We start from the raw sequence: 92,336 nt of genomic DNA, 5'->3' as shown, positions 1-92,336 counted from the left end.
GAACGTGATCGGATAATGCCGTTACCGCTGCATTGGCGGCGGCCTTAACTGCTCTGGGCGTCGCCGCCTCGGTTTCATTGTCTCTGTCGATGGCATTGCTCAGTTTGACAAAGCCTTTTTCGCTTAACGTCGCATCGGGATGATTGCGTGATTTGGCATGGTCAGCCAGCACGTTATCCGCGTACTGCTTAACCTCAATCACCTTGTCATCGACATATTTCCGCGTCGCCAATACCACCGACGGATCGATTTTCAATGTCACCGCTTCGGTGCTGCTGACAATCAAAATCATTCGAATGGTTTGAGTGCGGCCACTGCCTTCCTGTAGTTGCGGTTTGTAGGTTTCGGCGCAGTTGGCAATGGCGACCAAATCTCCGGCGCTGTCGTACAGGCCGATTTCACGGATCCACCAACCGCCCTCATTCTCTGGGATAACCTGCTCGGCAATAATCTGGCTGGTATTGACCGGGTCAATACTCAGGGCATTCAGCGCCGCCCGGCGTTGCTCGCGGATAAGCTGGGTTTGTGCCGGATTGGGGGCGGGCAAGGTGCCGCCGCCGTCGCCCACGGCCATTTGGGTAATATTTAATCGGGTGCCGAGCGCGGTGGCGTTCGCCAGTTTGGCCGCCCCGACGTGGGTCAGAAGTGCATAGAATCTAGCGGTCATGGTTCACGCTCATCTCATCAATCATATGAATGGTGCCGCCGGTGTATTCGCTGCCGGTGACGGTGATAACTTCGGGTAAATAGGGGTAAACGGTCAGCTCATCGCCGCTGTAACAACCCGCGCCAACGTAAAACTTGCCGCTGCTGTCCAGATTTATCGACAGGCCAATCAGGTGACGGCTGGCCGGTTTGGCGTCGTCAATCAGGCGCTCGAGTTCGCGGTACATTTCTTCGGTAATACCGGTTTCCAGCACGCCGACATCCAGGCGAAAAGTGCCGGGGATGTCACCGGTTTTCCACCACTCCAGCACCTTAATCAGATAGCCCAGCGGCTCGACCACGCGACGAATGGCGCTAACAGTGCCTTTGTGGCGGTGAACAAAATGCGCATTCGCCACGACGTTACGCTTTGCCGCTTCCGGCCAGCTCTCATCCCAACGGTCGACAGAAAACGCCCACGCCAAATAAGGCAACAGATTCAATGGGCAGGTTTGCGGATTCCAGAGCTGGCGCAAGGGTATTGGCGTGCGTTCAATCGCGGCGCAGGCTTTGGCGGCAGCGATTTCTAGGAGAGAAGAACCGACCGGCAATAGACGGTTATCACTCATCGGAGCCACCCACTTTCAGCGTATAAGCGGTGCAACTGGAGGCTTGTGATTCACTTAGCACGATATCGGCCAGCGGCTGCGCTAGCTCGACACGCTGTACCCCTTCCACATGTAACGCGGCATAGATAGCGGACAGGCGAATATCCCGCCCGAGCCGGTGTTGGGCGCTAATGTAGGCTTTGAGCTTGGCCTCGGCGGCTTGCCTAATCGGTTCCGCTTCGGGGCTGGGGTAGAGAAATAATGAGGCATCGATTCGGTAAGGGATAATCTCGGCAGATTGCACCGTTACCCGATCGGCTACCGGACGCACCGCCTCAGCATTGAGCGCAGCGGCCACAATCTGGATCAGTTCTTCATTGGCGGTTCCGTCATTTTCGCGGGACAACACCGACACCGTCACACAGGCCGGTGACGGGCTAATCACCGACACATCAGCGACCCGACCGTCAGCACTGCGACCATGAAATTGATAAGCCCCGGCAGAACCGGCCACGCTTAATCCCTCGAAGGCTTGTTGAATTCGAACGCGGAAATCACTATCAGATTCCATCACGGCGGCTACCGGCGGTAACGCACTACTATCGGCAGGGACAATAACCAAACGGGAAACCGTGTAATTTGCGCCGAGCTGATCGAGGTCAGCACCAGTGGAATAAGCCAGCATGTTGGCTCGCGCAGCTTCATTCACCCGCTGACGCCACATCACCTCACGGTAAGCGCTTTCTTCCAGCAACTTTGTCAGCGGCTCAGATTCGAGCTGTAAGGTACGCGCCACCGCTGCGCGCTGACTTTCATCACACAGCGACAACAGCGTCGCCTTGCGCTCGGACAAAATACTTTCGTAATCCAGCAACTCAACCACATCGGGGGCGGGTAACTGGCTCAGGTCAATGGTTGCCATGGGATTAGCTCACTGGAACGTTAAGGGAAAAAGTACCGCCGGTGTCGCTCAGCTGGCCGGTGATATCGACAACCATTTCACCGTTGAATCGGTTATCGAAGGTAATGGCCGTTAGCCTGACACGCGGCTCCCACTTCAAAATCGCCATATAACAAGCAGCCATAATTTGCAGATTGAGAGCGGCGTTTTGCGGTTGATCAATCAACGCGGACAGGAGCGAACCATATTCGCGGCGCATGACTCTAGTGCCGACAGGAGTGATTAGAATGTCGCGCACGCTTTGCCTGATATGGCCGACGTCGTCGAGCTGCGTCCCCGAATTGCGATTCATGCCTGAATATCGAGATGTCATTTTGTCCCCTCCGTTCGACTGCCACCGCGCTGAACGCCGCCGTGATCGTGGCTATCCAACTGCACGTTATTAGATTTAAACGTCCCGCCGCTGTGCTCAATGTTGCCCTTCATTACGCCACCTTTTTGTACCTCCAGCGTTGCCGTGGTCAGCTTGTTGGTGCAAACCACCTCGGGCGTATCAAGGGTGATTTTTTTGCTGGCAGTAACGGTGACTGACGGCGAGGTGACAACCACAGAAACCGACGCACTCACCTCGGCGGTTTTAATTCCGCTAACAATTAGCGCGCTGGTATCCGGCTCATACTCAATAACCGCCCCATCAGGAAAAGTGACGTGATAGGCATCAGGTGAGCTGGATGGCGGCGGGAAATCATCACAATGAATTCCAGGCAGCACAAAAGCGGTATCTAACTCACCGCCAACCGCCAGTAATAACACCTGCTCACCCACCGATGGAGCCCACCAGTCACGCGAACGGCCAGCGCGACGTGTCAGCCAGTTAAGCCAACCGGTTTTAATCTCACCGGTTTCAACGCGACATAAGGCTCCATCGGTATCGACTTCGGAAACGACACCGGTGCGGATAAGGTTGCGCAGTAAGCGCTGAATTTCAGAAAGTTGGGATTGTGTGCTCATGAGGGAAGGATGCCGCCAATAGAAACAGGCAGCAATTAGTGACCGTTTTATGTTGGATGAAACAACATACTGAATTACTCTTATAAAAAACCAATGTAATAGGGATGTAACATATGCTCGAATTATCCGTTGAATTATATAAGCTAATATTGATTATTTTAACCGCACTGTTTTTAACAATTAGATTCGGAGGGATTTCTTTCTTCTTCAGGCTTTTCACTCGAGTTTTCAATTTATCTTACTACAATAGTAAATTAAAAAAATCCGAGAGCATTGCATATGACCTACAACTCTTTAAAGTATTGGATGGTGCTAACGTTAGAAATATTAATGATGCAAATTTGATTAGAAATGAAATGAATCTCGGTAAGATACAAAGGACTGGATTGTTTTTTACATCCATTTTCGGATACATAGGGGATAGAAAGCGTTCGCGTTCATTTTTTGCATTTTTCATATGCGCTATAATTATATTTTCTACTTTTTCTTTTTACTCTATTTATACAACATCTTCTTATAAGATTGGGTATTACCGTATTAATCCCGTTAGTAATAATGAATTTGTATCTTTAGAACACATAACAGACAAAAATGAAAATTTTTTTATGACCAAGAGCGGCTGTAAAAGGTATCAAGCTGGTGGATATAACACCATCAGAGCTAAAAGTTGCTCCTATCTATTGGATTCGGAGAAAGAAGAGAATTTATGGTTGTCTAAGCAAATAGAAAAAAATGACTTGGAATATCGGATTTTTTATTGGGGTGGAGTTTTTTATTTATTAGTCTCCCTCTATTTCCTAATCGGATTATTTAACTTCTATCAACTCAATAAGTATATATTAAAGATAAAAGAAGAAAAATTATAAAAAAAACCACAAAACTGACAACTACGCAATCATCTAACACGTTGATATTATTTATAAAAATTCATTTTATTAGATTAATATCGCCATTACAGAGATCAATTAAATGGTGAGGAACGCGGTCATAACCTCCTCAACGATATGCTTATCTGCCGGGCTTAGCCCTAATAATGGACGCTCGTCGTATTTCACCAGCTTACCTTTTGGATGAGGTCTATCCATTAAGCCATATTGATGAACACGCACCATACGCCGCACACCGGTAGTAAACGCAATTAACGCGGTGTTTGGCGTGCCAGCGGCATCCATAAATTTATTCGTCCCCAACTTAATAAACATGGCTCGGCGCACACGGCCATTTTTACTTCGGGCAGTTTGGCGCTTTCTAGCAGAGTACGGCATCCCATCGGGGGTCTGCTGGCGTTTGATGCGTTGCTGCTGACTGGTTCGCAAACGCTTTGCTACCTCAAAGGCTATTTTTCGCCGCTGCGGAGGGGTCAAATTAGCGATAAGCCCAGCGAGCCTGTCCTCACAAAGTTTAAGCTCACTCATCCCAATGACTCACTAATTCACCGTTGATATAAAGTTCCGTCGGACGCTCCACCCACTGTGGAATTGGCGGTTCTTCCAGATGATTTACATGCAATGCTTTACCAACCTGTTTGACGATCACCCGTTCAGTGAGTCTGAGACTAAAACTGATATCAATACTGCCGTTATTATTCAGGTCAGCAAAATGGGTGAAGCCGTTCTGTTTGCCTTCATCGGTGGTCATTATGTCCGGCTGGTTTTCTCTCAGCCACGCATTTATCGGCACAATAAGTAAATCCAGATCGCTATGCCAATCGGTCACAATCAGGTTCAGCGTGTACTGATGTTCGAACGACAAAGACGCGGCCAACGTGGTCGCTATCGTACCGTTATCAATAAATATACGTAGCATATCCGGGTTATTACGCAGCACTGGCGCGGCCTTTTCTAACGCACTACGCAGGCTTTTCGGCTTTAACATCCGGTGACTCCTGACACTGTTTGAGGGTTTCAACTTGTAGCGCACAACTCACCAGTGCGCGCTCCAATTGGCGATTATCTTCACTCAGATCGCCGTTAGTTTTGGGTTGGCTGGACGGTATCGGACAACTTGTCACCTTCGGACAACCAACGTAAATAATCGGCTGGATTGTCGAATCCAGGGCGCGTGTGCAACCGGGCAATATCGTCAGGCAAAAGAGACTGATACCAACGGCGCAAAGTTTCATTTTCATTGAGTAACCTTGTAATTCGTTGATTACGGTGTTGGTCGAGTTGCTGGGCAGCGACAAGCTGCTGACGCAATGCAACCTGTGCCAGCTCGTTACGCTTGGCGCTTTCAGCTAACGCGTTGAGCTGGTTTCTTACGGTACTGAGATCTTTTTTCTGCGTGGCGATGGTCTGGTTAGCCGTGCTAAGTCCATGCGATAGCTCGCTATTCTCGCGACTCATCCACCACAGCCCGATCGCGGCCAGTAACAGCAAAACAAACAGCGTTTTCATTGAATCCCCTTAATGCAGTGAGCCAGCTCGGCGGCGCGGCGATTATTCACACCGCGATTCCATACGCCGTTAACGTATGACCAACGAGGTAATTGCTGACAGGCTTCACGCCACTGTTGCCGCTTGATAAAGGTTGCCAGCGTTGAACGGCAAGCCGCTCCAGTACCGACGTTAAACGCAAAACTGACCACTGCGTCATACACCGGCGGCGGCATAGCAACCGGCATACACTGATCGACGCGCCGCTCTACCAAAATGACGTCGGCCACTAGATTGGCGGCAGCCTGCCGTTCTGATATGGCATTAGCCGGTTTGACGCCTGCGGTGTGACCGATGCCTGACGTCCATACTCCCGCGCTGCACTGGTAAGGTTCCAGGCGACACCCTTCCAGATTGGCAATCAACGCCAGCCCGTTCGCAGAGGTTTTTATTTGCTGATAATTAGGCAGTAATGCCGCCAGCGCTAACACTACGGCGACACTGCAACGCTTAACGATTGAGTTCATCAAACACCTTCCTATCGAGGGCTACGCGCTCTAGAAGACGGTAACTTTTGCGGCGGTAGTACCAATTGACAAAGAAGGTGCCGACCGCCACGGCGGCACCAATAAGCAAGGCAATATCCTGCGGCGTTAGCGCGCCAATACATGCCAGCACCGCCGCGACAAGGTAGGCGATGGCCGAGCTGATTCGCTCCATACTCAGTCCCATAAATTGACAGTCTCCCGTTGGGGCGCGGTGTTAATAGCAGGAAGTTCGATAGCGGTACCGTAGGGTAAAACGGCACCGAAATCGGCTAACCCTGGATTGGCTACGAGTACCACCTCAACCACGCTCTCAGTACGGCCATAATGCCGAAAACAGAGTGCGTCGAGCGTGTCCCCTTGCGAGGCGATAACTATCATCAGATTTGCCCGATGATGGCGCGTGGACGACCTTGCAACCGACTGACCGCCCAACGAGCATCACGCCACAAGGTATCGGCGGTGCTCTCAGTTGCATCGGCTTTTTTGTCACCTTTGGCGCTGGCATCGTAGCCGCGATAGCGCTCGTAAACGCTAGCACTGGCAAAAGCCGACACGGCGCGCAAGTAGTGAAAACACTTCTCGCTTTCGCCGTCGATTCTCTCGGCAGGAACCTCAGCCAAGCAGGAAAAACCAGCCGCAATATTGCGCTCGCGGAACAGATATAACTCGGCGTTGGTTTCAGCGATCCCCATGCGAATCGCTTCCCGCAGGCGTTCAGGCGTCACCACATACTCAAGCCGCATCAGCTCACGAATGCGCACCGGGTCGATATCCGGCCAAAAATAAGTATTTTTTATGACAGGTTCGCGCTGTTCTGACACTGGAATAACGATCCCCGGTTTATTGGTACTGCTTTCTGGCGCAGGGATAATGATTGTCGTCATGACAAATCCTTGTAATGGGTGGGCGGTGAACGCAGAGAGCCAACAAGGCAAAGCCTGTTTTATCTGCGTGCCGCCCGGCGCGGGGCGCGTTCTGTTAACGGCTGGCGGTTGGCGCAGCCTTTTTCCGCAAGCGAGTAGCCGGTTTAGCCGGTGTTCGCACACGCTTAGTTGTCTTGGGTTTAGCTACGGGTTTTGGCAGCACTGGCGGCGCAGTGGCAGCTTTGAGAGCACCCTCTAACCGCTCAATGTCTTTCTTCACCCCAGCCAGCCGATCGAGTTGCATCGCTCGTTTGAGATGCGCCAATGCCTGCACTAACTGGCCGATATCACGCAGCACCAGACCGGTGATTTTGTGGAGTTTGGCGCGGACTTTGTCTGGCATATCTGCGGCGTCGGTCAGTGCCATGGTTTCCAGTAGAAGCGATACTTCAACCGGTTCACCGGCGGTACGTAAGCGGTCGGCAGCGATAGCCACATCTTCAGCTAGAAAATAGGCCGTAGGTCGGTTGTGTTTCGTCGGCATGGCAAGACGATGTTTTAAGGCATAACGAGCAATATCCAGCGCACCGGCTATGTCACCGGCGTCGAGCTTCCACACCATCACCGTCATCAATACCGCATCCTGTGCGCCACGACCTTCGGCCAATACACCGGCCACCCATGGCGCGTACTCCGGTAACATCCCACGTTTAATCACCGCCTTGCGCTCAACGGAACGCACGCCCTTTAAGGTGCGCATATCGCCGGATAATCTCATCAGCATCAGCTCGTAGCCGGTGGCATGGCGCAACGCGGTGTTCCCGCGCTGCGCTTCCTCCTCCGCTGACACCCGCATCATGTGACGCTGTGCAGGGCTAGCCATGACTTATGCCTCCGTTTTCTCGTCTACGTTTGGGTCAGATACCGGTGCCGAGGCTTGCGCAGGTTCTTCTGGCTTTTTGAAGGTACCCACTTCGATATTTTCAATCAGGCAGGCGCAGCCGTAATCCTCGACCACAAAGTCAATTTTTAGCGACTCATAGTTTTCGACACGGTCGCGCTTGGCGTTCTCTTCGATATGACGACGGTGGGCACTGTCCATGATGTAGATAGACAGGTTATCCAGACGGGTGATCATGATGGCATCCGCAGGGAAGTACGGCACGCGAACCGCTGGTAAGTTACCGATACGCTTTTGGCTGATAATCACATCTGCCGCCATAGCTTCGGTGTTAGCCTGCTCCTGATTCACTAGCGGGAAATACTTATCTGCCAGCAACTGACGACCGCAGATAACCACAAGGTCGGGATCTTCCTGATGCCACGGTTCAATCATGCTGTTGGTAGCATCCATCACCACCGCATCAAGATTGACATAATCGCCGTTTTTACCGATGCGAATGACGTCCGAGACCGTGCCATCTTCGTGGGTGTAACTATCCATCACGCGTTTAGGTGCTTCATTACGCAACTTTTGCAACCAGCCGACCGCCACGTCCTGCAACATCGGGTTTTTACTGCGATCGGACTTAGGCGCTCGCGCAATACCATTAAACCCGGTCATGATGTAATCCAACGCCTGCCGCTTAGCGATGGCATCACGTAAACGGATTTGGAAATCCTGATAACGCGCCCACAGGTCAAGAGTGTTGTAGCGAATATGGAAATCGAAATTGACCTGTTCGCAGGTGTATTTACGCGATTCCAGCGCGGCAAAATCAGCGGTTTCACGCTCGCCGCCATTATCTGTGTCGGCAGTGCTGGCGATCGAACCAGTGACACCGAGGCCAATCTTTTCGCCGGTCTGCTCATCCACTGGCACCATATTGATACGAGTCAGAAAATCAGAGGTCTCCTGTACCGTAGTGATCAGGGTTTGCGTCACGGACGGTTCAACGGTGAATTTTTTATCAATATCACCGACGTCAATGCTGTTCAGCATCGCGACTTGAGTCAGGAAGGCGTTAAATTTAAAGCGGGTATTCGGGCGCATAGTCTCTCTCAATCAAATAGGATTTGGTTGGTGCGCCACGGCGCACCGGTTAACAGGCACGCGATTAACAATTGGTTTGGTATGTCTCTTCACCATTGCCACCATTGGCCGCCGGGCGGCGCTGTTGGCTAAAACTTTCAGTCGTGCCTAGCTGTTCTTTCAGGGTTGAAAACTCTTGTTTGTCAGAGAGCGCCTGCGTGGTCAGGTACTGGATTTTTTTCTCGAGGGTGGAAAAACGCTGTTCGGTACTTTCACCGTTGCTCTGTAGCAGTTCAGACACGGCGGTTACCGCCTCATGCACATCGTTAAAACGCGCATCATCGCTGGCCTGTTTGCGGCTAAAGATGTTTTTGACCTTATCGGTCAGGCTGTTAAGTAAAGTGTCGGGGACGTCTTCGAACTCCAGCGCGGCCAGCGTGGCGACAGAAAACACGTCGTCAGGGTGATCTTTCTTACCGGCGAATGGGTTCACTTTGGCCTTAGCGCTAAACTCCAGCATTTCAGTGCCGAGGCTGGCCGGATCATCGGTCACCGCCAGACCAACGAGGTAGGATTTGCCGGTATTGGCAAAGTTGCGGCGAATTTCCATGGAGGTGTAAATCTTCTGACTGGCGGCCACCATATCGGTGAGTGGCGTAGTCGGGGTCAGTTTGGCAAACAACGCCAGCTTGCCGTTAAGAATAGAATCATCCTCAATCTGCTCGGCTTTTAGCTCCACCACATCACCCAGACGTTTAAAATCGCCATCAGGATATAAGCCCTTGATGTGCTCGAGGTTAATGCGAGCGCCATAAACGCGCGGATCAAAACTATCAGCCATTTGCTGAATGTCTTTGCCGTCAATTTCCCGACCGTCGCAGGTATCGCCCTCAACGCCAATGCGAAACCATTTCGATACTTTCTTTGCCATTTTTCAGGTGTCCTGAGTGGTGTTTAAGTTCGGGGCTAGTTTCCTCACCCTGACCTCACACCGCCATCAATCACCGTCTGACAACCGCCGACACAACAGCCGCCTAAGGCGCGTTATGCTTGGCTTGCGTAGCCTTGCCCTCATCAAGACTGCGAGAGGCAACCATGACTATTTCAACCGATATTTCTCTAATGCATGACCCGCGACGACAGGCCGCATTGCTTTATTGGCAAGGCTTTTCATCACGCCAAATCGCGGAAACTCTCAGTATCAAAAGACCCACCGTGGACAGTTGGAAACGCCGCGATAAATGGGATGATATTCATCCGATCTCACGGGTAGAAAATAGTATTGAATCCCGGCTGATTCAGTTGATTTCCAAGGCTAAAAAAGAGGGTAGTGATTACAAAGAAATCGACCTGTTAGGTCGCCAGATTGAACGCCTTGCGCGGGTTAACCGCTACAGCCAAACCGGCAACGAGGCCGATCTCAATCCCAATGTGCGCAACCGCAACAAGGGCGAGCGTAAAGCACCGAGAAAGAACACTTTCAGCGAGGAAGCCATCGCCGAACTCAAAGCGATTTTCTTCAAACAATCCTATGCCTATCAAAAGCATTGGTATGACATGGGCTTAAAACACCGTATCCGCGATATTCTTAAATCGCGCCAGATTGGGGCAACTTATTTCTTTTCCCGCGAGGCGTTACTCAAAGCGCTGGAAAGTGGCTGTAATCAAATTTTTCTTTCCGCCAGTAAAACCCAAGCCTATGTATTCCGTGAATACATCATCAACTTTGCTCGTGAGGTTGATGTCGAGCTGACTGGCGACCCTATTGTGCTCGGCAACAACGGCGCAAAATTGATTTTCCTCGGCACCAATTCCAACACTGCGCAGAGCCACAACGGCGATCTATATGTGGACGAATACTTCTGGATTCCCAACTTCCAAAAACTGCGCAAAGTGGCTTCGGGCATGGCCTCACAAAAACACCTACGCACCACTTATTTCTCGACACCGTCCAGTCTCGCCCACGGCGCGTATCCGTTCTGGTCAGGGGAGCTATTCAACAAAGGCCGTCAGGATAAAAGCGAATGTATTGAACTGGATGTCAGCCATCGCGCACTAGCCGCTGGTGCAGTGTGTGGCGATGGTCAGTGGCGACAAATTGTCACCATTGAGGACGCGTTCGCCGGGGGCTGTGACCGTTTCAATATTGATGAACTGAAACGTGAAAACAGCGCCGCCGACTTCCGCAATCTGTTCTTGTGTGAGTTTGTGGATGATAAAGCCTCGGTATTTCCGTTTGAGGAGCTGCAAGCCTGCATGGTCGATTCTTTGGTGGAATGGGAAGACTTCGCGCCGTTCTCCGACCGACCATTCAGCTATCGCCCGGTGTGGATCGGTTACGACCCATCGCACACCGGCGACAGTGCTGGCTGTGTAGTTATGGCTCCGCCATTGGTACCGGGCGGCAAGTTCCGCATTCTGGAGCGTCACCAATGGAAAGGCATGGACTTCGCCGATCAGGCCGAATCCATCAAAAAACTGACTGAAAAATATATCGTGGAATACATCGGGATCGACGCCACCGGCATCGGGCAAGGGGTTTATCAGTTGGTGCGTAATTTCTTCCCGGCAGCGCGAGAAATTCGCTATAGCGCCGAGGTAAAAACCAACATGGTACTGAAAGCGAAAGACCTGATCACCACCGGTCGCTTGGAATATGACATCAGCTATACCGACATTACGCTGTCGTTTATGGCAATCCGCAAAACCATGACCGCCAGTGGCCGCAGCACCACCTATGAGGCCAGTCGTAGCGAGGAAGTCAGCCACGCCGATATCGCTTGGGCAGCGATGCACGCCATGATTAACGAACCTCTCACCGCTGGAAACGGCAACGTTACCCCATCCATTCTGGAATTTAACTGATGAGCAAACGCAAAGGCCAGCGCGCCAAAGCGGTAACCATGACGCAAAAGCCTAACCAGGCGATGCAGGCATTTACCTTCGGCGAGCCCTCAGCGGTATTGGATCGCCGCGACATTCTCGACTATACCGAATGTATTGGTAACGGCAGATGGATAGAGCCGCCGATCAGCTTTGCCGGTCTGGCAAAAAGCCTGCGCGCCGCCGTTCACCACAGCTCACCGATTTACGTAAAGCGCAATATTCTTGCCAGTACCTTTATCCCACATCCGCTATTGAGTCAGCAGGTGTTTAGCCGCTATGTATTGGACTATCTAGTCTTTGGTAATGCGTTCTTAGAAAAACGGTTTAATCAGTTAGGGGATATTTTGCGACTTGAATGCTCACCAGCGAAATATACCCGCCGAGGCGTTGAGGAGGAGGTTTATTGGTTCGTGCAATCCTTCAAAGAACCGCACCGCTTTGCACCGCGTTCAGTGTTCCATTTGATTGAACCGGATATCAATCAGGAACTGTACGGCCTGCCAGAATATATAAGCTCGCTTAACTCGGCGTGGCTCAATGAATCGGCGACGCTGTTCCGCCGCAAGTATTACCAGAATGGCGCACACGCTGGTTACATCATGTATGTCACTGACGCAGCGCAAAGTAATACCGATGTTGAGGCACTGCGGGAAGCGATGCGCAGCTCGAAAGGATTGGGGAATTTTAAGAACCTGTTTTTCTACGCTCCTAATGGTAAGCCAGACGGGATCAAGATTGTGCCGCTCAGTGAGGTGGCGACGAAAGACGATTTCTTTAACATCAAGAACGCCACCCGCGACGACCTGCTCAGTGCGCACCGCGTGCCGCCGCAGATGATGGGCGTGCTCCCCAACAATACCGGCGGATTCGGTGACGTAGTCAAAGCCGCGCAGGTGTTTGTGCGTAACGAACTGACGCCACTACAGGAACGGATCAAAGAGGTTAACGACGGGATAGGTCAGGAGGTAGTACGCTTTAAGCCTTACGAACTGCCGAAAAACAAGTAACCCATCAAGCTAAACCATCGCCGCCGCTTGGCGGCATTTTTATACCTGCGATACGCGCCCCGCAGGTGACAGCAGGCCACCGAGGCACAAAGACACATCAACATTCATCCGCACGCGCATATCAGCACCACAACGCCCTCAGACGATCTGCGAATACACCAATAACACCGCCAGCGCGCAATGCTATCCCCGCCACGCCTGCCCGCTTCAGGGGTCGCTTTTAATGCAGTTGCACGACCACCTACAGGCCGCGCCAGCACTGGTGCGAGAGCACGAGGAAAAGTCGCAGCAGCGCATGCAAAATCACGCACCAGATGCATGCATGACTAAAAAACAGGAAAATCGCGGAAAAATGGCATAAAAAAACCGGCATTTCCGATGCCGGTCCGGTGACTATTTTCCGCGTAACGCTCGAATGATGCTGTTGATACACATGCTGGCGATAACCATTAAGTAACACGTGGGCCACGGATTCTCATAAATCAGGTTTAACATATTGATATAGATCCTTTTATTTGCGCATTCTAATGTGATTTAGTAAGTCTTTGACGACCTGGCCGAGTTCTGTGTTGCTCGCCTGCTCGACCAGCTTGTCGGTATACGCGTCGACCTCGCGCGAACTGAGGTCATTGTTCAGCGCCAGGCACGTAATACGATTTGACCAGCGCTGAAGCCACTCACCATTAGTAGAAATGGAATTTTGCATGTCTAAAAACCTCGATTTATTTAACCAGCAGACAGCGGAAATCTTTGCTGTGCTATGGGAAAATTTTCCTGTACCGCAGGTGATAAGCTACGAGAAATTTAACGCCGCGCTGCCTGATGACTGGTTTGAGCAACTTAACTCACCTAAGATGAAAGCATTTAATGAATTGCGAAGTGTGATTGATGGCACATTCAGTTTTCTCGGTGAAAATGGATATATTCATTACAAAACTAATCACCAGACGCATTTCAGCGAAGTGAGACTGACCGAGAAAGCACTTACGGTGCTCAATAAGAAGCCGGAGACACTAGGTGGTAATGAGACGATGGGTGATAAAATTATCAGTGCGGTAAAAGACGGTACGCCGGGGGTAATTGCCGGTGCGGTGACAAATCTGCTGACTCTCGGTGTAAACCTCGTTACATCGGCAGGATAGGCGTATTTATTATCCGACATTAAACAATACCCGCAACCATATGAGATATCAAAATGGAATTAAAACTCAAGAATGTCACCAGTTACAGCAAAGAAAATTATACGAAAATAAATCTCACTAAGAAGATAAATATCATTTATGGCCAAAACGGTTCTGGAAAATCCACCATATCAAATTTCTTTTACAAGATTGGGGATGCTCTTTTCAGTGACTGTGAATGCACACTCATCGAACAATATCGCCCCTTAGTATACAATACAAAATTTATCGAGGAAAATTTCTATAATACCAGTGAACAAAAGGGTGTATTCACACTTAGTAAGGAAAATGCTGAAATCGAAAAAGAAATAATCGAAAAAGAAGCATTAAAACAGAAACTTACTGAGCAATACAAAGATAAAAAATCATCACGCGATAAAGCAGTTCAAAATGGTATTCATGCGGAAAGTATATGCATAGAGTCAATATGGTTCAAAACCGAAAATCTTAGGTCCTCATCATTAAAATTATTAATGCGAGGTTCCTTAGGCAGCAAAAGAAATTTTTACGAAAAGCTAAGTAAGGCCATAAGACTCCCTAATATAGACCTTGAAGTTTTAGCACGTGAATATGAAGAATTATTGAAGCATAGAAATAATGAATCACCAATACTGACATCTCCGATAAGGAAATTTTTAAATGCAAATGAACATGAGTTATTGGCAACACCAATTATTGACCTGAGCAATAGCTACTTATCTGAGAACATCAAAAAATTACAAAATCTTGACTGGGTCAAAAGAGGTAAGGAATTATATATAACAGACGACACATGCCCTTTCTGTCAAGAAAAGACAATAAGCTCTGACTTTATCAAAGCAATTGAATCTATATTTGATGAAACATATAGCACTAAATTATCTCAAATAAATTCAATACGCGACAATTTAACTCGAGGAATGGGTGATAACTTACAAAACATTCAAAATGAAATAGCGCAATGCTCATTTATAAATGAAGAAGAGAGAGACAAATCGATTAAAACCATTAAGTTACTATGGAGTAATTTAGATAAAAACACAGCACTAATAAATAACAAAATTAAGAACCCATCTATCAGCATTAGCTTACTCTTCGATGAGGAATCATTTAAGAGCATCACAACCGATATTGCTCTATACAACAGAAGAATTATCGATCTAAATGAGAAAGCAAAAAACTTCAAAAAAAGTGAAGGTGAAATTCTCGGAAAAATTTGGGCAGGAGCAAAAGACTATTGTCATTCAGATTTTGAAAGCCTCGGTCAATTTACAGAGAAAAATAAAAAAGAAATTGAAGATCTTGATCGCGAAATTGGAGAAATCACAAAGAATGGCAAGGAAATAGGAAGTAAAATCCAAGAATTACGCGCCAACATTTCAAATATAGACATAACAATAGACTCTATCAATAAAAGACTTGAAAATCTCGGAATAGATAGCTTCTGTATAAAAAAGCACACGAAAGCAGAAGACAAGTATATTATCGCAAGAACCGACAATCCGTTGAATGAAAACGTCTACCGTTCATTAAGTGAGGGTGAAAAAACACTAATTACTTTCCTCTACTTTCTTGAGTACTGCAAAGGGAAGACTGACAAATCTGATTCTGATAACAGAGAACCACTCATTGTAATTGATGATCCAATATCAAGTCTTTCTCAAAACTATATTTATGACATTGCATCAATGATCCACTTCGAAGTATTGGAAGACAAATCACCGAGAAAAATAATAATACTTACTCATAATTTATATTTTTTCCATGAATTAGTAAAACTTGCACCCAAAAAAGACAAAGTCTTCAAGAGAGATTATAACCTCGGCAGAGTAAGTAAAAATACAAATAGTATATTCAATGAGATCGAAAGAAACAGTTTGCAAAATGAATATCAGTCTTTATGGCAAATATTAAAGGATGCTCAAGACGGAAAAATCAACAAGATTATCATTCCTAACATAATGCGAAATATCCTTGAATATTATTTCGCATTTGTGCATAAAACTGATGCTCTTCAAACTGAACTGATCAATCTAGCAAAAGATGAAGGTAACGAGAACTTCAGAGCATTTTATCGCTTTATAAACAGAGGCTCACACTCAGATTCAGTAAACATCTCGGATATGGGCGATATTTCACCGCAAAAGTACATGGAGCAGCTAAAAAAGATATTTACCAAAACCGGAGATGTAAAACATTATTTAAAAATGATGGAGGAGGAAGATAACGACGAAGAAGGAGATGTCGCTACCGCTTAGGCCGCATATCATCGGGTTGGGTATGAACGACGGTGTTTACACACCGTCTCCCAACGACCGAAGCGATAGCGATTGTACTGACGCACGTTCACTAGCTTTAACATGAGTTTATCTCCATGCCAGCGCCATTGTCGCCAATAGCAGCCTTTATACCCCTTGTATAAAGCTAATACGAAGAGTAGTGCAAGGTAGATATCCCAAGCGGTAACATCGACATATTATGATAGTCATTCAAAAAGATCAAAGCCTTGCTTGAATCCACTCCACTCATCAACTGTTGGATATGTGAATGATCGCCCCTCAAACACAACCGTTGCCCCACGCGCCAGCGCCTGAAGCTCCCAGCGCTGCGGCGTGATGCCCTGCTGCGCCAGCTCGACGCGGATATTTGGCATTCGCGCCCGCTGCGCTTTGGTCATTCGCCCTGATGGTGCTATCTGGTGCGGTTGTAATGGCTTACCACTTCTTTGCTGGCGATTTGGTTGCGGCGCGTGGTGTTTTAATGCGCCTCTGAGCGCCGCAACGACTTCGGGGTCATCCCATGCGATAACCCCGTCATCAACGAGATTTAGCACCGCTGCGGCATGCTCAGACGGTGTAGGGGTCACAACCGGAACGTCACCGCCGGTGAGCTTTCCACAGTTATTGACAGGACTCCGAGGCGCGCCGGGGGCGCTTTTTAAAGTCAAAGAATCAAGGTCAACAGCCTTGCTCACAATGCGCCATTTCGTCTCGCGGGTTTTATGGATGTGATCGGCACCAAGATGAGGGGCAAAAATACCAACGACCTTCTGCACTTCTTCGTCGTATTCATTGAGCTCTTCGGTAATCTCGCGCATGACACGCACCGTCTGTAAATCACGTGGCACATTGGCACCGCCTTGCGCAGCGATGTAAGTGGCAAAATCACCGGCATCGGCTGCGGCGCGTACCGCCTCAACTCTCTCGTCAAAACTTTCGGCCAGACTAATACCGCGCAGGCTTTGGCTACGGCACTCGCGATATGCGCCCATGGTTGGAACGCCAATGGGATGAAATTGTGGAATACGCCAGATAGACGCCCACGCAGTGACAGCGGCGGCGGCATCAGATAGTGGCTTGCCGGTTTCAAAATCCAGCTCACCCTCCAGCGCATAGCCGTCGATATTCTTGGCAATGTATTTCGCGATATATCCCGCCGCGCAGCCCTTATACATATGCTTGCACTGGAATCGGTTTTCTTCGGCACCGCGCTCGTCACCATCTTCTTTCAGCGCGTATTTACGCATTACGGCGATCACTTCCCGACGCTGTTTCGGATGGCAAAAAAGCAACATATGCCAGTGTGGTGTACCGTCGTGGTGAGGCTCCACAACGCGCATCCCATAAACTTTCAGTTCCCGATCTTTAAACGCGGTGCGCATTTTGCCCCAGATGCCACATAGATAACGCTGACCGTCTTTGGGTGAATACGCTTCGCCATCCCATTTATGGTTAAGCTGAACGCGCTTATCGGCCTTCTTACCGATTTTGCGCGTTGGGTGATATTTGGAAGGCGTGGTGATGGTGACAAATAGCCCACAATGATGCTGGCTTGCCGCAAAACCTTCGATCCCGGCGATATTACTCATCAACTCCATGCGGCGGATTTTTGGGTTAGAAACACTCGCCAACACTTTATCAATAAGGTCGAAACGCTCGCCGGTCTCGACGTTCTCCAGCTCTTGCGATTTCAGATACTCCAGATTAGCTAAACGGCGCGACTGAACATCCCGGATGGCGACTTTGCTGGCATATTCTGACCGTTGGAAATTAACCTCACCGGCTGCAATCAGTAACGCTTCACGCCATTGCATACGCAGCGCTTTAAGTTTACGTATCCACCACTCCTCGTTAACCAAACGCATGATGCTACGTAGCGCCTGTTGCTTATTCAGTTCACCCTTGCAATAACGCATCCAGTATTTAGGCGTAATATTGAATGACGACCGAGCAGCGCCTGCCACCAGACCGTAAATTTCAGCCTGTGCCTCATCGCTAAATAATAAATTTTTGTCGCCATCGTGTTCACTGACATATTGGTCACTGGCATGTTCATAAGCCGTAGACAGGATCGAGGAAATATTACCGGCCAATCTTTTGAGTTCTTTATCGTACAGCCCTGGTAAGCGTGAGTATTGGCTCGCCTCACCGATAAATAGTCCATAGGTATAACCGCTTAACTTCATTTCATACTTAGCGTTAATTTTGGTGATGCGCGGCCAGATACGCGGCATAAAAACGTTGAGCAAAAAACGATGAGCGGTCAGCAGCCCTGAGTTTTTTAATAAGTAGGCGTGTCGGCCAGAAAATATCCCGCCGAGAAAATGAGGAAGCGAGCTGATTTTACGCAAAGCATCTTGCCCCTGACGGTATTCATCACGGGTAAGAGGCTTTTCTTTGCCAATGGCTTCGCGGGGAGCATTCCAACTATAAGCGCCAACAAAGGGCGCAGGTTTTTCAGATATAAATGGTGGGGTGGATGTGGGGGCAACTCGCCCCCTGGTTGACTCATTCATTTAACGACTTTCGCCAAGATGTGAATGATGACCGTAATCATGAATAACGCCGCGCCACTTAAAAGTGCTTCGGCGGGTAAAATCCATAATGGCGCAGTTACCACCCACCACGACCAAGCGGCTAGAATACCGGTTAGCTTTAAGGTGATAAAAATAAGCGCCAGCACAGTAGTAAAAAAATTAAGCGGAGTAAATTTCATTGTTTTAGCCTGAATGGTGGGTTGAAAAAGCTTCCTGACAGAGCTTGCCAATACGCTCAATCTCAGCGACCAGCCCTGCGATACTGGTTGCCGTTGAATTGCGAATATGGTGATGCGCTAAACCTGTCACCAGTTGATTGACGGTTGGGTAATAACCGATAGGATCGAGCCAATCCTCACCAGCTCTTGCACCTGATTTAGCCACCTTCTTCTGATTTAAAATGAACTGATAGTTATCTGCGGTAACGACCCACTCTTTACCGATTGGAATGCGAACCATAATTAGCCTCTGAAATGTTTGCTTTGATGTTCGTGATCTAACTGACAGGAGATACAACGAATCACGCCCGGCATTGCGGCGCGACGTTGGGCGGAAATAGGCTGATCGCAATCCTCACAAATTGAGGCCGATACACTCGGTTTCATGCGCGCGGCGTTGATGCGGCGCGCTAATATGTCTTGCTGATGCTGTTGGATCGCATCCATTAAATCTGGCATGGTGTTGCCTCCATTTGGCTATCAAGCTGGATTAATGCCTTTTGGCTTAATTCATTAAAATGGTGGCTCTCACGCATCAACGCTGATGCCGTGGTGATGGTTTTTAAATACACACAGCGCTTTACGCACAGGCTGGTAATATCTGCGATTAAATTCAACGTCTCTGAATATACGGCGCGCGTCAGGTAATATGTTTTACCGCTTTCTTTATCTACTCGAATATCGGCCAGAATAAATGTGTCGTTTTCACCCTTCGCAACAGCAAACCAATTATTGATAAAAACCCATTTCAATTCCTTCTTCATTAATACACTCCCCCATTACTTAATCCTTGGTTATGCAGAGAAACCGACTCCTGAGTCAGTAATTCGATAAGCTCTACTTTCGATAATTCTTCTTTTTGTGCATGAACCAGTATTGAGTCCAGTCGTGATGAGAAACTGACAGCAGCATCTGCTTTAGCTTGGTTACGCGCCTTATTTAATAGCCGCTCTTGCATTTCTGCTTCGGCTCTACGGTGCATATCTTGGCCGACCGTTTTATACATGTGCATATAAACCTCAGGTAATAGAAAGCCCGACGCAGTAAAGCGCCTATTAAATAGCTAGGTTATTTAATTAGTGGAGATATTGCTCAGGCTTAACCGCCGTTAATATAGTTGGCGCATGTTTAAATAAACTGAGTAACTCTCGCAATGCACGGAATAGTTTTTCACGCCATAAACATGATTCATCATTTAAGCGCCAATAAGGCTGGTTAAATTCTTCTTCGGTTAATTCAGCATGAAGAAATAAAGTTTTACGCTGGCTAACAGTTAAGCGACCAACAAAAGCCGAGTCATCAATTCGCTCTTTACGACACTCTGCAAATGCTTCACTCAATTCGCCAATCGCGCAAACAATACGCTCACGGTCGCTATCGTTCATTTCCTGCAATTGCATCACCGCATGGCGTTGCTTTAAGTGCGCATGGAAACACATGGTCAGGCGCTCGCGCTCACTCATCCGATTATAAAAACCGCAGGTTTCATTCCAACGCGGCAAGGCTAAATGGTTGGCGATAGCGGTACGCAGCCCGGCGGGTAACTTGCGGGTAAGCTCTAAGGTCACAACTGTCATTTTCTTCCCCACACTTTTGAATGCTTAATCGCTTCGATAATGTTTGAACGGCGACGACGGATAATGATCCCTTTGCGGCCTTTTCCGTGGGTAATTCGAGTATCCAGACAACGAGCCGCCTGATGGTTACAGAGCAGCGGTGCGATTGATATTGGTTGTTGCATACACCCTCCTTATAAATCCATTGGTAACAGCCCACGTAGTAGACGGTTGCAAATAGATGCCGAGTTTTAGCCATGATCGGCACATGGTATTTTGTGGTAGGATCGGATCGCCAAAAACAATCAGCCACAAAAGAGGTAATAAATGAATAATAAAAAAGCTAATGAATTAATCACTTCTCTCGAAAAAGCATTAATATTAGCCGATGCAATTCCTTCAACTATCGAAAGTCGGGAGCTGGCAGATAAAGCTAATAGATTGTCAATTCAGTTAAGAGAAGTAATTCAATCAAAAATGCCGACCACACATAAAAGCTTTATTGATATAAACTAATTATCTAGGCTGTGCTGTGTGGCCTTTTCACTTCGGTATGGTCGCACAAGCACATTAAAGATATCGTCCCAATCATCTTTGCTTATTAATTTAATACCCAACTCACGCCCTTTTTCTTTTATGCATTGAGCCAATGCTAATCGATAGTCAGTACTCATGCCGATAGCTTTTACCTTTGCTCGCATATAGCCATCTTCAAGTAAATATTTCAAATCCAAACGAAGGATTTCTACTGACCCATCAGTACTGCGAAAAACTAAATCATCACCATCGATAAAAATAGGTTCACTTAGAAGCTCCTCAGTGGTTTCCCATTTCCTTGGGTTCTGAGGAACGGCTAGACTATTTGAGGGGGATCTTTTTCCCACATCGCCACGAAAAAGAATTACGGTTAGTTCACTTGATACCTGCTCCATATTTTCTCCTTATGCCACACGGCTTGATTTACTTATAGTGACTTAAAGCCCCATCCATAACAGCCATGCATCGCGCTGTTCAATTGGCCGATTATAGAAAGCCTCTCTCACTCCTCGGTTAAACTCAGGAATGTAAATCCACTTATCACCGGCACGCGCGTTTACCTTAGTTGGATCGCGTAACTCAATGAATGGCAACTTACTATTCTTAGTCATTTCTCTAATTGCGGTCTCTGGTTTCCCGATCAGTTCCGCAAACTTAGATTCATGAACTGCATCAAGCGGGTACCGAATCACATAATCTTCAACTTTCATCTGTGCTAACCTCTTTTGATCCAACCCTTTAGAAACCGTTTAAAAACGCTTATTGGGTGGTGTTTCACGACCTTAATTGCTCCTATATAGGATCAATAGAGGTAAATCTAACTCCTAAATAGGAACAGGTCAAATGAAATTGAGTGAAAAGATAAAAGCGATGCGTATTGCTGAGGGACTTAGTCAAAATCAGTTATGCGAAATTATTGGCTTACCCAGAAGCACCGTATCGAAGTATGAAAGTGGGTTATTCGAGCCCGGTGGTGCTGCATTGGTGAAATACACAACACACCCGCAGTTTGAAAAATATACCCTTTGGCTGATGACTGATAAAACCGCACCGGAAGCGGGGCAAATAGCACCGGCCATCGCACACAGTGGGCAAGAGAAAACCACCTCAGGCCGTTAAGGCAGGAGAACTGGTTAGATATTTGTTATCAATATGCAGACTGGCTGTGGTTTGAGGCAGGCTGTTACATCGGAGGGCTTCGCTATGGCGATTAAGAAGCTCGATGATGGTCGTTATGAAGTGGACATTAGACCTTGCGGACGCGAAGGACGTCGTATTCGTAAGAGATTTGAAAGAAAGGCGGAAGCTATCGCCTTTGAGCGATATGTCATCGTAAACGCCAGTAGAAAAGAATGGGCGAACAAGCGAACAGATCGCCGCAATTTGAGTCAGTTAGTCGAGGTTTGGTGGCTATACCACGGCCAGAATCTCAAGAATGGCGCGATTGAAAAACGTCACCTGATCAAAACCATATCAGCGATAGGTGACAAGACCGTAAATCAGCTCACTAAACGCGTATTAATGGAACATCGCAGCCTGCGCCTGACTAACGGCATTAGCGCAGCCACGATAAATCGCGATCTCTATCGGTTTTCAGGGATGTTTTCTGCACTGATAAAGCTCGAGGAGTTTGCAGGGCAGAACCCGTTACATGGTTTACCGCCATTAGCTGAAAAGAATCCGGGTATGACGTTCTTAGATTCGGATGAAATTAATCAGCTGTTGTCGGTGTTATCTGGAGACGAACGGCTTATTGCGCTGTTGTGTTTAAGCACTGGCGGTAGGTGGGGAGAAGTCAGTACATTAACCCCCGCTCAAGTCATGAATGGCCGCATCACATTTTTAGAAACTAAAAATGGCAAGAAACGCACAATTCCAATATCCGCAGAGTTGGAGAAAGAAGTGAAAGACAAAGCCAGTGGGAAACTCTTCGACGTGGATTACGTGAAGTTCTGTAAAACACTGCGAGATGTAAAACCAGACCTGCCACACGGTCAGGCCACCCATGTGTTACGTCACACTTTCGCCAGCCATTTTATGATGAACGGCGGGAACATCATTGCACTCCAGCAAATACTCGGACATGCCAACATTCAGCAAACAATGGCCTATGCGCATCTGGCGCCGGATTACCTGCAAAACGCCGTTATACTTAACCCATTAAAGGGGGGATTAGCGGCCGAAACGCGTCCACAAACTGTCCACATTTAATCACATTTGGAAATGACACCGCCCTTTGAGAAAATCGTAAGTGACTGTTTTTAAAGCTAGCGTTTCTCAATAGGCAAAAAAAAGCCCTCCATCATGGGGGGCTAAAAGACAGGGATGGTGTCTATGGCAAGGAAAACAGGGTATTACTGGGTAGTACCTTACGGTACTGGATAGTACTTTACTTCTGGGCAGAAGCCGGTTGTGCTGCTGGAGCCTGCTGCACTGTAGCCATCCGCTGTTTATGCATCTGGTTTAAGGCAGTTTTTTGCTCTGGCGTCAGCAGGTTGTACATTTGGTTGCGTACTTTGGCCATTTCGACCTGACGCTCAACCTGTTGTTTAGACATTTTTTCAGCCTGCGCTCGAACTGCGGCTTCATCAAATTTATCTGCGGTAATCAGACTATGCATTGCTTCCCGATCAGCGACAGGCATTGCCGTTTTAGTTCCGCGATGCTGGCGCATCAGATCGCGCATCTGCTGACGCTGTTGCTCAGTCAGGTTCAAGCCTTCAAACATGTTATGGTGGCCGCGACCACCTTTCATCATTTTGCCGTCGAAGTCGTGACACCAGTTGCCAGCGGTTGCAACAGTATCAGCGGCAAATGCGGCGGTAGAGCCGAAGGCCAACATTGACGCTATAACTAACGTTGTTACTTTACGCATGATTAACTCCTGGATTCACTCTGCTATGCAATTCAATGTTAAGCAGTGTATAGGTCTGGCTGAAAACTAGCGTCAGTGCATGTAAAACTGAGGTCAGGGGATGTAAATCTAGGTAAAGTCATAGAATCGCGGCAATTGTTAACGTATTTTGCGTCTAGAGGTGAAATAACTATGCATAAAATTCTACTTGTTGATGACGATCGCGAACTAACTTCGCTATTGAAAGAATTACTTGAAATGGAAGGCTTCAACGTTGTTGTTGCCTATGACGGCGAGCAAGCGCTAAACCTGCTGGACAGTTCGATCGACCTGCTTTTGCTGGACATTATGATGCCGCGTAAAAACGGTATCGAAACCTTAAAAGAGCTACGTCAACATCACCAAACGCCGGTGATTATGCTGACCGCGCGCGGCAGTGAATTGGACCGGGTTCTGGGTCTGGAGTTAGGCGCAGATGACTATTTGGCCAAACCGTTTAACGATCGTGAATTGGTAGCACGCATACGCGCTATTTTGCGTCGTTCCAATTGGAGCGAACAGCAGCAGAATGTAGATCAAGGCGCACCAACGCTAGAAGTTGACTGCCTGCAACTGAATCCGGGTCGTCAGGAAGCCAGCTTTGAAGGTCAGGTACTAGATTTAACCGGCACAGAATTTACCTTGCTGTATTTACTCGCTCAGCATCTGGGCCAAGTGGTTTCGCGTGAACTTCTCAGCCAGGAAGTCTTGGGCAAACGACTGACGCCATTTGATCGCGCCATTGATATGCATATTTCCAACCTACGTCGTAAGTTACCGGAACGTCAGGATGGTTTACCTTGGTTCAAGACCTTGCGTGGCCGCGGATATTTGATGGTATCTGAAACATGATCAACAGTTTGACGGCGCGAATCTTCGCTATTTTCTGGTTTACTCTAGCGCTAGTGCTCATGCTAGTGCTGATGGTGCCTAAGCTGGATTCGCGGCAGTTAACGCCGTTATTAGAAAATGAGCAGCGGCAGGGCGTCATGCTGGAACAGCATATTGAAGTTGAACTGGCCAACGATCCTGCCAATGATTTGATGTGGTGGCGGCGGCTGTATCGCGCCATTGAGAAATGGGCCCCCCCCGGCCAGCATCTGGTGTTAGTGACCAGCGAAGGCCGGGTGATTGGCGCTGAACGTCATGAAATGCAGATTGTACGTAACTTTATTGGCCAATCGGATAATGCCGATCAGCCGAAAAAGAAAAAGTATGGTCGATCAGAAATGGTCGGGCCATTTTCTATTCGTGATGGTGATGACAACTACCAACTCTATTTAATTCGACCAGCAAGTAGCCCACAGTCCGACTTTATCAACCTGATGTTTGATCGGCCGTTACTGTTACTGATTGCCACCATGTTGATCAGTGCGCCTCTGCTTCTCTGGCTGGCATGGAGCCTGGCTAAACCGGCTCGTAAACTGAAAAATGCCGCCGATGACGTGGCTCGCGGAAATCTGAAACAGCATCCTGAACTGGAATCCGGCCCGCAGGAATTCCTAGCCACGGGTGCCAGTTTCAACCAAATGATCAGTGCGTTGGAACGAATGGTTGCCGCACAACAGCGGTTGATTTCCGATATTTCCCATGAGCTTCGCACCCCGCTGACTCGCCTTCAGTTGGCGACAGCGTTGATGCGCCGTCGCCATGGAGAGGGAAAAGAGCTGGAACGCATTGAAACAGAAGCTCATCGGTTGGACAGTATGATCAATGATCTGCTAGTGCTTTCCCGTAACCAGCATAAGAATGAGCTAGCACGAGAGCCGATTAAAGCTAATGACCTTTGGTCTAACGTGCTGGAAAATGCGCAATTTGAAGCCGAACAGGTGGGTAAAACGCTGGAAATCTCTGCTCCACCGGGCCCTTGGACGCTATTTGGTAATCCGTCGGCGTTGGATAGCGCGTTGGAAAATATTGTTCGTAATGCTCTGCGGTATTCTCACCACCATATCGCTGTAGCGTTCCAAGCTGATAATCAAGGCGTAACCATCACTGTTGATGATGATGGCCCTGGCGTCAGTGCAGAAGACCGCGAACAGATTTTCCGTCCGTTCTACCGCACTGACGAAGCCCGCGACCGCGAATCCGGCGGTACAGGCCTAGGTTTAGCCATTGTTGAAAACGCCGTAAGCCAGCATCGTGGCTGGGTTAGGGCGGAAGATAGCCCGCTTGGCGGCCTGCGCTTGATTCTCTGGCTTCCTCTACACCCATTCAAAGCCTAGTCATTTGGCCGATCCCACAGGTTCGGCCAGATCGTCACATTTTCTCACTGGCCAAATCTGCCCATATCAACGGATGCCCACTGCACCAAATCGGAGTTTCTGGTATCCTGCGCCCCTCTTTACTGGGGGGCCTATGCTGAATATTGTTTTATTTGAACCGGAAATCCCACCGAACACCGGCAATATCATTCGTCTGTGCGCCAATACCGGCTGCCAGCTTCATTTGATCAAGCCCTTGGGCTTTACCTGGGATGACAAAAGGCTGCGCCGAGCGGGCCTCGATTATCATGAGTTTACGAATATTAAGCATCATCATGATTATCAGGCTTTTCTCGACAGCGAAAAACCCGAGCGCCTGTTCGCACTGACCACCAAAGGTACGCCAGCTCATAGTGCGGTGAGTTATCAGGATAAGGATTTTCTGTTATTTGGCCCAGAAACTCGCGGTTTACCTGCCAGTATTCTGGATGCGTTACCGGCACAGCAAAAAATCAGGATTCCAATGCAACCAGATAGCCGCAGTATGAATCTATCGAACGCAGTTTCTGTGGTGGTATATGAGGCATGGCGCCAGCTGGGATATAACGGCGCATTGGTGAAAGAGTAAGAAATTTGTCAGAAAGGGGCTCAGAGTGGCCCCGTTCGATTAATAGCAGGAATCAGATACCGTCGCCGTATTCAAAACCTTGGCTGACGCCGTTGAAGTGCTGGTCCATATCCAGGGAGGGTTTATCACTGTCCGGTTTACCCACGATCCGAGCCGGTACACCCGCCGCAGTGGTATGAGGCGGAACCGCTTGCAATACCACAGAACCCGCACCAATTTTAGCCCCTCGACCTACCTCAATATTGCCCAGAATTTTCGCCCCGGCACCAATCATCACGCCTTCGCGAATTTTAGGATGTCGATCGCCGCTGGTTTTACCGGTACCGCCCAAGGTGACGGATTGCAAAATAGAAACGTCATTTTCAACAACTGCCGTTTCACCAATCACAATACCTGTGGCGTGGTCCAGCATGATGCCGCAGCCAATGGTTGCCGCAGGGTGGATATCAACACCGAAAGCCACAGAGACTTGATTTTGCAGATAAATAGCCAGCGCTTTACGCTCTTGCGCCCATAACCAATGGCCAATTCGATAGGCTTGTAATGCGTGAAAACCTTTCAGATACAGCAGTGGCGTAGAGTATTTATCCACCGCAGGGTCACGCAAGCGCACAGCCAAAATATCGCGCGCGGCGGAAACAATCATATGGGGATCGCTGCGGTAAGCGTTTTCGACCACTTCCCGGATAGCAATAGCAGGCATTATGGGATCGGCTAATTTATTCGCCAGAATATAGCTTAGGGCACTGCCTAAATTCTCATGCTTTAGCAATGTCGCATGAAAAAAGCTGGCCAGCATGGGTTCACAATCAGCCAGCGCCCGCGCTTCTGATTTAATGCTGCTCCAGACCTGCTCTAATTCTTCTGACGACATGCCTTACTCTCCCTATGATACAAACAAGTCACCCCGAGGAAACCCCAAGGTGACTTAGTACGCATTGATCTAACGGGTTAAACGCCGCTTTTTTCGTCTTTTTTGGTGCGCCCTAATAAGGTCAGGGCAGCTTCGCGGGCATTTTTATGGCAGTACAGCACCTGATAGATCTGTTCGGTAATGGGCATTTCAACACCATACCGTTGCGCCAGAGCTAATACTTCCTTGGTATTTCGATAACCTTCGACAACCTGGCCAATCTTGTTCTGCGCTTCTTGAACCCCTGCGCCCTGGCCCAGCATGATACCGAATCTGCGGTTGCGAGATTGATTATCCGTGCAGGTTAGCACCAAATCACCCAGCCCCGCCATGCCCATAAAGGTGGAAGGATCGGCACCCAACGCGGAACCCAAACGGCTCATTTCGGCCAAACCACGGGTAATCAGCGCCGTTCGCGCATTCGCGCCAAAACCGATGCCGTCAGACATACCTGCACCAATGGCAATCACGTTTTTCACCGCGCCGCCGAGCTGCACGCCGATAAAATCTGGGTTGCTGTAAACCCGGAAACTTTTACCGCAGTGGAGCAGCGCTTGCAGGTCTTCGCTGAACTGAGCGTCCGTTGAAGCCAATGCAATCGCCGTGGGCATTCCTGCCGCCAGCTCTTTAGCAAAAGTCGGCCCGGAAACAACCGCCAGCGGAATTGTATCGCCGAGGATTTCCCGTGCTACATCCTGTAGCAAACGCCCGGTTTCAGCTTCCAACCCTTTGGTTGCCCAAACGATACGCGCATCGCTGCGTAAATGGGGTTTTAACTGATGTAAAACGTTGCCAAAAACGTGGCTCGGCACTACCACCAGAATATTACGACTGACCGCCAGTGCGCGGGACAAATCGGTTTCTAGCAATAATGTGTCGGGGAAAGGGACGTCCGGTAGAAAAGCCTGATTACAGCGAGCATCCTGCAACGCCTGAATGTGTTTGGGATCGTGTCCCCACAACACAACGGTGTGACCATTACGCGCTAACGTGATGGCTAATGCGGTGCCGTAAGATCCGGCACCGATTACAGTCATTGAAGCATCAGTGGTGTTCATCAGGCATCCTGACGTTGTTCGGCACCTTCGCCTTCAGTTTGAGCCTGCTGCTGCAAATAGTTCATGAACAGGGCATCAAAATTAACCGGTGCCAGATTCAGCTGAGGGAAAGTACCGCGGGAAACCAGGCTGGTGATACATTCACGGGCATACGGGAACAAAATGTTCGGGCAGTATGCGCCCAGGCAATGTGCCAGTTGGGTGCCATCGATGCCAGCAATGGAGAAAATACCGCCTTGCTGAACTTCACACAAGAATGCAGTTTCTTCGCCCAGAGAGGCCGTTACTGTTACGCGCAGTACCACTTCATACACATCTTCAGCCAGCTGACTGGAAGCAGTATCAAGATCAAGTTTAACTTCTGGCTGCCAATCCTGCTGGAAAACCTGCGGTGCATTTGGCGCTTCGAAAGAGATATCCTTGGTATAAATACGTTGGATCTGGAAAGCCATCTCTGTGTTGTTTTGTTCTGACATGTGTAAAAGTACCCTTAGTTAGACATCCTTATTAAACAGCACTACCGCCGTGGGAATCCCCATCGACGAGTTTAAAGCAGTGGGTCAAGCCCACCGCGCGCATCCAGCGCATGTAAATCATCGCAGCCACCTATGTGCTGCCCATCAATAAATATCTGAGGTACGGTGGAACGTCCGCTGCGTTCAATCATAACTTCACGCGTCGCCATATCACCATCAATCGCGATTTCCTCGAACGCTGCACCTTTGCTGTTTAACAGCGCTTTTGCGCGAACGCAAAACGGGCAGGTCGCTTTGGTGTATATCTCAATTTTCGCCATTGACAAAACCTCAGTTATATTAATATTCCGTTGATAAAGCGATGGTTTTATTACTTACCACGTTTTATTTACCGCGAGCCAGAGGCAGATTTTCACCGCTCCAGCCAGAGATACCCTCTTTCAGAGTAAATACAGGTTCAAAACCGGCTTTGTTCAAATTTTCGGCAGACGTACGAGACGCAGTACCGTTAGCACAAACAACAATAATAGGCTGCGCTTTATGCTTTTCCAACTCGCCCAAGCTGCCGTTTTTAATTTCAGTCGGCGTTAGGTTAATGGAGCTGGCGATATGGCCCTTGCGGTAATCTTCGCGCGAACGGGTATCGACAACAACCGCATCTTCTTTGTTAATCAAACGCGTAGCTTCACCACGAGTGATTTCTTTTACTTTAGACAGGCTGCTTTTAAAGGTGGTGACGATCACGGCAACCAGCAAAGCCACCCAAGCCAGACTCAAAATAGGATGCTGGCTAATGAATTGCATAATTTCTTGCAACATAGGGGGAAAAACTCCCGTTAGTTAGGGGTCAATATTCAAGGTCACAGAGTATACCTGCGCGTTGCAGCAAATACAGCCAGTAAGCAAGTGGTATTGCAGAAACTGAGAGGGATCGCGGAAAGTTTTCATCATTTAAACCACCACAATCACGCCCATCCCACGCCAACCTTGATCTCTTTGGGCTATTTTTAACCTGCTTTGTAGTAAAATTACGAAAGCGATAAGTGTCAATAGCCATGAGCGACCCACGTATAACCCATGCCTATTAACACTTGGACTTATAAGAAAATGAGGTTAAGCAATGTCGAGCAATAAAAAACCATTAGTTCTGACTATTCTGGATGGCTATGGCCACCGTGAAGACCATCAGGATAACGCTATTTTGAATGCCAAAACGCCAGTGATGGACCGCTTGTGGCAGCAAAATCCGCACACGCTGATTGCTGCTTCCGGTCTGGACGTCGGGTTGCCAGACGGTCAGATGGGTAACTCTGAAGTTGGCCACGTCAATCTGGGCGCGGGTCGCATTGTTTATCAGGATTTAACCCGCCTAGATAAAGAGATCAAAGAGGGCGATTTCTTTGTTAACCCGACGCTGACCGCCGCCGTTGATAAAGCAGTAAAAGCTGGCAAAGCGGTACACATCATGGGCCTGCTATCCGCCGGTGGGGTTCACAGCCACGAAGCGCATATTCTGGCGATGGTCGAGCTGGCTGCCCAACGCGGTGCCGAGAAAATCTACCTGCACGCCTTCCTCGATGGCCGTGATACGCCGCCGCGTAGCGCCGAGTCCTCTTTGAAAATGTTTAGCGATAAATTTGCTGCATTAGGCAAAGGCCGTATCGCCTCCATTATTGGTCGTTACTACGCAATGGATCGCGATAACCGCTGGGATCGCGTCCAACTGGCTTATGACCTGCTAACTCAGGCCAAGGGCGAGTTTACCGCAGCCAACGCCATGCAGGGTTTGGCTGATGCCTATACCCGCGGCGAAAACGACGAATTTGTAAAACCGACGGTGATTCAAGCCGCTGGCGAACCCGATGCCGCTATGAATGATGGCGACGCGCTGATCTTTATGAACTTCCGCGCCGACCGCGCTCGTCAGATCACTCGCACCTTTATTAATCCAGACTTTGACGGCTTCAAGCGCGATAAAGTAGTTAACTTCGGCGATTTCGTGATGTTGACCGAGTATGCAGCCGATATCAATGCTGCCTGCGCTTATCCACCAGCATCACTGGTTAATACCTTTGGCGAATGGTTAATGAAGCACGATAAAACCCAGTTACGCATTTCTGAAACTGAGAAATATGCTCACGTCACCTTCTTCTACAACGGCGGCGTTGAAGAACCATTTAAAGGTGAAGACCGTATTCTAGTGAATTCACCGAAAGTGGCGACTTATGATCTACAGCCAGAAATGAGTTCTGCCGAGCTGACCGAAAAACTGGTCGGGGCGATCGGCAGCGGTAAATACGATGTCATCATCTGTAACTATCCAAATGGCGATATGGTTGGTCATACCGGTGATTATGATGCGGCAGTAAAAGCGATCGAAACGCTGGATGGCTGTATTGCACAGGTTGTTGATGCAGTTAAAGCTGCTGACGGTCAGTTGCTGATTACCGCAGACCACGGCAACGCCGAGCAAATGCGCGATCCGGCGACAGGTCAGGCTCACACCGCCCACACCAGCCTGCCGGTTCCGCTGATTTACGTCGGCAATAAACCGGTTGCCGCGGTGGCTGGCGGTAAGCTTTCTGATATCGCGCCAACCATGCTGTCACTAATGGAAATGGAAATCCCGCAAGAGATGACTGGTAAGCCGCTGTTCATCGTGGAATAATCCTTTCTTATGAAGGATAAGGCGTTATTTGCACGTTTGATGGTGACTGAAAACGCAACCCCCGGCAGCAGCCAATCCCCAGTGGGCCTGCTGCCAACCCGGTTTACGCGTCGTCCGTTAGCCATACTGTACGCCAGCGTTTTTTGCGCTGGCGTCTTGCTATTGCCATTATCCAGCCAGGCTGCAGATGCTCCCGTTGCTGCAAAAACGGCCGATAACAAGAGCCAATTGAAAACTATTCAGCAAAATATTGCTGAAAAAGAGAAAAGCGTTCAGCAACAAAAACAGCAACGCAGCGCACTGCTCGATCAGCTGAAACAACAAGAAAATACTATTGCCCAAGCCAGCCGTAGCCTGCGCGACACCCAAGCCACTTTGACTGAGTTGGGTAAAGACGTCGCCAAGCTCAACGGCTCGATTGAAAAACTGCAAAGTCAGCAGTCACTCCAGCAAAATATTCTAGCTAAACAGTTGGATGCAGCCTTTAAACAAGGGCAGCACAGCGGATTGCAACTCATTCTTAGCGGTGAGGAAAGTCAGCGTAGCGAACGCATTCTGGCCTATTTCAGCTATCTGAATGAAGCCCGTCTCAAATCAATCAATACGTTAAAACAGACTCGAAGCGATCTCGCGGCGCAGAAAAAAACGCTGGTAGAAAAACAGCAACAGCAGAAATCCCTATTGAACGAACAACAGTCTCAGCAACAGAAGCTGGAACAGGCTCGTTCAGCACGTAAAAAAACGCTGATTTCTCTGGAAGCCTCGCTGGAAAAAGACCAGCAGGGTCTGGCGGAACTGAAACAGAATGAAACCCGTCTGCGCGATCAAATAGCCAAAGCAGAACGGGAAGCCAAAGCCCGCGCTGAACGAGAAGCCAAAGAGGCCACGCGGGTTCGAGAGCAGATTAAGCTTAAAGAGCAACAAGCGAAGAAAACCGGCTCTAGCTATAAGCCGAGCGAAAGTGAGCGCTCTCTGATGGCACGTACCGGCGGTTTAGGTCGCCCAAGTGGGCAGGCTTTGTGGCCAGTACGCGGTAATGTTACACATAGATTTGGTGAAGCATTACAGGGAGAACTACGCTGGAAAGGTATGGTTATTTCCGCGCCAGAAGGCAGCGAAGTCAAAGCCATTGCCGATGGCCGCGTCCTGCTGGCCGACTGGTTACAGGGCTACGGTCTCGTCGTCGTCGTTGAACACGGTAAAGGCGATATGAGTTTGTATGGTTATAACCAAAGCGCGTTAGTCAGCGTTGGGACTCAGGTTAGAGCCGGCCAGCCGATTGCTCTGGTCGGTACCAGCGGAGGCCAGGGTGAGCCTTCTCTGTATTTCGAGATCCGTCGTCAGGGACAGGCGGTCAACCCACAACCCTGGTTAGGAAGATAGGGAATTGAATTAGGGAAAAAGCATTGCGCTATTTTAAAGCTCGCTCACTGTTTGTATTCGGCACTTTGCTGATAGCCTGCTCCGCGCAGGCAGGAAAATTATCTATTGTTATCGATGACTTCGGTTATCGCCCGCAGAACGAAAACAAAATTCTCCAGATGCCGTTACCGATCTCGGTGGCCATCTTGCCTAATGCTCCCCACGCCAAAGAAATGGCCATCAAAGCCCACAGCCAAGGGCGTGAGGTTCTTATCCATCTGCCGATGGCACCCTTGAGCAAGCAGCCGTTAGAACGGGATACTTTGCAGCCTAATATGAGCAGCGAAGAAATTCAGCGCATTATTCGTCAGGCGGTAAACAACGTTCCTTACGCCGTAGGTATGAATAATCATATGGGTAGCGCAATGACTTCCAGCCTGTCCGGAATGCAAAAAGTCATGCAGGCGCTGGAACATTATCAGCTGTATTTTCTGGATAGCGTGACAATCGGCAATACTCAGGCCAGCCGGGCAGCGGAAGGCACTGGCGTTAAAGTCATAAAACGCAAAGTTTTTCTGGATGATGTGCAGAATGATGCGGCTATTCGTCAGCAGTTCAATCGCGCCATTCAGCTAGCGCGTAAAAATGGTTCGGCTATTGCCATCGGGCATCCTCATCCCTCTACCATTCGGGTATTGCAGCAGATGCTGCCGGAATTACCGTCAGATATCGTATTGGTTCGCCCTAGTGCGTTACTGAATGAACCGGTGCAGCATAATTCAGGCACGCTGACGCCAGTCAAGCCGGTTAAACCACGCGATCCGTTTAAAGACAGCAGGTTAAAAGCCATTAAGCAATGCAAAATGAAAGCGGGACATACGCCGGAGAAAATCTATGCCGACGAGATGTTTAAAATTCTGGGGGAAAGTCTGATACAAAGCCCAGTGGCGACTTTCGTGCAGCAGCGCTGGCATTTCTGGTTTAACAAAACCAAATAAAACAATGCCGGGTCATCATGCCCGGCATTGTTTATCTACCTGATAGAATCTCAGTTAGCCGTTAATCCCAGCTCAATACGACTTTCCCTGATTGACCAGAGCGCATAGCGTCAAAGCCTTTCTGGAACTCATCGATAGAGAAACGGTGGGTAATGATTGGTGTTAAATCCAGACCAGACTGAATTAATGCAGCCATTTTGTACCAGGTTTCGAACATCTCGCGACCGTAGATACCTTTAATAAACAGCCCTTTAAAGATAACCTGATTCCAGTCGATAGACATATCGGATGGCGGTATCCCTAGCATGGCAATGCGGCCGCCGTGGTTCATCGCATTCAGCAAAGTACGGAAAGCTGGCGGCGCGCCGGACATTTCCAGACCCACATCAAAACCTTCGGTCATACCCAGATCAGTCATCACGTCGTTCAGGTTTTCTTTACTAACGTTTACCGCGCGAGTGACGCCCATTTTGCGCGCCAAATCGAGGCGATATTCATTCACGTCAGTAATAACCACGTTACGCGCACCGACATGTTTACACACCGCTGCGGCCATGATGCCAATAGGACCAGCGCCGGAAACCAGCACATCTTCCCCCACCAGATCGAAGGACAATGCAGTGTGAACCGCGTTACCAAACGGATCGAAAATGGCGGCCAGCTCATCGGGAATGTTGTCAGGAATTTTGAACGCATTGAAGGCAGGAATCACCAGATATTCAGCGAATGAACCCGGGCGGTTAACACCGACGCCAATGGTATTACGGCACAGGTGAGTGCGGCCTCCGCGACAGTTACGGCAATGTCCGCAGGTAATATGCCCTTCGCCAGAAACGCGATCGCCAATGGAAAAACCTTTAACTTCCTGACCGATAGCGACAATTTTACCGACGTATTCATGCCCTACAACCATAGGAACCGGGATAGTTTTTTGTGACCATTCATCCCAGTTATAAATATGCACATCCGTACCGCAAATCGCCGTTTTAGCGATTTTGATCATAATGTCATTGTGACCCAATTCAGGCTGAGGCACATCGGTCATCCAAATGCCTTCTTCCGCTTTCAGCTTAGATAGTGCTTTCATTGAAATTCCTTATGCAATAACGCCTAGTTGTTTACCAATGCGCACGAATGCATCGATGGTACGTTCAACCTGCTCAGTCGTGTGTTCAGCAGACATTTGGGTGCGAATCCGCGCCCGACCTTTCGGCACGACCGGATAAAAGAAACCGGTAACGTAAATACCTTCCTTCAGCAACGCGTTAGCAAATTCCTGCGCTAATTTAGCTTCGCCCAGCATTACCGGAATAATCGCATGGTCGGCTCCTGCCAACGTGAAACCAGCCGCCGTCATTTTTTCGCGGAATAGACGGGCGTTAGCCCACAGGCGTTCCCGCAGAGCATCCCCTTGTTCCAGCAGAGAAAGGACTTCAATGGACGCTGCAACAATCGCCGGAGCCAATGAGTTAGAGAACAGGTACGGACGTGAACGCTGGCGCAGCCATTCCACCACTTCTTTACGGCCTGCGGTATAGCCGCCGGATGCGCCGCCCAACGCTTTACCCAAAGTACCAGTGATAATATCAACACGACCCATCACTTCGCAGTATTCATGGGTGCCGCGCCCGTTGGCACCAACAAAGCCTACTGCGTGGGAATCATCAACCATCACCAGCGCTTTATATTGATCGGCCAAATCACAAACGCCTTTCAGGTTAGCAATCACGCCGTCCATAGAAAACACGCCATCAGTGGCGATCATGATATGACGAGCGCCGTCCGCTTTTGCCTGCTTCAGTTGGGTTTCCAGCTCAGCCATATCATTGTTAGCGTAGCGATAACGCTTGGCTTTACACAGACGCACGCCGTCAATAATTGACGCATGGTTTAACGCATCGGAAATAATGGCATCTTCCGGCCCCAACAGCGCTTCAAACAGCCCGCCGTTGGCATCAAAACAGGAAGAATAGAGAATGGCATCTTCCATCCCCAGGAAGCTGGCGATCTTCTGCTCCAGCTGCTTGTGGCTGTCCTGCGTACCGCAAATAAAGCGCACGGAGGCCATACCAAAACCGTGTGTGTCCATCCCTTTTTTCGCGGCAGCGATCAGCGCCGGATGGTTAGCCAGCCCCAGATAGTTATTAGCACAGAAATTGATTACATGACTTCCATCAGCTACAGCGATATCGACTTGCTGGGCGGAAGTGATAATCCGCTCTTCTTTATACAAACCTTCAGCACGGGTAGTAGCCAGTTGTTGTTCTAGTTGTTGATAGAAAGACGCGGGCATTCGGTTATCTCCAGATTTGGCAATTTCGCCTCACATTTTACTAAGTTGCTGGCTTACTGACGAGAAACCTTGTTAGAGAATGTAAGAAATGCAGCATATATCACGGGGAACTATCCTAAAGCCCCATACAAAAAGGGCGATTACCCCCCTTCCGGCTGTGCGCTTACGCATGAAATGTTATGATGGCACCAAATAATGTGTAGGGCATTGTGCCCAACCAAGCAGATTAATAAGGGTGAACCTGATGATTATCGTCACTGGCGGCGCCGGTTTTATTGGCAGCAACATCGTTAAGGCACTGAATGATATAGGATATAAAGATATTCTAGTGGTAGATAACCTGAAAGACGGCACTAAGTTCGTCAATCTGGTCGATCTGGACATCGCGGATTACATGGATAAAGAAGATTTTGTCGCTAGCATTGTTGCCGGTGATGATATGGGCGATATCGACGCCATCTTCCATGAAGGCGCTTGCTCCTCTACCACCGAGTGGGATGGCAAGTACATGATGGATAACAACTATCAGTACTCCAAAGACATTCTGCATTTCTGTCTGGATCGCGGTATTCCATTCCTGTATGCCTCTTCAGCTGCAACTTACGGTGGCCGAACCGATAATTTCATTGAAGATCGCCAATATGAGCAGCCACTGAACGTTTACGGCTACTCAAAATTCCTGTTCGATCAATATGTTCGTGAAATTCTGCCGCAGGCGGATTCACAAATTTGTGGCTTCCGCTATTTCAACGTCTACGGACCGCGCGAAGGCCATAAAGGCAGCATGGCGAGCGTTGCTTTCCACCTGAACAATCAAATCAACGCTGGTGAAGCACCTAAACTGTTCGCTGGCAGCGAGAACTTTAAACGCGATTTCATCTATGTCGGTGACGTAGCTGCGGTCAATCTGTGGTTCTGGCAGAACGGCGTTTCCGGTATTTTCAACTGCGGAACTGGCCGTGCCGAATCCTTCCAGGCAGTGGCGGACGCCGTGGTGGAATACCATCAGAGCGGGCCAGTGGAATACATTCCATTCCCGGAAAAACTGAAAGGTCGCTATCAGGCATTCACTCAGGCCGACCTGACCAACCTACGCGCAGCCGGTTATGACAAACCGTTCAAAACCGTCGCCGAAGGGGTAAAAGAGTATCTGGGCTGGTTAAATCGCCCTATTTAAGTCATTCGCTGCAAGGAATTGATAACGGTATGAGAATACTGGTCATCGGCCCTTCTTGGGTTGGCGATATGATGATGTCGCAAAGTTTGTACCGCACCCTGAAGGCCGAATATCCGGCAGCAGAGATTGATGTGATGGCACCCGCGTGGTGCCGTCCACTTCTGGCCAGAATGCCAGAGGTGCGCCGCGCTATCCCAATGCCGCTCGGTCACGGGGTATTTAATCTGGAAGGCCGTCGCCGTTTGGGTATCGCTTTGCGCGAGGAAGCCTATGATCGCGCCTATGTCTTACCCAATTCGTTCAAATCTGCGTTAATACCCTACTTTTCCGGTATTCGTCAGCGTACAGGCTGGCGCGGTGAAATGCGTTATTTCCTGCTCAACGATATGCGCATTCTGGATAAACAGGCTTTCCCGCTGATGGTTCAGCGTTATGTTGCGCTGGCTTACGATAAGTCGCGAATTACTTCCGAAGCCGATCTGCCGCAGCCCATTCTCTGGCCACAGTTACAGGTGCAGGATGAAGAAATTGCGGAAACCACCGCCGCTTTTAATCTCAGCGATAATCGGCCAATCATCGGTTTTTGTCCCGGTGCCGAATTTGGCCCAGCCAAACGTTGGCCGCACTACCATTACGCCACTTTGGCACAAAAACTCATTGATGACGGTTATCAAATCACCCTGTTTGGTTCTGAAAAAGACCATAAAGCGGGAGAAGATATTCGTCAGGCACTTCAGGCAGAAAGTCGCGATTTCTGCCTGAATCTGGCTGGGCAAACGACGCTGGATCAAGCGGTAATACTGATTGCCGCCTGTAGCGCCGTGGTGAGCAACGATTCCGGCCTGATGCACGTTGCCGCCGCGTTGAACAAACCTTTGGTGGCCTTATATGGCCCAAGCAGCCCAGCCTTCACACCGCCACTTTCAGATAAAGCGACGGTTATTCGTTTGATTACCGGCTACCACAAAGTGCGCAAAGGAGATGCCGATCAAGGCTACCACCAAAGCCTGATCGACATTCAGCCAGAGCAGGTTTTGGCCGCACTACAGCTGCAGTTGGCAACACAGTCTTCAACGGTAAATGAGGCGCACTGATGCACGTATTGATCATTAAAACCTCATCGATGGGTGACGTTTTGCATACGTTACCCGCTCTGACCGATGCAATGAGCGCCATTCCCGGAATCCGTTTCGATTGGGTGGTAGAAGAAGGGTTTACTCAGATTCCCAGTTGGCATCCGGCGGTGGATAAAGTGATTCCGGTGGCCATTCGCCGCTGGCGCAAAAACTGGTTTGGTAGTGATACACGGCAAGAACGCTGTGACTTCAAACGAATCGTGCAAGAGCGCAGCTATGATTTGGTGATCGATGCTCAGGGCCTGATAAAAAGCGCGGCGCTCATCACCCGCATTGCCAAGGGCACCCGACACGGCCCAGATTGCAAAAGCGCCCGGGAACCCTTCGCCAGTTGGTTTTATAACTGCCGTCATGAAATAGACAAGCAGCTACATGCCGTTGAGCGTACTCGCCAGCTCTTTGCTAAAAGTCTGGGTTATACCAAGCCGGAAACCGTCGGTGATTACGCTATCGCTCAGCGTTTCCTCAGCCAGTTACCGCCAGACGCTGGGCAATATCTGGTTTTCCTACATGCGACGACCCGTGACAGTAAGCACTGGCCGGAAAGCCATTGGCGTCAGTTAATTCAGTTGGTTCAACCTACTGGGCTGAAAATTAAACTGCCGTGGGGCGCAGAGCATGAATATCAACGCGCAGTGCGTCTGGCCGATAATTTCCCTCACGTGGAAGTGCTGCCAAAACTGAGTTTACAGCAAGTTGCCGAGGTATTAGCCGGTGCCAAAGCTGTGGTTTCCGTTGATACCGGGCTAAGTCATCTAACGGCAGCGTTAGCGCGGCCTAACATCACGCTGTTTGGCCCAACCGATCCCGGATTAATTGGCGGTTATGGTGAAAATCAGGTATCCGTTATCTCTAAAGAGAAAAGCATGGATACCATTCAAGCCAAAATTATCATGGCAGAATTGGATAAAATCATCGTCTAAGTGACCGAATCCCCTCATCTGCGCAGCCTCTCTCGCTGCGCAGTTTTCTCTTAACTCTCACTGATTACCCTTTATCAGACGAATATTTTGCCGCTCGCTTCGCTGCGGAAAACATTAATAATATGCTGTTAGTTTTTACCGTGATAATTAACTATTACATGCATGAGAAAATGATATTTAAGTAAGAATAAGTCATTTATCCGCAGCGATATTCCGGCGATTAACGAAAGTAATTAAAGGAAATCTCTAATAAAGGCGATCATCTTCATAACGACCAATGGGTTAAGCAATGTCATGAAGCACTCAGATATTTTATCTCTCTGTAATACGGATATTTTCAGGTTAATAGATAAAAAATAATCACCAATAAACTTCTCACTCTTATATGCTGTTTTTCGCCTTTTTACTGTAATCAGTCTTATTCTCGATAAGATAAAAATACCCGTTCAAACCAGGGAACGGGTTCGGTTTTTATACTGATTAATATATGAGCGGGTAAAATAGATCGGCGCTAGCCACCATTGGACATTACATAACCGGAAGAGAGCCTTTCTTCAGCAGTTATGGTATTATTCTGAATAACTCATATAAATGAATTTGATAGAATGTTGCTGCGTTTATATCAGGTACTCCTCTACCTAATCCAACCTTTGATTTGGCTGCGATTGTTGCTACGTAGCCGTAAAGCCCCTGCTTACCGTAAGCGCTGGGGAGAACGTTATGGTTTCTGTGCCGGTAAAGTGGTCTCTGGCGGCATTATGCTGCATTCCGTTTCTGTCGGTGAAACTCTCGCGGCTATTCCGTTGGTTAGAGCTTTACGCCACCGCTATCCCTCATTGCCGATTACGGTAACGACCATGACGCCAACCGGTTCTGAGCGAGTGCAATCTGCCTTTGGCAAAGACGTTCATCACGTTTATCTCCCTTATGATCTTCCCGGTTCCGTAAATCGTTTTCTCGATCAGGTTAATCCTAAGCTGGTTATCATCATGGAAACCGAGCTATGGCCAAACCTGATTAATGCGCTGCACCACCGTAAAATTCCATTAGTTATCGCCAATGCGCGACTTTCTGCACGTTCAGCCGCAGGTTACAAAAAGATTGGCGGTTTTATTCGCAATATATTGCGACGTATCACGCTGATTGCCGCGCAGAATCAGGAAGATGGTGAGCGTTTTATCGAATTGGGTCTGAAACGATCTCAGTTGACCATTACTGGCAGCCTTAAGTTTGATATTTCGGTCACACCAGAACTGGCCGCACGAGCAATAACCCTACGCCGCCAGTGGGCTGCCCATCGCCCTGTGTGGATTGCAACCAGCACCCACGACGGCGAAGAAGCCATTTTGCTGGAAGCTCATCGTCAATTGTTATTACAGTATCCAACCCTATTATTGATTCTGGTGCCACGTCATCCAGAACGTTTCCCGAAAGCGATTGAACTGACCCAAAAGGCCGGATTCAGCTACACCTTACGCAGCGGTGGCGAAGTGCCATCCAGCAGCACTCAGGTGGTGATCGGCGATACCATGGGTGAACTTATGCTTTTATATGGAATTGCCGATATGGCATTTGTCGGCGGTAGCCTGATAGAACGCGGTGGGCACAACCCACTCGAAGCCGCTGCCCACGCGATTCCAGTGATGATGGGGCCACATACTTTCAATTTCAAAGATATCTGTGCCAAGCTTGAGCAGGCCGAAGGGCTCATCACCGTCACCGATGCAGCCTCGCTGGTGAAGGAAATTAGCGTACTGCTCACCGACGAAGATTGCCGCCTCTACTATGGCCGCCATGCGGTTGAGGTTCTGCATGAGAACCAAGGGGCATTGCAGCGATTATTGCATCTGTTGGAACCTTATTTGCCGCCGCGGAGCCACTAATGAGCGCCAAAAAACGTCTGTCTGTGGTGATGATCACCAAGAATGAAGCGGATCTGCTCCCAGAATGCCTGGACTCCATTTCCTGGGCTGATGAGGTTGTCGTTTTAGATTCTGGCAGTGAAGACGACACTTTGGATTTAGCTCGTCAATACGGCGCGCAGGTATACAGTAACGTTCAGTGGCAAGGTTTTGGCAAACAGCGGCAGCGAGCGCAGCAATACGCTACCGGTGACTACATTTTGATGATCGATGCCGATGAGCGCGTCACACCTGAATTAAAAGCCTCTATCGACGTGGTATTAGCGTCTCCGGATGATGATGCCGTGTATAGCTGCGGCCGCAGAAATCTGTTTTTGGGGCGTTTTATGCGCCATAGCGGCTGGTATCCGGATCGGGTGACGCGTCTGTATGCTCATCATCGATATCAATATAACGATAACCTGGTGCATGAATCTGTTGATGCCGGAAATGCGAAAGTTATTCCGCTGAAAGGGGATTTACTGCACTTAACCTGTCGTGATTTTTTTGCTTTTCAGCGTAAACAACTCAGCTACGCCGAGGCTTGGGCTACACAACGCCACCAACAAGGTAAAAGCTGTAGTTATTTCTCTATTCTTAGCCATACTCTCGGCGCTTTTTGCAAGACCTGGCTGTTCCGCGCCGGATTTTTGGATGGTAAACAAGGGTTATTGCTGGCCGTAGTTAATGCGCAATATACTTTCAATAAATACGCCGCCCTGTGGGCACTCAACCAAAAATAACGCAAAAGCGAGACGCCATGATCACCAGAGCCATTTATCCGGGCACCTTTGATCCTATGACCAACGGTCATCTGGATTTAGTCACTCGTGCGTCTTCCATGTTTGGCCATGTCATTTTGGCCATTGCCGATAGTTCACATAAAAAACCGATGTTCACACTGGATGAGCGCGTTGCATTAGCCAGCGAAGTGACAGCGCATTTGACCAACGTGGAAGTGATCGGTTTTAGCGAATTGATGGCAACCTTCGCCCAGCAGCATAAAGCGAATATTCTGGTTCGGGGTTTGCGCTCGGTATCGGATTTCGAATATGAATGGCAGTTAGCGAATATGAATCGTCATTTGATGCCTACGCTGGAAAGCGTATTTTTACTGCCATCAGAGAAATGGTCATTCATTTCCTCTTCGTTAGTAAAAGAAGTGGCGCGTCACGGCGGCGATATCACACCATTCCTTCCCGCGCCAATTACCAAGGCTTTACTGGATAAACTCTGAGTTTACCTCTGATTTAATGCTGGCAGTGACGGCAGAAAAACGTGCTGCGCTGCCCATGTTTCGCACTTTCAATCAGATGACCACAGCGCCTGCACGGCTCACCGGCTCGACCATAAACCTGTAATTCCTGCGCAAAGTACCCCGGTTTGCCATCCGACTGCAAAAAATCACGTAGCGTTGTGCCGCCCTGCTCGATAGCGCGCAGCAATACCATTTTGATAGTTGCAACTAATAATCCGACTTCTGCTTCAGTTAGCGAACCCGCTGGGCGATCGGGAGCAATACCGGCGACGAACAGCGATTCACTGGCATAGATATTCCCCACACCCACCACAACTTTATTATCCATAATCCACTGTTTAACCAAGGTTCGCTTATTGCGAGACAGGTTAAACAGGTAGGAAGCGCTAAATTCATCGCTTAACGGCTCAGGGCCGAGATGAGCCAGCACGTTGCTGGTTGCCAAATCCGAAGCCCATAGCCATGCACCAAAGCGGCGCGGGTCGGTATAGCGTAATATTTTGCCGTTACTGATCACCAAATCCACATGGTCATGTTTTTCTGCCTCGGTTTCCTCCGGCAAAATCCGCAAACTGCCTGACATACCCAAATGAATGATAATCCAGCCTTTTGGCAATTCCAGTAACAGATATTTGGCACGGCGTTGCACACTCAGTACCGGTTGATCGCTCAGAGCCAGTATTTCATCTGAAACCGGCCAGCGCAGACGGGAATTTCTGACGATGGCATATTGAATGCTGTGGCCGACCAGGTAGGGTTCAATCCCACGTCGACTGGTTTCAACTTCTGGTAATTCAGGCATTTAACCTCCGATTCAACGTGTTTACCGACCTTTATATAACAAAAAACCCGGCCGAAGCCGGGTTTTTTATTAATCCACTAAAATTATTTAATTTTAGCTTCTTTGTAGATCACGTGTTGACGGACAACTGGATCGAATTTCTTCAGTTCCAATTTTTCCGGCTTAGTACGCTTGTTCTTCGTGGTGGTATAGAAGTGACCAGTACCAGCAGAAGAAACCAGCTTGATCTTCTCGCGAACACCTTTAGCCATGATTCAGTTCCTTAATACTTCTCACCGCGGGCACGAAGTTCGGCCAAGACCGTTTCGATACCCTTCTTATCAATAACACGCATACCTTTAGCAGATACACGCAGAGTTACAAAGCGCTTCTCGCCCTCAACCCAAAAACGGTGAGAGTGCAGGTTCGGCAGAAAACGGCGTTTGGTCGCGTTCATTGCGTGGGAACGGTTGTTACCGCTCACCGGGCGCTTGCCAGTAACTTGGCAGACTCGGGACATGTCTATTCTCCAAAAATCAAATCAGCTCGAGCTTCGTATAGGGTATGGCCGCCTCGTCAGGCTTTAGAGCCCATCTCAGCAAATTCACTGAGAAGACTCAATGTCATCAGGTCAGAAACCCCTGTCACCAGGTATAAACCTGCTGAGATAGGCTCTTCACGCCAAACCCAAGATTCTCAAAGGTGGCGTAGTATACGCTCTGAAGCGTAAGTGCTCAAGTCCCGAACAGCTAAAGATCCCGAAAGGATCGAGAAAATATCTCTAAATCCAGCCTCGTTCAGCAAAAGAGACACATTCGCCACGGCCAACCACTAAATGGTCGAGCACCCTAATATCTAATAATGAGCAGGCTTTTACCACCTGCGCAGTGATTAAACGGTCGGCTTGGCTCGGTTCAGCCTTCCCCGACGGGTGATTATGCGCCAGAATCAACGCAACAGCATTAACCTTTAGCGCTTCACGCACAATTTCCCGTGGATGGACCTCTACGCTGGTGATGGTACCAGTAAACATCTCCTCATGGCGAATAACACGATGCTGGTTATCCAAAAACATCACTAAAAATATTTCCCGCTCACGTTCTGACAGCAAATTTTGCAGGTATTTTTGCGTCATTCGCGGATTTAACATCGCATTCTCTTTAGTCATATGGTCAGAAAAACATCTGGTGGCCAATTCGGAAATGGCATGAATCTGACTATATTTAGATTTTCCCATGCCTTTTTGTGCACAAAGCGTCGGATAATCCGCCGACATCAAACGATATAGAGAGCCAAATTCGGCAATTAGGTGCTCCGCCATCGCCATCACATGCAGACCCGGAATGCCCGTTCGTAAAAATATGGCCAGCAATTCAGCATCACTTAACGCCTCAGCGCCATACTTCAGTAATTTTTCTCTGGGTCCATCCCCTTTCAGCCATAGTTCCATCCTAGAACTCCCCTATTCTCAATGCCGGAGTATCATGCCATGGCCGGATTATCCTCACGACAAGCATCAATAAATCCTGCGTGACGCCACGCAAATTTCAGATTGATCGCTAACCTACGTTGCCCCCTATAGCAAAACTGCCGATGGGTTATGCTAAAATATCGCCTCTTTCGGCTTTCATTCGGACAATCATGATGACGGGACTTTCCGGCAAACATATTGTGCTCGGTATCAGTGGTGGCATAGCCGCCTACAAATGTCCCGAGCTAGTACGCCGCTTACGCGATAAAGGCGCAGACGTGCGGGTAGTGATGACAACGGCTGCCAAAGCCTTTATCACTCCGCTAACCTTGCAGGCCGTTTCGGGATATCCCGTCTCTGATGATTTGCTCGATCCTGCCGCAGAAGCCGCTATGGGCCATATCGAGCTGGGGAAATGGGCCGATCTGGTCATCATCGCTCCGGCCACCGCCGATTTACTGGCTAGAGTGGCTGCAGGCATGGCCAACGACCTGCTGACAACGCTTTGTCTGGCAACCGCAGCCCCAGTTGCCGCCGTTCCCGCAATGAATCAGCAGATGTACCGCGCGAGCGCTACACAGGCCAACCTGCAAACGCTGGGAAGCCGTGGCGTTTTGCTTTGGGGACCGGACAGCGGTAGTCAGGCCTGTGGCGATATCGGCCCTGGCCGCATGCTTGACCCATTGGAAATCGTGGCATTGGCGGAAAATCATTTTTCTGTAAAACAAGATCTGCAACATCTTCATGTCATGGTGACCGCCGGTCCTACTCGTGAAGCGCTGGATCCGGTACGTTTTATCAGTAACCACAGTTCAGGGAAAATGGGGTTCGCCATCGCTCAGGCGGCAGCGCAGCGCGGCGCTCACGTCACTTTAGTCGCTGGGCCGGTCAATCTGCCAACGCCTGCCGGAGTCACGCGCATTGATGTGATTAGCGCTCTTGAAATGCAAAGCGCCGTTCAGCAAGCCGCCCCTCATCAGAATATTTTTATTTCCTGTGCGGCCGTAGCGGATTACCGGGCGGAACAGGTTGCTGATGAAAAAATAAAAAAACAGGGTGATGAAATCACGCTGAAAATGGTGAAGAATCCAGATATTGTTGCTGGCGTCGCCGCAATGACGAAAAAACGTCCATTTGTCGTCGGGTTTGCTGCCGAAACCCAGAATGTGGAAGAATATGCGCGACAAAAACTGGTGCGGAAGAATCTGGACCTGATTTGCGCCAATGATGTTTCGCTCGCAGAGCATGGTTTTAATAGTGATACCAATGCATTGCACCTTTTTTGGCCGAACGGAGAGAAACGCTTGCCCCACAGCGATAAATCCCTGCTTGGTCAGCGTTTAATAGACGAGATTGTCAGCCGTTATGATGAAAAAAATCGACGTTAAAATTCTGAATCCACGTATTGGCACCGAATTTCCATTGCCGACCTACGCCACACCTGGCTCAGCTGGCTTGGATCTACGTGCCTGCCTGGATAGCGCAGTAGACCTGGCTCCGGGGCAAACGACTCTGCTGCCAACCGGTCTGGCTATCCACATTGGCGATACTGGTCTGGCGGCGGTAATTCTGCCGCGCTCAGGTTTAGGCCATAAGCACGGCGTGGTGTTAGGTAATCTGGTCGGCTTGATCGACTCCGATTATCAGGGGCAACTGATGGTTTCCGTGTGGAACCGTGGCCAGCAGTCTTTCACTATCGAACCGGGCGAACGTATTGCCCAGATGGTGTTTGTGCCTGTAGTACAAGCCGAGTTCAATCTGGTCGAAGATTTTGACCTCAGCGAACGCGGCACCGGTGGTTTTGGTCATTCTGGACGCCAATAACCTACCCTAAACCTCGATACCGTAAAAAAGCTATCACATAAGCCGCCTGGGCATTGTATCCAGCGCGGCCGGTGTTCAGGTTTTTGTTAATTAAGTCATTTTTAGCAAGGGTCTAATCGGACATGGCAGAGAAAGAAAATACGAAAAGGAATCGGCGCGAGGAAATATTGCAAGCTTTGGCGCAAATGCTGGAATCCAGCGATGGCAGCCAGCGGATCACCACCGCGAAGCTTGCCGCCAACGTTGGTGTTTCTGAGGCTGCGCTATATCGGCATTTCCCCAGCAAAACCAAGATGTTCGATAGCCTGATCGAGTTTATTGAAGATAGTCTTATGTCCCGCATTAATTTAATTCTGCAAGACGAAAAAGAAACTTTTAATCGTCTCAGGCTTATTCTATTGCTGGTTCTTGGGTTTGCCGAACGCAATCCAGGGCTAACCCGAATTATGACCGGACATGCTTTGATGTTTGAGCAGGATCGTTTACAGGGCCGGATTAATCAGCTATTTGAACGTATTGAAGCTCAGCTACGTCAGGTATTACGAGAAAGAAAGCTACGGGAAGGTCAGGGCTTTGCACATGATGAAACCCTGCTGGCGACGCAATTGCTGGCTTTTTGTGAAGGGATGCTGTCTCGCTTTGTTCGCTCCGAATTCCGCTATTTGCCAACGCAAGAGTTCGATGCCCGCTGGCCGCTAGTGATGGCGCAATTACAATAGGTGACGGCCAATAGTCAGTCACCGCAAAAAGTAAAAAGGGCCAATTGGCCCTTTCGTCTTTGCACTTTGTTTTCAGCAAAATGGCTTAAACGCCGTAATTCTCGCGATAAACACGAACCGCGGCCAGATGATCGGCCATTTCCGGTTTTTCTTCCAGATAGGTAATCAAATCATTCAAAGTCACGATAGAAATGACTTTGCAGTGATAATCCCGTTCCACTTCCTGAATAGCTGAAATTTCACCGCGGCCACGTTCCTGACGGTCTAACGAAATCATCACGCCCGCCAGAGAAGCGCCCTGCGCGCCGATAATCTCCATGGACTCACGAATAGCGGTACCCGCGGTAATCACATCATCAACCAGCATCACACGCCCTTGTAACGGGCTTCCCACCAGGCTGCCACCTTCACCGTGATCTTTCGCTTCCTTACGATTAAAGCAGTAAGGAACATCGCGCTGATGGTGTTCTGCCAATGCTACCGCCGTTGTGGTAGCAATAGGAATCCCCTTGTACGCAGGGCCAAACAGCAGATCAAACTCTACGCCACAATCCATCAGGGCTGCCGCATAAAAACGCCCCAATAACGCCAGATCCAGCCCGGTGTTAAACAGTCCTGCATTAAAGAAGTAAGGACTGATCCGCCCTGACTTCAGGGTAAACTCGCCGAACTTCAAAACCTGTTTGTTAAGCGCAAACTCAATAAAATCGCGCTGATAGGCTTTCATTGGTGTATCTCCTTTCCAGATTAGTGACTGCTGTGGTCAGTTACCGCATCTATCCTCGATAAAATGCTCTCAGGCAACCGGGTATAAAAAAGGCGACTATCAGGTCGCCTTTATAAAAATTATTGTTCCAACGCCGCTTTCTGCGCCTGGAAGATGGTTTCTATTCCTCCCCGCGCCAAAGCCAGCAACGCCAGCAACTCTTCATGGCTGAACGGTTCGCCTTCTGCGGTGCCTTGCACCTCAATCATTCGACCATCTTCCATCATCACCACGTTCATATCGGTTTCTGCTGCAGAATCTTCCACATATTCCAAATCGCACAGGGCCTCACCTTTTACGATACCGACAGAGACAGCGGCGACCAGCCCTTTCATCGGGTTAGCTTTCAGTTTACCTTTGGCAACCAATGCATTAAGCGCATCAGCCAGTGCCACACAGGCACCGGAGATAGACGCAGTACGAGTGCCACCGTCAGCCTGAATCACGTCGCAGTCTAAAGTGATGGTGAATTCACCCAGTTTTTTCAGATCTACCGCCGCACGCAGTGAGCGGGCGATCAGACGCTGGATTTCCAATGTACGGCCACCCTGCTTGCCTTTAGCGGCTTCGCGCGGGTTACGGCTATGCGTTGCACGCGGCAACATACCGTATTCAGCGGTGATCCACCCTTGTCCCTGCCCTTTAAGAAAACGCGGTACGCCTTCTTCAACGGTCGCGGTGCACAATACTTTGGTATCGCCAAACTCAACCAACACGGAACCTTCAGCGTGTTTCGTGTAATTACGGGTCAGGGTTAATGGACGTACTTGTTCTAGTGCTCGGCCTGCTGGGCGCATGGGAATTCTCCGGCGTTAAATCGATATTGGTCGCGCATTATACGGCCTTAGTGATGTAATGCCTATCCTGCCTGAGGCTGCGAGGCTATAATCCCTGCATCTTTTCTTTGAAACGGGTACGCAACGATGATCCGCAGCATGACCGCCTACGCCCGGCGTGATATTAAGGGTGAATGGGGCAGCGCAGCCTGGGAGCTGCGTTCCGTTAACCAACGTTATCTAGAAACCTACATTCGCCTGCCAGAACAGTTCCGCAGTCTGGAACCGGTCATTCGCGAGCGTATTCGCTCCCGTCTGACTCGAGGCAAAATTGAATGCCATCTGCGCTTCGAGATGGATCCTACAGCACAAAGCTCACTGATCCTGAACGAAAAACTGGCTAAACAACTGGTTGAAGCGGCGAACTGGGTCAAAATGCAAAGCGACGAAGGCGAAGTCAATCCGCTGGATGTGCTGCGCTGGCCGGGAGTGATGTCTGCTGAAGAACAGGATTTGGATGCTATTAGCACCGAACTGTTGCAAGCGCTGGATATTGCTCTCGATGACTTTATTGTTGCCCGCGAATCTGAAGGTGCAGCGCTGAAAGCCATGATTGAGCAGCGCCTGGATGGCGTAAGCGCGGAAGTGGTTAAAGTCCGAGCTCATATGCCAAACATCTTGCAGTGGCAGCGTGAGCGTCTGCTAAGCAAATTGGAAGAAGCACAGGTTCAACTGGAAAACACCCGTCTGGAGCAAGAGTTGGTGCTGATGGCGCAGCGTGTCGATGTCGCTGAAGAGCTGGATCGCCTGGAAGCTCACGTGAAAGAAACGCATAATATTCTAAAGAAGAAAGAGGCCGTTGGTCGCCGTCTTGATTTTATGATGCAAGAATTCAACCGTGAATCGAACACGCTAGCGTCAAAATCTATTAATGCGGAAGTCACCAATTCAGCAATTGAACTGAAAGTACTTATAGAGCAAATGCGCGAGCAGATTCAGAATATCGAGTAACTTCTCACCGCATGGCAAGATAATAGAAAGCCTCTAAAGCCCGTAATCTGGACTGACCCTATAAAAAGTTGGACAGTCCAGATTACGGGCTCATTAATATCCAGATTGACTTTATTCACCGATAAAACGTAAGTTCCAATTAAATACGCTGTAGTTAAACATGTAGCGTATGGCGACATACGTAATAATCAGGGTAGCGACGACAGCCTCAAAGGTAGCCAGATAATAAAGTTGGTAGCTGTAATCTTGTACTAATTCATACTTGCTCACCAAATCCGCTAATTTATATAACGCTGTCGCACCAATTGCCATTGGGAAGGTAAACGCAGCATAACCCGGGCTAAACGGCAATTTTAGTAAACGGAAGAATGACATGTAAATTACGCAAGTCATTAATATCGCAATACCGAACAGTAATGCACATACCAGTAAAGAAGGATTTGGCACTACGGTTAAATAACCTGCCAAACTAAGGCTCGCAGGAGCAGCCATAATCGCAATGGTTGGCTTCGCTGCATCCGGAACTTCGCGGCAGAACATAAAACGATAGATCATCAGCGGCAGCATACATGCGTAACTCAACATACCGATGACTAACAATAAATACGCAACACCCATAAAGGCCTGATTAGGCACCGCAACGTCAGCCACAATAATCCCAACGGGCGGAACAAACCAACTCGGCACCATATGATGCATTTCTATTTCTTGGATCCGATGATAAATAAATACCGCAAGAAAAATCAGGTGCACTACTACCGCCAGTGACCACAAGATCTCACCCGCCAACATACTCAAATTGCCCAAGGCTTTGGAAACCACCATACACCCCATGGTAAAGGTAGGAACCACGCTACCCACCACAGGATGTTTTAAATCTGATAATAAAACTCTGAAGTGAAAAATAAATTTACTGGCTACGGCAAGTAGCAGCACCGATGCGATTATCGCCCCGATATTTTGACCTAAACCGTTTAAGGGTAATGCATTTTCCAGGCACCAACCTATACTTGAAATACCCAGTGCCAGACCGGCGATAGGCGTCGGTAATCATCTGATTTTCCTATGTATAATTTCTAACATGTTACCGCCAAAACCATAATCTACGTAAATGAATAGGGCAAATATAGATACTCACCTTTGTTTAGGATATCCTTTTTTTATTGACTTAGCGTTTAGAAGAAATAAACAAATGGATATCACGTTGAAGCAATTGAAAGTTTTCCTAGCGGTAGCGCAAAGCGGCAATTTAACGGTCGCAGCCTCCCAATTGTTTATGACGAAAGGAGCTGTCTCTCAAACCTTGGCTGAGTTAGAAAAACGTCTGGGCCAAACCCTATTCGATCGTCACCACGCTCGTATATTTATTAATCCGGAGGGGGAAAAATTAATCTCAGTGGCTGATGAGCTGCTTTCAAGAATGAAAGACATCAATACATTATTTTCCGACAGCGCCAGCGTTCACAATTTATTTTTGGGTTGTAGTAAAACCATTGGCAGCTATATTTTGCCTGCACTTTTAGGTGAGTTTAGAAATAGCTATAACTGGTTGCCTAAAATAGCTATTGAAAACACTAACGATATTCTGAGTAAGTTACTCAAATTTGAAGTAGATTTGGCTATTCTTGAGGGAAATATCAATAATAAAGATATCTTGTCTACCCCATGGTTAACAGATGAAATGGTCGTTATCGCAACCAAAGATCACCCTCTCGCATCCGAAAAATCAGTCCCGTTCTCAGTATTGAGTCAGCAGTCATGGATATTGCGTGAGCAAGGTTCGGGTAGCCGCAGTTATTTTGAAAATCATCTGGCACCATTGTTATCGCAGCCGAAGGTCATTTTATCTTTGGATACTTTCGATTCAATTTTATTTTCTGTTCAACAAAATTTGGGAATCACCTACGCTTCCCGGCTTATCATCCAAAATCCTTTTTTTCACGACCATTTCTCAGTAATCAAAACAGAAACCCGTTTTTTCCGCTCGATAAGCCTCTGCCACCATCGACAAAAATATCTATCTAATGGTGCTCAACAGTGGATCAATTTTCTGATTCATGCAGGTAAACGACTTGAGTTTGCACGAAATAATCAGATAGAGAATTGATTATTAGTTATGTCCAAAACTGGATATAAAATAGCAAAAAATATTACCTGTATTCTCAAAATTCATAGGCCAGATAAGGGATATCCCATCTTCGGTAAGTCAGTAATATTCGAATTCTTTGGAAGATCTCGGTCAATTAGTTTGTTTATAAAAGCAGCATAATTAATAAATCAGCAACAAAAAAATGAACCAGTAGTATCTATGGCTAAATTAATAATCTTAATCGATATTAAATTTATCTTTAAGCCAAAAAGATCGTAGAATAATCTATAGAGAACCAATGGAAAAACCTGTCAAAAAGGCGTGTTTCAAACGCTGATTTATTGCTCTTTATTGCATTAGGATTTTAGGTAACCAAATAAAAAATAATGTTTTTCTCCAAGTATTCCTCCCAATCAATCTGTGTCAGTCTACAAATCCGTAGGCCTAAAGGCAATTCGTTCATTTACGGCTACTATTTATGGTCAGGCAGAGTAAGAAATTAAATAAACATTTTATTGGCTTGAGCCTAATCATCCTGCACTACTATTAATCAGTACGGCAGATTATCACTATGACAGGGCATGTCTTGGCGAAATGTATCTTTTCATACAGGTTGCTGTATCCAAGATGCATATGAACTTTTCGGGGTATCTCTCATGTTCGTAGATCAAGACACATCGATCCTGGACACTTACTTTGGCACCCATAGCCCCTATTGGCGCTTGGCTTTTGATAGCCAAGCCTTGGAACTCTCCGCCGTAAAAGGCACGACCAATATTGCCGTTCCTCTTGATTCACTTCAAACAGCGAAAGTCCGCGCACTGACAGCCATTACTTCCAGCCTGGAAATCAGTATTTCTATCTATGGCAATCCAGTTCATTTGCATCTGGTAGGACGAAAAATTAATGACAAGGAATGGGGAGGAACAGCTTCAGCATATTCAGATACTGAAGCTGTCGCGCGCGATCTGGTGATGGGATTGTCCTTTGCCGAACAAGTCGTTTCCGAAGCTAACTCGGTTATTGTCATTCTGGATAAAAATGGCTCCGTACAACGCTTTAATCGTTTGAGTGAAGAATACACTGGCAAAAAAGAACAAGACGTCATCGGTAAGAATGTTTTTGAATTATTTATGACACAGAAAGAAGGCGCATCCTCGCGTAAAAACATTGAAGGTTTTTTTAAAAGAGGTGCTTCTTATGAAGTGGAACGCTGGGTTAACACGGTAAAAGGAAAACGCCTGTTTCTTTTTCGTAATAAATTCGTGCACAGCGGCAGCGGTAAAAACGAACTTTATTTAATCTGCTCAGGTACAGATATTACTAAAGAGAGACGAGCACAGGAACGCCTGCGTGTGCTGGCGAATACCGATATGATTACCGGTTTGCCTAACCGCCACGCTATTCATGAGCGAATCAACAGTGCGATTCAAACTCGCGGAGACGACGCCGTAGGGATTATTTATCTTGATCTGGATAACTTCAAAAGAGTTAACGACCACTATGGCCATATGTTTGGCGATCGGCTGCTAAAAGATGTGTCACTTTCGATATTGAGCTGCTTGAAAGAAGATGAAATGCTCGCCCGTTTGGGGGGAGATGAGTTTATCGTTCTTATTGAAGATACGACGCTTTCTGCCCTCGAAAATGCCGCCCAACGTATTCTCGACCAAATGCGAGCCCCCTTCCGTATCGGATTGATTGAAGTTTATACCGGATGTTCCATTGGGATTGCGTTATGCCCACAGCATGGCGAAACGCTGGAAAATATCATCCGCAGCGCGGATACCGCGATGTACACGGCAAAAGAACTTGGCAAACGGACTTATTCTGTCTTTTCTCCGGAAATGAATAAGAAAGTGTCTGAATACATTTGGCTGGATACCAATCTGCGTAAAGGCCTGGAACAACATCAGCTTGTCGTATTTTATCAGCCAAAAATCTCAACTCGAACCGGTAAAGTCCTCAGCGTAGAAGCATTAGTTCGCTGGCGATCAACCGAGCGGGGTTTAGTTCCACCGCAAGAGTTTATCTCATATGCGGAAGAATCCGGTTTGATTGCTCCTTTGGGTCAATGGGTATTACAAACGGCTATGCAGCAAGCCGTTGACTGGCAAAAGAAAGGCATAGATTTAAGAATTGCAGTCAATGTTTCAGCCCGCCAGTTGGTGAATGAAGCGATTATTACCAGCTTTATTAAATCGCTGGAAACCTGTGAATTGACCTCCAGCTTAGTTGATGTCGAATTAACAGAAAGCTGTCTGATTGATGATGAAAATGCAGCGATTAACATTATCAAAAAGCTCAAAGAATTGGGTGCTGAAGTCCATCTGGATGATTTTGGTACCGGCTATTCTTCACTTTCCCAGTTAGCACGTATTCCTATTGATGCAATTAAATTAGATCAGAGCTTTGTGCGCGGAATAGATAAAAATCAGGTCGCGCAGTCTTTAGTTAAGGCAATCTCCGTTGTCGCCGAAACGCTCCAAATGCGAGTTATTGCAGAAGGCGTTGAAACAATAGAGGAAGAGAATTTCCTAGATTTGTTGAGCATAGATGAAAAGCAGGGATTTCTTTATGCCAAGCCAATGCCCGCAGAAGAACTGGAGCATTGGCTGAGCAAACATACCCCGCACTTTCCAAGTAATTTAACGGGAAAAACCTAACCTAAATCGCTTTTGGCATGGTGGATGTACGCCGATCCTGTAGCATGACCAGGCGTTCAATATAAGCCAGATCTTTAGCTTCGATGGAGAAAACAGAGTCCACCCAATCTTCGGTTATATCCATCAATTCTGAACGCGTCAGCTGCAAAACGCGTTGGCGTGTTCGTATCATTGCGCGCATACCGTTTAATTTTGGTCGAATAGTATCAATGAAGGTGCGAGTAGCCATATAAGCATCCCCCGGCTGAAATAATTTATCCACCAATCCGCGACTTTCATACCATTCTGCCGCATGTGATTCCCCGCTCCAGATAAGCTCCTCGGCAACACGCATACCGGCTTTTCTAGCCACCAGCGAGTATCCTCCCATGCCTGGGAACAGATTAAAGGCTATTTCCGGAAACCCCATTCGGGCAGTGGTCTGCGCTAAAACAAAGTGATGTGCCAGCGCAGCTTCAAAACCACCACCTAAAGCGCTACCTTCAATCATGGCGATTGAGATTGCTCCGGTATCAAACCCGCGGGAGGCGGAATGAACGCAATCCACGCAGGCTCTAGCGTAAGCCATTAATGTTTCACGCTTGCGGTTTTTTATCATCTGAGCAAAGAAACTTAAATCACCTCCAACATTAAACATATGTGGAACAACCGAACCTGTAACCCAGAAGTCGATAGGCAGTTTTGACTCTTTTGCTGCCTGCGCCAGTGTCATAATATTTTCAATTAACTCAAGGTTAAAACACGGACGTGGATTCGCTCGTAACAGCATCCACATGGTATTTCGCTCTTCTTCATAATAAGCAGAGACTTGCGATAGATGCCCAGCTTCGGTAAATGGGCGGCAGCTTGGGAGATTAATCATTTTCATATATTCCATCCAATAAGTGATTTCAACACAGGTAAGCCTCTCGGCTAATTCAGCTTGCTTGAGGTCGATTTCCCCTCAAATAAGGCAAGCAAATAAATAGTGAGTCACTGGATGAAAAAAGGGAGGATATATCGATATATAAAAGAATAATGGTCAGTTAGATACGACATTTAAATATAAAAACACAGTTTTAAAATCCACCCTCGGAAATTTTGTTGGCATTTTCTACATCGCAACAGGCTTTAATCGAATTAGTTTTATACTTCTTTGGCTTGTAAATTAATCTATTCAATCTAATAAAGCCCAACATTGAGGTTATTTTTATGTGAAAGTTATAAGACATTATGGATAGAATGCTGAAATATTTTCACTTAACGTTAAATGGGCTTTGTATGCTGCAAATACTACATTTTCTTTTGGCTTTGATAATCATCACGCTACTGGCCTTAGCCGCGAGCAATGATCGCAAGCAGATTCGCCTACGGTATATTCTTCAACTTTTAGCTATTGAAATTGCCTTTGCCTACTTTTTACTGCATTCCGACATTGGGCTTGGCGCGATTCAACACTTCGCTGGTTTCTTTGAAACGTTGATGAAATTTGCCGCAATTGGTACCAGCTTCGTATTTGGTAATATGAACGAACAAGGTCTCGCGTTTATATTTCTCAATGTTTTATGCCCGATTGTTTTTGTTTCAGCTTTAATAGGAATATTGCAACATTTCCGGATCTTGCCTTGGGTAATTCGCGGTATAGGTACGGTGCTTTCAAAAGTAAACGGTATGGGAAAGCTTGAATCTTTCAATGCTGTGAGCACCTTGGTTCTCGGCCAATCAGAAAACTTTATCGTCTATAAAGGCGTGATTGCCGATATTTCTCAGCGCCGTATGTATACGCTCGCCGCTACGGCCATGTCGACTGTTTCGATGTCAATCGTCAGCGCATATATGACAATGTTAGAGCCGAAGTTTGTTGTGGCAGCCTTAATACTCAACATGTTCAGCACATTCATTGTTCTTTCCATTATCAACCCTTACCCAACGGGCGATGAGCCTGAGATAAAATTAAATAAGCTACATGATGATCAAAGTTTCTTTGAGATGTTAGGGGAATACATCCTGGCTGGATTTAAAATCGCCATTATCATCGCCGCAATGCTGATTGGTTTTATTGCGCTAATCGCCGCTATTAATGCTTTGTTTACCAGCATATTTAGCGTTAGCTTCCAGGAGATTCTCGGCTATGTGTTCTACCCCCTTGCCTGGCTAATAGGTATTCCAGCGCCGGATGCGCTAAAGGCAGGCAGTATTATGGCGACCAAATTAGTGTCTAACGAATTCGTTGCCATGATCGAGCTTAAAAAAATAGCGATTGATATGTCCCCGCGTGGCCTAGGCATTCTATCGGTGTTTCTGGTCTCTTTTGCTAACTTTGCCTCAATCGGCATTATCGCCGGCGCGATTAAAGGGTTGAATGAAAAACAGGGCAATGTGGTTTCCCGTTTCGGGCTGAAGCTAGTTTATGGCTCTACATTGGTTAGTTTATTATCAGCAACAATCGCTGGTTTAGTGCTTTGATGAAACGGTTGGCCTTAGAGTGCAATGCCTGAAGGCCAGCCATCATTGAAGATTAAAAATCGACACAGACGGGCGCATCAATACGCATTACTGACTCTTGTGAAAACTGCGCCTTGTACTTATCTCTCAGCAAGTTAACCGCGAGATCACTGTCTTTGCTTTCGGCATGAATCAGCATCAGCGCTTTGCTATTTTCTTTTGCTACTATCCCGTCATGCCCCAGCCATTGCCCTTTGGCTTCAAACACGGTTAATCCGTCTTTAAATTTCGGAGTAACCTCTGAGTCAACAAATGATTGCCACTCAGCGGGAGCAATCACCGGGCCTTGCGGGCGATTCATACCGAAATAAAGCGTTGTTTGCACCATAGGAACACCCTGCTGACAAACAGAGGGAACAGCCTTTATCGTAGCCGAATTCGCCGCTGACTCAGGACGTATAACGCATCCGTTTAAAATAAACCCCGAAGCAATTATTCCTAGAATAAAGCCGGCACGCCGACATAAGTAATTTCTGCTGTTATCCATATAGATAGGATTCTCTTTAGAATAGAAAATGACGCTGCATGAAATTAGCATTTAGCGGCTAACTGCTGCAATGGCGAAATCATTACGCCATTACGCCATTACGCCATTACGCCATTACGCCATTACGCCATGCAGAGTTTAAATAATCTAACTCACCCATCAATAGAAATAATAACCAACCACTGTAATACATAGCATAAAACCCCACATCGGATTAATAAATCTAATGCAAAACATACAGGGTTAGAAAATCTCAGTCGCGTTTGAATTGTGCGGCCATTACCCTTGATCTTTTGCCGCCCCCTTGTGTGAAAGACTATGTTACTTAGCGTTCTCTATATTATTGGTATTACCGCAGAAGCTATGACCGGCGCGCTAGCAGCAGGCCGTCGCCAAATGGACATGTTTGGCGTCATTATTATCGCCTCCGCCACGGCAATTGGCGGTGGTTCAGTCAGGGATATGTTGTTAGGGCATTATCCGCTGGGTTGGGTCAAAAATCCTGAATACATCGTTATCGTTGCTATCGCCGCAATAGTAACCACCTGGGTAGCACCTCTGATGCGCCATTTACGTCACCTTTTCCTGGTACTTGATGCTATCGGCCTCATCGTTTTCTCAATTATCGGAGCACAAATTGCGTTAGATATGGGCCATAGCTCTATCATTGCCGCTATCGCTGCAGTCATTACCGGTGTCTTTGGTGGCGTACTTCGCGATATGCTTTGTAACTGTATTCCCTTAGTTTTTCAGAAAGAAATCTATGCTGGAGTATCCTTTGCCGCAGCATGGATTTATATCGCTCTACAGTACACGCCGCTTTCTCATAATTGGGTTGTCATCATTACATTGGTTACTGGCCTGACTGCCCGGCTGCTTGCTTTGCGTTACCGTTTAGGATTACCCGTCTTTAAATATGAGCATCAGGATCATTGATTCTCTGTAGCTGCTAGCGCTCTATAAATTCAAACCCCTTTATTTGATGGTGCGACAACGTAGCTATAAGTTGCCGCACCTCCGAATCAGCGGCAAATGCCATTATTTGTTTTACACGCTTCTTACCTATATTCGCCAAAGATAGCCATTCTTGGTTCGAGCGCCGTAATAAATCTGTCCAGCGTTCTGGATAGTCTTCTTTTTTAGCTAGCTTGGGGAAACCCAACGCCGCCAACCACTCGCCAAACGGCCGCTCTCTTGCTACCTGAAACTGTTGATAAATCGTCTTTGCTTTCGCCGCTCCTATACCTGGTACAGCGGCAATATCATCCGGTGTAAATTCAAGCCATTCAACGAGATTACTCATCAAGCCATGGTCGATAAAGGCCTGCCAAACACCCGTACTAATACCTGCCATATTCAGTCCTGAACGGCTACTTAACCAACTCAAACGGGCAATAAATTGCTCATTACAAGAAGCGGGTTGACGGCGAAAACAGCTTAACGAATGAAATAAAGCGGAATCGGGGGGGTTAACGACATGCCGATTCTCCACTCGCCAGACAACGTTATCCAAGCGAGGGATACCTTGCCCCGCTAACGAAACTGTTATTTGATCGCCGGGAATGACGTCCCAGTACCGCCAGCGTTCAACCGATCCAACATTGACATTTTTCACCCATTTGTCATCCAGCCGAATAGGCTCTAGAGATAAAATAGCGCTGACCTTCCCTGTTCGGCCTATGGTGAAATTAACTGATTTCACCTGCGCGACTTGCTGAAAAGGAGAGTATTTCCAGGCAATAGACCAGTAACCGGGCTGTGATTGCCAATGATGCCCCGCAGGTTCTTGCTCTTGCCGGATAACAATTCCGTCGGTCACAAATGGCAACGGTGATTCAAACCAGCGTTGTCGCCATGCAACAATATCACTCGCTGAAGTGACCGGCATACTGAACTCTTTAGTCAGCGAAAATCCCATCCGCCGTAACTCACGCAGCTTCTCGGTCATAATCGCGGGTCCATCAGGCCATGCCCAAATGAAAATACCTATATCGGACAACAATGCCGAAGGTGACTTTTTCATCATTGCTCCCGCCACCAAAGCCCGGGCATTAATACCGCCAGCTTCTTTCTGTTTATGGTGAGTTACCTTTAGGAAAAGTTCGCCGTGCAGGACCAGTAACGGCGGAGCCTGAGAAATAAAGTGGGGAATTGCAGGTATATATTTCACTTTATCCGTCCAGTTCTGGCCTACTGCACCGTCGCCTCGGCTGATCGCTTGCGTCAGGTTTCCTTGAACATAGGTTAACGTGACCGCGACACCATCAACTTTAGGCTGAACCCAAAGGTTTTTTCGTTCGGCGAGCCATTCAGATAAAGCCCCTTTCCCATGGAGTTTTTTTAATCCCGTATGAGCAACGGGATGAGATAATCTATTCTGCAAACTGATGGTAGGAGAAAGAGCGTTATTAACTCTTTTCTCGGGTATTGCTATGCATCGCACCCAGTGATTGAGCCGATACCTAAGCTGATCGTAAATATCATCTTCAATCAGGCTATTACCCTGTTGAAAATAAGCGACATCCCATTCTTCTAGTTGCTTTTCCAGTCTGGAGATCTCTGTTTCGAATTCGCTGAGCGTCCATGACGGGCAATCTACCGAAGCTGACGATCTGCCATAGAAAATAGAAACCAAGAGCATCCCCAATATGATTAACTTATCCATGTTCTTTCCCTCGCCGTCCTTGGTGAACATGAGTTAATCCGCTAGCAACGAATAATTAAATAGCCCAAAAGTGAAAATGCGGCACATCTCGAAAAATACTTTTTTCGTTACTGCAACAACTTGAAATTGCTGAATCCCCTACGCAAAGTATGTAATTTGAGCTTTTTAAATACGAAACCTTGTAGTGAAATGTGTTGTAACGCTGCATGACGCGGTTAGCCCGTGTATACTGTGCGAAGATTCACACTTCTGCTTTTTATACATCAACCCTAATCAACTGAAACGTCATCATGGTTCAAGGCACGCTATACATTGTTTCCGCTCCAAGTGGGGCTGGAAAATCAAGCCTGATTCAGGCTTTACTGAAAACACAGCCGTTGTACGACACGCAGGTATCCATTTCGCATACTACGCGTGCAAAACGTCCCGGTGAAAATCATGGTGAGCATTACTATTTTGTTTCCGAACAAGAGTTTTGCCAGATGATTGAGGATGATGCCTTCCTTGAGCATGCCAAAGTTTTTGAAAACTACTACGGCACCTCACGTTTGGCCATCGAGCAAACTCTGTCTACCGGCGTTGATGTCTTTTTAGATATTGACTGGCAAGGTGCACAGCAAATTCGTAAAAAGATGCCGGCAGCGCGCAGTATATTTATTCTGCCTCCTTCAAAAGACGAGCTGGATCGTCGTTTACGAGGCCGTGGGCAGGATAGCGAAGAGGTTATTGCCAAACGAATGGCACAGGCCGTCGCAGAAATGGATCACTACGCGGAATACGATTATTTAATCGTAAATGATGATTTCGATTTGGCATTGTCCGATTTGAAAACCATTATTCGCGCCGAACGACTGCGTTTAGACCGCCAAAAACAGCGGCATGACGCTTTAATCAGCAAATTATTGGCAGACTGAACCGAGTTTCAGTATCATGCCCAGTCATTTCTTCACCTGTGGAGTAGCAGAATTATGGCACGCGTAACTGTTCAAGACGCTGTAGAGAAAATTGGTAACCGTTTTGACCTGGTGTTGGTCGCTGCTCGTCGGGCGCGCCAAATCCAGTCTGGCGGTAAAGATGCACTGGTTCCAGAAGAAAACGATAAAGTTACCGTTATCGCACTGCGTGAAATCGAAGAAGGCCTGATCACTAATCAGATCCTTGATGTTCGTGAACGCCAAGAGCAGCAAGAGCAAGAAGCCGCAGAAATTCAAGCGGTTACTGCCATTGCCGAAGGTCGTCGTTAATTAGTAATTAGACTGTGAGTCTGCCTTGTACCTGTTTGAAAGCCTGAATCTGCTGATTCAACGTTACCTGCCAGAGGAGCAGATTAAGCGCCTCAAACAGGCATATCTTGTTGCGCGTGATGCTCACGAGGGTCAGACACGCTCCAGCGGTGAGCCTTATATTACTCACCCGGTTGCCGTGGCCTGTATCCTGGCGGAAATGCGACTCGACTACGAAACCCTGATGGCGGCGTTATTGCATGACGTCATCGAAGACACGCCTGCGACATATCAAGATATGGAGCAACTGTTCGGGAAAAGCGTAGCTGAGTTGGTCGAGGGCGTATCCAAACTCGATAAATTAACCTTCCGCGACAAGAAAGAGGCCCAGGCGGAAAACTTCCGCAAAATGATCATGGCGATGGTGCAGGATATCCGCGTCATTTTGATCAAACTGGCAGACCGCACGCACAATATGCGCACTCTGGGTTCTTTACGCCCAGATAAACGCCGCCGCATAGCTCGTGAAACCCTCGAAATTTATAGCCCTTTAGCCCATCGTTTGGGTATTCATCATTTGAAAACCGAGCTTGAAGAGCTGGGTTTTGAAGCGCTATATCCCAATCGCTACCGCGTCATCAAAGAAGTGGTAAAAGCCGCTCGCGGTAACCGTAAGGAAATGATTCAAAAAATCCTGTCGGAGATTGAGGGTAGGTTAACCGAAGCGGGTATACCTTGCCGGGTCAGTGGACGTGAAAAACACCTCTATTCGATCTATTGCAAGATGAATCTTAAAGAGCAACGTTTTCACTCCATTATGGATATCTATGCTTTTCGCGTCATTGTGAAAGAAGTGGATACCTGTTACCGGGTTTTAGGCCAGGCTCATAGCCTGTACAAGCCGCGCCCCGGCAGAGTAAAAGACTACATTGCCATTCCCAAAGCTAACGGTTATCAATCGTTACATACCTCATTAATTGGCCCTCACGGCGTTCCTGTCGAAGTACAAATTCGTACTGAAGATATGGACCAAATGGCCGAAATGGGTGTTGCCGCACACTGGGCTTATAAAGAACAGGGCGAATCCGGCACCACGGCTCAAATCCGCGCCCAGCGCTGGATGCAGAGCCTGCTGGAATTACAGCAAAGCGCGGGCAGCTCATTTGAATTTATCGAAAGCGTAAAATCCGATCTGTTCCCCGATGAAATTTACGTTTTCACCCCAGAAGGTCGCATCGTCGAACTACCGGCGGGCGCAACGCCGGTAGACTTCGCCTACGCGGTACACACCGACATTGGCCATGCCTGCGTCGGTGCCCGTGTAGACCGCCAGCCTTACCCTCTTTCGCAGGCGCTTAGCAGCGGCCAAACCGTTGAGATTATTACCGCTCCGGGAGCCCGCCCTAACGCTGCATGGCTGAATTTTGTTGTGAGTTCAAAAGCCAGGGCCAAAATTCGTCAGTTGCTGAAAAACCTGAAACGCGATGAGTCCGTTAGCCTTGGCCGACGTTTACTGAATCACGCTTTGGGCAATGGCCGTAAGTTGGCAGATATTTCTCCGGAAAATATCCAGCACGAACTGGATCGCATGAAACTGGCATCGGTAGACGATCTGCTGGCTGAAATCGGTTTAGGCAATGCCATGAGCGTAGTGGTTGCGAAAAATCTACTGGGTGACCCTGCTAATATCGCCGCGTCAGGCACCAGAAAACTGCCAATTAAAGGCGCTGATGGTGTGTTGATTACCTTCGCTAAGTGTTGCAGACCTATTCCGGGCGACCCGATCATTGCGCATATTAGCCCAGGCAAAGGCTTGGTGATTCACCATGAATCCTGTCGGAATATCCGTGGCTATCAGAAAGAGCCAGAGAAATTCATGGCGGTTGAATGGGATAAAGTCACCGAGCAAGAATTTATTGCCGAAATTAAAGTCGACATGTTCAATCAGCAAGGCGCTCTGGCTAACCTAACTGCGGCTATTAATGCGGCTGAATCAAACATTCAGAGCATGAATACAGAAGAGAAAGATGGCCGAATCTACAGCGCCTTTATTCGCCTGACAACGCGAGATCGTATCCATTTGGCGAATATTATGCGTAAAATTCGTATCATGCCGGACGTAGTCAAAGTCAGCCGTAACCGCAATTAAGGCCTATGAATCCCCAACGCTATGCGCGGATTTGTGAAATGCTTGCCACCAGACAGCCGGATTTAACCGTCTGTCTGGAGCAAGTACATAAACCCCACAATGTTTCCGCAATCATTCGTACCGCTGATGCCGTAGGCATTCATCAAATCCATGCAATTTGGCCCACCGCAGAAATGAATACCCTGCTGTCTGCTGCCGCTGGCAGCAATAGTTGGGTTCAGGTTAAAACACATCCCGAAATTAGCGGTGCGGTCCAACATTTCAAAGCCCAGGGTATGCAGATTCTGGCGACACATCTTTCTGATAACGCCGTTGATTTCAGAGAAATTGATTACACTCGCCCAACCTGTATTCTGATGGGGCAGGAAAAAACCGGTATTTCAAAAGAGGCCTTAGCGCTGGCCGATCGCGATATCATTATTCCGATGATCGGGATGGTGCAATCTCTAAACGTTTCCGTTGCCTCTGCGTTGATTCTGTACGAAGCTCAGCGGCAGCGGCAAAATGCCGGAATGTATCAGCGTGCAGCTAGCGTGTTGGATAAAGATGAGCAGCAACGGCTGCTGTTTGAAGGCGGTTATCCGGTTTTGGCACAGGTTGCCAAACGCAAGGGTCTGCCTCCTCCTCATATCGATGAGCATGGCCAGATTATTGCCGAGCCGCAATGGTGGTCTGCTATGCAAGCAACGGAGTCGTAAATGAAAGGCCACCTGCTCGATGCCGTTCCCCTGAGTACACTCTCCGGCGTTGGCGCAAGTCAGGCTGGCAAGTTGGCGAAAATGGGGCTGGAAACCATTCAGGATCTGTTGCTCCATCTACCTCTGCGTTACGAAGACCGCACCCGCCTTTATCGTATCGGTGACCTGCTACCTGGCATTTTTGCAACCGTGGAAGGCGAAGTGCTGCGCTCTGATATTAGCTTTGGCCGCCGTCGAATGCTGACCTGTCAGATAAGCGACGGCAGCGGTATTCTTACCCTACGCTTCTTCAATTTTAACGCTGCGATGAAAAACAGCCTGTCCCCCGGCAAGCATGTTATCGCCTATGGAGAAGCTAAGCGCGGCAACCACGGGCCGGAAATCATTCATCCGGAATATCGAGTACATGGAGAAAATACGGGTATTGAATTACAAGAGTCTCTGACTCCAGTTTATCCCACGACTGAAGGTATTCGTCAGGCAACGCTGCGTAAGCTCATCGATCAGGCACTAGCCTTACTTGATATCAGCGCTATCGCAGAGTTACTGCCGCAGGAACTCAGCCGCACGCTTATCAGTTTGCCAGATGCTATTCATACCCTGCATCGCCCACCAGCAGATATTCAGTTAACCGATCTGGAGCAAGGGAAACATCCGGCACAGCGCCGATTAATATTGGAAGAACTGCTGGCTCATAATCTCAGTATGCTGGCTGTACGGGCGGGAGCACAAAGCTACAAGGCTTTGCCGTTGCTCGCTGAAGAACAGCTAAAGCAACGTTTTCTGGCTAATCTCCCCTTTAAACCAACCTCTGCTCAACAAAGGGTTGTGGGTGAAATTGAACAAGATCTGACTAACCCTTTCCCCATGATGCGATTGATTCAGGGTGACGTGGGCTCGGGTAAAACACTGGTTGCCGCTCTGGCGGCGCTGCGGGCTATCGCTCATGGCAAGCAGGTCGCGCTGATGGCACCGACGGAATTATTAGCAGAACAGCACGCAAATACCTTCCGTCAGTGGTTCGAACCACTGGGGCTGGAAGTCGGCTGGCTGGCTGGTAAACAGAAAGGCAAGGCGCGGCTGGCACAGCAGGAAGCCGTTGCCAGTGGACGGGTTTCCATGGTGGTGGGTACTCACGCTATCTTTCAGGAACAGGTGCAGTTCTCAGGGCTGGCGCTGGTTATTATTGATGAACAACATCGGTTTGGTGTTCATCAGCGTTTGGCGTTATGGGAAAAAGGCGAGGAACAAGGTTTCCATCCTCATCAGTTGATTATGACCGCCACCCCAATTCCTCGCACATTGGCGATGACCGCATATGCTGATTTAGATACTTCGGTTATTGATGAATTACCTCCGGGAAGAACGCCGGTCACTACCGTTGCCATTCCGGATACCCGGCGCAGCGATATTATTGCCAGGGTGAAAAACGCCTGTCTGGAAGAAGGCCGTCAGGCTTATTGGGTCTGCACGTTGATTGAAGAATCAGAATTACTGGAAGCGCAAGCAGCGGAAGTGACCTGCGAGGAGTTGAAAGCAGCCCTGCCGGAGATAAAAGTCGGTTTAGTACATGGCCGAATGAAAGCCGCGGAAAAACAATCGGTTATGCAATCATTCAAACAAGGGGAATTGCAGCTGCTGGTTGCAACCACGGTGATTGAAGTGGGTGTCGATGTCCCTAACGCCAGCCTGATGATTATTGATAACCCGGAGCGCCTCGGTTTAGCTCAGTTGCACCAGCTGCGTGGTCGGGTCGGGCGCGGTGCAGTGGCCTCTCACTGTGTGCTGCTGTATAAAACTCCGCTCAGTAAAACGGCTCAAATGCGCTTGCAGGTTTTACGAGACAGTAACGATGGGTTTGTTATTGCGCAGAAAGACTTGGAAATACGCGGCCCCGGCGAATTATTAGGTACGCGGCAAACCGGTAGTGCAGAGTTCAAAGTTGCTGATTTAATGAGAGATCAGGCTATGTTGCCTGAGGTTCAGCGCATTGCCCGTCACCTTCAACAGCAATATCCTGAAAGTGCAAAAGCGCTGATTGAACGTTGGCTGCCAGAGCGATCTCGCTACACCAACGCTTAAATATTATAAGGGAAAGCCATTGCGGCTTTCCCTTTAAACACCGACTTTAGCCCGCAACTGCTGGGAATATTGGCAGCAACAGATAAAGTTTTATCACAATCGCATTGACGATATCGATGAAGAAAGCACCAACCATTGGCACAACCAAGAATGCCAAATGAGAAGGGCCGAAACGATCGGTAATCGCCTGCATATTAGCGATTGCCGTCGGCGTCGCGCCTAAGCCGAAACCACAGTGACCCGCAGCCAACACAGCCGCATCATAGTTTTTACCCATCACTCGGTAAGTCACAAAGATTGCGTATAGCGCCATCGCCAACGCCTGAACCACCAGAATAACCAGCATTGGTAAAGCCAGGGAAGCCAGCTCCCAAAGTTTGAGGCTCATCAGCGCCATTGCCAAAAACAGCGACAAACTGACGTTACCCAGCACGGAAACCGCACGGTCAAACACCTTGTAAAAGCCAACCATAGCCAGACCGTTGCTAAGGATCACGCCAACAAACAGCACGCAAACAAAGGTCGGTAATTCAAACATTGTGCCCTGTAGCAAGGCTGCAATGTGATGCCCTGCCATCAAACAAATGGCAATCATCGCAATGGTTTCGACCATCACCAACGGCGTAATCAGACGGCCAGTAGATGGTTTTTCAAATGCAGATGGCAGCTCGCTATCTTCCGGTTTTCCATCCGGCGTAGAAGAATGCTTCACCAGATAACGGGCCACAGGGCCGCCGATCAATCCACCTAAAACCAGGCCGAATGTGGCACAAGCCATTGCTACTTCGGTAGCATTTTCAAAACCATAACGCTCGACGAACAGTTTACTCCACGCCGCACCGGTTCCGTGACCACCGGAAAGCGTGATAGAACCCGCCAATAGGCCCATCAAAGGATCTAGCCCCATCAGCTTCGCTAACGCGATACCGATGGCGTTCTGCATTAATAGCAGGCCGACTACCACAAAAACGAATACGCTTAACGCTTTCCCGCCGGCACGCAGGCTGGCCAGATTCGCGTTCAAGCCTATGGTGGCAAAGAAAGTCAGCATTAGCGGATCTTTGAGGGACATATCAAAGCTGATTTCCCAGCCAAGAGTTTTTTGCACTAGCAATAACAGCAGAGCTACCAGCAAACCACCGGCAACAGGTTCGGGAATTGTATATTTAGTTAGGAAGGGAACCGATTGTACGAGTTTACGCCCTAGTAACAGAACCAGTGTGGCCGCTACGAGCGTGCCATAGGTATCGAGATGAAACATCCTGGTACTCCATGTAATTAAAATATCTAATAAAAATATGACGTTAGCCGAATCCTTAAAAAACGCCAAAGCAGGTTAGGGTGGATTAGAAAAAAAAACGCTGAGAATTACAAGTTTGGTGAGATAAAAATGCGAGCAGGCAACAAATGCGTATTTTGAAAAAATCGAAGCGCAACCGATTGCTTTTGTGAAGCGGATCATTAAAATGCCCCCTTTGCCGATTCTGGAATGCCAACCCATGACCACGCAATCCGCCGAGCTAAAGACCTCACGGCCGGCCTCTCATACTAATGCACCCAGCGAACTGATTTACCGATTGGAAGATCGTCCACCGTTGCCACAAACCCTATTTGCCGCTTGTCAGCATTTATTAGCCATGTTTGTGGCGGTGATCACTCCCGCGCTGCTTATCTGCCAGGCTTTAGGTTTACCGGCGCAGGATACCCAGCGAATTATTAGTATGTCCCTATTTGCGTCAGGACTCGCCTCTATTTTACAAATAAAAACCTGGGGACCCGTGGGTTCTGGTCTGTTATCGATTCAGGGCACCAGTTTCAACTTTGTTTCTCCGCTGATTATGGGCGGGCTGGCGTTGAAAAATGGCGGTGCCGATATCCCGACCATGATGGCCGCGCTGTTTGGTACGCTAATGGTCGCGTCTTGCACCGAGATCCTGCTATCTCGCGTTTTGCATTTGGCTCGTCGCATTATTACGCCGTTGGTTTCCGGCATTGTCGTGATGATTATCGGCCTATCGCTGATTCAGGTTGGCCTGACATCCATTGGTGGCGGATATGGCGCGATGAGCGATCATACCTTTGGCTCACCGAAAAACTTATTACTCGCCGGCGCGGTGTTGGTCGTTATTATCCTGCTAAACCGTCAGCGCAATCCGTACCTGCGCGTTGCTTCATTAGTCATAGCAATGGCCGTTGGCTATCTGTTGGCTTGGGCTATGGATATGCTGCCAGCCAGCCAACCTGCTGCCGAAACGGCTCTAATAACCATTCCAACGCCGTTTTATTACGGTTTATCCTTTGACTGGAACCTATTGATTCCGCTGATGCTGATCTTTATGGTGACTTCACTGGAAACAATCGGTGATATCACTGCCACTTCTGACGTTTCCGAACAACCGGTCAGCGGCCCGCTATATATGAAGCGTTTGAAAGGCGGCGTATTGGCGAACGGTTTGAATTCAATGGTTTCAGCCATCTTCAATACCTTCCCAAATTCTTGCTTCGGTCAGAATAACGGCGTTATTCAGCTCACCGGCGTAGCCAGCCGTTACGTGGGGTTTGTCGTTGCTCTGATGCTGATTCTGTTGGGCCTGTTCCCTGCGGTAGCCGGTTTTGTACAGCATATCCCTGAGCCAGTATTAGGCGGCGCGACCATCGTCATGTTCGGCACTATTGCCGCATCCGGCGTACGCATTGTCTCTCGCGAAACCCTAAATCGTCGGGCGATTATGATTATGGCTCTTTCATTGGCGGTAGGTATGGGCGTGGCTCAGCAACCGCTGATTCTACAGTTTGCTCCTGATTGGATTAAAACCTTGCTGTCTTCGGGCATTGCCGCCGGTGGCATCACCGCTATCGTGCTGAATTTGATCTTCCCGCAGGAAAAGTAGCTTCCCTGGAAGTGACCCCCATAAATAAATCCAAATGGTCGATGCTATTGCAGCATTGACCATTTTTTATTCCTGATTAAAGGATTGTCTATTGAGGTCAGGGTCGAATTGCGGCATAAACGGAGATAACTTCAGGCCAACAGACTGAGATTTACCAGATGAAAACTATCGGAAAAGTACTCCTGACGCTGTTACTGCTCCTGATGTTGCTGGTAGCCATCGCTTATTTACTGTTGCAAACCAGTTGGGGAGCTAAAAACCTCAGCCGCTGGGTGAGCGATAGCAGCCAATATCAGCTATCTCTGGGTAAAATCGATCACGATTGGTCTCAGCCGGGGCAGATTACCTTCAGCGATGTCATGATTTCGCAAACCAACAAGCCCGTCTTTCTTAACGCTGGGCAGGTTGTTTTTGGGCTCAGCTGGCGTCAAATTACCGAGCCACGACACTTCCGCAGCCTACTGTTACAACAGGGCAGCCTAAATCTGGACGCGCCTTCCCCAGCGTTAAATATTCAGGCCGATACGCTACGGCTGGCAAATATGGCGCTAAATACCGCTTCGCCCGGTTCAAGCATTCAAGGTAAGAATATCACTGGCGGTATTATTCCGTGGCAACCCAAAGCTGGCGATCGCTTGGGTGAGAACAACCAATTTCAGCTTAGCGCCGATGAGCTAACCATCGGTGGGAATGCTTTCGAAAATGTCTTTGTACAAGGTACAAAAAACAAACAGGCGCTTAAACTCACTAACTTCGGTGCCAATATCGCCCAAGGGGAACTGACCGGTGAAGCGAGTCGCGAGCAGGATGGCCGCTGGCAGGTAGAGCATTTGCGTCTCAGTAATGTGCGCCTGCAAACCGCGAAGACGCTGGACGATCTGTGGCATAGCTATACGCAACTGCCGCCGGTCACGGTTAAACGTTTCGATTTGATCGATGCGCGAGTCGAAGGCAATAACTGGGCGTTTAACGATTTGGATCTCACGCTAAAGAATGTGGCGTTTGAAAAAGGTGATTGGCGTAGCGCCGACGGCGAGCTAGCGCTTAATGCGGGGGATATTATCAAGGGTGATATCCATCTGATCGACCCTATGCTGACGCTGGAACTTTCCGATAACGGTGCGGCGATTAAACAATTTTCTACCCGCTGGCAAAACGGGCTGATCCGAGCTACCGGTAACTGGAACCGAGCCAATCATCAGTTACAGCTTAATGAGCTGGCGATTGTTTCTCTAGAATATACGTTGCCGGAAAACTGGCGGCAGCTCTGGCAAAAGCCACTACCGAGCTGGCTAGCAGCAGTACAGATCAATAAGCTATCCGCCAGCCGTAACCTGCTGATTGATATCAATCCTGATTTCCCATTCCAGCTCACCGCGCTGGACGGTTTTGGCAGCGATCTGGTACTGGCAAAAAATAGCCAGTGGGGAGTTTGGTCTGGTTCACTAACGCTTAATGCAGGTAATGCTACCTTCAACCGCAATGATTTGCGCCGCCCATCATTGGCTCTCACCGCTAATGATCAGCGAATAACCTTCAGCGATCTCAGCGCATTCACACCGGAAGGCTTACTGGAAGCCCAAGCTGAAATCGGGCAATCCGCAGAGCGCCCATTCTCTCTAACGCTGACGGGGCGTTCGGTGGATGTAAATTTCTTGCACAATTGGGGGTGGCCAAAACTGCCGTTCGAAGGCAAAGGAAATCTGAATGTGCAGCTAAAAGGCAGTCTGGCTCAGAGCATTCCCTTTAAAAGCTCGCTGAACGGCTCTTTAAAGGCGATAGAGAACGGCGGGCAACAAGTTGACCAACTGATGCAGGCTGGCGAAGTGAACGGCGTGACAACGCCCTGAGGCAATATAATTCGGGTTCTAACTGCTATTCTAACAACTAACCGACGTCGCACGAGGTTGTAGCCGTGATCTGCTGCAACCTCGCGCAAGAGGGGATAAGCGGCGGTTAACCTGCTTCGGCGTCCCCTGGCGTTACCGGCAACACCATATAAGTGCCTGAAAATACGGCTCCAGCATTTTCATCACCAAATAAATTCACTTCCAATTGCACCCGCGCCCTACGTCCACGCGCCAAACGATCCAGATCGCCACTGATCGAGCCTAAATCGGCAATGGCTCTTGGCCGTCCGGTCACTGGCGCGCTGTAGCGAATATGGGCATCGGCCAGAATAATGGTACCGCCGAGCTGGCGTTCACGCAGTAACAGCCAGATCAAACCCCATCCAGTCAGCGTTGCCAGTGAAAATAAACTACCGGCGAACAGCGTATGGTGGGGATTTTGATTGCCAGCCTCGGGCATGGTCGTCACAAAACGCTGCCCGGTGTATTGGCTGATACGCACGCCCATTTTCTCACTGAGCGGAATATGGTCGTACCAAGCCTGCTGTAGCTGACCACACCAGTCTGGGCGATGCAGGATATCATCCATGGTCGCCACCGGCTTAATCATCAAAAAGTGACGTACCGGCGTGGTTTGCGGCGCGGTAATTTCTCCCTGACTGACAAACCCCAGCTTGCCGAAGAACTCCACCGCATCTTCACGGGCGCTACACACTACCCGCTTAACCCCTTCCTGACGCGCTACGGATTCCAGCGTCATCGCCACCAGCGTGCCTAATCCTTTGCCCTGTACAGCCGGATCCACTGCTAAAAACCGAATAGCAGCCTCATTATCAGCATTGATATATAAACGACCAACGGCAACGGGTTTCCCCTGCTCGTCCACCACCATTTGGTGATGCGCCATTGCATCATAGGCATCCTTTTCGGAGCCAACAGGTTGATGCAGTGGTTTGCGTAACATTTCCCAACGGAATTGATAATAATCTTTAAGTTCTTGTTCTGTTATGGGTACGCGTAGGTGATACATAGAAGCTATCTCTCTTAGAAATCCATCAACAAAATGTATTCCGCTACCCTCAGTAATAACAGAGCCAGAATATCCCCACCCTAAACCTGTAGCCAGAAAGTCACCGGGCCGTCATTGACCAGACTGACTTTCATGTCCGCAGCAAATTGTCCTGTTTCAGTTTTTACACCACGCTCGCGACACTGAGCAACAAAATACTGATAAAGCCTGTCGGCTTCTTCTGGAACCGCACCGCGCGAAAAACTCGGCCTCATGCCTTTTTGGGTATCCGCCACCAGCGTGAATTGGGAAACCACCAGCAGGCTACCGCCAGCTTGCTGAACGTTGAGATTCATCTTGTCGTTTTCGTCACTAAAGATACGGTAGCCCAACACTCGTTCACACAAACGCTGCGCTTTTTGTTCGGTATCTCCTTGCTCAACGCCCAGTAACACCAATAATCCCGAGCCAATCGTGCCAACGGTAACGCCATCCACATCCACGCTGGCGCTTTGCGCTCGTTGAATCAAAGCAATCATAACAACCTACATCTCCTGATTTTGCGTTTCGTCACCCGGTTCCTGCTTTCGTAATGATCGATGCTCACCTAATGTTACGGTGATTTCTGCTCCCAACAATACGATGCACCAGCTCCAGTAAACCCATAAAAATAAAATGGGTATGACCGCCAAGACACCATAAATTAACTGATAGGAAGGAAATAGCGTGATATACAGCGTAAATCCCTTCTTTCCTAATTCGAACAAAACTGCCGCCACCAGCGCGCCAACCAGCGCATCTTTGACCGGCACCGGTACCGTTGGCACCACGCTGTACAGTAACCAGAATGAAATCCAGGACAGTATTAACGGAAAGATTCGTAATACCTGATCGATAAAACTATTCACTCCGGTGGTTGCCAGCCAGTTCAATGAAAGTAAATACGAACTGATCGCCATACTGGCACCGACCAAAATCGGCCCCAGCGTCAACACCATCCAATACACTGCGAAGGAAAAGACGATAGAACGCTTATTCTTGCTGCGCCAAATGGTATTCAGCACGCTATCCACCGAGTAAATCAGCAACAGCGCGGTGACAATCAGGCCACAGGTACCCACGGCCGTCATGCGGTTAGAGTTGGCGACAAACCGCTCAATATAGTTTTGGATAACATTGCCAGCAGATGGCATAAAGTTAGCAAAAACGAAATTCTTCAGTTGAATACTGATATCCGAAAACATCGGAAATGCGGCAAACAGCGCAAAAATCACCGTAATCAACGGGACTAAAGACAGTAATGAGACATAGGCTAGATGTCCAGCCAGCATAGTTAAGCCATCGTGATCTATGCGTCTGAAGAGCATTCGCCCAAAGCTGGCGCTGGGTTTTAACGGCGACGGTAAACGAAAGCGCGGAAATCCTGCCATATTCACCTCGAGGTCAAAAATGGGATTGAGAGCGAAGAGTGAGTCAGAAAAGGGTTAACCCTAATGCGTTAACCCGTGATCTCATTAGGAAAAATAGGCTGGAATAACGGTTTTGTCAGTTACATGAACCGCATTAATACCCAAGGCCTCCGCCGCTTCGATATTTGCAGCCACATCGTCAAAGAACACCGCCTGCTCCGGAGGGTAGTTTTCATTATTTAAAACATGGTGATAAATATCGGCATCCGGTTTACGCATCCCTAAATCCTGCGACAAATACATATGGTCTGCCGCTGCAGCGACCTCAGGATAATGTTGCGGCCAATAATTGCAATGCAAACGGTTGGTATTAGAGAGCACCACAACTCTGTGACCTTGCTCGCGCAGCTTTTTCATTATCTCAATAACTTCAGGGCGCAAACCAACAAAAATCGCCTGCCAACCGGTGGCAAACTGTTCAAAACTCAGGGAAAGCCCCATTTCGTCACTAAAGCGGCGCGCAAAATCTTCGTCGCTGATTTCACCTCGCTCATGCTGCTGAAAAATATCACCCATGGTGAAACGTTCGGTCAAAGTTGCCAGGGGCACACTGCTCAGTTTGCTCCAGACACCCAAAACGCGTTTGAAGTCGATATCAACAATCACATTCCCCAGATCAAAGATATACAGCATAGCGCTCTCCCAAATTTGAAGGTGAGTTCACTGTAACGGTAAAAAAGAAGGCTGAACAGACGGAGGAAGAAAAAGGAAAGGATAGAATTGAATATACGGTGGGGTATAAAAAGAACTCAGGGCGCCAATTGCGCCCTAAGTGTCTGTTATAGCTTAAAAAGGATTAACCTTCTTTGCTACCACGGCCAGCACGCTTACGATCGTTTTCCGTCAGATGACGCTTACGGATACGGATAGATTGCGGGGTTACTTCAACCAGTTCGTCGTCATCGATGAACTCCAGCGCTTGCTCCAGGGTTTTCTTGAGGAAAGGAACCAGAGTGGTTGCTTCATCAGTACCGGAGGCACGCATGTTGGTCAATTGCTTACCAGTCAGGCAGTTTACAGTCAGGTCGTTAGAGCGTGAGTGAATACCGATGATCTGGCCTTCATACACTTCGGTGCCGTGACCGATGAACAGCTTGCCGCGATCCTGCAATTTGTACAGTGCGAACGCAACAGCTTTACCCTGACCGTTAGAGATCAGTACGCCGTTCTGACGTTGACCGATTTCGCCTGGACGCACATCATCGTAGTGACTGAATGTGGAGTACAGCAGACCAGTACCAGAAGTCATGGTCATGAATTCAGTACGGAAACCGATCAGGCCGCGGCTAGGGATGGAGTAATCCAAACGGATACGCCCCTTGCCATCTGGAACCATATCTTTCACGTCGCCTTTACGCTCACCCATGGCTTGCATTACTGCGCCCTGGTGTTGCTCTTCGATATCCAGCGTTACGTTTTCGAATGGTTCTTGGTTACGACCGTCAATCATACGGTTGATAACTTTAGGACGAGATACAGCCAGCTCGAAACCTTCACGACGCATGTTCTCGATCAGAACCGACAGGTGAAGTTCACCACGGCCTGAAACGCGGAATGCATCAGCATCTTCAGTTTCTTCAACACGCAGCGCCACGTTGTGGATCAATTCTTTGTTCAGACGGTCAAGAATCTGACGTGATGTCACATACTTACCTTCTTTACCACAGAATGGAGAGGTGTTAACGCAGAAGTACATGGTTACGGTTGGTTCATCAACAGACAGTGCTGGCAATGCTTCAACAGCATTCACATCACAAATAGTGTCAGAGATGTTCAACTCGCCCAGGCCGGTAATCGCGATGATGTCACCGGCTTCTGCCAGATTGGTCTCGATACGCTCCAGGCCCATGTGGCCCAATACTTTACCGACTTTACCGTTGCGAGTTTTACCTTCGCTATCGATAATGGTCACTTGCTGGTTAGGCTTAACAACGCCACGTTTGATACGGCCGATACCGATAACACCAACGTAGTTGTTGTAGTCCAGCTGGGAGATTTGCATCTGCAGTGGACCGTCACGGTCAACTTTTGGCGCAGGTACATGATCAACGATAGCTTGGTACAGCGGGGTCATGTCTTCCGCCATATCGTTGTGGTCTTCACCAGCAATACCCATCAATGCAGATGCATAGATGATAGGGAAGTCCAGCTGCTCGTCAGTCGCATCCAGGTTTACGAACAGGTCGAATACCTGATCCACAACCCAGTCAGGACGCGCGCCCGGACGGTCAACTTTGTTGATAACCACGATTGGTTTCAGACCATGAGCAAAGGCTTTCTTGGTCACGAAACGGGTCTGCGGCATCGGGCCATCCATTGCGTCGACGACCAGCAGCACGGAGTCAACCATTGACATCACACGCTCAACCTCACCACCGAAATCGGCGTGTCCTGGGGTATCCACGATGTTGATGCGGTAGTCTTTCCAATTAATGGCAGTATTTTTTGCGAGGATGGTTATACCACGCTCTTTCTCCAAGTCATTGGAGTCCATTACACGTTCGGTTGCTTCAGTACGTTCGCCGAAAGTACCGGATTGTTGCAGCAACTTATCGACCAGGGTAGTTTTCCCATGGTCAACGTGCGCAATAATGGCGATGTTACGCAGATTCTCGATCACAGCTTTTTTGCCTCAGGCATTTAGAAATAGCGCGCTATTGTACACGTAATAAGCGAGGGACTAAACAAGATCACAACCATCTCTTATAAACAACCTGACATCGGTTAGATTGTGATCCTATTCACGGTGCAAAAATCGCCTTTCGGCGCACTCTTGCACCAATATGGTGCCCAATGGCGCATAGGAAGCACCAAAATAGTGCAATATAACTATCCTGGTGCATACTGAATATCAGCAGACCCCCATGATATGGCATAAATGGGTGGTTTGAAAAGTTGGCACAGTTTTCGCAATACTCTTTTTAAGCTAAAAAAGTCTTTTTCCAGACAAAAATGGCAGCTAGCCACAACCTCAGTACATAACGGTAATCGTTCCACGACGACGACTATGACAAATCCGGGAGATATAAGTATGTCCGCTGAACATGTTTTGACGATGATCCATGAGCACGAAGTGAAATTTATTGATTTACGTTTCACCGATACCAAAGGGAAAGAGCAGCATGTCACCATCCCGGCTCATCAAGTCAACGCTGACTTCTTTGAAGAAGGCAAAATGTTTGATGGCTCCTCGATTGGCGGCTGGAAAGGCATTAACGAATCCGACATGGTATTGATGCCGGATGCCAGCACCGCAGTAATGGACCCGTTCTTCGCTGATTCTACCCTGATTATCCGTTGTGACATTCTGGAACCAGGTACCATGCAGGGTTATGACCGCGATCCGCGCTCTATCTCTAAACGTGCTGAAGACTTCCTAAAATCTTCCGGTCTGGCTGACACCGTACTGTTCGGGCCAGAGCCAGAGTTCTTCCTGTTTGATGACGTGCGTTTTGGCAACGACATCTCTGGCGCTTACTATCATATCGATGATATCGAAGCGGCGTGGAACTCTGGTACCAAATACGAAGGCGGTAACAAAGCTCACCGTCCCGGCGTGAAAGGCGGCTACTTCCCGGTGCCACCGGTCGATTCCGCTCAGGATCTGCGTTCTACCATGTGCCTGACCATGGAGGAAATGGGTCTGGTGGTTGAAGCTCATCACCACGAAGTGGCAACCGCTGGTCAGAACGAAGTGGCAACCCGCTTCAATACCATGACCAAGAAAGCTGACGAAATCCAGATTTACAAATACGTGGTGCACAACGTGGCTCACGCATTTGGCAAAACCGCGACCTTTATGCCTAAACCACTGGTTGGCGATAACGGTTCTGGTATGCACTGCCATATGTCACTGGCGAAAAACGGGACTAACCTGTTTGCTGGCGACAAATACGGCGGCCTGTCTGAAATGGCGCTGTTCTACATCGGCGGTATCATCAAACACGCTAAAGCAATCAACGCCTTCGCTAACCCAACCACCAACTCTTACAAGCGTTTGGTTCCGGGCTATGAAGCTCCGGTTATGCTGGCCTACTCTGCCCGTAACCGTTCTGCGTCAATCCGTATTCCAGTGATTGCCAGCCCGAAAGGTCGTCGTATTGAAGTTCGCTTCCCAGATCCTGCGGCTAACCCGTATCTGGCGTTTGCTGCCCAGTTGATGGCTGGTTTGGACGGCATTATCAACAAAATTCATCCTGGCGATGCTATGGATAAAAATCTTTACGACCTGCCGCCAGAAGAAGCGAAAGAGATCCCAACCGTTGCCGGTTCTCTGGACGAAGCACTGGCTGCACTGGATGCAGACCGCGAGTTCCTGACCCGTGGTGGTGTATTCACTGATGATTCCATCGATGCTTATATTGCATTGAAACAGGAAGAAATGGATCGTGTGCGCATGACTCCACACCCAGTTGAGTTCGAACTGTATTACAGCGTCTAATTTTAAGTAGCCGTTTTTTGTTGCCGTGGAAACTTTTAGCCCATCTTCGGATGGGCTTTTTTCTCCACTTTATCTTTCTTTAATAGTAACCTGACTCGGCAATTACGCTGATTTTTCAGGATAAATGCACTGAACCGGTGTTGGAGTCTGCTATATGGCAACAGGCACGCTGCCCGATGCTGGGCAGATACTCAATTCTCTCATTAACAGCATTCTGCTGTTAGATGATGACCTGGCTATTCACTACGCCAATCCCGCAGCTCAACAACTGCTGGCGCAAAGCTCCCGTAAACTTTTTGGTACACCTCTGCCAGATTTATTAGGCTATTTTTCGCTCAACATTCCGCTAATGCGGGAAAGTCTGATCTCAGGGCAAGGTTTTACCGATAATGAAGTGACGCTGGTAGTCGATGGGCGAGCACATATTTTATCGCTGACGGCACAATCGCTACCCGAAGGTTTTATTCTGCTGGAAATGGCGCCGATGGATAATCAGCGCCGCCTCAGTCAGGAGCAACTCCAGCACGCTCAGCAGGTGGCAGCGCGAGATCTGGTACGAGGATTAGCCCACGAGATTAAAAACCCGCTCGGTGGCTTACGCGGCGCAGCACAGCTATTGGCGAAGGCTCTACCTGACCCATCGCTACTGGAATACACCAAAGTGATTATCGAACAAGCCGATCGTCTGCGTAATCTGGTGGATCGCCTGCTTGGCCCTCAACGTCCCGGTCAGCATATCAACCAAAGTATTCATCAGGTTGCTGAACGGGTTTGCCAGTTGGTATCACTGGAAAAACCGAATAATGTCACCCTGATTCGTGATTACGATCCCAGCCTGCCGGAATTGGCTCACGATCCGGATCAAATTGAACAGGTATTACTGAATATCACCCGCAATGCCTTACAGGCCTTGGGTGAAAAAGGCGGCAATATCACTCTGCGTACCCGCACGGCGTTTCAGATAACGCTTCACGGCGTTCGCTACCGTCTGGCCGCTCGAATTGATATAGAAGATAACGGCCCCGGTGTACCCGCGCAGCTTCAGGATACTCTGTTCTATCCTATGGTCAGCGGCCGCGAGGGAGGAACTGGCCTCGGCCTGTCCATAGCACGCAGCCTTATCGATCAGCATTCGGGTAAGATTGAATTTAACAGTTGGCCGGGACACACCGAATTTTCGGTTTACCTGCCTATTCGCCAGTGAGGTTTCCATGCAACGAGGGATAGTCTGGATCGTCGATGACGATAGCTCCATCCGCTGGGTGCTTGAACGCGCACTGACTGGAGCAGGTTTAAACTGTGTCAGTTTCGACAACGGCCATGCCGTGTTGGATGCATTGGCCACACAAACTCCGGATGTGTTGTTATCAGATATTCGTATGCCAGGAATGGACGGTTTAGCGCTGCTCAAGCAGATTAAACAGCGCCACCCGATGCTCCCGGTCATCATAATGACAGCGCATTCCGATTTGGATGCGGCGGTCAGCGCCTATCAACAAGGTGCTTTCGATTATCTGCCAAAACCTTTCGATATTGATGAGGCTGTCGCGCTGGTTGAACGCGCTATCAGCCATTATCAGGAGCAGCAACAACCGCCGCGCAGCCAACCTGCCAGTGGGCCGACGACTGATATTATCGGTGAGGCACCGGCAATGCAGGACGTATTCCGCATTATTGGCCGCCTTTCCCGCTCATCCATTAGCGTTTTGATTAATGGTGAGTCTGGAACCGGCAAGGAATTAGTCGCTCATGCTCTCCATCGCCATAGCCCACGGGCAAAAGCGCCGTTTATCGCCTTAAATATGGCGGCAATTCCGAAGGATTTGATTGAATCCGAGCTATTTGGTCACGAAAAAGGCGCTTTTACCGGCGCAAATCAGGTGCGTCAGGGACGATTTGAACAGGCCGACGGCGGCACCTTATTTCTGGATGAAATCGGCGATATGCCGATGGACGTACAAACTCGCCTACTGCGAGTGCTAGCTGACGGCCAGTTCTATCGGGTTGGCGGATATGCGCCAGTGAAAGTAGATGTGCGTATTATTGCAGCTACTCACCAAAATCTGGAGTTGCGGGTTCAGGAAGGGAAATTCCGCGATGATTTATTCCATCGCTTAAACGTGATTCGGGTTCATTTACCGCCGCTGCGAGAACGTCGGGAGGATATTCCTCGTCTGGCGCGCTATTTCTTACAAGTTGCAGCCAAAGAATTGGGCGTGGAAGCCAAAAATCTTCATCCGGATACAGAAACGGCCCTGACTCGTTTACCCTGGCCGGGTAACGTCCGTCAGTTGGAAAATACCTGTCGTTGGCTAACGGTGATGGCAGCTGGACAGGAAGTACTGATTCAGGATTTGCCGGGAGAGCTGTTTGAAACCGTCTCGCCAAATGCCGAAGACCAGAAACAGCAGGATAGCTGGGCCACACTACTGGCTCAATGGGCAGACAGAGCTTTGCGTTCTGGTCATCAAGATTTGTTATCGGAAGCACAGCCAGAAATGGAGCGCACTTTGCTCACCACCGCTTTGCGCCATACTCAAGGACATAAGCAAGAAGCCGCACGGTTACTGGGCTGGGGACGTAACACTCTAACCAGAAAGCTAAAAGAATTGGGAATGGAATAGTCGAGAAATAACGCCCTCAGTCGCAGCCATAGCTCTGAGGGCGATTAATCATCAGATAACGCGGGAGAATTGCTGTTTACGTGCCTGTTTTCGCAAATAAATATCAAAACACATACAGATATTGCGAATCAGTAAACGACCTCGAGATGTCACCCGAATGCCCGTTTCGTCTCGCTCCACCAGCCCATCGTCTTCAAACTGCGCCAGCAAAGCCAAATCTTCGGCAAAGTAATCAGCAAAACGAATACCATACTGTTGCTCAATCGGTGCGTAATTCAGCTGGAAATGACAAATTAGCGTTTTAATCACGTCACGACGAATGCAGTCATCCTCGGTCATCGCCAGCCCGCGCCACAACGCATTTCCTCGTTCCTCAACCTTTGCGTAATAGGTTTTCAGATCTTTTTCATTTTGCGCGTAGCTATCGCCCAACATGCTAATCGCCGAAACGCCCAGCCCCAGCAGATCACTTTCACCTTGCGTGGTATAACCCTGGAAATTTCGATGTAATGTCCCTTCCCGCTGCGCCACCGCCAGTTCATCATCCGGACGAGCAAAGTGATCCATACCAATAAATTGATATCCTGAATCTGTCAGGAAACTGATCGTGTGCTGCAAAATGTCCAGACGCTGTTCCGGGCTAGGCAAATCTTCATCTTTGATTTTTCGCTGAGCCGCGAACAATGAAGGCAAATGAGCGTAATTGAACACGCTCAAGCGATCTGGGCCAAGCTCTGCTACCCGTTTTAGCGTGAAAGCAAAACTTTCTGGCGTCTGCTTCGGTAAACCATAGATCAAATCAATATTGGTCGATTTGAATCCCACCGCTTTAGCGCGAGCAATCAGCGCAAAGATAAAGTCTTCGTCCTGTTCACGGTTGACCAATCGCTGAACTTCTTTATTGAAATCCTGCACCCCCATGCTCAGGCGGTTAAAGCCTTCGGCACGCAGGTGATCGATAACGTCTAGCTCAATTTCACGCGGGTCGACTTCAATGGATTGTTCCGCTTCGGGTAAAAAATCAAAATTATCCCGTAGCAAATTCATTAACTGCGTGATTTGTGTGTTATTCAGATAGGTTGGCGTCCCGCCGCCCCAGTGCATCTGACTGACCTGACGCCCTTTGAATAAGCTTGCGCGCTGACGAATTTCTTTTTCCAGTACCGCCAGATATTCATCAGCCTTATGCTGCTGGCGAGTAACCAGCTTATTACAGCCGCAAAAGTAGCAAAGCTTATGACAAAACGGGATGTGGACATACAGCGAAAGCGGTCGCTCAGGGTAACGGCCAACCGCCCGTTCATAAGCCGCATCATCATAAGATTCGCTAAACTCAAGGGCGGTGGGATATGAGGTATAACGTGGACCTGAATAGTTATATTTTTGAATTAGGGCCAGATCCCAAACAACAGCGTTCTCAGACATTGTTCATTCCTTCCGATATTTTTTTCTACCGGGCCGGTTAAAAGGCGATTGTTTACGTTGTCTGGCCGCGGAAGCGCTGCGCAGGCGGGATTTCCGCTGCGACAGCCGCCATAGTTTACCCAATAACCACACTAGATAACATGTAAGTAGTAGGGTTATCGTCGGGATCACCCAATTCATAGCTTAGAATGCGTCTTTATTACCGCGTTTCAGTAACTGTAAGATATCTTCCTGCTTCTCTTCAGGCTTTTCATCATCTTCGTCATCACCAAGTTCAATACCCAGCTGTTCCATCAATGCGTCGATGCGATCCAACGTCAGATCGACATAAGCCTGATCTTCTTTGCTCAATACTTCGTCATTATCCAGACGATCCAGTAATGCATCCAGGCGTTCGTCATTTTCCAGCTTAGCCAGCTCTTCTTCCGGTGTCAGACGTGGTTTGGCTACAGGCTTAGGCGCAGCAGGCTTAGCTTTAACTTTGCCTTCAACCACCAGCGGTACAGGCACTTTACTGCCGATACGCGGATCTTTTTCCTGAACCTGAGTCTGGCCTTTCTTGTTGTTGGCCTCTACGTTGGTTCTCGCACCTGAGCGATTACCGCTGTGTCTTTTCTGACGTTTACGTTCGCGAGCTTCAAGATCAAGCTCTACGCGTGTCTTTTTATTACGCTTTGGTGTTGCGGTTTTGCCGCGCGGTGCTTTCGTTGGCTGGTTCATAACCTGTGCTCTTAAATTAGGTAAATAAATATAGGATTGGATTTAGTATAGGATTGCGGCGGAATCTAGCAGAAAGCAGACAAAGAAAAAAGGCGGCAGGTTGCCCTGTCGCCTTTTTTCGCACCTTCTGCGGAAGGATATCCTTACAGCGCAATCCGTGCGCTTATCCAACTTCCCTGTTTATCCCTTGACTACACGACACTCCATGTCGGTCTGTCCGTAAAATTTACCGCTCCTTGCAGCCTTCCTTTGCTCCGCCCGATCCTGGCATTTACTCGTTCTTCCTTGCCGACTTGAAAGTCACCATCCTGACTCATCCGTGGGTCATCGTCCTTAATCTCTGCTGATTCCTTTCGATTCCCTGAGACAACAACCCATCCCGAGTCGCTGATAATTTCCTTTTGGTACATCCCAGTACCGGCGATAACTTTACTAGCCCGTTGTTTTTACTCAAGACACTTACACCAATGCGGACTGGTTCAATTATCACCGTATTGATAATAGATTGTTTTTAAAGCAAGATTTCTTAACAATACTTAAAAAATAAGACATCGCCGCAGCAAAAAATGGGCAATCGCTTACAAAACATCAAGTTCCAGAGCCATTTTTCTCGCATACTGAGTTAATCGAGATAAACCCCCCGCTTTCCCGCCGATGTAGTTATAATCCCCCCATGTTAGCTATCTCTTACGGAGACGAAAAATTTTGACCATTAAAAACTATAACTATCATATGACCCATTTCGTCATCAGTGCTCCGGATATTCGCCATCTTCCGCGCGACGAAGGCATTGAGGTCGCATTTGCGGGCCGTTCCAATGCGGGTAAGTCCAGCGCGCTTAACACATTGACCAACCAAAAAAGTCTGGCACGTACCAGTAAAACGCCGGGACGTACTCAGTTGATCAACCTGTTTGAAGTGACCGATGGTATCCGTCTGGTGGATTTACCGGGTTACGGTTACGCAGAAGTACCTGAAGAAATGAAAATCAAATGGCAGCGCGCGCTGGGTGAATATTTACAGAAGCGTAACTGCCTGAAAGGGCTGGTTGTGTTGATGGATATTCGCCATCCATTGAAAGATCTGGATCAGCAAATGATTACCTGGGCCGTTGCTGTAGGTACGCCAGTGATGCTGTTACTGACCAAAGCCGATAAATTGGCTTCCGGTGCGCGTAAAGCCCAGTTGAATATGGTTCGCGAAGCCATTATTCCTTTCATGGGTGATATTCAGGTCGAAGCGTTCTCTTCACTGAAAAAAATTGGCGTTGATAAACTGCGGGAAAAACTGGACACCTGGTTCAGCGAAATTCCGCCGGAAGTGATGGAAGAACTGGAAGACGACGGCGAGTAAGCAAGATTCCGCACTGTGATTAACCGGTTTATCTCTTAATCCTCCACTCTACGGGCGGCAGCCTCTGGTTGTTGCCCGGCATTGCTTCCCAGACTTAACCCCGCGTCCCTGTTTCTTCCCCAAATTGCATTCTAACGCTGAATAAATCGGCCAATGGCCGGATTGCGCCCATAAAAAACGCCCCAGTCAATAAATGACTGGGGCGGCTAAAATATTCAGCCAAATCCGATTACGTGAAGTAAAAGGTCTGAAAGATAGAACATCTTACCTCTGTACCCTACATCTGTAACTCTACATCATTTTTTCGCAGGGCAAAAGAATTTTTTGTTGTATAGTTACACAAATTGGCACGATTCAGCGGTGAGGAACCAAGCATAATCGGCACCTAATGTAGCTTAATTACATAAAACGCTTTAATAATCGCCACTTAGTGAGCCTGATCCCAATTCTTACCCACGCCGACATCAACCTTCAACGGCACGTCCAATTCCATGCTCTGTTCCATCAGATCGCGAATCTTCTGAGTGGCACTTTCCAGCACGCTTTCATGCACTTCAAACACCAACTCATCGTGTACCTGCATGATCACACGAACTAGAGGCTCTTCCTGCTGTTGTAACCAGTTATCTACTGCAATCATTGCTCGCTTAATAATATCGGCAGCGGTGCCTTGCATAGGCGCATTAATCGCTTCACGCTCCGCAGCTTTACGACGAGTGGCATTACGGGAGTTAATATCGGGCAGGTACAAGCGGCGCCCATCCAGAGTGGTCACATAACCTTGCTCGGCCGCTTGTTTACGCGTTCTTTCCATATATTCCAGCACCCCCGGATAACGCTCAAAATACAGATCCATGTAACGTTGAGCTTCCCCACGCGGAATATTCAGCTGACGCGCCAAACCAAAGGCGCTCATACCGTAAATCAAACCAAAGTTAATCGCCTTCGCACTACGGCGCTGCTCTGAGGTTACATTTTCCAGCGCCACGCCAAAGACTTCTGCCGCCGTTGCCCGGTGAATATCTTTACCCGCAGCAAAAGCCGCCAGCAGGCCTTTATCCTGTGAAAGATGCGCCATAATTCTCAGTTCGATTTGAGAATAATCGGCAGCCAGAATGCTGTAATCGGTTGGTGCGATAAATGCCTGACGAATTCGTCGACCTTCCTCATTTCTTACAGGAATGTTTTGCAGGTTAGGATCGCGAGAAGATAAACGGCCGGTAGCCGTTACCGCCTGATGATATGAAGTATGTACTCGCCCGGAAACCGGGTTAATCATTAAAGGTAACTTATCGGTATAGGTACTTTTCAGCTTGGCCAGGCCACGATATTCGAGAATAACCTTCGGCAGCGGGTAATCCAGCGCCAGTTCTGCCAACACTTCCTCATTGGTGGACGGCGCGCCGCCCGGCGTTTTTTTCAAAATGGGCAGTTTCTGCTTTTCATACAAAATGGCCTGTAGCTGCTTCGGCGACGCCAGATTAAAAGGTTCGCCTGCCAATTCGTGCGCCTGTTTCTCCAATTCAGCCAAACGAATGGTTAATTCTTGAGAATGCGTAGAAAGAATAGATTGGTCGATTAACACGCCGGTGCGTTCTATATGCGACAAAACCGGCAGCAGCGGCATTTCAATTTCTCGGAAAATACGCAGTAAACCTTCGCTTTCCTGTAGCTTCGGCCACATGGCTAAATGCAATTGCAGAGTCACATCCGCATCTTCTGCCGCATAAGGCGAAGCCTGTTCCAGTGCAATCTGGTTGAAAGTCAGCTGGTTCTTACCTTTTCCGGCAATTTCTTCAAAAGTAATGGTTTTATGATTGAGATAACGCTCAGACAGGCTATCCATATCATGGCGGCCAGCAACGCTATTCAACACATAAGATTCCAGCATGGTGTCAAATTCGATGCCACGCAGATCGATATCATAACGAGCCAGCAGGCTTTTATCGAACTTCAGGTTCTGCCCGACTTTATGCGATTTCGCGTCTTCCAGCAGCGGTTTAAGGTGTGCCAATACCCAATCACGATCCAGCTGCGCTGGCGCGTCCAGATAATCATGAGCTACGGGCAGATAAGCCGCTTCACCGGGAGCAATAGCGAAAGAAAGCCCGATGAGATTGGCAGTCAAAGTGTCTAAACCGTCAGTTTCTGTATCAAAAGCAAAGACATCAGCCTTTTTCAGCCGCTCAAACCAATCGAAGAAAGTTTCTTCATCCAAAATGGTCTGGTAGTTTTCTTGTGAAAGCTGTGCCGTCACCTCAGCAATCGGAGCAGCAATATCTACAGCGGCGGCAGCTTTACTATCACTCTTACCCGTCCCCGTCGGGCGCGGTTTATTGCCCTCCAGCCACTTTCCGCCTTCTAAATCAACCAGCCAGCGTTTGAATTCATAACGCCCAAATAATGTATGCAGCTGATCGACATCGGGAGCCGAAACCGTCAACTCGCTACAAGTCACATCCAGCTCAACATCAGTTTTAATCGTAGCCAGTTTATAAGAGAGGTAGGCAACGTCTTTGTTCTGTTCCAGCTTGGCAGCCATGGTTTTCGCGCCGCGGAAAGTCAGGGTCGCGATTTTATCCAGATTGCTATAAAGCGTATCCAACCCACCTAAGCCTTGTAATAACGCCTGCGCGGTCTTTTCTCCCACGCCCGGCACGCCAGGAATGTTATCCGACGCGTCCCCCATCAGCGCCAGAAAATCGATGATCAGTTCTGGAGGTATGCCATATTTTTCGCATACTTCTTCTGGACCAAGGATGGTGTTGTTCATGGTATTGATCAGGGTGATATTTGGCGTGACTAACTGCGCCATATCTTTATCACCGGTGCTGATTAATACTGAGTGGCCGGCTTTCTCGGCTTCCTGCGCCAAAGTGCCAATCACGTCATCAGCCTCAACGCCAGAAACCGCTAACAGCGGCAGCCCCATCGCTTTCACCATTTGGTGTAACGGCTCAATCTGCGAGCGCAAATCATCAGGCATCGGCGGGCGGTGAGATTTATATTCAGCAAATAGCTCATCACGGAAGGTTTTACCTTTGGCATCAAAAACTACCGCAACATGGCTTGGATGGTACTGTAGCAGCAGGCTGCGCAGCATGTTAAGCACGCCATACATCGCACCTGTTGGTTCCCCGCTGGCGTTGGTCAGTGGAGGAAATGCATGGTAGGCGCGATAGAGGTAAGAGGAGCCGTCAACCAGGATTAAGGGGTTTTCTGCGATTTGTGCCATAAGGTGTCTTCATCTTTAATTGCTGAGTCTGGTGCTAAGAATGCCATAGCTGACAGCAAGAGACGAATCTTAGCGGCCTTTCTTGTGTGATTTTCGTGAGCGATCGCTACATGATCGAACCGATCCGTTCTGTGGATAACTTTGTGAGTAAAAGAGTAAAGAGGATCTATTTTAATAACATTACCCATCGAGAGTATTATTAAAATACATATAAATCATTGAGTTAAAATAATCTACATTCACAATTATCGTCATGAAATTTTTATCGTAATTGTGGATATTAGTTAATTGAACTTTTTATATAGGGAATTAATATTGGTGTATTTTCCTGGCGGAGAATATTGGATATCAAAATTTTAAAAACGGTGGATAGCTTTTCAGGCCCTATGGATGTGACGCTGGTATAAATTAAAACACCTTACTGTAAAATGCTTAAGCGATATTTCTATAATCGATAGATTGGTTTTTAGGAATTTTCTTAAACTAATTGAATCAATTGAATATTCAATGAAGGAAAATCGTCATTTTATTCCAGCCTAGTTAATTAAACGTTGTCACTTTATATTGATAATACAAATTTATTCCATGTTTATCATAGTGTTTTTTTAAGGTAATAAACCGGCCGAAGCCGGTTTATTATCACTGAATTATCATTACTTTTGTTTAATCAAAAAGTTAACGACATCAGAATATTGTTTAGCGTAGGCTTCTTGTGAAGAGGTATCAATACCGTCGTTTTTGATTTGGTATTTACCATTCACGAACATAGCAGGAACGCCGCGTAATCCGAGGTCTTCAGCCGCTTTTTGTTGTTGCGCGACCAATGATTTAACGACGAAGCTATTGATAGCACTATCATACTCTTCTGCAGGAACACCGGCTTTGATAAACACATTACGAATATCAGATGGAGTCTGAACAACCTGAGTTTTCTGCACACCTTCAAACATCAATGGAGTAATTTTATCTTCTACACCCAATGCCAAGGCAACAGCCCATGCCTGAGTTAACTCTTTACCTAGAGGCCCCAAAAAGTCTACATGATAACGAGTCATTTTAGTGCCTTCTGGCAGTGACTTCTTCACTGTTTCAGGCACTTTATATATCTCTTCAAACTGATAGCAATGTGGGCAATAGAATGAGAAGAACTCCAAAACCTGCGGCTCGCCTGTTGCCGGTTTATCTAAAGTCACATATTGGGAACCATCAGAAAATTGTGCCGCTGAGGCACTAAATGCCATCACCATACCCACTAATGCAAGCCATACTTTATTCATACAATAAAAATCTCCATTATCTTAACATCAATACATTGGAATCAGCTGTAGAGGGGGTGCCTGCAACAACTTAACCTGCTCTGCAAATACCGAAGTCTGCTGTAACCAAAAATCAGGCTCAGCCATCCACGGAAAACTTTTAGGAAAAGCTGGATCTTGCCAACGTCTGACGACCCAAGCCAGGTAATAAACCATACGCATAGCGCGTAAAGGTTCGATCAACGTTAATTCCCGCTGATCAAAATCTGCAAATTCGCCATAAGCCTCCAGCAATATATCCAACTGAATAAGCTGCTCGCTACGTTCTCCATGTAATAACATCCAGAGATCCTGCACTGCCGGGCCATTACGCGAGTCATCCAAATCAACAAAAAATGGGCCGTCACGCCAAAGAATATTACCTGGGTGACAGTCTCCATGCAGACGAATAGGCTGCCAGTCAGTACGCCAGTACTGTTTGATAGTATCAATAAGCAAATCTGTTGCAGCTAAAAACTTATCTTTCTGCTTGGTTGGAACCAACTCACAGTCTGCCAGCAGGCTTCGCGGTTCAGTCAGATATTCTTCAACGCTCATCGTTGGTCGGGTTATAAACCGGCTTTTGCTACCAACCCGATGTATTCGCCCGAGAAAGCGCCCGACCCACTCCAATTGATCCAGATTATCGATCTCATACTGACGCCCGCCCACGCTGGGGAATACAACAAAGAAAAAACCGCAGTGGGTATGCAAAGTCTGGCCATTCAGCGCTAAAGGCGCTACGGCCGGAATTTCTGCTTCCGCTAGATCGAGAGAAAAACGGTGCTCTTCCTCAATTTGGGCGGCATTCCAGCGCTCAGGTCGATAAAATTTCACGACATAACGCTTCCGGTCTTCATCCATAAACTGATAAACCCGGTTTTCATAGCTGTTTAACGCCGTTAAACCTGAATCCACTCGCAATCCGACGCCTTCAAGGGCATCCATGATCAGGTCTGGAGACAATGACTGAAAATTAAAAGCAGAGTTATTTAGAACAGCATTTTTAGGCATCAGTTATTCACGGTGATCTATTGATAGCAGAAGATAACATCATTCAAAAAACGTCGGCATTCATTGCCATGACTAATCTTTAATGATGCCACGAGCCCGTAACAACGCCGTTTTGAAATCTTCTTCATAGTCTTTTTTCAAACCTGGAATGGTTTCTGTAGCGGCAGAACCTCGCATCTTCAGATGATAAATGAGAATATCGTCCGTCAAATCTGAAAAATCGCCTTTAAAACCCGCTTCTATTGCCAGCTTTTGCAGGAACTGAATGAGATTCAGATCGGGTTCTTGTTGCCAGGCCGGATGTAAAAGTTCAATCAGTTCATTTACGCGATGACATTTCATAGAAAAACTATCCTATTTGAAAATATGAAGACAAAGTAGCAGGGTTAGCCAGGTAGTGAAAGAGACCTAACTGTCAATAAAGGTAAATCCTTACTCCGTCACTGGTTTAGTTATACAATTCCTGAATCGCTTATTGTAATAAGGTCGGCCAATGCAGCCAATGATTACCGGAATAATTCTCGCAGGAGGGCGCTCAACTCGAATGGGGGGGGAAGATAAGGGATTGCTTCAACTGAGCGGAAAATTGCTGTACCAGCATGTCGCAGATAAATTGGCTCCTCAGGTTAAGCATTTACTGATTAATACTAACCGCAATATCTCTTGCTATGAGAAATCCGGGATTCCAGTTTTTAGCGATATCACTGACGACTTTTCCGGCCCTTTGGCGGGAATGCTAGCAGGATTAAATATAGCCGCGACTGAATGGTGCATTTTTGTGCCTTGCGATGTCCCAGATATTCCATCAAATATGGTTGAGAAACTTTGGCAGGGCCGAAATAACACGCTGGCCGCTTATGTGAACGATGGTGAAAGAGATCATCCAACGCTGGTTTTACTGCATAAAAGCCTGATAACAACATTAGAGAACTATCTGGCAAATGGAGAAAGAAAACTAATGGTCTTACTCCAAAATATTCATGCTCAACGGGTTATATTTAATGAATCAGCAGAGATGTTTTGTAATTTAAATACGCCTGAAGACTGTGCGTTATGGGAAGAAAGGAATACAGAAAGACAATGAGCAAGCCAATTCCCCCACTCCTAGGAATAGCGGCATACAGCGGCACAGGGAAAACGACATTACTGAAGCAACTTATTCCCCTATTACGACAGCGTGGCGTTCGGGTAGGGCTAATTAAGCATACTCATCATAATATGGATGTCGATACGCCAGGTAAAGATAGCTATGAGCTACGGAAAGCCGGTGCAGACCAGACATTAGTTGCTAGTGATAAACGTTGGGCGCTAATGACTGAAACGCCAGATAATCCGTCATTGGATCTCCAATATTTAGCAAGCCGATTGGATGCAAACAGTATCGATCTCGTATTGGTCGAGGGGTTCAAACATGAGCCTATCAATAAGATCGCCCTATATCGAGCGGCTGTAGGAAAACCTTTTACCGGAGTAATCGATAAGCATGTTATTGCGCTAGCAAGCGATGAACCGGCACCTACAGATTTACCGCAATTGGATATTAATCAACCCTATCATATTGCTGATTTCATCTGTTCCTGGCTGAAAAGTCAGTCTTAACTGCTGCTGATAGTATAAAGCTGGTCACGCCATTAGGTTGGCTCGAAGATGATGACTTAGCTGACTTTTCAACAGGACGCTTGCGCCTGACAGCCCACACTCTTGCCGCTAAAACCACTTTTCAAACAGCCACTTATTCACACCGTTAATAGCATCTTATAACACCCTGATAACTGGGCTAATTTGGGGTAGGGTTGCATCACATTGCCTAAAACTTCGGCAAAATCACCCTCATTGCAAGTTAACAACACAACAATCTAGATGATAAAAAAGGTTATTTGGTATGTAGCCTGACTCGTCAGTCACCGCCAGAGTTTTAACCAGCAGTTAAAAATCTTCTGTCTGTTACTCTTCGCAGTGAGACCGGTAGTGTATCAGAGGCCTCAGCATCCCGACTGGCGACACGTTTTATCCCCTTACGCCCCACCGCTCTTGAGCTACCGCCGAGTGTGAATACCCATTAATGAGGATGAGTTTCCGATAAAACCGACCTGGTTCGTTGGTTGCATGGCTTTTTAATAAAATATAA

General features: G+C 48.2%; 99 protein-coding genes. 42 read left to right on the top strand and 57 right to left on the bottom strand.

What is annotated here, in order from left to right:
- From DBA33_RS13525 to DBA33_RS13505, 5 genes are all read right to left on the bottom strand, one after another.
- Positions 1–667: phage tail protein (locus DBA33_RS13525; protein ID WP_205582778.1), on the bottom strand; the 667-nt coding region annotated here is incomplete at its 3' end.
- The gene (locus tag DBA33_RS13520) at positions 657–1,274 is read right to left on the bottom strand and encodes a phage tail protein I (protein ID WP_120806638.1); all 618 of its coding nucleotides are present in this window, start codon (positions 1,272–1,274) and stop codon (positions 657–659) included. The genes DBA33_RS13525 and DBA33_RS13520, both read right to left, overlap by 11 nt.
- On the bottom strand, positions 1,267–2,175 hold the full coding sequence (locus DBA33_RS13515; RefSeq protein ID WP_120806637.1) for a baseplate assembly protein: 909 nt from the start codon (positions 2,173–2,175) through the stop codon (positions 1,267–1,269). Before DBA33_RS13515 ends, DBA33_RS13520 begins: the two co-directional genes overlap by 8 nt.
- A gap of 4 nt (positions 2,176–2,179) precedes the next feature.
- Positions 2,180–2,527, bottom strand: coding sequence for a GPW/gp25 family protein (locus DBA33_RS13510; protein WP_042526585.1), 348 nt, complete (start codon positions 2,525–2,527; stop codon positions 2,180–2,182).
- Positions 2,524–3,165 (bottom strand): phage baseplate assembly protein V, encoded by a 642-nt coding sequence (locus DBA33_RS13505; protein WP_042526586.1) that lies wholly within the window; start codon positions 3,163–3,165, stop codon positions 2,524–2,526. The genes DBA33_RS13510 and DBA33_RS13505 overlap by 4 nt, the downstream gene beginning before the upstream one ends.
- A 113-nt stretch (positions 3,166–3,278) precedes the next feature.
- Between DBA33_RS13505 and DBA33_RS13500 the strand changes: the two genes are divergently transcribed.
- Positions 3,279–4,031, top strand: coding sequence for a hypothetical protein (locus tag DBA33_RS13500; RefSeq protein ID WP_120806636.1), 753 nt, complete (start codon positions 3,279–3,281; stop codon positions 4,029–4,031).
- 99 nt (positions 4,032–4,130) lie between these two features.
- On the opposite strand, the gene DBA33_RS13495 is transcribed toward DBA33_RS13500, so the two are convergent.
- From DBA33_RS13495 to DBA33_RS13450, 11 genes are all read right to left on the bottom strand, one after another.
- Positions 4,131–4,580, bottom strand: coding sequence for a phage virion morphogenesis protein (locus tag DBA33_RS13495; RefSeq protein WP_120806635.1), 450 nt, complete (start codon positions 4,578–4,580; stop codon positions 4,131–4,133).
- Positions 4,573–5,040 (bottom strand): phage tail protein, encoded by a 468-nt coding sequence (locus DBA33_RS13490; protein ID WP_042526592.1) that lies wholly within the window; start codon positions 5,038–5,040, stop codon positions 4,573–4,575. The genes DBA33_RS13495 and DBA33_RS13490 overlap by 8 nt, the downstream gene beginning before the upstream one ends.
- Positions 5,015–5,242 carry an Rz1-like lysis system protein LysC gene (lysC, locus tag DBA33_RS20975; protein WP_230675763.1) on the bottom strand — a complete coding sequence of 76 codons (228 nt, stop codon included), beginning with the start codon at positions 5,240–5,242 and terminating at the stop codon, positions 5,015–5,017. The genes DBA33_RS13490 and lysC overlap by 26 nt, the downstream gene beginning before the upstream one ends.
- Positions 5,136–5,561 carry an Rz-like lysis system protein LysB gene (lysB, locus tag DBA33_RS13485; protein WP_120806634.1) on the bottom strand — a complete coding sequence of 142 codons (426 nt, stop codon included), beginning with the start codon at positions 5,559–5,561 and terminating at the stop codon, positions 5,136–5,138. Before lysB ends, lysC begins: the two co-directional genes overlap by 107 nt.
- Positions 5,558–6,067 carry a lysozyme gene (locus DBA33_RS13480; protein ID WP_042526596.1) on the bottom strand — a complete coding sequence of 170 codons (510 nt, stop codon included), beginning with the start codon at positions 6,065–6,067 and terminating at the stop codon, positions 5,558–5,560. The genes lysB and DBA33_RS13480 overlap by 4 nt, the downstream gene beginning before the upstream one ends.
- Entirely contained in the window at positions 6,051–6,260 is a 210-nt protein-coding gene (locus DBA33_RS13475; protein WP_042526598.1) for an HP1 family phage holin, read from the bottom strand. The genes DBA33_RS13480 and DBA33_RS13475 overlap by 17 nt, the downstream gene beginning before the upstream one ends.
- Before the next feature lie 2 nt (positions 6,261–6,262).
- Positions 6,263–6,466 carry a tail protein X gene (locus DBA33_RS13470; RefSeq protein WP_120806633.1) on the bottom strand — a complete coding sequence of 68 codons (204 nt, stop codon included), beginning with the start codon at positions 6,464–6,466 and terminating at the stop codon, positions 6,263–6,265.
- Positions 6,466–6,972 (bottom strand): head completion/stabilization protein, encoded by a 507-nt coding sequence (locus DBA33_RS13465; protein WP_120806632.1) that lies wholly within the window; start codon positions 6,970–6,972, stop codon positions 6,466–6,468. The genes DBA33_RS13470 and DBA33_RS13465 overlap by 1 nt, the downstream gene beginning before the upstream one ends.
- Positions 6,973–7,066: 94 nt before the next feature.
- Entirely contained in the window at positions 7,067–7,834 is a 768-nt protein-coding gene (locus DBA33_RS13460; protein WP_042526604.1) for a terminase endonuclease subunit, read from the bottom strand.
- A gap of 3 nt (positions 7,835–7,837) precedes the next feature.
- Positions 7,838–8,944 carry a phage major capsid protein, P2 family gene (locus DBA33_RS13455; protein ID WP_042526606.1) on the bottom strand — a complete coding sequence of 369 codons (1,107 nt, stop codon included), beginning with the start codon at positions 8,942–8,944 and terminating at the stop codon, positions 7,838–7,840.
- A 64-nt stretch (positions 8,945–9,008) separates the two neighbouring features.
- Positions 9,009–9,854 (bottom strand): GPO family capsid scaffolding protein, encoded by an 846-nt coding sequence (locus DBA33_RS13450; protein ID WP_049689794.1) that lies wholly within the window; start codon positions 9,852–9,854, stop codon positions 9,009–9,011.
- Between the two features lie 164 nt (positions 9,855–10,018).
- Here DBA33_RS13450 and DBA33_RS13445 point away from each other — a divergent pair, with 164 nt between their 5' ends.
- The 3 genes from DBA33_RS13445 to DBA33_RS20645 all read left to right on the top strand — a co-directional run bounded on the left by DBA33_RS13445 (position 10,019) and on the right by DBA33_RS20645 (position 13,177).
- Complete coding sequence (locus DBA33_RS13445; RefSeq protein ID WP_120806631.1) at positions 10,019–11,788, top strand: terminase ATPase subunit family protein; 1,770 nt, start codon at positions 10,019–10,021, stop codon at positions 11,786–11,788.
- Entirely contained in the window at positions 11,788–12,816 is a 1,029-nt protein-coding gene (locus DBA33_RS13440; protein WP_120806630.1) for a phage portal protein, read from the top strand. The genes DBA33_RS13445 and DBA33_RS13440 overlap by 1 nt, the downstream gene beginning before the upstream one ends.
- Before the next feature lie 223 nt (positions 12,817–13,039).
- The gene (locus DBA33_RS20645; RefSeq protein ID WP_162975205.1) at positions 13,040–13,177 is read left to right on the top strand and encodes a hypothetical protein; all 138 of its coding nucleotides are present in this window, start codon (positions 13,040–13,042) and stop codon (positions 13,175–13,177) included.
- 150 nt (positions 13,178–13,327) lie between these two features.
- Here DBA33_RS20645 and DBA33_RS13430 read toward each other — a convergent pair whose 3' ends face one another.
- Positions 13,328–13,522, bottom strand: a complete 195-nt coding sequence (locus DBA33_RS13430; protein ID WP_120806628.1) for a hypothetical protein — start codon at positions 13,520–13,522, stop codon at positions 13,328–13,330.
- On the opposite strand from DBA33_RS13430, the gene DBA33_RS13425 reads away from it, so the two are divergent.
- Positions 13,521–13,958 carry a hypothetical protein gene (locus tag DBA33_RS13425; protein ID WP_120806627.1) on the top strand — a complete coding sequence of 146 codons (438 nt, stop codon included), beginning with the start codon at positions 13,521–13,523 and terminating at the stop codon, positions 13,956–13,958. The two genes, DBA33_RS13430 and DBA33_RS13425, sit on opposite strands and share 2 nt — an antisense overlap.
- 53 nt (positions 13,959–14,011) lie before the next feature.
- A complete protein-coding gene (locus DBA33_RS13420) occupies positions 14,012–16,234 on the top strand; it encodes an AAA family ATPase (protein ID WP_120806626.1) in 2,223 nt (740 codons plus the stop codon).
- Between the two features lie 227 nt (positions 16,235–16,461).
- On the opposite strand, the gene DBA33_RS13415 is transcribed toward DBA33_RS13420, so the two are convergent.
- The 8 genes from DBA33_RS13415 to DBA33_RS20640 all read right to left on the bottom strand — a co-directional run bounded on the left by DBA33_RS13415 (position 16,462) and on the right by DBA33_RS20640 (position 20,751).
- The gene (locus tag DBA33_RS13415; RefSeq protein WP_120806625.1) at positions 16,462–18,771 is read right to left on the bottom strand and encodes a replication endonuclease; all 2,310 of its coding nucleotides are present in this window, start codon (positions 18,769–18,771) and stop codon (positions 16,462–16,464) included.
- Entirely contained in the window at positions 18,768–18,971 is a 204-nt protein-coding gene (locus DBA33_RS13410; protein ID WP_042526619.1) for a hypothetical protein, read from the bottom strand. The genes DBA33_RS13415 and DBA33_RS13410 overlap by 4 nt, the downstream gene beginning before the upstream one ends.
- 4 nt (positions 18,972–18,975) lie before the next feature.
- The gene (locus tag DBA33_RS13405; protein ID WP_120806642.1) at positions 18,976–19,254 is read right to left on the bottom strand and encodes a DUF5405 family protein; all 279 of its coding nucleotides are present in this window, start codon (positions 19,252–19,254) and stop codon (positions 18,976–18,978) included.
- Positions 19,254–19,469: a TraR/DksA C4-type zinc finger protein gene (locus DBA33_RS13400; protein WP_042526621.1), complete on the bottom strand. Its 216-nt coding sequence runs from the start codon at positions 19,467–19,469 to the stop codon at positions 19,254–19,256. The genes DBA33_RS13405 and DBA33_RS13400 overlap by 1 nt, the downstream gene beginning before the upstream one ends.
- Positions 19,457–19,774, bottom strand: coding sequence for a DUF5405 family protein (locus DBA33_RS13395; RefSeq protein WP_120806624.1), 318 nt, complete (start codon positions 19,772–19,774; stop codon positions 19,457–19,459). Before DBA33_RS13395 ends, DBA33_RS13400 begins: the two co-directional genes overlap by 13 nt.
- Entirely contained in the window at positions 19,774–19,992 is a 219-nt protein-coding gene (locus DBA33_RS13390; protein WP_240442706.1) for a DUF2732 family protein, read from the bottom strand. The genes DBA33_RS13395 and DBA33_RS13390 overlap by 1 nt, the downstream gene beginning before the upstream one ends.
- 94 nt (positions 19,993–20,086) lie before the next feature.
- Positions 20,087–20,587, bottom strand: coding sequence for a hypothetical protein (locus tag DBA33_RS13385; protein ID WP_042526625.1), 501 nt, complete (start codon positions 20,585–20,587; stop codon positions 20,087–20,089).
- A complete protein-coding gene (locus DBA33_RS20640; protein WP_162975204.1) occupies positions 20,584–20,751 on the bottom strand; it encodes a hypothetical protein in 168 nt (55 codons plus the stop codon). Before DBA33_RS20640 ends, DBA33_RS13385 begins: the two co-directional genes overlap by 4 nt.
- 142 nt (positions 20,752–20,893) lie before the next feature.
- Here DBA33_RS20640 and DBA33_RS13380 point away from each other — a divergent pair, with 142 nt between their 5' ends.
- The gene (locus DBA33_RS13380) at positions 20,894–21,082 is read left to right on the top strand and encodes a hypothetical protein (protein ID WP_120806623.1); all 189 of its coding nucleotides are present in this window, start codon (positions 20,894–20,896) and stop codon (positions 21,080–21,082) included.
- On the opposite strand, the gene DBA33_RS13375 is transcribed toward DBA33_RS13380, so the two are convergent.
- Both DBA33_RS13375 and DBA33_RS13370 read right to left on the bottom strand, forming a co-directional pair.
- Positions 21,079–21,498 (bottom strand): hypothetical protein, encoded by a 420-nt coding sequence (locus DBA33_RS13375; protein ID WP_120806622.1) that lies wholly within the window; start codon positions 21,496–21,498, stop codon positions 21,079–21,081. The genes DBA33_RS13380 and DBA33_RS13375 overlap by 4 nt on opposite strands.
- A 42-nt stretch (positions 21,499–21,540) precedes the next feature.
- Positions 21,541–21,813 (bottom strand): Cox family DNA-binding protein, encoded by a 273-nt coding sequence (locus tag DBA33_RS13370; RefSeq protein ID WP_042526629.1) that lies wholly within the window; start codon positions 21,811–21,813, stop codon positions 21,541–21,543.
- A gap of 133 nt (positions 21,814–21,946) precedes the next feature.
- On the opposite strand from DBA33_RS13370, the gene DBA33_RS13365 reads away from it, so the two are divergent.
- Both DBA33_RS13365 and DBA33_RS13360 read left to right on the top strand, forming a co-directional pair.
- Complete coding sequence (locus DBA33_RS13365; protein ID WP_120806621.1) at positions 21,947–22,222, top strand: helix-turn-helix transcriptional regulator; 276 nt, start codon at positions 21,947–21,949, stop codon at positions 22,220–22,222.
- A gap of 84 nt (positions 22,223–22,306) precedes the next feature.
- A complete protein-coding gene (locus tag DBA33_RS13360; RefSeq protein WP_120806641.1) occupies positions 22,307–23,314 on the top strand; it encodes a tyrosine-type recombinase/integrase in 1,008 nt (335 codons plus the stop codon).
- Positions 23,315–23,492: 178 nt separating this feature from the next.
- On the opposite strand, the gene cpxP is transcribed toward DBA33_RS13360, so the two are convergent.
- On the bottom strand, positions 23,493–23,978 hold the full coding sequence (gene cpxP / locus DBA33_RS13355) for a cell-envelope stress modulator CpxP (protein WP_064514570.1): 486 nt from the start codon (positions 23,976–23,978) through the stop codon (positions 23,493–23,495).
- Between the two features lie 171 nt (positions 23,979–24,149).
- Here cpxP and cpxR point away from each other — a divergent pair, with 171 nt between their 5' ends.
- The 3 genes from cpxR (at position 24,150) to trmL (ending at position 26,828) form a co-directional block, all read left to right on the top strand.
- Positions 24,150–24,848, top strand: a complete 699-nt coding sequence (gene cpxR, locus DBA33_RS13350) for an envelope stress response regulator transcription factor CpxR (protein ID WP_064514572.1) — start codon at positions 24,150–24,152, stop codon at positions 24,846–24,848.
- On the top strand, positions 24,845–26,221 hold the full coding sequence (gene cpxA / locus DBA33_RS13345; RefSeq protein ID WP_064514574.1) for an envelope stress sensor histidine kinase CpxA: 1,377 nt from the start codon (positions 24,845–24,847) through the stop codon (positions 26,219–26,221). The genes cpxR and cpxA overlap by 4 nt, the downstream gene beginning before the upstream one ends.
- A 133-nt stretch (positions 26,222–26,354) precedes the next feature.
- Complete coding sequence (trmL, locus tag DBA33_RS13340) at positions 26,355–26,828, top strand: tRNA (uridine(34)/cytosine(34)/5-carboxymethylaminomethyluridine(34)-2'-O)-methyltransferase TrmL (RefSeq protein WP_064514576.1); 474 nt, start codon at positions 26,355–26,357, stop codon at positions 26,826–26,828.
- A gap of 52 nt (positions 26,829–26,880) precedes the next feature.
- Here the strand turns inward: trmL and cysE are convergent, their stop codons facing one another.
- The 5 genes from cysE to DBA33_RS13315 all read right to left on the bottom strand — a co-directional run bounded on the left by cysE (position 26,881) and on the right by DBA33_RS13315 (position 30,094).
- Complete coding sequence (gene cysE / locus DBA33_RS13335) at positions 26,881–27,702, bottom strand: serine O-acetyltransferase (RefSeq protein ID WP_064514578.1); 822 nt, start codon at positions 27,700–27,702, stop codon at positions 26,881–26,883.
- A gap of 77 nt (positions 27,703–27,779) precedes the next feature.
- Complete coding sequence (gene gpsA, locus DBA33_RS13330) at positions 27,780–28,799, bottom strand: NAD(P)H-dependent glycerol-3-phosphate dehydrogenase (RefSeq protein ID WP_120806620.1); 1,020 nt, start codon at positions 28,797–28,799, stop codon at positions 27,780–27,782.
- Positions 28,799–29,275 (bottom strand): protein-export chaperone SecB, encoded by a 477-nt coding sequence (gene secB, locus DBA33_RS13325; RefSeq protein ID WP_049601518.1) that lies wholly within the window; start codon positions 29,273–29,275, stop codon positions 28,799–28,801. The genes gpsA and secB overlap by 1 nt, the downstream gene beginning before the upstream one ends.
- Before the next feature lie 71 nt (positions 29,276–29,346).
- The gene (gene grxC, locus DBA33_RS13320) at positions 29,347–29,595 is read right to left on the bottom strand and encodes a glutaredoxin 3 (RefSeq protein WP_064514583.1); all 249 of its coding nucleotides are present in this window, start codon (positions 29,593–29,595) and stop codon (positions 29,347–29,349) included.
- Positions 29,596–29,659: 64 nt separating this feature from the next.
- On the bottom strand, positions 29,660–30,094 hold the full coding sequence (locus DBA33_RS13315; protein ID WP_064514585.1) for a rhodanese-like domain-containing protein: 435 nt from the start codon (positions 30,092–30,094) through the stop codon (positions 29,660–29,662).
- A 301-nt stretch (positions 30,095–30,395) separates the two neighbouring features.
- Between DBA33_RS13315 and gpmM the strand changes: the two genes are divergently transcribed.
- The 3 genes from gpmM to DBA33_RS13300 are packed head-to-tail and all read left to right on the top strand — an operon-like array spanning position 30,396 to position 34,303.
- A complete protein-coding gene (gene gpmM / locus DBA33_RS13310; protein ID WP_064514587.1) occupies positions 30,396–31,943 on the top strand; it encodes a 2,3-bisphosphoglycerate-independent phosphoglycerate mutase in 1,548 nt (515 codons plus the stop codon).
- A gap of 9 nt (positions 31,944–31,952) precedes the next feature.
- Positions 31,953–33,326 (top strand): murein hydrolase activator EnvC, encoded by a 1,374-nt coding sequence (gene envC, locus DBA33_RS13305; RefSeq protein WP_120806619.1) that lies wholly within the window; start codon positions 31,953–31,955, stop codon positions 33,324–33,326.
- Positions 33,327–33,349: 23 nt separating this feature from the next.
- Positions 33,350–34,303, top strand: a complete 954-nt coding sequence (locus DBA33_RS13300; protein ID WP_120806618.1) for a divergent polysaccharide deacetylase family protein — start codon at positions 33,350–33,352, stop codon at positions 34,301–34,303.
- 61 nt (positions 34,304–34,364) lie between these two features.
- Here DBA33_RS13300 and tdh read toward each other — a convergent pair whose 3' ends face one another.
- Together tdh and DBA33_RS13290 are read right to left on the bottom strand one after the other, a co-directional pair.
- Entirely contained in the window at positions 34,365–35,390 is a 1,026-nt protein-coding gene (gene tdh, locus DBA33_RS13295; RefSeq protein ID WP_064514592.1) for an L-threonine 3-dehydrogenase, read from the bottom strand.
- 9 nt (positions 35,391–35,399) lie between these two features.
- Positions 35,400–36,596: a glycine C-acetyltransferase gene (locus DBA33_RS13290; RefSeq protein ID WP_120806617.1), complete on the bottom strand. Its 1,197-nt coding sequence runs from the start codon at positions 36,594–36,596 to the stop codon at positions 35,400–35,402.
- 244 nt (positions 36,597–36,840) lie between these two features.
- On the opposite strand from DBA33_RS13290, the gene rfaD reads away from it, so the two are divergent.
- From rfaD to coaD, 6 genes are all read left to right on the top strand, one after another.
- Positions 36,841–37,773 (top strand): ADP-glyceromanno-heptose 6-epimerase, encoded by a 933-nt coding sequence (gene rfaD, locus DBA33_RS13285; RefSeq protein WP_064514596.1) that lies wholly within the window; start codon positions 36,841–36,843, stop codon positions 37,771–37,773.
- Positions 37,774–37,802: 29 nt separating this feature from the next.
- Positions 37,803–38,867, top strand: a complete 1,065-nt coding sequence (gene rfaF / locus DBA33_RS13280) for an ADP-heptose--LPS heptosyltransferase RfaF (RefSeq protein WP_064514598.1) — start codon at positions 37,803–37,805, stop codon at positions 38,865–38,867.
- Positions 38,867–39,832, top strand: a complete 966-nt coding sequence (gene rfaC / locus DBA33_RS13275) for a lipopolysaccharide heptosyltransferase RfaC (protein WP_064514600.1) — start codon at positions 38,867–38,869, stop codon at positions 39,830–39,832. The genes rfaF and rfaC overlap by 1 nt, the downstream gene beginning before the upstream one ends.
- Before the next feature lie 605 nt (positions 39,833–40,437).
- Positions 40,438–41,715, top strand: coding sequence for a lipid IV(A) 3-deoxy-D-manno-octulosonic acid transferase (waaA, locus tag DBA33_RS13270; RefSeq protein ID WP_064514602.1), 1,278 nt, complete (start codon positions 40,438–40,440; stop codon positions 41,713–41,715).
- Positions 41,715–42,476 carry a glycosyltransferase family 2 protein gene (locus tag DBA33_RS13265; protein WP_120806616.1) on the top strand — a complete coding sequence of 254 codons (762 nt, stop codon included), beginning with the start codon at positions 41,715–41,717 and terminating at the stop codon, positions 42,474–42,476. Before waaA ends, DBA33_RS13265 begins: the two co-directional genes overlap by 1 nt.
- A 17-nt stretch (positions 42,477–42,493) precedes the next feature.
- A complete protein-coding gene (coaD, locus tag DBA33_RS13260; RefSeq protein WP_064514607.1) occupies positions 42,494–42,970 on the top strand; it encodes a pantetheine-phosphate adenylyltransferase in 477 nt (158 codons plus the stop codon).
- 13 nt (positions 42,971–42,983) lie between these two features.
- Here the strand turns inward: coaD and mutM are convergent, their stop codons facing one another.
- The 4 genes from mutM to radC all read right to left on the bottom strand — a co-directional run bounded on the left by mutM (position 42,984) and on the right by radC (position 45,222).
- A complete protein-coding gene (mutM, locus tag DBA33_RS13255) occupies positions 42,984–43,793 on the bottom strand; it encodes a bifunctional DNA-formamidopyrimidine glycosylase/DNA-(apurinic or apyrimidinic site) lyase (protein ID WP_120806615.1) in 810 nt (269 codons plus the stop codon).
- An 83-nt stretch (positions 43,794–43,876) separates the two neighbouring features.
- Entirely contained in the window at positions 43,877–44,044 is a 168-nt protein-coding gene (gene rpmG, locus DBA33_RS13250; RefSeq protein ID WP_004392084.1) for a 50S ribosomal protein L33, read from the bottom strand.
- Positions 44,045–44,055: 11 nt separating this feature from the next.
- Entirely contained in the window at positions 44,056–44,292 is a 237-nt protein-coding gene (rpmB, locus tag DBA33_RS13245; protein WP_032816691.1) for a 50S ribosomal protein L28, read from the bottom strand.
- Positions 44,293–44,553: 261 nt separating this feature from the next.
- Entirely contained in the window at positions 44,554–45,222 is a 669-nt protein-coding gene (gene radC, locus DBA33_RS13235) for a DNA repair protein RadC (protein ID WP_064514612.1), read from the bottom strand.
- 191 nt (positions 45,223–45,413) lie between these two features.
- Between radC and coaBC the strand changes: the two genes are divergently transcribed.
- The 3 genes from coaBC (at position 45,414) to slmA (ending at position 47,786) form a co-directional block, all read left to right on the top strand.
- Positions 45,414–46,631: a bifunctional phosphopantothenoylcysteine decarboxylase/phosphopantothenate--cysteine ligase CoaBC gene (gene coaBC / locus DBA33_RS13230; RefSeq protein ID WP_064514614.1), complete on the top strand. Its 1,218-nt coding sequence runs from the start codon at positions 45,414–45,416 to the stop codon at positions 46,629–46,631.
- Positions 46,609–47,067: a dUTP diphosphatase gene (gene dut / locus DBA33_RS13225; protein WP_064514616.1), complete on the top strand. Its 459-nt coding sequence runs from the start codon at positions 46,609–46,611 to the stop codon at positions 47,065–47,067. The genes coaBC and dut overlap by 23 nt, the downstream gene beginning before the upstream one ends.
- A 122-nt stretch (positions 47,068–47,189) precedes the next feature.
- Positions 47,190–47,786 (top strand): nucleoid occlusion factor SlmA, encoded by a 597-nt coding sequence (gene slmA, locus DBA33_RS13220; RefSeq protein ID WP_049601457.1) that lies wholly within the window; start codon positions 47,190–47,192, stop codon positions 47,784–47,786.
- Between the two features lie 85 nt (positions 47,787–47,871).
- Here slmA and pyrE read toward each other — a convergent pair whose 3' ends face one another.
- The gene (gene pyrE, locus DBA33_RS13215) at positions 47,872–48,513 is read right to left on the bottom strand and encodes an orotate phosphoribosyltransferase (RefSeq protein WP_064514618.1); all 642 of its coding nucleotides are present in this window, start codon (positions 48,511–48,513) and stop codon (positions 47,872–47,874) included.
- Positions 48,514–48,632: 119 nt separating this feature from the next.
- The gene (gene rph / locus DBA33_RS13210) at positions 48,633–49,349 is read right to left on the bottom strand and encodes a ribonuclease PH (protein ID WP_049601453.1); all 717 of its coding nucleotides are present in this window, start codon (positions 49,347–49,349) and stop codon (positions 48,633–48,635) included.
- Between the two features lie 126 nt (positions 49,350–49,475).
- Between rph and DBA33_RS13205 the strand changes: the two genes are divergently transcribed.
- The gene (locus DBA33_RS13205) at positions 49,476–50,339 is read left to right on the top strand and encodes a YicC/YloC family endoribonuclease (RefSeq protein WP_120806613.1); all 864 of its coding nucleotides are present in this window, start codon (positions 49,476–49,478) and stop codon (positions 50,337–50,339) included.
- A gap of 111 nt (positions 50,340–50,450) precedes the next feature.
- Here DBA33_RS13205 and DBA33_RS13200 read toward each other — a convergent pair whose 3' ends face one another.
- Positions 50,451–51,377 carry a TDT family transporter gene (locus tag DBA33_RS13200; protein ID WP_120806612.1) on the bottom strand — a complete coding sequence of 309 codons (927 nt, stop codon included), beginning with the start codon at positions 51,375–51,377 and terminating at the stop codon, positions 50,451–50,453.
- A gap of 154 nt (positions 51,378–51,531) precedes the next feature.
- Between DBA33_RS13200 and DBA33_RS13195 the strand changes: the two genes are divergently transcribed.
- On the top strand, positions 51,532–52,446 hold the full coding sequence (locus DBA33_RS13195) for a LysR substrate-binding domain-containing protein (RefSeq protein WP_120806611.1): 915 nt from the start codon (positions 51,532–51,534) through the stop codon (positions 52,444–52,446).
- Positions 52,447–53,084: 638 nt separating this feature from the next.
- A complete protein-coding gene (gene pdeR, locus DBA33_RS13190) occupies positions 53,085–55,094 on the top strand; it encodes a cyclic di-GMP phosphodiesterase (protein WP_064514625.1) in 2,010 nt (669 codons plus the stop codon).
- Position 55,095: 1 nt separating this feature from the next.
- On the opposite strand, the gene DBA33_RS13185 is transcribed toward pdeR, so the two are convergent.
- Positions 55,096–55,962, bottom strand: a complete 867-nt coding sequence (locus DBA33_RS13185) for a crotonase/enoyl-CoA hydratase family protein (RefSeq protein WP_064514627.1) — start codon at positions 55,960–55,962, stop codon at positions 55,096–55,098.
- A gap of 392 nt (positions 55,963–56,354) precedes the next feature.
- Here DBA33_RS13185 and DBA33_RS13180 point away from each other — a divergent pair, with 392 nt between their 5' ends.
- Positions 56,355–57,539 carry a nucleoside transporter C-terminal domain-containing protein gene (locus tag DBA33_RS13180; protein WP_064518324.1) on the top strand — a complete coding sequence of 395 codons (1,185 nt, stop codon included), beginning with the start codon at positions 56,355–56,357 and terminating at the stop codon, positions 57,537–57,539.
- A 52-nt stretch (positions 57,540–57,591) separates the two neighbouring features.
- Here the strand turns inward: DBA33_RS13180 and DBA33_RS13175 are convergent, their stop codons facing one another.
- Positions 57,592–58,065 carry a DUF3574 domain-containing protein gene (locus DBA33_RS13175; RefSeq protein WP_064514628.1) on the bottom strand — a complete coding sequence of 158 codons (474 nt, stop codon included), beginning with the start codon at positions 58,063–58,065 and terminating at the stop codon, positions 57,592–57,594.
- Positions 58,066–58,383: 318 nt separating this feature from the next.
- Here DBA33_RS13175 and DBA33_RS13170 point away from each other — a divergent pair, with 318 nt between their 5' ends.
- Entirely contained in the window at positions 58,384–59,001 is a 618-nt protein-coding gene (locus DBA33_RS13170) for a trimeric intracellular cation channel family protein (RefSeq protein ID WP_049601436.1), read from the top strand.
- Positions 59,002–59,014: 13 nt separating this feature from the next.
- Here the strand turns inward: DBA33_RS13170 and ligB are convergent, their stop codons facing one another.
- A complete protein-coding gene (gene ligB, locus DBA33_RS13165) occupies positions 59,015–60,730 on the bottom strand; it encodes an NAD-dependent DNA ligase LigB (protein WP_120806639.1) in 1,716 nt (571 codons plus the stop codon).
- Positions 60,731–61,020: 290 nt separating this feature from the next.
- Between ligB and gmk the strand changes: the two genes are divergently transcribed.
- The 5 genes from gmk to recG are packed head-to-tail and all read left to right on the top strand — an operon-like array spanning position 61,021 to position 66,882.
- Positions 61,021–61,644, top strand: a complete 624-nt coding sequence (gene gmk / locus DBA33_RS13160; protein WP_049601430.1) for a guanylate kinase — start codon at positions 61,021–61,023, stop codon at positions 61,642–61,644.
- A gap of 54 nt (positions 61,645–61,698) precedes the next feature.
- Complete coding sequence (rpoZ, locus tag DBA33_RS13155; RefSeq protein ID WP_004392061.1) at positions 61,699–61,974, top strand: DNA-directed RNA polymerase subunit omega; 276 nt, start codon at positions 61,699–61,701, stop codon at positions 61,972–61,974.
- A 25-nt stretch (positions 61,975–61,999) separates the two neighbouring features.
- Positions 62,000–64,102 (top strand): bifunctional GTP diphosphokinase/guanosine-3',5'-bis pyrophosphate 3'-pyrophosphohydrolase, encoded by a 2,103-nt coding sequence (spoT, locus tag DBA33_RS13150; RefSeq protein WP_064514632.1) that lies wholly within the window; start codon positions 62,000–62,002, stop codon positions 64,100–64,102.
- Positions 64,103–64,107: 5 nt separating this feature from the next.
- A complete protein-coding gene (trmH, locus tag DBA33_RS13145) occupies positions 64,108–64,800 on the top strand; it encodes a tRNA (guanosine(18)-2'-O)-methyltransferase TrmH (protein WP_120806610.1) in 693 nt (230 codons plus the stop codon).
- Positions 64,801–66,882 (top strand): ATP-dependent DNA helicase RecG, encoded by a 2,082-nt coding sequence (gene recG, locus DBA33_RS13140; RefSeq protein WP_064514636.1) that lies wholly within the window; start codon positions 64,801–64,803, stop codon positions 66,880–66,882.
- A gap of 46 nt (positions 66,883–66,928) precedes the next feature.
- Here recG and gltS read toward each other — a convergent pair whose 3' ends face one another.
- A complete protein-coding gene (gene gltS, locus DBA33_RS13135) occupies positions 66,929–68,143 on the bottom strand; it encodes a sodium/glutamate symporter (RefSeq protein ID WP_064514638.1) in 1,215 nt (404 codons plus the stop codon).
- A gap of 238 nt (positions 68,144–68,381) precedes the next feature.
- Between gltS and DBA33_RS13130 the strand changes: the two genes are divergently transcribed.
- Together DBA33_RS13130 and DBA33_RS13125 are read left to right on the top strand one after the other, a co-directional pair.
- Positions 68,382–69,773 (top strand): uracil-xanthine permease family protein, encoded by a 1,392-nt coding sequence (locus tag DBA33_RS13130; RefSeq protein WP_064514640.1) that lies wholly within the window; start codon positions 68,382–68,384, stop codon positions 69,771–69,773.
- Between the two features lie 158 nt (positions 69,774–69,931).
- Positions 69,932–71,623, top strand: coding sequence for an AsmA family protein (locus DBA33_RS13125; protein ID WP_064514642.1), 1,692 nt, complete (start codon positions 69,932–69,934; stop codon positions 71,621–71,623).
- Positions 71,624–71,729: 106 nt separating this feature from the next.
- Here DBA33_RS13125 and fabY read toward each other — a convergent pair whose 3' ends face one another.
- The 5 genes from fabY to typA form a co-directional block, all read right to left on the bottom strand.
- A complete protein-coding gene (gene fabY, locus DBA33_RS13120) occupies positions 71,730–72,653 on the bottom strand; it encodes a fatty acid biosynthesis protein FabY (protein WP_049601414.1) in 924 nt (307 codons plus the stop codon).
- An 80-nt stretch (positions 72,654–72,733) separates the two neighbouring features.
- The gene (gene dtd / locus DBA33_RS13115; protein WP_064514644.1) at positions 72,734–73,171 is read right to left on the bottom strand and encodes a D-aminoacyl-tRNA deacylase; all 438 of its coding nucleotides are present in this window, start codon (positions 73,169–73,171) and stop codon (positions 72,734–72,736) included.
- 6 nt (positions 73,172–73,177) lie between these two features.
- The gene (locus DBA33_RS13110) at positions 73,178–74,062 is read right to left on the bottom strand and encodes a virulence factor BrkB family protein (RefSeq protein WP_064514646.1); all 885 of its coding nucleotides are present in this window, start codon (positions 74,060–74,062) and stop codon (positions 73,178–73,180) included.
- Between the two features lie 84 nt (positions 74,063–74,146).
- Positions 74,147–74,734, bottom strand: coding sequence for a glucose-1-phosphatase (gene yihX, locus DBA33_RS13105; RefSeq protein ID WP_120806609.1), 588 nt, complete (start codon positions 74,732–74,734; stop codon positions 74,147–74,149).
- A 163-nt stretch (positions 74,735–74,897) separates the two neighbouring features.
- Positions 74,898–76,721 carry a ribosome-dependent GTPase TypA gene (gene typA, locus DBA33_RS13100; RefSeq protein ID WP_049601403.1) on the bottom strand — a complete coding sequence of 608 codons (1,824 nt, stop codon included), beginning with the start codon at positions 76,719–76,721 and terminating at the stop codon, positions 74,898–74,900.
- A 411-nt stretch (positions 76,722–77,132) separates the two neighbouring features.
- Here typA and glnA point away from each other — a divergent pair, with 411 nt between their 5' ends.
- From glnA to glnG, 3 genes are all read left to right on the top strand, one after another.
- Positions 77,133–78,542: a glutamate--ammonia ligase gene (glnA, locus tag DBA33_RS13095; RefSeq protein WP_049601400.1), complete on the top strand. Its 1,410-nt coding sequence runs from the start codon at positions 77,133–77,135 to the stop codon at positions 78,540–78,542.
- Between the two features lie 154 nt (positions 78,543–78,696).
- Entirely contained in the window at positions 78,697–79,746 is a 1,050-nt protein-coding gene (glnL, locus tag DBA33_RS13090; protein WP_064514651.1) for a nitrogen regulation protein NR(II), read from the top strand.
- A 7-nt stretch (positions 79,747–79,753) separates the two neighbouring features.
- Complete coding sequence (gene glnG / locus DBA33_RS13085; RefSeq protein WP_064514653.1) at positions 79,754–81,166, top strand: nitrogen regulation protein NR(I); 1,413 nt, start codon at positions 79,754–79,756, stop codon at positions 81,164–81,166.
- Between the two features lie 51 nt (positions 81,167–81,217).
- Here glnG and hemN read toward each other — a convergent pair whose 3' ends face one another.
- Both hemN and yihI read right to left on the bottom strand, forming a co-directional pair.
- Positions 81,218–82,591 carry an oxygen-independent coproporphyrinogen III oxidase gene (hemN, locus tag DBA33_RS13080; protein ID WP_064514655.1) on the bottom strand — a complete coding sequence of 458 codons (1,374 nt, stop codon included), beginning with the start codon at positions 82,589–82,591 and terminating at the stop codon, positions 81,218–81,220.
- A 183-nt stretch (positions 82,592–82,774) separates the two neighbouring features.
- On the bottom strand, positions 82,775–83,311 hold the full coding sequence (yihI, locus tag DBA33_RS13070) for a Der GTPase-activating protein YihI (protein WP_064514657.1): 537 nt from the start codon (positions 83,309–83,311) through the stop codon (positions 82,775–82,777).
- A 705-nt stretch (positions 83,312–84,016) separates the two neighbouring features.
- Here yihI and yihA point away from each other — a divergent pair.
- Positions 84,017–84,664: a ribosome biogenesis GTP-binding protein YihA/YsxC gene (gene yihA / locus DBA33_RS13060; protein ID WP_049601387.1), complete on the top strand. Its 648-nt coding sequence runs from the start codon at positions 84,017–84,019 to the stop codon at positions 84,662–84,664.
- A gap of 427 nt (positions 84,665–85,091) precedes the next feature.
- Here the strand turns inward: yihA and polA are convergent, their stop codons facing one another.
- From polA to DBA33_RS13040, 4 genes are all read right to left on the bottom strand, one after another.
- Entirely contained in the window at positions 85,092–87,899 is a 2,808-nt protein-coding gene (polA, locus tag DBA33_RS13055; protein ID WP_064514661.1) for a DNA polymerase I, read from the bottom strand.
- Between the two features lie 653 nt (positions 87,900–88,552).
- Positions 88,553–89,176 (bottom strand): thiol:disulfide interchange protein DsbA, encoded by a 624-nt coding sequence (gene dsbA / locus DBA33_RS13050; protein WP_064514663.1) that lies wholly within the window; start codon positions 89,174–89,176, stop codon positions 88,553–88,555.
- A 27-nt stretch (positions 89,177–89,203) separates the two neighbouring features.
- Positions 89,204–90,208, bottom strand: a complete 1,005-nt coding sequence (locus tag DBA33_RS13045; protein WP_071889798.1) for a serine/threonine protein kinase — start codon at positions 90,206–90,208, stop codon at positions 89,204–89,206.
- Between the two features lie 72 nt (positions 90,209–90,280).
- Entirely contained in the window at positions 90,281–90,550 is a 270-nt protein-coding gene (locus tag DBA33_RS13040) for a YihD family protein (protein WP_049601376.1), read from the bottom strand.
- Positions 90,551–90,701: 151 nt separating this feature from the next.
- Between DBA33_RS13040 and mobA the strand changes: the two genes are divergently transcribed.
- The gene (mobA, locus tag DBA33_RS13035; RefSeq protein ID WP_064514665.1) at positions 90,702–91,292 is read left to right on the top strand and encodes a molybdenum cofactor guanylyltransferase MobA; all 591 of its coding nucleotides are present in this window, start codon (positions 90,702–90,704) and stop codon (positions 91,290–91,292) included.
- Positions 91,289–91,807 carry a molybdopterin-guanine dinucleotide biosynthesis protein MobB gene (mobB, locus tag DBA33_RS13030; protein ID WP_064514667.1) on the top strand — a complete coding sequence of 173 codons (519 nt, stop codon included), beginning with the start codon at positions 91,289–91,291 and terminating at the stop codon, positions 91,805–91,807. The genes mobA and mobB overlap by 4 nt, the downstream gene beginning before the upstream one ends.
- The last annotated feature ends 529 nt before the right edge of the window (positions 91,808–92,336 follow it).

Source organism: Yersinia sp. IP36721 (assembly GCF_003634395.1).
Taxonomy (GTDB): domain Bacteria; phylum Pseudomonadota; class Gammaproteobacteria; order Enterobacterales; family Enterobacteriaceae; genus Yersinia; species Yersinia entomophaga.
The sequence above is the reverse complement of the archived record's forward strand: the minus strand, read 5'-3'. Positions and strand labels throughout refer to the sequence as shown.

Coding starts and splice junctions, on each gene's coding strand:
- DBA33_RS13410 (WP_042526619.1), bottom strand. CDS start 18,971: ATGAAATTTACTCCGCTTAATTTTTTTACTACTGTGCTGGCGCTTATT.
- DBA33_RS13265 (WP_120806616.1), top strand. CDS start 41,715: ATGAGCGCCAAAAAACGTCTGTCTGTGGTGATGATCACCAAGAATGAA.
- envC (WP_120806619.1), top strand. CDS start 31,953: ATGAAGGATAAGGCGTTATTTGCACGTTTGATGGTGACTGAAAACGCA.
- DBA33_RS13385 (WP_042526625.1), bottom strand. CDS start 20,587: ATGACAGTTGTGACCTTAGAGCTTACCCGCAAGTTACCCGCCGGGCTG.
- DBA33_RS13290 (WP_120806617.1), bottom strand. CDS start 36,596: ATGCCCGCGTCTTTCTATCAACAACTAGAACAACAACTGGCTACTACC.
- coaBC (WP_064514614.1), top strand. CDS start 45,414: ATGATGACGGGACTTTCCGGCAAACATATTGTGCTCGGTATCAGTGGT.
- DBA33_RS13470 (WP_120806633.1), bottom strand. CDS start 6,466: ATGATAGTTATCGCCTCGCAAGGGGACACGCTCGACGCACTCTGTTTT.
- DBA33_RS13480 (WP_042526596.1), bottom strand. CDS start 6,067: ATGAACTCAATCGTTAAGCGTTGCAGTGTCGCCGTAGTGTTAGCGCTG.
- DBA33_RS13430 (WP_120806628.1), bottom strand. CDS start 13,522: ATGCAAAATTCCATTTCTACTAATGGTGAGTGGCTTCAGCGCTGGTCA.
- DBA33_RS13375 (WP_120806622.1), bottom strand. CDS start 21,498: ATGGAGCAGGTATCAAGTGAACTAACCGTAATTCTTTTTCGTGGCGAT.
- DBA33_RS13520 (WP_120806638.1), bottom strand. CDS start 1,274: ATGAGTGATAACCGTCTATTGCCGGTCGGTTCTTCTCTCCTAGAAATC.
- lysB (WP_120806634.1), bottom strand. CDS start 5,561: ATGAAAACGCTGTTTGTTTTGCTGTTACTGGCCGCGATCGGGCTGTGG.
- recG (WP_064514636.1), top strand. CDS start 64,801: ATGAAAGGCCACCTGCTCGATGCCGTTCCCCTGAGTACACTCTCCGGC.
- mobA (WP_064514665.1), top strand. CDS start 90,702: ATGCAGCCAATGATTACCGGAATAATTCTCGCAGGAGGGCGCTCAACT.
- DBA33_RS13205 (WP_120806613.1), top strand. CDS start 49,476: ATGATCCGCAGCATGACCGCCTACGCCCGGCGTGATATTAAGGGTGAA.
- rfaC (WP_064514600.1), top strand. CDS start 38,867: ATGCACGTATTGATCATTAAAACCTCATCGATGGGTGACGTTTTGCAT.
- rpmB (WP_032816691.1), bottom strand. CDS start 44,292: ATGTCCCGAGTCTGCCAAGTTACTGGCAAGCGCCCGGTGAGCGGTAAC.
- cpxR (WP_064514572.1), top strand. CDS start 24,150: ATGCATAAAATTCTACTTGTTGATGACGATCGCGAACTAACTTCGCTA.
- DBA33_RS13505 (WP_042526586.1), bottom strand. CDS start 3,165: ATGAGCACACAATCCCAACTTTCTGAAATTCAGCGCTTACTGCGCAAC.
- radC (WP_064514612.1), bottom strand. CDS start 45,222: ATGGAACTATGGCTGAAAGGGGATGGACCCAGAGAAAAATTACTGAAG.
- DBA33_RS13400 (WP_042526621.1), bottom strand. CDS start 19,469: ATGCCAGATTTAATGGATGCGATCCAACAGCATCAGCAAGACATATTA.
- DBA33_RS13195 (WP_120806611.1), top strand. CDS start 51,532: ATGGATATCACGTTGAAGCAATTGAAAGTTTTCCTAGCGGTAGCGCAA.
- DBA33_RS13390 (WP_240442706.1), bottom strand. CDS start 19,992: ATGCACCGTAGAGCCGAAGCAGAAATGCAAGAGCGGCTATTAAATAAG.
- rfaF (WP_064514598.1), top strand. CDS start 37,803: ATGAGAATACTGGTCATCGGCCCTTCTTGGGTTGGCGATATGATGATG.
- mobB (WP_064514667.1), top strand. CDS start 91,289: ATGAGCAAGCCAATTCCCCCACTCCTAGGAATAGCGGCATACAGCGGC.
- rph (WP_049601453.1), bottom strand. CDS start 49,349: ATGCGCCCAGCAGGCCGAGCACTAGAACAAGTACGTCCATTAACCCTG.
- pyrE (WP_064514618.1), bottom strand. CDS start 48,513: ATGAAAGCCTATCAGCGCGATTTTATTGAGTTTGCGCTTAACAAACAG.
- DBA33_RS20640 (WP_162975204.1), bottom strand. CDS start 20,751: ATGCAACAACCAATATCAATCGCACCGCTGCTCTGTAACCATCAGGCG.
- DBA33_RS13395 (WP_120806624.1), bottom strand. CDS start 19,774: ATGAAGAAGGAATTGAAATGGGTTTTTATCAATAATTGGTTTGCTGTT.
- trmH (WP_120806610.1), top strand. CDS start 64,108: ATGAATCCCCAACGCTATGCGCGGATTTGTGAAATGCTTGCCACCAGA.
- dsbA (WP_064514663.1), bottom strand. CDS start 89,176: ATGAATAAAGTATGGCTTGCATTAGTGGGTATGGTGATGGCATTTAGT.
- gltS (WP_064514638.1), bottom strand. CDS start 68,143: ATGTTTCATCTCGATACCTATGGCACGCTCGTAGCGGCCACACTGGTT.
- DBA33_RS13495 (WP_120806635.1), bottom strand. CDS start 4,580: ATGAGTGAGCTTAAACTTTGTGAGGACAGGCTCGCTGGGCTTATCGCT.
- DBA33_RS13465 (WP_120806632.1), bottom strand. CDS start 6,972: ATGACGACAATCATTATCCCTGCGCCAGAAAGCAGTACCAATAAACCG.
- DBA33_RS13425 (WP_120806627.1), top strand. CDS start 13,521: ATGTCTAAAAACCTCGATTTATTTAACCAGCAGACAGCGGAAATCTTT.
- rpoZ (WP_004392061.1), top strand. CDS start 61,699: ATGGCACGCGTAACTGTTCAAGACGCTGTAGAGAAAATTGGTAACCGT.
- DBA33_RS13175 (WP_064514628.1), bottom strand. CDS start 58,065: ATGGATAACAGCAGAAATTACTTATGTCGGCGTGCCGGCTTTATTCTA.
- DBA33_RS13180 (WP_064518324.1), top strand. CDS start 56,355: ATGCTGCAAATACTACATTTTCTTTTGGCTTTGATAATCATCACGCTA.
- slmA (WP_049601457.1), top strand. CDS start 47,190: ATGGCAGAGAAAGAAAATACGAAAAGGAATCGGCGCGAGGAAATATTG.
- DBA33_RS13445 (WP_120806631.1), top strand. CDS start 10,019: ATGACTATTTCAACCGATATTTCTCTAATGCATGACCCGCGACGACAG.
- DBA33_RS13315 (WP_064514585.1), bottom strand. CDS start 30,094: ATGTTGCAAGAAATTATGCAATTCATTAGCCAGCATCCTATTTTGAGT.
- DBA33_RS13130 (WP_064514640.1), top strand. CDS start 68,382: ATGACCACGCAATCCGCCGAGCTAAAGACCTCACGGCCGGCCTCTCAT.
- dut (WP_064514616.1), top strand. CDS start 46,609: ATGATGAAAAAAATCGACGTTAAAATTCTGAATCCACGTATTGGCACC.
- secB (WP_049601518.1), bottom strand. CDS start 29,275: ATGTCAGAACAAAACAACACAGAGATGGCTTTCCAGATCCAACGTATT.
- ligB (WP_120806639.1), bottom strand. CDS start 60,730: ATGGATAAGTTAATCATATTGGGGATGCTCTTGGTTTCTATTTTCTAT.
- DBA33_RS13170 (WP_049601436.1), top strand. CDS start 58,384: ATGTTACTTAGCGTTCTCTATATTATTGGTATTACCGCAGAAGCTATG.
- yihX (WP_120806609.1), bottom strand. CDS start 74,734: ATGCTGTATATCTTTGATCTGGGGAATGTGATTGTTGATATCGACTTC.
- DBA33_RS13380 (WP_120806623.1), top strand. CDS start 20,894: ATGAATAATAAAAAAGCTAATGAATTAATCACTTCTCTCGAAAAAGCA.
- grxC (WP_064514583.1), bottom strand. CDS start 29,595: ATGGCGAAAATTGAGATATACACCAAAGCGACCTGCCCGTTTTGCGTT.
- fabY (WP_049601414.1), bottom strand. CDS start 72,653: ATGTATCACCTACGCGTACCCATAACAGAACAAGAACTTAAAGATTAT.
- glnG (WP_064514653.1), top strand. CDS start 79,754: ATGCAACGAGGGATAGTCTGGATCGTCGATGACGATAGCTCCATCCGC.
- mutM (WP_120806615.1), bottom strand. CDS start 43,793: ATGCCTGAATTACCAGAAGTTGAAACCAGTCGACGTGGGATTGAACCC.
- DBA33_RS13360 (WP_120806641.1), top strand. CDS start 22,307: ATGGCGATTAAGAAGCTCGATGATGGTCGTTATGAAGTGGACATTAGA.
- cysE (WP_064514578.1), bottom strand. CDS start 27,702: ATGTCGTCAGAAGAATTAGAGCAGGTCTGGAGCAGCATTAAATCAGAA.
- gmk (WP_049601430.1), top strand. CDS start 61,021: ATGGTTCAAGGCACGCTATACATTGTTTCCGCTCCAAGTGGGGCTGGA.
- DBA33_RS13490 (WP_042526592.1), bottom strand. CDS start 5,040: ATGTTAAAGCCGAAAAGCCTGCGTAGTGCGTTAGAAAAGGCCGCGCCA.
- dtd (WP_064514644.1), bottom strand. CDS start 73,171: ATGATTGCTTTGATTCAACGAGCGCAAAGCGCCAGCGTGGATGTGGAT.
- gpsA (WP_120806620.1), bottom strand. CDS start 28,799: ATGAACACCACTGATGCTTCAATGACTGTAATCGGTGCCGGATCTTAC.
- DBA33_RS13460 (WP_042526604.1), bottom strand. CDS start 7,834: ATGGCTAGCCCTGCACAGCGTCACATGATGCGGGTGTCAGCGGAGGAG.
- DBA33_RS13500 (WP_120806636.1), top strand. CDS start 3,279: ATGCTCGAATTATCCGTTGAATTATATAAGCTAATATTGATTATTTTA.
- DBA33_RS13040 (WP_049601376.1), bottom strand. CDS start 90,550: ATGAAATGTCATCGCGTAAATGAACTGATTGAACTTTTACATCCGGCC.
- pdeR (WP_064514625.1), top strand. CDS start 53,085: ATGTTCGTAGATCAAGACACATCGATCCTGGACACTTACTTTGGCACC.
- DBA33_RS13475 (WP_042526598.1), bottom strand. CDS start 6,260: ATGGAGCGAATCAGCTCGGCCATCGCCTACCTTGTCGCGGCGGTGCTG.
- polA (WP_064514661.1), bottom strand. CDS start 87,899: ATGGCACAAATCGCAGAAAACCCCTTAATCCTGGTTGACGGCTCCTCT.
- DBA33_RS13420 (WP_120806626.1), top strand. CDS start 14,012: ATGGAATTAAAACTCAAGAATGTCACCAGTTACAGCAAAGAAAATTAT.
- DBA33_RS13510 (WP_042526585.1), bottom strand. CDS start 2,527: ATGACATCTCGATATTCAGGCATGAATCGCAATTCGGGGACGCAGCTC.
- DBA33_RS13455 (WP_042526606.1), bottom strand. CDS start 8,944: ATGCGCCCGAATACCCGCTTTAAATTTAACGCCTTCCTGACTCAAGTC.
- yihI (WP_064514657.1), bottom strand. CDS start 83,311: ATGAACCAGCCAACGAAAGCACCGCGCGGCAAAACCGCAACACCAAAG.
- glnA (WP_049601400.1), top strand. CDS start 77,133: ATGTCCGCTGAACATGTTTTGACGATGATCCATGAGCACGAAGTGAAA.
- DBA33_RS13515 (WP_120806637.1), bottom strand. CDS start 2,175: ATGGCAACCATTGACCTGAGCCAGTTACCCGCCCCCGATGTGGTTGAG.
- rpmG (WP_004392084.1), bottom strand. CDS start 44,044: ATGGCTAAAGGTGTTCGCGAGAAGATCAAGCTGGTTTCTTCTGCTGGT.
- cpxP (WP_064514570.1), bottom strand. CDS start 23,978: ATGCGTAAAGTAACAACGTTAGTTATAGCGTCAATGTTGGCCTTCGGC.
- DBA33_RS13370 (WP_042526629.1), bottom strand. CDS start 21,813: ATGAAAGTTGAAGATTATGTGATTCGGTACCCGCTTGATGCAGTTCAT.
- rfaD (WP_064514596.1), top strand. CDS start 36,841: ATGATTATCGTCACTGGCGGCGCCGGTTTTATTGGCAGCAACATCGTT.
- DBA33_RS13125 (WP_064514642.1), top strand. CDS start 69,932: ATGAAAACTATCGGAAAAGTACTCCTGACGCTGTTACTGCTCCTGATG.
- DBA33_RS13045 (WP_071889798.1), bottom strand. CDS start 90,208: ATGCCTAAAAATGCTGTTCTAAATAACTCTGCTTTTAATTTTCAGTCA.
- coaD (WP_064514607.1), top strand. CDS start 42,494: ATGATCACCAGAGCCATTTATCCGGGCACCTTTGATCCTATGACCAAC.
- DBA33_RS13110 (WP_064514646.1), bottom strand. CDS start 74,062: ATGGCAGGATTTCCGCGCTTTCGTTTACCGTCGCCGTTAAAACCCAGC.
- cpxA (WP_064514574.1), top strand. CDS start 24,845: ATGATCAACAGTTTGACGGCGCGAATCTTCGCTATTTTCTGGTTTACT.
- gpmM (WP_064514587.1), top strand. CDS start 30,396: ATGTCGAGCAATAAAAAACCATTAGTTCTGACTATTCTGGATGGCTAT.
- glnL (WP_064514651.1), top strand. CDS start 78,697: ATGGCAACAGGCACGCTGCCCGATGCTGGGCAGATACTCAATTCTCTC.
- trmL (WP_064514576.1), top strand. CDS start 26,355: ATGCTGAATATTGTTTTATTTGAACCGGAAATCCCACCGAACACCGGC.
- DBA33_RS13185 (WP_064514627.1), bottom strand. CDS start 55,962: ATGAAAATGATTAATCTCCCAAGCTGCCGCCCATTTACCGAAGCTGGG.
- tdh (WP_064514592.1), bottom strand. CDS start 35,390: ATGAAAGCACTATCTAAGCTGAAAGCGGAAGAAGGCATTTGGATGACC.
- DBA33_RS13415 (WP_120806625.1), bottom strand. CDS start 18,771: ATGAATGAGTCAACCAGGGGGCGAGTTGCCCCCACATCCACCCCACCA.
- waaA (WP_064514602.1), top strand. CDS start 40,438: ATGTTGCTGCGTTTATATCAGGTACTCCTCTACCTAATCCAACCTTTG.
- DBA33_RS13440 (WP_120806630.1), top strand. CDS start 11,788: ATGAGCAAACGCAAAGGCCAGCGCGCCAAAGCGGTAACCATGACGCAA.
- hemN (WP_064514655.1), bottom strand. CDS start 82,591: ATGTCTGAGAACGCTGTTGTTTGGGATCTGGCCCTAATTCAAAAATAT.
- DBA33_RS20645 (WP_162975205.1), top strand. CDS start 13,040: ATGCAGTTGCACGACCACCTACAGGCCGCGCCAGCACTGGTGCGAGAG.
- DBA33_RS13365 (WP_120806621.1), top strand. CDS start 21,947: ATGAAATTGAGTGAAAAGATAAAAGCGATGCGTATTGCTGAGGGACTT.
- DBA33_RS13450 (WP_049689794.1), bottom strand. CDS start 9,854: ATGGCAAAGAAAGTATCGAAATGGTTTCGCATTGGCGTTGAGGGCGAT.